The following is a 115343-nucleotide window of genomic DNA, read 5'->3' as shown; positions in this document are numbered from 1 at the left end:
GCCTGCGCCGACCACAGCGGAATCCCGAAGGGTGTCTCGCAGGACCCGGATACTGTCGTAGGGATCCGGGGAGTTGAGCGGGACTTCCAATACGCCGATGCCCGCCGCGACGAGCTCGGCACCCACCTCCTCCGCTTCCGACCCGGTCACTCCCCGGAGAATTGCCATCAAGGGCATTCGCGCCAACGCTGCCGCAAGAAGAGAGGAAGTCACGGCTACCTTCGGCCGATCATGTCATGAATGAATTTGAACCCCTCGACACAAACGTCCTCGGATGGCGTGACAACTGCGTCGTGCCCCAGATGTTGCAGCGCAGCTCGATAGAGCGCGCACAGGCCCGTTTCGCCAATCAGTATCACCGGACCCGCATCGATCAATTCCGAATACACGTTCATCGCGTCTCGAATGTCGTTCCCGATCAAAATTCCCGACGCGAATGAAGCCGCAGCGTTATCGGCGAGCTCCTTGACCACGGAGCGGCTGCGTACACCGAACAGGATGCGCATGAGCCCGCCACCTGAATGGCCGGAGTTCACACCGAGCCGAAATTCCTCCCCGTCGCGTGCGACGCCCTTCAGATGGTTCTTCAGCAAACTGCTTGCCGAAAGCGCCTCATAGAGTTCGCCGACCAGTGACGTCGAAAATGAGCCAACAACACCGTTCCTGATGGCAATCCATTTGGTGTGGGTTCCCGGCATACAGAGGAGCCCGAGGCCGCTCTGAAGCCGCTCCGTCCTCCGGACGACGCCGAGGCACAGCACTTCTTCTCCCCTGATGACATCGGGAAACCCGTCGGTCGAGCGGCAGGTCAGCCCCGGAGACACTTGTACCGCGTTGCCCGCAATCGTCATTGAGGTCATTTGTCGAGCGATTTCGTCGGGATGTATGGGACAGGTCAGGTAGGGAACTTCCGCCCATCCCACCGTCGATCCGATCATGCCGCAACAGAAGAGGGCGTTGGCCTCCGTCGGCCATCGGGACACCACCTCATCGACCGCGCGCGCCATCCCATCGCGGTCCAGGTTCGCCACGCCTTCGGCGGTCGCCAGACGATCAAGAAGCTCTCCCGACGCGCCTACCCTGTAGGCACGGAAATTCGAGGAACCCCAGTCAATCGCCACAAATCCACCGCTCATGACAACCATTCCTCCAAGAATTCGGGGACACCCGGCAGCCCGTTGCCGTCAGCGACACGTACCTCGATGGCGTGCGGCTGCACACACGCGGCGCATCGCATGTCGGCGCGCCTGGCGGGTAGGCCAGATGCGGCCGGACTGCGGGGTCCATCGTAAATCACCGACTTCCTGTGGGTCGGCAACGGAAGTTCATGGGGAACCTCGGAAAGCGCCGTCGTGGCCTTGAGGCGGCGTGAGATCCGGAGTACGCGTCATCCCCGAACTTCGGTCGGAACCGGCCCCGGTTGACCGCAGTCCCTGACACAATGCGAACGACATGAGAAATACTTGCGCCCGCCCCCGCCAACCGACAGATGCAGGCCCAATGCTCCTGAGATCTGGATCGCACGGAGCACCGGAGGTTCCCGTCCGCCCACGGTCCGCCCATCGGGACAACGCATCGCGGCTGGCGGTCTCCCGAAATCGCAGCGGTGTTCGGGTCCCTGAACGCGTATGCGCCGCGACTGTCATCGGCAGCCGCGCAGCAGAAGTTTGGAATGTCGGGAGCGTTCTTACCCAGCACGCCGCAAGGATGGGCCGAACTCTCGCTGCAGGCATCTTCCTTGCGGCGCTTGCCGGCCTGATCACCCGGGCCGAGGCGCAAGATCACGGCATCGCCATGCATGGTGCGCCCAAATACGACCCGGGGTTCGACCACCTCGACTACGTCGATCCGGATGCACCAGAGGGCGGTACGATCCGTCTCGCCGTGCAGGGCACGTTCAGCAGCCTCAACCCGTTCATCATCAAGGGGGTGCCCGCGCGCGGGAGGCATCTCATGTTCGAGAGCCTCATGAAGCGGACCTGGGACGAACCGTTCTCGCTGTACGGTCTGCTCGCCCAATCCATCGAGGTGCCCGAGGACCGCAGTTCCGCCCTGTTCGTCCTGAGGCCGGAAGCGAGATTCCACGATGGAAGCCCGGTCACGGTGGACGATGTGGTGTTTTCCTGGCGCACCCTCCGGGATCTCGGCAGGCCCAACCTCCAGCTCTACTACCGGCAAGTCGAACGGGTCGAGCAGCCGGGCCCGCATTCCGTGCGATTCGTGTTTGACGCAATGTCGCGGGACCGCGAGCTTCCGCTGATCATCGGGCTAATGCCAATTCTGTCGAAGTCCTATTACCTGACAGTCCCGTTCGATGAGACCACCATGGTGCCGCCGCTCGGCAGCGGGCCCTATCGCGTCGAGACGGTCGATCCTGGCCGCAGCGTCAGTTACCGTCGCGATCCCAATTACTGGGGACGCCACTTGCCGGTAAATCGCGGCCAGCACAACTTCGATCAAGTTCGGTACGACTACTACCGCGACGGCAACACGATGATGGAGGCGTTCAGCGCCGGCGAGTACGACGTCCGCTTCGAAACCTCCGAGAAACGCTGGGCAACTGCCTACGAATTTCCGGCCGCCCGCGACGGCCGGGTCAAGCTCGAAAGCCGGCCGCACGGACGCCCCTCGGGAATGTTCGCGTTCGTGTTCAACAGCCGGCGCGCGCCGTTCGAAAGCCCCGATGTGCGCCATGCCCTTGCGCATGCCTTCGACTTCGGTTGGGTCAACGAAACCCTGCTGTACGGAGCGTATGTCCGAACCCAAAGCGTCTTCGCGAATTCCGTGCTGGCCTCGCGAGGGCTTCCGCACGGCGATGAGCTGGCCGTCCTGGAGCCATATCGGGACCTCCTTCCGGGCGAAGTCTTCGAACAGCCCTATCGCCCGGCCGGCGGGACCGGCGACATTCGGGCGGATCTGAAGGTCGCGCTGAGCATTCTTTCAGAGGCCGGGTGGGTGGTCCGTGAGGGCGTGCTGACGCAAGCCGGCACCGGTCGTCCGATGATCTTTGAGATCCTGCTCGTCGATCCGCGGAACGAGAAGATTGCCCTCGCGTTCGCCCGCAACCTGGAACGCCTCGGGGCCGACGTAACGGTCCGGACGGTCGACACGCCGCAGTATCAATATCGCCTGAACACCTACGACTTCGACGTCATCATGTATCGCTGGGGGGTGTCGTTGTCGCCGGGCAATGAACAGGCCTACTACTGGGGCAGTGATGCTGCGACGCAGGAAGGCACACGGAACTACGCTGGCGTGCGGAACGCGGCCGTCGACGCGCTGATCGAGCGGATGACGCGGGAACGCGAACGTGACGCGTTCGTCAACACGGTTCGCGCACTGGATCGAGTGCTGCTGTGGGGGCACCATTTCGTCCCGCTGTTCCACCTGAACGAGGATCGGGTCGCCCGCTGGGACCGGTTTGGCCGGCCTGCAGTCACGCCGCTCTACGGGATCGTGACCGAGACCTGGTGGGACCAGGATCTGACGGCACGTGGCGGTACTACCCGCTCGGACGGGGCGGGCTCGGCCATGCGATAGCACGTCGACCACAGGTGCAGCCAACTGATCCGGCCCGGCAGGACCGGACGATCGACCTGCAGGCGGGCGGACAGAGTATCGCGGCGGGGCCGAGCGCGACATATATGTTTTACTAGGCTATTGGTCACCGTCGCTGGGAGTTGCGGTTAACGCAAAACACTGTATTTACAGCACATCGTTGATACGAGGTGCGCACCACAGCGAATTCTCGCGGGCTTTGAGAGCGCCCAGATCGTCGGATCCCACTACGAGCAAGCAGAAGGGAAATCCCGATATGGCCGGGAATTACGAGACCTTGAACATTCAGACGGACGGCCCGCTGGTCCGCTTGGAGATGACGCGACCCCGACTGCTGAATGCCGTCGCGATGACCGGCGCACAGGAGCTGCTGGACGCCACCCGGTGGATTGCCGAAGACGAGGCCATCCGCATGGTCGCCATCACCGGTGCGGGCCGGGCATTTTGCACCGGTATGGACCTCAAGGATCTCTCCGCAGGTCGGATTGAACACAGCTACTTCGAGATGTGGGATGCGGCCCTGAGGGCGTTCGAAACGATGGACAAGCTGGTTGTCTGTCTCCTTCACGGCTACGCCATCGGCGGGGGCCTGCAGCTGGCACTGGCATGCGACATTCGCGTGTGCACGCCAACCGCGCGGCTTGGGTTGCCGGCGATCAAGGAAAGCCTGATCCCTGGCCTCGGGACCTTCCGCCTTGCCCGCTATGTCGGGCTAGGGCGCGCCAAGTCGCTGATCATCAGGGGCAACATGATCGATGGGAAGGAAGCGGAACGGATAGGGCTCGTTGATCACCTGGTCCAGGAAGACACCGCACGGGAAGAATTTGAGGGCTGGCTGGCCGAGTACGCCAAATTCAATTCTGCGGCGAGCAGGACCTCCAAGCAGATGCTGGTGGACTGTTTCGACATCGGCTGGGACGCCTTCTTTCGGAAATACCTGTCGCTCCAGGAAAAGGCGATTGCCAGTCCCGACTTTGCCGAGGCCATGGCAGCCTACCGGGCGGGCCGTGACCCAATCTGGGAATAGGCGTCGCAGACCTGCGCTGTGAGCTGCGCCGATTGATGGCACCCTCTATCCGCCACGCCGATCTCGCCTGCCGTTCCGGGATCTGCCCCCAGCCGTTCCGGCGTTGTCGACCGGCAGCAATGAAGCTCGAAACCTCGATAGGAGTGCGAGCGCTCGCCTGCTCGCGCCGGACGTGTCGCCGGTTACGCGCTAAAGCCCCAAGTCAAGCAGGTTGTAGTCCTTCACGGCTGCCCTCGCCGCCTCCGTCCATCGGCAGGCTTCCCCGGCCTCTGCCAGCGGTTTGTATATGTACGGTGTTTCGTCAGGGAAACGTTGGCGCCTGGCATCGATCGCGTAGCCGATCATCCGCGACCGCGTACGGATGCGGGCATCATCGTAATGCGCCACGGCATTGTGCAGTCCGCCGGTCGTGACGCCCAGAACCGAGGCACGCCGGTGAAATCCAAAATTCACGGTCACGCGCCAGTCCGTGCTGGTGTTCGCGAACGACCCGTGCACGACCTGTCGATTCGTGATCGCTACGTCACCCGGCCGGCAAAGGATTGGCACGGCGCCTTGGATTCGGTCCGAACCGCTCTCCTCCACCAGCGCGGCGATGTCGACCTTGCCAAGCCTGTGCGACCCGGGAAGCACCCAGACCCCGTTGGCGGCCGTGCAGCCATAGAGCTGCGCCATGAAGTTGAACCCGTGCGAGCCCTCATCCCAGGTTGGCGAATCCCAGTGTGTGACCCCGTCCTGATGCCACGCGACGGACGCTCCCCTCCCCGGCTCCTTGAGAAACAGTGCCTCGGTGAACGGTACGAAATCATCGCCGTTGATGGCTGCCGCAACTGCGAGCAATTCCGGATGGCCGTACACCCGCAAGCAGGCCTCGGAAAACTGCAGAGACCCGAGGATGAGATACACGACATCCTCGGGAGCGTCGGGCGCGGCTTCCGGCTCGATCATCTTGACAGGGTGTCGGCCGGCAGCTTCTTCGGTCCCGCCAAACGGATCGCCGAGCGGCTTGGCCCAGAACAATGTGGGCGCTTCGCAGTCCGCCCCCAGGGCCGGCCGTCCCAGGGCATCGACATCAGCATCCTTGGCCGCGGGCAGGCGCGACAGGATCTCCTGAACATCCGCTTCGATGTCAGCGAGCTCAGCTTCCTCCAGAACGCCCTCGAAGACGTAGAAGCCGTTGCGCCAGTAAGCCTCGGCGATATCAGGGTGCAGGGCGCCGTCGTCGTCCAGCCGGATTGGGCCGCGGTTGCCGAGTCGCAGGGCACGCGCCTCCCCTTCCCTCATGTAGGCCTGCAGGGCGTCTTCGTGCCGCCCATAGTTCGCGCGAGTGGCTGCAAGCGTTGATTGCATGGATGAACCTCGCATTCGCTTGGCGAGAGCATACCGGCAACCATCGGACACCAGAACCTACGGACGTATCATCGACTTTGGTTAAGCTTCGCCTATAACCCCTGCGTAAGGCTGAACGATGGATCTCGCCATCCGGCCGCACACATTGTGTTGCAGATGGAAATGGGCGGACCGGAACGTTGACTCGCGACCGCATCAGCTTCCTGTTTCTCAACCTCGGCCACTTCTTTGATCACCTGATCATTCTGGTCTTCGCGACCACGGCGGCGCTCGTGCTGGTGCACGAATGGAACATCCCCTATCCCGAACTGATCCCTTACGCGACGCCCGGGTTGATCGCATTCGGGGTCGGCGCTCTTCCCGCGGGCTGGCTTGCGGACAAGTGGAGCCGCGAAGCCATGATGACCGTCTTCTTTCTCGGCCTTGGTGCGGCCAGCACGGCCACCGCGCTCGCCGACACCCCGCTCCAGATCGGTGTCGGCCTGCTCCTGATCGGCCTGTTTGCCTCGATCTACCATCCGGTCGGCCTCGCCCTGGTCGTGGAGGGGCGCCGCCGGACTGGCATGCCGCTGGCCATCAACGGCGTGTTCGGAAACATGGGGGTGGCCTGCGCGGCGCTGCTCACCGGCTGGCTCATCGACGTGGCGGGCTGGCGGGCTGCGTTTGCGGTGCCGGGCACGCTCTGCTTCGCGCTCGGCTGTGCCTACGCGATCTTCTTGTACGGCGGACGACGCCGACCCCGGGACCTTTCGCCGCACCAATCCGGCAAGAAGGGGGATTCTGCCTGGCCAATCGAACTCGACCGACGCTTGCTCGTCCGCGTGTTCGGTGTCGTGTTTTTCACGACGGCGATCGGAGGCCTGATCTTTCAGAGCACCACCTTCGCACTGCCGAAGGTATTCGAGGAACGGCTGAGCGACCTGGCCGGAACGAATACGCTGATCGGTTGGTACGCCTTCCTCGCCTTTGCCGTCGCGGCCTTGGCCCAATTGGTGGTCGGGCATCTGGTCGACAACTACTCGATTCGCACCGTCTTTGCGTGCATCGCCGCCCAGCAGGCCGTGTTGTTCACCGTGATGCAGCACTTGACCGGCGCGGCGGCATTGCTGGTCGCCGTCTGTTTCATGCTGGCGGTGTTCGGACAAATTCCCATCAATGACGTGTTGATCGGGCGTGCCACGTCGAGCGCCTGGCGAAGTCGGGCCTACTCCATCCGCTTCGTCATCACGTTCGCGGTTGCAGCAACGGCGGTGCCGATGATCGCCTTCATCCGTGCCCGATGGGATTTTGCCGCGCTGTTCCTGGTGCTTGCCTTGGCGGCCTCGGCGATCTTTGTCGCGGCCTTGCTGCTTCCGAGCGTCGTAACGCCGTCCCGCACGGCAGCCCGATAATCCGGCGTTCAGGGGGCGTCAAGCCCTCTCGCCTTGAACGGGATCATCCGGTCGGAACCCGATCACCTTCAGGCGACGGTCAGCGGCGTGATGCGGGACAAGTCGACGCTGGTACGAGCCCGGGCCAGATCGTGCGCGCGTTGCAGATTGATCCAGAACTCGGCTGTGGTGCCGAAAAACTTCGAGAGGCGCATCGCGGTATCGATGCTCAGCGCCGTCTCGCCCTTCACCAGCCGCTCGATCCGCGTCCGGGGCACGTCCAGGCGTTTCGCCAGCGTGATCGCGCTCATGCCGAGCGGCACAAGATAGAGTTCCACGAGCACCTCGCCCGGGTGAGAGGGATTCGTCAGCAGCGTCATCTATTGCCCCATCGGTGGTAATCCACGATCTCGACGTCGGCCGGCCCCAGATCGGTCCACACGAAGCAGATGCGCCACTGTTCGTTGATGCGGACTGAGTGCTGGCCGGTGCGATTGCCTTTCAGATCCTCAAGGTGGTTTCCCGGCGGAAATCTTAGGTCTCCAAGGACGACCGCGGCGTTCATCGCCGACAGCATGGCACGTGTCCGCTTCACTAGATGGGTCGGGAAGCCCTTGCCGTAGCGATTCCGGACCGCGTCGGCGACGACCGATACCGCGCCGTTGCGACGGACTCTCCCAGCCTACGCGAACCCCGATGTCGACGACGGTCCAGCCTCGCCATGCGGGCGGGGGCGGGTTTGAAACGGATCGCGGGTTGTTGCTGGTGCAGGAGGAAAACGCACTGATCAACGGGATGACTCAATTGCTGACCGGCTCACTGCCGATCGACAGGGGACAGTAGGCAGTCCTGATGTCACCGAGTCTACGCAGGCGTTTCTTCGGCTGTGTGCATGGCTGCCCGCTCACGTAGCTCCGTCTTGCGTACTTTGCCAGTCGAGGTTTTCGGAAGCTCTCCGAACACGAAGTCGTCCGGCACCTTGTAGCCGGCCAGCCGTTCGCGGCAGAACGATCGAAGGTCTTGCTCGCCGGGTGGTTTACTCCCGGGGCTGACCGAGACAAACGCGACGGGGCGCTCCCCCCATTTCGGATGGGCGCGCCCAACGACAGCTGCTTCCATCACGGCCGGGTGGGCATGCAGGACGTCCTCCACCTCGATGCTCGAAATGTTCTCTCCGCCGGAAATGATGATGTCCTTGGCACGGTCACGGACTTCGACGTAACCATCTCCGTGAACCACGGCCAGGTCACCACTGTGAAACCAGCCTCCGCGGAATGCCTCGCGCGTCGCCTCGGGGTTGTCCAGATATCCCTTCATGACAGTATTCCCGCGGACCAGGATCTCGCCAAGGGTCTCGCCATCTGCAGGCACCGGTTCGAGCGATTCAGGGTCCGCGACCAGCAAATCACCCACTGTCGGATACGGCACTCCCTGACGGGCCATGTGCCGCGCGCGCTCCGGCAGTGAGAGCCTGGCCCACTCGTCCTGGATGACACCCACCGTGGCCGGGCCGAACGTTTCCGTCAGACCGTAGAGATGGGTCACCCTGAAGCCCATCTCCTCCATGCCGGCAATGACCGCGGCCGGCGGCGGGGCTCCGCCCGTATAGACGTCGCACTGCTGTTCGAACCGCCGCCTGGAGGCATGCGGCGCATGGATCAGCATGGTCAGCACGGTCGGAGCGCCGCAGAGCATATTGACCCGCTCATCGGCAATCGCCTGAAACACCCGGTCAGCCACGACGTTGCGCAGACATACGTGCCGCCCGCCTACGATCGCCAGTGCCCAAGTGAAGCACCAGCCATTGCAATGGAACATGGGCAACGTCCACAGGTAGGACGTATCAGCATTCATCCCCGTCACGAGCGCCTGTCCAACAGCGTTGAGGTAGGCACCTCGGTGCTGGAAGACCACGCCTTTCGGGTTGCCCACGGTACCGGACGTGTACAGCACCGATACCGTGTCCCACTCGTCGGCGGGCGGGCGCCATTCAAACTCCGGCGACCCGTTCGAAATCAGGTCCTCGTAGCGCGTCGCGGCGTCGAACATCCGATCGTCGTGAGGCTCGGGGCCTTCCGTGTCCTCGACCACGATCACCCTGGGAGGGTTGTCGAGATGCCGGAGCGCGCGGTTCGCAAGCCCCGCAAATTCGGAATCCACAATCAGTGCGGTGGCCCCGCAGTGATCGAGAATGAACGCGATCTCCCGATCCTGAAGGCGGGTGTTCAACGGATTCAGCACCGCGCCGGCCATCGGGATTCCGTAGTGGGCCTCGAGCATTTCGGGAATGTTGGGCAGGAGGGCGGACACCGTGTCTCCACGTTCGATCCCGGAAGCAAGGAGCCCGTCCGCGAGCCTGCGGCACCGGTCCCGAAAGCCCCGCCACGTGATGCGCTTCGCCCCGTGGACAATGGCAACACGCTCGGGCCAGATGCGAGCCGCACGTTCCAGGAAACCGATCGGATTAAGTGGAGAGTGATTGGCGTCGACCCGGCCCAGGCCGGCTGCGGAAGGCGTCGTCATGGAGGGCGCTCGACTGGATGGTAATGAGCGGCCAAGCATAGTGAAGGGTTACTCGTGGGCCGACTCGGACGGCGACCGTCCCGGGCAGCTGCTTGCGCCACGGTATCGGCCCTGGGCAGCCACCGGCCGATGCGGGCAACCTTCGTGTTGCCGAGCTGGCTGCCCGGCGCTACTCCGCACAGAGGTTTGGTCAGCTCGGCAGCGGAACCAGTCGCTCACTGACGTTGCGCCTGGACCCTTCGCTCGGGGGCGGGACAGCCTGGCCATGAGCTGCGCCGCTCAAGCTGCTGCGAAGTTCTCCGCTGCCATCTCTCTGGCACGCTCGCGGGCCTGACGTACGGTGGCCAGTCCCTCCGGAGCCGGATTCACGGTTAGGCGCGGCGGTTCGACGTACTGCCGCTCGAACAGCGGCCAGCGCCGTCCGTTCCTACTGCACCGGATTGACCGGAGCGACCTCCTCTCCGACCGGGGCTTTTGCGACGGACCCCGGAACACTCCAGGCGCGCGCAAACATTTCCCCGTCGCTGTCGGTAACCCGAACCGACAATTCGCCCGGCCCGTCGGGCACGTAGTGGAAGCGGACAGCCGGGTTCTCGCTGAGCGAGAAATTCGATTCAACTGCCAGTACCGGCTGGTCTCCGTAGTGCACTTCAATGCTGTCGACGAAGTACGCGAGTACGTAGTGGCGCGTCACCTGGTCCATCTGCATCCCAGTGTGATTGGGATGGCTCACCAGAAGTTGCGCGCTGTTCGGCTCCCCCCACAGTACCGGGTCGGACCGGCGGAGCTTCATCCTGCCGAGGCTTGCTAGCGCGGCCTCCGGATCCTTCCCGGCTGGCGCGGAGCAGCCCCCGGACGCCTTCACGTAACGCTTGGCCATGTGCAGCTCGCCGTCATTGGTCTCGGCCACCGCGCGCACATGCGTGTAGGCATTGACCCGAATCCGGGTACTGATGGCCGCCCAACCGCTCGCCTCTGTGAAATGGAATTGTCCTGCCATCGGCAACGGGTTCTCGTCCACGATCAGCGTGATCGTCTTGACGAAACGCTCGTTCGTTTGCGGAAAGGCGGCTTCGAAGGTGATGGGGACCAACGCCGCGTCGTGGGCCCGATACGGCGCTTCCAAGGACACGACGCCGCTTTCCTCATGAATTTGACGATCGCCGAACAACGACTCGCGAAGGTCATGCCAGCGACTCTCGTCCTCGGTCGCGCCCCATGCCGGAATGCCGACCGCCATGGCCAGCAGGAAGGTGGTTACGGCAACTCTCATGGCTTCCCTTTCACCGATGCTGGCTCGCAATTCTAGCACGGAGTCGCGCCTACACCTGCCTCCGCGGTCGGCGAATGCAACGCCCTACTCCCATTCGAGTTCCGTGAAGCTTGCCGTGACGTTCCGGGGGTGATCCTCGGCAAACCGTACCCACTTCGATCGCTCCTCCGACGCGACCCAGCCGATGGCGTTTTCGATGGTCCCTCCCGCCGCGATCTCGATCCGCACGTCGCGCAGAAGCGCTTGGAGGTACCGCTCCTGCGCGTGGAGCGCGCTCGGCCAGCGCACCGATGCAGGGCCGTGTCCGGGAACCACCCGCACCGCCGGCACGGCCCGAAGGTCATCCATCACGGCCAGCCACCCCTTCAGGCTGCCGTCCACGATCGGCAGACGTTCGACGAACACGAGGTCACCGGCAAACAGGGTGCGAGTGCGTCGGTCGTAGACGGTGAGATCGTTATCGGTGTGCGCGGTGGCGTGTGCCGTCACTTTCAGGACTCGTCCACCGAGATTGATGTGAATGGAATCCGCCACCTCCAGGGTCGGCCCGATTGCCTTGGTTCCGGCGAATTTCGGGCCGACGTTCCGGGTGCCCGCTTCGAGATAGAACTCCGCCCGCGCGGCCAGGGCAGCGCCGAGGCGGCGATGCCCGACGAACTCGACCGTCGGACCTGCGAAGGCACCATTCCCCAGCAGATGATCGGGATGCACGTGGGTGTTGATCACGTGGCTCACGGGAAGGTCCGTAATCTCCTCCAGCGCGGCGCGCAGCTGCAGCCCGAATTCGAGGCTGCCGCCACTATCGATGAGCGCCACGGACTGTTCACCGACTACGATCGCCACGTTCCCGACCGCACCCAGATTGCTGTCGCTGGCGTCGGTGTGCGGACCCGTGTAGACGTAGATGCCCTGCGCCACGGGCTTCAGCTGGATGGCTTCCGCGGCAACGGTGGGCGAAGGCCCCAGAACCGCACCTACGACCGCCAGCCAGAGCCACGCAGTCCGAGCCTGCACGCGGAGTACCGTCCGCGAACCGGGCGAGCCCATCAATGCCCGTGCCATTCCATGCAACATGTCCCTGATCTCCGGTTCCTCAACCAGATTATGCAACGGAGGCGCTTCATGCCCCGATTCCCGGGCCGGCAAAGCTATCGCGGTTCAGCCGCTGGGCCTGCTGCCGGTTATCGGCACCAGGCGTTGGCGAACGGATGAGGCATCGTCCGCATGGCTGCCTCCGGAACCGGGCCCCGCGCCCCGGCTCGCTGCCCGGTCGTGTGACTCCATGACGTCAGTCCCAGAAAAATCGAGGATAGCGGCGTGGCAGCGGCGGTCTCTGTCGGCTGCCGCAGTTCCGCTCGGCCTCGCCATCGCCCTGTCGGTGCTGCTGACACCGAACCCGGGTTCGGCGGATGGCCACGCATGCCTTGCCGATGAGCCGCCGTCGTATCGCACGTCCGAGTTCCGGGCGGCGGTGCCCTGCTCGCTCGACGGCGCCACAGTGGTCACCACCGAGGCGCTCCAGACCCTGCTGGATCATGGCGACCCGCTGCTGATCGACGTGTTTCCGGCGCCTCGGGCGCCGAAGGTCGTGCGCGACAGCGAAGACCACCTGTGGTTGCCGCCGATCCGGGACAGCCTTCCCGGGACCGTGTGGCTGCCGAACGTGGGTCTCGGCGTGCTACCGGTCGAAGAGGAGAACTACTTTCGCGCGAACCTGGAACGGTTCACCGGCGGCGACCGGACGAGGACGATCGTCTTTTTCTGCCTGAGCGACTGCTGGATGTCTTGGAATGCGGCGCGCCGTGCCCTGGACTGGAGCTACTCGTCGATCGTTTGGTATCCCGAAGGCACCGACGGCTGGGAGGCCGCCGGTCTCGAACTGACCGAAGTCTCGCCAGTGGAGCGGACCGAGGGACAGTAGGCGGACGCGCCGCCGCCCCGTCACCGGCGCGCGGCGAGCCGATCCACGAGAATGTGATCGAGCATGTAGGTCGTGGCATGCCGCCAGGTCCGTTCGGTGTTGCCGCGCAGGTCGACGAACGCATGCCCAACGGAAGTTCCCGTCTCGACGTCGATCGCCACGACATTGAGGTTCAGAATGAGGTTGCTGACAAACTGAACCCACCCCACCAGCACCCAGTCCGCCTCGAGGCTGCGTGCGATGCCCCGCTCGCAACCGTTGCAGGCGTGCAGGCGCTGCAATGGCTTGGCCTCTCGGATCGCCTGCCGCGTGGCAGCGGCGGGCACAACGTCGTAACCCTCCGCACGGAGTCGCGTGCGGATCAGCTCAGCGACCAGGTCGAGGCGGTGCCGTTCTTCTTCCGTGATCGTGTGCGCATCCGGCAGGTAATCGGCCTTCAGGAGTTCGACATCGAGCACCGCGACGCGGATGGGTGTTCCCCCGGCCTGCGCGCAGGCGGGAACCGCCACGGCCGCGGCCACGGCAAGCGCCACAAGCCAACGATGGCAGGCACGCCCAGCCACGGTCGTCAACCGTCCAGCAGCTTTGACCTTGCTCGCCCCCGCGCCGCCATTGATTATCATGCTGAATGCTCCTGTCGGCCGGGTGGCTCGATTTATGAAAAAGGTCTTGCTGGCACTTGCAGTGTTTGTCGGGTTCGGCACGGAATGCGGGTCGGCCAACGACTTTCCCACGCAGGCCCGTGTCGAATTCGTGCTCGCCTGCATGGGGCTGGAGGGCGGTCAGAGTTACGACACGCTCTATCCTTGCGTCTGCATGATCGACCGGATCGCGTCGCAGATCTCCTATGAAGACTACACGACTGCCGAGACCCTGAGCTTCCTGTATTCCACTCCAGGCGAGCGGGGCGGCATCTTCCGCGACGCCGCGCCCGAGGCGAGATCTCGCATCGCCCAATTTCAATCGCTGCGTCAGGAGGCTGAAGTCGCTTGTTTTATATCGCGGAAGAGAAAGAGCTCGGACGAAGATTCCGGCTAAGACAGCGCCCGAAATCTGACTGAACCAGGAGCCCGGTTCGGCGGCCCGCGTCAGTTCGGTGTGGGTCCTGTTGCCGCAATTCTGGTCTCGGCGCCTATCGCGCGCGGCAGCGCCCGCCGGACTCCGTCACGGCTCGCCCTTTCCCAGGCGACGGTCGGATGGTGGTCGAGAGGTGCCGGCTGCGAACCCTGTAGCGGAAAACGCAAGTCATACATGCAATGCGTTTGATTTGGTGCTTTAATCTAGAGGCTGGCCATCCGCACCCGCTCTTGTGCGCCCCGCGGGTCTTTTTTGGTCGGTGTGACGGGCGCACTCCTTCAAAATGGAGCGCTCAGGCAACTGGTCGTTTCAGGGGAGTGTGGCATCACCGAATTCCATGCAACGGATGAGAATCATGATTACCAGAATTCCATCCCTCATCGCCGCGATTGCGATGGGGGTGCTTGTCGCTGTGCCGGTCTCTGTGTCGGCCAACGACGACGTCAAGGCGCTCAGCGCCGACGTCAACAACTGGGCGATGTGGGGCCGTACCTATGACGGTGCCCGGTATAGCCCGCTTTCAGAAATCAACGCCGGAAACGTGGGCAGTCTTCAGGTAGCCTGGACCTTCTCCACTGGGGTTCTGCGTGGGCACGAGGGTGGTCCGATGGTAATCGGTGACACGATGTTCGTGCACACCCCGTTCCCCAACAAGGTGTTCTCGATCAACCTCGCCGATCAGACGATCAACTGGGCGTACGTCCCCGTACAGGACCCATCTGTCATTCCGGTTATGTGCTGTGACACGGTCTACCGTGGCCTGGCCTACGCCGAAGGCAAGATCTTCCTGCAGCAGGCGGACACCACGTTGGTCGCGCTTGACGCGAACTCCGGCGAGGTGATCTGGAGCGTGGTGAACGGGGACCCGTCCGCCGGCTCCACCAACACCAACGCCCCGATCGTGGTCAACGACAAGGTGTACACCGGGATCAGCGGCGGTGAGTTTGGCGTCCGCGGCTTCCTTGCTGCGTACAACATCAACGACGGAAGCCTGGTCTGGAAGGGCTACAGCACGGGTCCCGACGATGAGATGCTCATCGATCCGGAAAACACCACGCATATGCTGGAGCCGGTCGGTCCCAATTCCAGTCTGGATTCCTGGGAAGGAGACCAGTGGAAAATCGGTGGCGGCACCACGTGGGGCTGGTTCACCTACGACCCTGACCTGAACCTCATCTACTACGGCACCGGCAACCCGAGCACCTGGAACCCGGTGGTCCGCCCGGGCGACAACAAGTGGTCGATGACCATCTTCGCGCGTGACGCTGACACTGGTATGGCCCGATGGGTCTACCAGATGACGCCGCACGACGAATGGGACTACGACGGTGTCAACGAGGGCATCCTTGCCGACATCGAAATCGATGGCGTAATGCGCAAGGTGATTGTGCACTTCGACCGTAACGGTTTCGGCTACACGCTTGACCGTGCCACGGGCGAGCTCCTGGTCGCCGAGAAGTACGACCCGGCCACCAACTGGGCCACGCACGTCGACATGGAGACGGGCCGTCCACAGGTGGTAGCGGAGTACAGCACCGACCAGCAGGGCGAAGATGTCAACACCCAGAACATCTGCCCGGCCGCGCTTGGATCGAAAGACCAGCAACCGGCCGCGTTCTCGCCGCGCACCGGCCTCTTCTACGTGCCGACGAACCACGTCTGCATGGACTACGAGCCGTTCCGTGTCGAGTACGTCTCCGGGCAGCCGTACGTCGGGGCAACGCTGAGCATGTTCCCCGCTGGCCGGGTAACCGGCGACGGGACCGACAACCTCGGCAACTTCATCGCGTGGGATGCCGCCAAGGGTGAGATCGTCTGGTCCGTACCGGAACAGTTCTCCGTCTGGAGCGGCGCGCTGGCGACTGCTGGTGACATCGTCTTCTACGGGACTCTCGACGGCCGTCTGAAGGCAGTCGACGCCAACTCCGGTGCGGAGCTTTACAGCTTCAAGACCCCGTCCGGCATCATCGGCAACGTGAACACCTGGACCTTTGAGGGCAAGCAGTACGTCGGCGTGCTCTCCGGTGTGGGCGGCTGGGCCGGCATCGGCATGGCCGCTGGCCTGGAAGGCGACACCGACGGGCTTGGTGCCGTCGGCGCCTACCGAGGCCTGAACCAGCACACCCAGCTCGGCGGCGTGCTGACCGTGTTCGCGCTCCCGTAGGGCCGATACGCGACAGGATGACAGGCGGCGCGACCGCTGGTCACTAGTCCACTTGACCGGCTGCGGCATTCATGCCGCAGCCGGTCTTTCTTTGAAGGCCGGATCCGGCAGGGCATGTGGCGACAGCGATTGCCGACCCTGCGCATCCACTCAGCAAACGGAGCCAGCACATTGCTTCAGAAATTTGGCGTTACCGTTGCCGGCCTAGTGGCGGGAGCCATGATCAGCGCCGGGAACCTAGTCGTCACGACTGCGGCGGAAGAGGCGGAACCGCCCCCTTATGAAGGACACATTCAGTGCGAAACGGAGGGTGACCTCAGCACGTGCCAGATCGATCTCTGGCTAACCCGCGGTTATCGGGCATTCAGCCAGTGCCAGGTCTGCCACGGTCTGACAGGTGATGGCAGCACGATCGGACCCAGCCTTGTTCAAAAGCTCCGCCAGATTGATCTCGACCGTTTCATGGAAGTCGTCGTGAACGGCTACGAAGGGCAGATCGGGGTGATGCCGGGCTGGGGAACCAACCCCAACGTCATGAATTACATTGATCAACTCTACGCCTATCTCCTGGCACGGGCCGACGGGGTGCTCCCGGCTGGCAGGCTGAAGCGATACGATCGATGATGTTTCTCCCCTGGCCGGATGGCTGCCCCCGCTCCCCCGGGGTGGCCAGATGCTTGACGCTTGCGCTTGCGATTGCAGGTGCATGTGCCCTCCCGGTCGCGGCAGGCAGCGCCGAGCGGACTGCCTTCAAGGTCTGCGCTGATGCCAACTACCTGCCCTGGTCAAATGACCGCCAGGAGGGTTTCGAAAATCACATTGCATCGCTGTTGGCCGAGCAACTCAACCTGCCGGTGGAATACACCTGGTTTCCGCAGCGAATGGGATTCATCCGGAACACGCTTCGTGCAAGGGGCGATGACGGTGTCTACCGGTGCGACGTCGTGATGGGCCTGCCGGACGGGTTTGAACTCGCGATCACGACTGATCCCTACTACCGCTCCACTTACGCGCTCGTTTTCGTGGAGGGGCGTGGGCTTGATTCCGTCCGGTCGGTCTCGGATCTGCAGAAGCTGGACGCTTCGCAACGGAATTCCCTCAGGTTTGGTCTGGCGGAACGCAACCCGGGGACGCTGTGGCTGGCCGAGCACGCCATGCTGAGCCGGCTTACAAAAGCCTACGCATCTCAGCATGGCGACCCCGACGTGCGACCCGGACAGCTTGAGCAGGAGGATCTGCTTGCCGGCAACATCGACCTCACGTTCATGTGGGGGCCCATCGCCGGACACTTCGTCCGAAGCAACCCTGACGTACCGATCCGGGTCATTCCCGTGGAATCACAAGCGGGCCTGCAGATGCACTTCGGCATTTCGATAGGGGTACGCTTCGGCGAACAGGACTGGAAGGCGCAGCTTCAGGCGTTGCTGGACGCCAATGCCGATGCCATCGAGGCCATCCTGCGTGAACACGCCGTCCCCCTGGTGGACGCGGAGGGGCGCCTGCTTTAGCCCGATCACCGTACTTCCGGTTCGAGTCCACGCCACACTGAAGCCACCGGCAGTGCGACCTCGGTCAATGTGCCAAGTAGACCAGCCCTGCGCTCCGGCCCCGGAGGGCAGGGTGTTCCATGTCGCACGCGCCTCGCTCGCCGGTGCGACGTATTGGGCGGCCGGAATTATTGCTTGCTGGGCGGCACGTCCGCGCAGCTGCCGCATCACACCGGTGGATGGATGGGGCACAGGACGGCTGACCGCGGGTCTCGGGATCATTACATGCAGGCCTCGAACAGTGCCCGCGTATTCGCCGCCGTCATCGGCACCGGATTGCCCCCGACCGACGGATCTTCGAGTGCCATTGTCGTGAGTTCATCCAGGCACTGGTGAGGAACCCCCATCTCGGTCAGCGTCTTCGGAATGCCAAGCTCTTCGCGAAGTTCCATCACCCGACCGTAGAACGCGGCGTATCCGCCCCGAAGCCCGAGATAGGCGGCAGCAATGGCCAGCCGGTCCTCGACCGCCGAGCGATTGAAGTCGAGGACGTATGGCATCACGCATGCGTTCGTGGTGCCATGGTGGGTGTCGTACACGGCGCCAACCGGGTGGCTGAGCGCGTGGATGGCGCCCAGTCCTTTCTGAAAGGCGACTGCCCCCATGGTGGCGGCCGCCATCATGTTCGCCCGGGCCACGAGATCCGTACCGTCAGCGTACGCGCGCAGCAGATTCTCGTGCACCAGACGCATGCCCTCGAGCGCGATGCCCTGCCCCATGGGGTGGTAGTGCGGTGAGCAGTACGCCTCAAGGCAGTGCGCAAAGGCATCCATTCCGGTACCGGCGGTGATCGGCTTGGGCAGGTCGACGGTTAGTTCCGGATCGATGATCACCACCGTCGGCAGCACCCGGGGATGGAAAATGATCTTCTTCACATGGGTTTCGGTATTGAGAATGACGCTGGTTCGGCCCACTTCGGATCCCGTACCGGCAGTAGTGGGAACAGCCACCACGGGCGCGATGCCGTTGGGGTTCGCCCGCCGCCACCAATCGCCGATATCCTCGAAGTCCCATAAGGGGCGTGACTGACCGGACATGAAGGCAACCGCCTTGCCGAGATCAAGGCCGGAACCGCCGCCGAACGCAACGACGCCATCATGCCCTCCCTCGCGAAAGCGCGCGAGGCCAGCTTGCAGGTTCCGGTCGCTCGGATTGGGATCGACGTCGGAGAAGATTGAGCGCCCCAACCCGGCGGCATCCAAGACGTCGAGGGTGGCCCGCGTCAGCGACAACGCGGCCAGCCCTCGGTCCGTGACGAACAACGGGTGGCGGATGTTGGCTTCGCCACACGCGCTCGGCAGTTCCTCAATTCGTCCCGCGCCGAACCGGATGGTCGTCGGGTACGACCAGTCCGCCGTGAGCGTCATCCGGACGCCTTCTTCAAGTGGAAGGATTTCGGCCGGGTCAGGTTGTGGTAGCCGATTTTCGACAGTCCCCCACCTTTACCGGTGAGCTTGCAGCCGGTCCAGCAAAGCGCCGGATCAAGGTAGTCGGCCCGATTCATGAAGACGGTCCCGGTCGCCGCGGCCAAGTGCGCCAAATCGGGCGGGAATCGCGTTGGACGCGTGCTCGCAAACGACTAGCACCGGAGCTGGGCCGACACCGTCGAGCTTTGCAACCTGCGGTGGGCCGTCCATTGCGCCTGCCGCCGGCTCCCAAATCGCCGACCGGGAGTGTTCCCCGCAGATCGGACGAGCCTGCTCCATCAGCGCGGCAGGAGAGCACCAGCCCACGGCGGCTGGGCCTTACCGACCAAGCGGGAGCACCGTCGATCTCGTGCGCGCCGCTTCGGACAGGCCTCCATCCACCCCTCCCGCTACTGCGGTTACCCGGTCGCGAGTGTAGTTCCCGGTGGACCTCCTTGCATTCCCGCAATGGCAGTACTGGGCGTACCGGGCCGCGCGATCGGGCGCCGACACGGAATGCTCCCGGGGACTTCGGAGAGCGCTCGCTCCGTGGCTGTCAACCTGCGCACCGCCTGGAACGGCACGCGGTCCAACCGATGAGAACGCAGTATCCATGGGATACAAGTCGTCAGAATGTCAGCTCAATGGGGGCGTCGGGGTCAGCATTACCGTGCGAATGATCCGGTCTCGTAACCTCTCCGGTGCACAGACTTGCGACGATCGCCCCTTTCCGCTCGATGCAAAGCTGAGGCACCCGACCGACAGCCGGCAACACTACCGGCCCACCTGCTTGTCTCAGTCCGACATGTCGATATGACGTCGTTTTATCGACACATCGGGGTGATATGTCGACACGATCGACATGTACAGGCCGGTGTCCGGCTGACGGCCGTCGACTAGGTCGACTTCACAGGTATCGCTACCCTCGAAGCCGAAGACCGTCCGCCGGCGTCCCGAAACAGAGGGGCACCTGTATCCCCTGAGATCGCCGTTCGGCCGGCAGGGTCGGTAGCCGGGCCAATCGGGATCCGAGGCGCCTCCAGCAGCATCGATCCCAGCCAAGGTCAGCGCGTGCCGTACCGGTGCCGCCCTGCTTCGGTAGCGGGCCCCAGATCTCCGCCCGCCTCTCATGCATTGCCGGCAAACCGGTCGAGGTGGTGGGCGGCATCACCGAAGAATGTGTCGATCATGGTCAGGCGCTTGAAATAGTGGCCGATCTTGAGTTCGTCGGTCACGCCCATGCCGCCATGCAGTTGCACGGCCTCTTGCCCGACTTTCCGGCCAGCGGTGCCGATGTGGGCCTTTGCCGCCGACACCGCTCGGCGCCGCTCGGTCACTTTCTTGTCAAGGCTGAGGGTCGCCATCAGAGCCAGCGAGCGTGCCTCCTCGCACGCGATCAGCATGTCCACCGCGCGATGCTGCAGGACCTGGAATGCTCCGAGCGGTCGCCCGAACTGCTGGCGGGTCTTGAGATACTCCAGCGTGGTCTCCCGCAACAGATCCATCACCCCCACTGCTTCCGAACAGACGGCGGCAACCGCCCGGTCAGTGACAGCTTCGATCGCCGGGTACGCCCCGCCTTCCTCGCCCAGCAGGGCATCCTCGCCAACCCGGACCCCCTCTAGAACGAGTTCCGCCGCGCGAAGGCCGTCGACCGTCCGAAAGGGGCGCACGGTCAGGCCGGGCGTTTCGCGCGGCACCAGGAACAGCGAAATACCATCCTGTGCCCGCACCTCGCCGCTGCTTCGAGCCGAAACAATGATGAAGTCGGCCGCCTCGGCGTTGTGCACCACCGCCTTCTGCCCCGACAGCGTGAACCCGCCGGCACCGCCTTCCGCGCGGGTCGCCACGTGCGCCAGCGCATACCGCCCGCCCGGTTCGCCGTGCCCGAACGCCAGCTGGACCTTACCCGCGATCAGGTCGCCAAGATAACGAGAGCGCTGCTCGGTGCCTCCCGTTGCCGCGATCAGTCGACCGCCGAGGAGGATGCTCGGCACATACGGCTCCAACACCAGCCCGCGACCAAACCGCTCCATCAGGATCATCACCGACACCGGGTCGGCGCCAAGCCCGCCTTCCTCTTCGCTAAACGGAATCGCCAGCCATCCCAGGTCCGCAAACTGTTGCCATACCCCTGGATCAAACCCGAGGTCACTGGCGGCAATGCGGCTCCGGGTCTCGAAGTCGTAGTCGTTCTGGATAAACCGGGCGATACTCTCGGACAGCAGGGTGTGGTCTTCGCTGTATGACAGGTCCATCGCTACGCCTCACAGTTCCAGTACGAGCTTGGCGACGATGCCTTTTTGGATCTCGTTCGAGCCGCCGTAAATCGAGGCCTTGCGCCAGTTGAAGTACCTCGGCGCCACGCCGGCGGCGTACTCGGGCCCGATCGGCTCTTCGTTCCAGCCGTCCTTGAGGGCCTCGGGCACGTACGGATTGGCATAGGTCCCCACCGCCTCGAGTGCAAGCTCGGTGATTCGCTGCTGAATCTCCGTACCGCGGACCTTGAGGATGTTCGCTTCAGTTCCGGGCTCCTTACCCGAGGTCTGCCGGCTTAGCGCCCGCAATTCGGTGTACTCAAGCGCAAGCAGGTCGATCTCCAAGGAGGCGATCTTCTCGCGGAACCGATCGTCTTCGGACAACGGCCGCCCGTTCGACTGTTCCGCGGCTGCGATGCGCTTGAGACCGGCAAGCTGCTTCTTTGAGCGACCCACGTCGGCAATCCCCGCCCGCTCGAAGCTCAGGAGGAACTTTGCGTACGTCCAGCCGCGGTTCTCGTCGCCGACCAGATTCTCCACTGGCACGCGAACGTCCTCGAAGAAGACGTCATTCACCTCATGGCCACCATCGATCGTGATGATCGGTTTCACTTCGATCCCCGGCGATCGCATGTCGATCAACAGAAACGAGATGCCCTGCTGTGGCTTGGCGGCACCCGGGTCAGTGCGCACCAGGCAGAAGATATGGTCGGCCCACTGGGCGGATGTCGTCCATGTCTTTTGGCCATTCACAACGTAGACGTCCCCGTCGCGCACCGCACGGGTGCGCAGGTTGGCCAAGTCGGAACCCGCGCCGGGTTCGGAGTAACCCTGGCACCACCAGTCCTCTCCCGACAGGATCCGCGGCAGGTAACGTGCCTTCTGCGAACTGTTCCCGAAGGTGAAGATCACCGGCCCCACCATGTTCACCCCGAACGGCATGATCCGAGGTGCGCTGGCGGCCGCGGACTCCTCGTCGTACAGGTAGCGCTGCATAGGCGTCCACCCGGTGCCGCCATGATCGATCGGCCAGCCCGGCGCCACCCAGCCCTTCTCGTAGAGGATCCGGTGCCAGGACGCGTAGTCCTCGCGCCCCAGTTCGAGGCCGTTCTCGACGCGCCGCTTGATGTCGGGCGGCAGGCTCGTGGCAAGGAACGTACGCACCTCGTCGCGAAACGCGCGGTCCGCGCTGGTCAACTCGATGTTCATGGCAATTCTTCCTTCGCACGCCGCGCTGCTGTCGGGCCTCACAGCGCCGCTAATGTAGATGCAATCCGACCGAACCAGTAGCGTTGCCGCGCCGCGGCCAGAGGCCGTCATCCCGCAAAGGTTCCCGGGCCCGATACCATCTGCAGCAGATTCCCTGCGGGTCCGGTACGTACTGTTCGCGGTGAACCCTGCCCCGACCCGCTCGCGAAGACGATGCGACCACGCAAACCGCCGGAGCCGACGCATGGATCATCCCGTCACCGCGCCCGTCCCCCCGACGGGTCCACTTTCAGGCGTGACGATCCTCGATCTCACGCGCGTTCTTGCAGGCCCATTCGCCACCATGGTTCTCGGTGATCTCGGCGCCCGGGTAATCAAGGTCGAACCGCCGGACGGAGACGACGCGCGCACCTTCCCTCCGTGGATCGGCGACACCTCCGCGTACTTCGGATCCCTCAATCGCGGGAAAGAAAGCATTGCGCTCGACCTCAAGGACGACGCCGGCCAGTCCCTGTTCAGACGACTCCTCGGGCAGGCCGACGTGTTGGTCGAAAACTTTCGACCCGGCACGCTTGACCGCCTCGGCTTCGGCTGGGAGGCACTCCACGCCACCCGCCCGCAGCTGATTCTCGCGTCCGTTTCAGGGTTCGGCCAATCCGGGCCGTGGGCCAGGCGACCTGCCTACGACATGATCGTGCAGGGGATGGGCGGATTGATGTCACTCACGGGACATGCAGACGGCCCGCCCACCAGGGTCGGGACATCGATCGGGGACATCGCGGCGGGACTGTTCACGGCGGTGGGAATCGCCGCCGCCCTCCATGAGCGTAACCGCACGGGACTCGGGCAGCGGATTGACGTCGCCATGCTCGACTGCCAGATCGCGATTTTGGAGAACGCGGTAGCCCGTTACTTTGCCACGGGCGTGGCCCCGCCCCCTTCCGGCGCCCGCCACCCGGCGATCGCCCCGTTCGGATGCTATCGGGCGGCCGATGGACATCTTGTTCTGGCCGCCGGCAACGACCGAATGTTCCAAACCCTCATGACGGTCCTCGGGCGGCCGGAACTTGCAAAAGATCCTCGTTTCGCAACCAACCGCGGCCGCATCGAGAACGTCGAGAACCTCGAAGCCGAGCTCAATGCATGCTTCCAGACCGCGCCGCGTGCCGAGTGGCTGGCAAAGCTTGAGGCGGCCGGCATTCCCGCTGGCCCTCTGAACGACGTCGCCGATGCGGTGTCGTCCCCGCAGGTGCACGCCCGGAACATGCTGGTCGAAGTTGCCGGCGGGAGCGTTGACGGCATGAAGGTCGCCGGTAACCCCATCAAGCTGTCTGGGCATCAGGATCCGCCCACGCGGGGGCCGGTGCCCGAGCTCGATGCCGACCGAGCCAGCGTCCTGGAACTGGTGCGTGACAAGTAGCCCTCGTGCGCGCTTCGGGCTAGCGTCGGTTCTCAGCCTCTGCCTGGCTGCCACGCTGACCGCGGTGGCCATCGGGCTTGCCCTGCCGCTGCTGGTGCTGCAGGCCGCCCTTCCCCGACTTGAAGGACAACTTGAGGTTCGGGGCCTCGACGCCGCGCTGCGGATCGCGCGCGACGCGCACGGCGTTCCACACATCGCTGCCGGCAGCGAACGCGACGCCTGGTTCGGCCTCGGGTTCGTGCACGCTCAGGACCGTTTCACCGCGATGGAATTTGCCCGTCGGGCAGGTCGTGGCCGCCTGGCGGAAGTCATGGGAGCTGCCGCAGTCCCGCTGGACCGCAAGTTCCGGACAATTGGTTACGCGCGGTCGGCCGAAGCCGTTGCGGCCTGGCTGGATCCCGAGACTCGGGATCTGCTGCAAGGCTATGCCGACGGCGTGAACGCCGCCCTGGAAAGCAACCATCGCCCGTTTGAATTGCGGGTCCTCGGTTTGTCACCTGAACCATGGCTGCCCGCCGACAGCATCCTCGCCATCAAGATGATGGGGACACTCCTCTCCGGCAACGCGGACACGGAAGCCGAACGGGCACGCCTCCTCCCACGACTCGGCGAAGCCCGGCTCCGAGAGCTCTCGCGCTCGGTCGACGACCCCCTTGCGGGGTCCAACGCCTGGGCAATTGCCGGCCGCCATTCCGCCAGCGGCCGGCCGCTCCTGGCGAGCGACCCGCATCTCCGCCTTGCCGCGCCGTCGGTCTGGTACCTCGCCCATCTCGAGGCACCTGGACTGCGGGTGTGGGGCGCCACGTTGCCGGGGATTGCTGCGGTCCCGATCGGCCGCAATCAGCAGGTGGCCTGGGGCATGACATCGGTTTATGCCGACGTCCAAGATCTCTACGTCGAGACCCTGGATCCGGCCGAAGCCGGATCGTACCTGACCCCGGCGGGCCCGGAACCATTTCACGTCCGCTCTGAAACGATCGCGGTGAGGGGTCGGGATCCGGTCCATCTCACCATCCGGACCACCCGGCACGGGCCCGTGGTATCCGATCTTCCTGAATTCGGGTTCGCCGGTCCCGGGCAGGTCGTGGCTTTCCGCTCGGACGAGCTGGCCGACACGGACCTGTCCCAGCGGGCGGCGTTCCGGAGCGTACGCGCCGCGACGGCCGCCGCTTTCCGCGAGGCCATGCATGAGCTTGAGGCGGTCGTCCAGATCGCCGTGCACGCCGACGTCGACGACAATATCGGCTATGTGATGACCGGCCGAATCCCGGTCCGCGCCACAGGCGACGGCTTCCTTCCCGTGGAGGGGACCGACTCCGGGGCCGCGTGGATCGGTAGCCTGAAGGGCGCCGCACTTCCGAGCGAAACCAATCCACCCGACGGATGGGTCGCCAGCGCGAACGAGTACCTGGCACCAGCCGGCTATCAGTCGTTCATCATGCGGGACCGCCCTTCCTCCTACCGGGCGGAGCGCCTGCGGGAACTCCTCGGCAGCGTCCCCGCGGGAGGTTTCACGCCCGCGCGGTTCGCAGACATGCAGACCGACATTGTGTCGCCGGCCGCGCGTGCGATCGTTCCCCTGCTGCTTGCCGCTGGCCCCTTTCCCCAACCCGATGCCGACGTGGCCGATCTGCTGAACCAATGGGATTTCCGCATGGAAGCCGGGCGGCCGGAACCACTCGTGTATTCGGCCTGGCATCGCGCGCTGACGCAACGCCTGTCGTCCGCAGTGTTCGGCAACGGCACCGTCCCGCTGGTGCCTCGGCCCCAGCTACTCGTCGATCTGCTGACCGGCCAAGTGCCCGGGTGTGGCGACCCGCAACGCCCGTGCGTCGACGTTGTTCGCAGCGCGTTGCGCGATGCCGTGCAATGGCTGCAGCAACAGGACGGCGGCGATTTGCAGGCCCTACGCTGGGATTCTGCGGCAACCGGCATCCACCGGCATCGTCCCCTGGGCGAACTCCCCCTTGTCGGAAACCTGGTCAACATCGTTCGCTCGCATGAGGGCGGACCATTCACGCTCATGCGGATGCATTCGGACTGGAGCAACAATGGACAGCCGTTCGCCGGCATCCATGGAGCAGGCGTGCGAATGGTGCATGATCTGGCCGAGCCGACGCGATCGTGGGCTGTGCTGTCCACAGGACAGGCCGGCCATCCGCTCTCGCCGTGGTACCGCGATCAGGCCGATCAGTGGTTTGCCGGGCACCTCCTGCCGTTCGAATCGGACTGGGCCGAATTCAGAACGGAGCAGCAACTCTTGCTGACCCCCCGACGTGACCCATAACGGGGACAGTTGCGCAGGCCCGGCGGCGTTCGCATAGTCGCGCCCATGCCAACGCCAGCCCGAGCATCACCCAGACCGGAAATCCCGATCCTGGAAGACTACGCGCACCGGGTCGACCGGGATATCCGGTTCTTCGATCTGGACGGTGTGGGACACGTCAACCACGCGGCCGTCGCGCGCTACCTCGAAGAAGGCCGACTCACGTATCTCGACGGCATCAACGATCCGATCAAGGCAGATCCGGTGTTCATGCTGGCCCACATCGCGATCGACTACCTAGCCCAACTGCACTGGCCTGGGACGGTCACGGTCGGCACCAGAATCGCGCGCTTTGGCCGGTCCTCCGTCCATTGGGACCAGGCGGTGTTCCATGGCGGCGTGTGCGCAGCAAGGGCGCGCGCGGTCATGGTGCTCGCGGACCGAACCCGTGAAGCGAGCGTGCCGATCCCCGATCATCTCCGAGTTCAGTTGACCGAGCGGGGAGCTGGGCCCCGCCAGCGATCCTGACGCCCTTCTCGGCGGGGACGGCCGACCCGTCATGACGCTGCCCATCGCGCTGACGCTCTCGATTGCGGTGGTTGCCGTCGCGGCCTTCGTCTCGGGGCGCTTCCGTCTGGAAACCGTAGCCATTGGGCTGCTGCTCGCACTCCTGTTCCTGTTTGTCTCGGTCGAGATGCCGGACGCGCGCGCCCAGCCGGGCATGGTCTTCGCGGGCTTCGCCAACACCGGCCTCATCACGCTGATGGCGCTGCTGATCGTGGCCCGGGGACTGACCGAAACCGGCGCACTCAGCCGCGTTGCAGACGTAATCAACCGAATGGCGCGTCACCGCCGGTGGCTGGTATTCGTCTTCCTCCTTCTCGTCGCGGCGTTGACGTCGAGCCTGATCAACAACACGCCTATTGTCCTGATCTTCATTCCTATTCTGATCCTCGTCGCATCCGATCGCCTGCCCCCATCGCGCACGCTCATTCCGCTGAGTTACGCCAGCATCCTCGGCGGCATGACCACCCTCGTCGGCTCCAGCACCAATCTCATCGCAGCTGGTGTCGCAGTGGACCTCGGACTGCCCCCGTTTGACTTCTTCGCGTTCACGATTCCCGGCCTGGTCGTAGCCGGTGCCGGTCTCGTGTATGTCACCGCCGTCCTTCCCTGGCTGTTGCCGAAACTGAAGAGCGAAGCGGTGACCCCCGTGGAATCGCGGCAGTTCGTGACCGAGCTCGAAGTCCGCTCGGACGCGCCCGCCGTGGGGGAAGCGTCGATCGGAGGGATGTTTCCCAGCCTCCAGGAGATGACGGTCTTTTCGGTGCGACGCGGGCTGGATACCTACCTGTTCCCGTTTGACGACGTGGCGCTGCAGGCTGGGGATGTGCTCGTGGTCGCGCTCGCCCGTACCCGTTTTCCGGCGATTCTCGGCTCTCTCGGCGGTGTCTTCCGGACAGCGCGTATCCGCGCCGAGAACGAGGCCAACTTCTTTGCGGAAGCCGTGGTCACGGTGGATTCGCCGTTCACCCAAACGCCGCCGATGACGCCCGAGACGTTCCGCCGGCGAACCGGGTGCACGATCCTCGGCCTCCGGCGCACCCGCTTGACCAATCGTCGCGTCCGGCCGCTCGAGGTGCCGCTCCAGAGCGGGGACATGTTGCTGGTGGAAGGGACCCAGAGCGCGGTAAGCGACCTTCGCCAGTCAGGCATCGTGGTGCCGACGGAATGGCGGCAGAGCCAACTGCCGCCCGTCAAGTTCCGCTGGCGGGCAGCCGGCATCTTCCTGGGCACCGTGCTTGCCGCATCGAGCGGGCTCGTGCCCGTGGTCGTGGCTGCCGTAGCCGGTGCGTTTTCCATGATTGCCTCGGGCACGCTCTCCGTCAGGCGCGCGCTCGGCGCAATCGACGGTCGCGTCGCCCTGCCAGTGGCAGCGATGCTTGGCCTAAGCGGGGCCATGCAAATGAGCGGGGCGGCCCAGTGGGTGGCCGACGGTGCTGTGCGGGCCATGGAGATGTTCGGGTTCGGGCCAGCGGCCATGATGTCGGCACTCTTCCTGGTCACGGCCATCACTACGGACGTGCTGACCAACAACGCGGCGGCGCTGCTCTACATGCCAATTGCCATTGGCATCGCCCAGATTCTCGGGGTCGACCCGTTTCCGTTTGCCGTAACGGTGATTTTTGGCGCCAACATGTCGTTTTCAACGCCCATCGGCTACCAGACCAACCTTCTGGTGATGGGCCCCGCTGGTTACCGTGGCCGCCATTACCTGCGAAGCGGTCCTCCGCTCACACTGATTTGCTGGGGGACCTTTACGCTCTTCGTGCCCTGGTACTACGGGATCGCGTAGGTCCCCCGCCACCGCCCGGCACCCACACCGGGCGCGCCATCCGCAACCGACCACCGGTGCCCGCCCCCGGACCGTGACTGGCAGCGTGCGCGGTGCGTCGACAGATTGCTAGCATGGATGCCGATCACTCACTTCCCGGCAGGACACGGCCATGACGCTTCCACTTGGCGACACGATCCCGATCTTTGTCGGAACGTCGGCTCTTCCCTGCCCGTATCTGCCGGGCAAGGTTGAGCGAAAGGTGATCACCCAAATCCCGACGCAGCACGCTGACCAGTTTCACGCCGACCTCATTCGTGCCGGCTTTCGACGCAGTCACGGAATGGCCTACCGGCCAGCGTGCCCTTCCTGCACAGAGTGTCGGCCCGTGCGCATCGACGCCAGCTGCTTTCAGCTTGGTCGACGGTTCCGTCGAGCTCGCCGGGCCTGCCGGGTTCTTGAGTGGCGCGAATGCGATCCTGTTGCCACCCGGGAGCAGTACGGCCTCTTCCGGCGCTATCAGACCGATCGCCACATTGGCGGCGACATGGAGGGGATGAGCTACGCGTCGTACCAGGCGATGATCGAGGAAACGCCGGTTGATACCCGGGTGGTGGAAGCCCGCAACCAGGATGGCAGCCTGATCGCGGTATCGCTGACCGACCGGCTTGCTGACGGGCTGTCCGGGATCTACAAGTTCTGGGATCCCGAGCGTCGGCAAGACAGCCTCGGCACCGCGACCATCCTCTGGCACATCCTGCGGGTGCAGTCGCTGGACCTTCGCTACTTCTACCTGGGTTACTGGATTCCGCGATCATCCAAGATGGCCTACAAGCGACGCTTCCAGCCGCTTGAGGAACTGACTGAGCGGGGATGGGTTCGGCTGGGCGGGAGCGCCGCTCGAGCGTCATAACCGGCAGGCAGGCGCACTTTGCGACTATGCTGTTCACGGGGACAGCGAACCCCTACCCCTCCGGCAGGATCTGCCGCTTTTCGTGAGGAGCTTCTGAGTTGGATCGTCGAACCTTTCTATCCGGCGCCGCCGTAGTCAGCGCCTCGGTCGCTCTAGCCGCGTGTGGTGAGGGCGATGACCAAGAGAACCAGCAAACAGCGGAGACCGGTACCCCAGATAACCCGGCCGAGGCCCCCAGCGTAAGTCGCGGTATGCGCGAATGGCGGCTGGTCACCACTTGGCCGAAGAACTTCCCTGGTCTGGGAACCGGCGCGCAACGGCTTGCGGACCACATCACCACGGCGTCGGAAGGTCGACTTACCGTGAAGCTGTATGCCGCGGGTGAGCTCGTGCCTCCGTTCGAGAATTTTGATGCAGTTCGGGAAGGCAAGGCGCAAATGAGCCACGCGGCTGCCTACTACTGGATCAACAAGCATCGTTCGACCCCGTTCTACGCGGCCGTGCCGGGCGGCCTCGTGGCCCAGGAGCACAATGCCTGGGTGTACCACGGCGGCGGTCAGGAGCTTTGGGACGAACTCTGCGCGGAATTCGGCTTGAAGGCGTTCCTGGCCGGCAATTCCGGGACCCAAATGGGAGGCTGGTTCCAGAAGGAGATCAACTCCATCGAGGACTTTCAGGGCCTCAAGATGCGCATTCCCGGACTCGGGGCCGAAGTCATCAATCGGCTGGGCGCCACGGCGGTGAACCTGCCGGGCGGCGAGATCATGCCCGCCCTCCAGTCCGGTGTGATCGATGCGACCGAATGGGTAGGCCCCTGGAACGACCTGGCATTCGGGTTCTACAAGATCACGAAGAACTACTACGGGCCAGGGTTCCACGAACCGGGCACAGCATCCGAGTTGCTCTTGAACAAGGCGGCATGGGACGGTCTGGAGCCGGACCTGCAGGCGATCGTCGAAAACGCGGCCGCCGCCACCAACGTACGCATGCTCGCCGAGTTCACCGCGGCCAACAACGAATCGCAACGCGTACTGGTCGAAGAGCACGGCGTTGAGCTGCGGCCGTTCCCGAAGGACGTGTTCGACGAAATGCTCGTACACAGCGACGACGTGGTTCGGGCCACCGCGCAGGAAGGCGATCTCGCGCGACGGATCTTCGAGAGCTGGGAGCGGTTCCGGACCGAGGCGCGCGCACGCAATCCGTACGCCGAACAGGGGTACCTCCAGCTACGCGGGTGAAACACTCTCCCCGCCGACGACCGGGCCGGGCATTCGAATCATTCTAGGAGAATTCACGAAGGCATTGATACAAAACACTATTTTCGAATGAATGGCCCTCCGGTGTGCGAGGTCCACGCGCTGCCGGTGGGGTGCAGTGACGGCCGGGCAGGAGACGTGCTGTGTCAGCCTGCGTTTGACTTCCGGCGCGGGTCCCGGACGTCCGGGACCCTGTCTGCCCGAGTCCACCCTTCTCCAAACATCCCGCAGTGGTCGGCCGATCCAGGGAGTATCACGCTGCCCGGACCGGGCAGCTCACCGGACGTGCGACCGGCCGCGAGCCGGACGCGTGCGGTCGATCCTGGTGCGACAGTTCCCGAAGAGAATGGCGCCGTCCCCCTGTCCTACTGCGGGTAGACGACCTTCGGCAACCAGGTAGCGAGCTCGGGCATCAAGGCCAGTATTCCCAGCATGAGCAGCTGGATGGCCACAAAGGGTACAGCTCCCCGGTAGATCGCAGCGGTCGGCACCGACTTCGGCGCCACACCCCGCAGGTAGAACAACGAGAAGCCGAAGGGCGGGGTCAGGAACGACGTCTGCAGGTTGATCGCCACCAGGATCGCGAACCAGACCGGGTCGATGCCGAGCATCAGGATGGGCGGCCCGATGATCGGGATCACCACGTAGGTGATCTCGATGAAGTCGAGGAAGAAGCCGAGCAGGAACATCAGGACCATGGTGAGGATCAGGACCGTCACCACGCCACCGTGGAGCCCGCCGAGGAACTCGGCCACCATCTCGTCGCCGCCGAATCCCCGGAAGACCAGCGAGAACAGGGCAGCGCCGACCAGGATCGTGAAGACCATCGACGTCATGCGAGCGGTCGATCGCATGACGTCGCTCAGGATTTTAAGGGTGAACTGCCGTCGATGAATCGCGAGCAGCATCGCGCCGACCGCACCGACGCCGGCCGATTCGGACGGCGTGGCCAAACCGGCCAGGATCGATCCAAGGACCGCCACGATCAGGAGCAGCGGCGGGACCAGGGCACGGAGCACCCGGGCGCGCAGTTCTGCCGCGGAAACCGCCGCCCGTTCGCTCCGCGGGATGGACGGCATCGCGTCCGGCCTGATGGTCCCGTAGAAGAACTGCCACAGGATGTACAGTGCGACGAGGGCAAGTCCTGGCAGCAGCGCTCCGACGAACAGGTCCGTGACGGTCACGGCCTCCGGTGAAAAGTTGCCCTGAGCCAGCTGCGCCTGCTGATAGGCCGCCGAGATCTGGTCACCGAGTAGGATGAGCACGATTGACGGGGGAATGATCTGCCCCAGCGTACCGGCCGCGCAAATGGAGCCACACGCGATCTCCGGCTCGTATCCCCGCTTGAGCATGGTCGGCAGCGACAGAAGTCCCATGGTGACCACGGTCGCACCGACAATCCCGGTCGAGGCAGCCAGCAGCGCGCCGACACACGTCACGGCGATTCCGAGGCCTGCGCGCATACCGCCCAGCAACAGCCCCATCGTGGTCAGCAGCTCTTCGGCGATTCTCGAGCGCTCCAGCATGACGCCCATGAAGACGAACAACGGCACCGCGATAAGGAGGTCGTTCGTCATGATCCCGTAAATGCGATTCGGGAACGCCGCCACGAAACTGAAATCGAACATGCCCACGGCCGCGCCAAGTGCCGCCGCCAGCAGGGCAACGCCCGACAACGTAAAGGCAACCGGGAACCCGGCGAGGAGCGCTGCCATCAGGGCAAGCAGCATGCCGCCGACAAGCAGCTCCGGAGTCACTTCGGGTTGCTTCCAGGAGATCTGAGCGAGCGGATCGTGCGGATGACCGTGGCGAGTCCCTGCAGGATCAGCAGGCCCGCGAACAGCCAGATGCAGGTCTTGAGGAGATACACCGCATGCAATCCGCGCTCCTCAATTGAACCCTCGAAGTCGGCCCACGAGTTCAGCACATAGTCCCAGGAGAAGTAGATGACCGAGAAACAGACGGGGAAGAGGAAGAGCAGCGTCCCAAGGAGGTCGACCCAGGCCCGCCGCTGCAGGCCCATGCGTTCATAGAGCATGTCGACACGGACATGGCCGTCATGCTTGAGCGTGTAGCCGGCCCCCAGCAAGAACACGGCCGCGTACATGAAGCGCACCGATTCCTGCATCCAGATGAAGCCGATGTTGAAGCCGTACCGCAGGACCACGATGACGACTGTCACCAGAACCATGAACAACGTCAGCCATGCGATCCACCGACCGATCAGCTCGTTCAATCGATCGATCGCAGCGACGATGGCCGAGCTCTGGCTCATGACGGTACGGCAACCAATCGTCGTGACATGCGGTGAGTCGTCCCGATACTTTGCTGCGGCAGCACGGCCGTCGGAACGCGTAGGCAACAGTTCCGCCCTGCCATACCTTGGTCCCACACCGAGGGATGACCCGGGCCCGAACCTGACTGCAGGATAGCCTGCCTGGATCGAAAGTCGCGCAGACTCCGATTCTTGCTCAGTCGAAGCGCAGCGAGGCAGGAAATCCCTTGGGCACGTTTCGCCCGGCCTGGCCCCGCTTTCCGATCCAGGGAGCAAGGGTCTCGATCGGAAACGTCCGCATTCTGCTGCCGGTCCGGCACACCAGGCCGTCCTCCTTCGCAAATGCCACCGCATCCGACAGTCTGCCCGTCCGGTACCGCTGCAGGTACGCCCCCTGCCCTCGGCTCCGCTGCGGCAGTTCCGACAAGGGGAGGATCAACAGTTTCCGATTGGTGCCGACCACGGCCACATGATCCCCGCTCGCCGGACGGCAAACGACCAACTTTGCTCCCTCTGCCGCCGTGACCACCTGACGGCCGGAACGGCTGCCGATCAAGTCTCCCGCCTGGGCCAGGAAGCCCTTGCCGTCATCGGTGGCAAGCAAGGCAGGCCGATCGTCGACTGGCCAGCATGCGATCAACTCCTCGTCGTTGCTGATCTGCGCATGCAGCCGGATCGGCTCCCCGAAGCCGCGGCCGCCGGGTAGTCGTGACATGGCGAGCGTGTAGAGGCGCCCCTTGTCCGTAGCCACCAGCACATCGGCGGTACTTTCGGTGCGCACGACGAAGCGGCCCTCGTCGTCGTCGCGATAACGAAGCTCGTCTTCGTTTTCCACGTGGCCGCGGACGACCCGCACCCAGCCCCGGCGCGAACAAATGAGGGTGACCGGTTCCGCTGCTTCGACGTGTTCCAAGCGCGGCTCAACGGGAGCAGCATTCGAATCAATCCTGGTGCGCCTCGCTCCGCCTTCCGAGCCGGCACCGAATCGGGCGCGCACGTCCCGGATTTCCTTGTCGATGCGACCGGACTGGAGTTCTTCGGATTCCAGCAGCTCCATCAGTTCGCTGCGTTCCGCGGCGAGCCGGGCGTGCTCGACGCGAAGTTTCTCTTCCTCCAGGCGTCGTAGCGTCCGCAATCGCATGTTGAGCACAGATTCGGCCTGAGTCTCGGTCAGGCGGAATACGAGCATCAGTTCGGATCGAGGTTCGTCATTCTCGCGGATGATTTGGATGACCGTGTCCAGATCAACGAACACGAGGAGGTAGCCCTCCAGCACATGGATCCGCCGTTCCAACACGTCGAGCCGATGGCGACTTCGTCGCAGCAGGACGTCGCGCCGATGATCCAGCCAGGCCTGCAACACCTCGGGCAAACCCATGACCCGGGGAATGCGGCCGCCGTCAAGCACGTTCAAATTCAGGGAAATGCGCGTTTCCAGGTCCGTCAGCCGGAACAGCACCTCCATCAGTTCGGCTGGCTCACCACTCCGACCCCGAAGTTCCAGCACGATTCTGACATCGTCGGCGGATTCGTCGCGGATTTCGGCCAACCACGGCAACTTCCGTGCCTGCACCAGCTCATCGAGCTGCGTCACGATGCGAGCCTTCGGAATGCTCCAGGGTATTTCGCTGACTGCGATGCGCAGCCGCCCGCGGGACATGGGCTCGGCGGTCCACGCGGCACGCAGCCGGAAGCGGCCTCTTCCCGACCTGTACGCCTCTTCGAGCGTCGCCTCGCTTTCGACCAGCACACCACCGGTGGGAAAGTCAGGGCCCGGCAGGTACCGCAACAAAGTCGCAAGACGGGCGCCCGGATTCTGCAGCAGATGGAGCAGCGCCCGGCAAATCTCATCAACGTTGTGCGGAGGAATGGACGTCGCCATGCCGACGGCGATGCCCTGCGACCCGTTCGCGAGCAGATTCGGGAATGCGGCAGGCAGCACGGCGGGCTCCGTGTCCTCGCCGTCGTAGGTGTCGACAAAGTCAACGGCGTCTTCGTCTAGGCCATCGAGGAGCGCATCCGCAACCGCCGTGAGCCTCGCCTCCGTGTATCGCATGGCGGCCGCCCCGTCGCCGTCGACGTTGCCGAAATTGCCCTGCCCATCGACCAGCGGGTATCGAATCGCGAACTCCTGCGCGAGCCGGACCATGGCGTCGTACACAGCCTGATCCCCGTGCGGGTGGTACTTGCCGATGACATCGCCGACCACACGCGCGCATTTCTTGAATCCGGATGCGGGATCCAGCCGAAGCGCCCGCATGGCGAACAGCAGGCGTCGATGCACCGGCTTCAGGCCATCGCGCACGTCCGGGAGCGACCGCGACATGATGGTGGACAGGGCATAGCTGACGTAGCGCTCCCCGAGCACGTCGACGAACGGCGTGTCGCGGATGTCCCGGGCTTCGTTCATTGGCGATCCGACCCCTCGGGCGGCTTGGATGACCCACTCGCTGCCAGTCTGTCGACCAACCGCATGCGCGCAGGCGGCAGGGCACGGCGGCCATGCGTAACGGCGTTCCGGTGCAGGAAATACCCGGTCATCTGGAGGGCTGCCAGCAGGTCGTCCTGCGCCGGGGCCGCGCCGGTGCGCAGGAATTCCGGCAGCGGCAGCAGCCGCGGCGCCCATGAACCTGCGCTGGTCTTCGAAACCGCCCGGCCGGTCCGCGGCGACACGTAGACGAGGTCGTCGGTGCCGCCAGTAACCGCGCACCTAGTGAGATCCAGGCCCGCCCCGGTTTCTCGCAGCAGTGTCAGCTCCCAGAGAACGTATTCGGTCTGCCAGTCGGCCGTGCCGGCAAGCCGGTCGAGGATGGCCTCACTCGCCGCATGCACATCAGGTACCGGTTCCCGCTCCGCCAGAAACCATTCGGCGAGCGCGCACACCGACGACACCGCGGCCAGTCGCAGCGGATGATGGAGGACACGGGCCGAACGCGCGTCGACCAGCTCGCAGGTAAAATGTCCGAGATGTTCGGGAAGCCGGCCGCTCCAGCGCGCGTTTACGCGGTTGCCCGGCGTATAGATGTGCGCCCGGCCGGCGGCGCTGGCGCCGCGCACCAAGCCCACATGGCGCCCGTGCGCCTGGGTCAGCAGCTGGACGACTCGTGACGTCTCGCCCCAATGTCGAGCCGACAGGACAACGCCCTCGTCCTCCCACCTCATGGCAACCAGCGGGTCACGTGATGAACTCCAGGCCAAGCGCGTCGTAATGCTCTTGCCGATCCTGCCAGGAGGGATCCACCTTGACATGGACAAACAGGTGGACCTGACACGCCGCAGCCTCGGAGAGCGCGTGGCGCGCCGCAGTGCTGATGGATCGAATGCGCCGACCGCCTTGCCCGATCACGATGGGTTTCTGGCTCGGTCGACACACCAGCACGCAGACGTCCACCCGGGCCGAACCGTCCGGTAAGTCCTTCCAGCTCACGGTCTCGGTGGCGAGATCGTACGGAAGTTCCTGATGCAGCTGGATGTAGGCCTGTTCGCGCACGCACTCCGCGGCCAGCATGCGCAAGGGAACATCAGCAGCCTGATCCGGCGGGTAATGCCAGACGCCCTTGGGACAGCGGTCGGCCAATGCCGCCCGCAACTCATCGAGCCCATCCCCGTGCAGGGCGGAGATCAAGAAGAAGTCCGTGAGCAGGGGGTTCGAACGAAGCTCGTCGATAAGGTGGAGAAGCGTATCGCGACGGACCCGGTCGATCTTGTTGATCACGCACAGTGCTTCGGTCTTTCGTTCTCGGAGCCCCGAGAGTACCGCTTCGCTCTCCTCGTTCAGCCCGCGCCCGGCATCGATCAGCACGCATCGCGCGTCTGCCGAGCGACTTTCCCGCCAGGCGGCGCGGGCCATCGCCCGGTCCAGACGCCGGCGGGGCGCGAAAACGCCCGGCGTGTCGATCAGCACCATCTGGGTATTGGCATGGTGAGCAATACCGCGAAGCCGGGCCCGGGTGGTTTGAACCTTGGCTGTGACGATCGCCACTTTCTGACCTACCAGCGCATTCACCAGAGTGGACTTGCCCACGTTCGGAGCCCCCAGCAGGGCAATCATTCCGAAGCGTTGCTCCGTCATTGACGCTGCAACAGGCGTTCCAACAGCCGCGCGGCGGCGTCCTTTTCCGCGGCCCGCTTGGTCCGCCCGCTCGCTTGCGCCGCCACGCTCTCGCCGGTTCCGGGCTCGACCCGGACCTCGATCTCGAAGACCGGGCCATGGTCCTTGCCGATCTGGCGCAGCAGTGTGTATTTCGGAAACTCCAACCCCCGGGCGAGCGTCCATTCCTGCAAGGCCGTCTTGGCGTCCTGCGGCGGATCCGTCAGCGCCACGATGCGAGACGCCATGTGCTTCCGCACGAAGTGGCGCGCGGCATCGGTTCCGCCGTCGCTCCAAAGCGCTCCAAGGGCGGCCTCGACGCAGTCGCCCAACACCCGGCGATGATCGGGAAACGGCTCTGGCTCCATATCCTTCGCAACTGCGTCGGCAAGGCCGGAGTCGCGGGCTATCAGTGCGAGTACATCGCCACTCGCTAGGTATGACAGGCGGATCGACAATGCGCCTTCCGGCGCGTTCGGATACTCGACAAACAGCTGTTCCGTAAGCAGAAGACCGAGAACCCGGTCACCGAGAAATTCCAGTCGTTGGAACGCGGCTGTCTCGGGACACGTCGGCGATGGTGGCAGCAGGGCCTTGCGAAGTGCGCGATCTCGGAAGCGATAGCCAAGGACCAGTTCGACCTCCGACAATTTCGCCCGACTCACAGCAACGTGCCTATCCGTGAGAAGCGGATCGCCTGAGGCCAACGCCAGACCTCCCAGAACCGGGCCGAACCGTCGAACGAAATAAACACTATCTCCGCACGACCAACCAGATTCTCGGCCGGGATGAAACCGACGCGGTCGAGCAGGCGGCTGTCCGAGGACTGGTCCCGGTTGTCTCCTAGCGCGAAGTAGTGGCCCTCCGGCACCCGATAGAGGTCGGTATTGTCGAGCGCACCGATCGGCGTGGCGTCGTACACCAGCCAATCGCGACCGTTCGCAAGGGACTCCCGGAAGACCTGGTAGGTCTGCGTGGCACCGTGCCGGTCCGTCACCCGCTGTTCGCCCAGCGCTGTGCGCGGGACTGCAACATCGTTCAGGTAGAGCACCCCGTCACGAATCTGGATCGTGTCCCCCGGCAGACCGATGATCCGCTTGATGTAGTCGGACTTCGGGTTGGGCGGAAACTTGAAAACCGCGATGTCGCCGCGTTCGGGCTCCCGTTCCAGCACCCTCTCGGAGATCGGCACGAGCTGCCAGGGAAAGGAGTACCGGCTGAATCCGTACGCGTACTTGGACACGAAGAGGTAGTCGCCGACCTGCAGGGACGGCTTCATCGACCCCGAAGGAATGCTGAAAGGCTCGAACGCGACTGAACGGATCACCAGTGCAGCCAGCAAGGCGAGGACGAGCGTGCCGAGATTTGAGGAGGCCAGGCGGCGCAAGTATCGAAACACGTAACAGGACTCTCAGTCGGAACGCGCAGAAATAATGACGATCGCATACGCGAGATCACGATCGTCCGAAAGGGTCAGCTGAATATCCGGCGCCATCCCGGCCGGTATCAAGGCCTGAAGCCGGTCAGCAGCCTGGCCGGTCAGCCGCAACGTCGGCTGGCCGCTCGGCAGGTTCCTGACCTCAAGGTCACGCCAGCGTACCCCTTGGCGGATTCCAGTACCCAGCGCCTTTGCGCAGGCCTCCTTGGCCGCGAACCTCCGTGCATATCCCTCGGCTCGTGCCCGCCGTCGGTCGCAGCGACTGCGTTCCACCTCAGTGAACACCCGCTGCGTGAACCGCGCGCCGTATCGAGCCAGCGTGCCCCGGATCCGGCGCACGTCGCAAACGTCGTGCCCAAGTCCGACAATCATGCGGAGGTGCCGGCCACGTCATCGAGGACACGGCGCATGCCACGCACGACGGCTTCGAGGCCGGTGAACACGGCCTCGCCGATCAGGAAGTGCCCGATGTTCAGCTCGCGGACATGTTCGACTGCTGCAACCAGCCCGGCGGTGTTGTAGTCCAGCCCGTGACCGGCATGCACCTCGAGGCCCAGCGCTGCGGCCGCTGCCGCCGCTTCCCTCAATTCAGCTAGGGCGTCACCCTGCCCCGATGGTGCAGCGTTCGCGAGCCGACCGGTATGCAGCTCCACCGCCTGCGCGCCCAGGTCCGGGGCGCGCGCCACCATCTCCAAGTCCGGGTCGATGAACAGGGTCATTGGGATCGAAGCCGCCGCCAACGCCGCCTGGGTACGCAGCACGCTCTCCTTGGCGGCTGTCAAGTCCAGCCCGCCTTCGGTCGTGAGCTCCGCGCGTCGTTCCGGCACCAGGCAGACACGCGCCGGTCGGGCAATTAGCGCCGCGCCCACCATCTCCTCGGTCGCCGCCATCTCGAGATTGAGGGGCAGTGGAATGGCGCGGCGCAGCAAGTTGACGTCCGCATCCGAAATATGCCGACGATCTTCCCGGAGGTGCACCGTAATGCCGTCAGCGCCGGCCGCCGCCGCGATACGGGCAGCACGCACGGGATCGGGATGACGCCCGCCCCGCGCATTGCGGATCGTGGCGACGTGGTCGATGTTCACGCCCAGCCGGACGCGGGTCCCACTCAAGGATTCACGTCTCCGCCACGCAGGCGGGCCAGCCGACTCTGCCGTACCGACTTGATGCGCAAGCGCCGGATCTTCTGATACTGCGACACCGAGGAACGGATCAGGTAGTACGACGCGACCCACATGGTGATCGTGTACGGGATCGATCCTACTGTCATCGTCGGCAGCAAGCGGAGCTGTGCGAGATCATCAATCACCGAATCGATATCCCAACCCAGGGCCAGGTTGGCTGTAGCGGAGGCGAGGACCAACAGTTCGTTCGTGACCGCCGCGACCGACAAGTCGTCGACGGCAACCCCCGGCACCAATATCGCCCCTGTGTGATAGATGAGAAGCCAGATCAGCGGAAACGTCCACGGATTGCCGATCGCGGTGCCGATCAGGGCCGTCACCCAGCTGCCGCCCAGTGCCCAGGAGAGCACGATCGCGCCAACACCATGGAGACCGATGAACGGTGTCATCGACAGCGCCGAGCCACAGGCGAAGCCGATCGCCAAACGGTGCGGAGTCCCCGGAATGCGCTGCAGGCGACGGATCATGTAGCGGCCTGAGCGCACCATGCCGCCGCGCGGCCAAACCCATCCCCACAGCCGGTTGGGCCAACCCACTGGATGCCGAGAACGAAACATCAGGAGGAAACGAGATCGCGGCTCCCCGGCTTCTCGGCCGGTAGCGCTGCCAGTTTTTTTGGCAAAGCGTCTGGCTGATAGGCAGGAACCTCGTAGCTCAGTAGCGCCACCAATGGCACACCGGGATTGGACTTCCCGGAACTCCGATCCACGAGGCAGGCTTCCGCGACGACTTCTCCGCCGGCCGCCTGGACGCAGGCAATGCATTCCCGCGACGACAGCGCGGTGCTGATGACGTCCTCGACGACAAGCACACGGGTACCGGGCCGGATGGCGAAGCCCCGGCGCAACATGAACGTGCCCTCCACCCGTTCGGCAAAGATGGCCGGAAGCCGCAGATGCCGGGCAGTCTCGTAACCGACGAGAATCCCGCCGACCGCCGGCGCGACGACCAGTTCGAAGCCGGCATCCGGGAGGGTGGCCTGCACCTTCGCTGCCAACGCCGCACACAGGCGTTCACCGCGCGCCGGATCCTGCATCACCAGTGCACACTGAAGATAGGTCGGGCTGTGCAGCCCAGATGTCAGGATGAAATGCCCCGTCCGGATGGCGCCAGCCGTCTCGAACTCCGCCAACACCTCTGCCTCATCAGGTATCCGTGTCATCGCTTGGTCACCCGCTCGGCCTTGTAGATCTCGGCAGACGCTTCCAGCGCCACCAGGATCTCGTTGAGGTGCCGGATATTCTCTACCTCAACGTCAACGTCGAGGTCGAAGAAGTCGACTGAGCGGCGCTGGACACGCAGATTCGCGATATTTGCGCCAGTCCGGGCGATGCCGGCAGCCAGCGCGTTGAGGCTGCCCGGGCGGTTGGTGAGCTTGACCCGAAGCCGGCCAATCTGGCCCGGCAGGTTGTCTCCCTCGGCCCAGCTCAGATCGTACCACCGCTCCGGATCGCCCGAGAAACGCTCGAGAGTCTCACAATCGATCGTGTGGACCCGGGCCCCGAGTCCCTCCGTCATGATCCCGACGATTCGCTCGCCCGGCAGCGGCGAACAGCAGGTCGCGAGGTGCACGGCGATCCCGGGCTTGAGCCCCTTGATCCCCACGGCCGCGCCCTTGACGGGACGGCCTTTGCGGGTCTTGGCGGCGAACTTCCTGTGCGCCTTTGGATGAATGGCGCGAACCACCTTCGCCCCTTCGAGTTGCCCAGCACCTATCGCAGTGAAGAGTTCGCGCTGGGTCTTGTAGCCGAACACCTTCAATACCGGCGACAGTGTCTTGGGCACGAACTTCTCACCCGCCATTTCGAATTCGTGCTCGATAATCGCCTTCCCCAGCTTCAGGTGCTCTCGCTCGCGGCTTCGCCGCAACGACTTTCGGATCTGGCTTCGGGCGCGGCCGGTCCGCACAAACGTCTCCCATACGGCGCTGGGCTGCTGGCTGCGCGACCGAAGGATTTCGACCTGATCGCCGCTCTGAAGCGGGGTGTCGAGCGGCGCCGGCCGGTCGTTGATCTTGCAGCCCACGCACGTCGCGCCGACGCGGGAATGGACGGCGTACGCAAAATCCACGGGCGTGGCGCGCTCGGGCAACGAGATAACGTCACCCTTCGGGGTAAAGCAGAACACGAGATCGTTGTAGATCTCGAGTTTGGTGTCCTCGATTCCCTCCGAATGGTGTGTCGCGCTCTCAAAGATCTCGCGCAGGCCGCGCAGCCATTGAAGCGTGTCAGGGCTGAGTTGCTCCGGGCCACTTCCTTGCGACTTGTACTGCCAGTGTGCCGCGAGCCCATACTCGGCGACCTGGTGCATGTCCTTGGTCCGGATCTGTATTTCAATGGCACGCTTGTGTGGTCCGATCACCGTGGTATGCAGCGAGCGGTAGCCGTTGGGCTTCGGCAGGCTGATGTAATCACGAAAGCTGCCCGGCACGAAGCGCCACTGCCGGTGCACCACGCTCAGTGTGCGGTAGCACTCCTCCTCCGAGGGTGTCACTACCCGAAACGCGAACAGATCGGTGACCTTCTCCGTGGTCACACGCTTGCGCTGCATCTTCTGCCAGATCGAATGCGGTCGCTTCTCGCGACCGGTCACCTCGCTCTCGATGCCCGACGCTTCCAGAACCCGGCGCAGCTCATTGAGGGTTCTCCCAACCTGAGAGGGATACCGCTTCTTGAGAAATTCGAGCCGGCGACAGATGGCGTCGTGCTCGGCAGGCTGCAATTCCGCGAACGCCAGATCCTCAAGTTCCTCGCAGATCGCCATGATGCCGACCCGGCGGGCCAAGGGGGCATAAAGATCAAGCGTCTCGCGTGCGATGCGCTGTCGCCGTTCCGGCCTTTGGATGTGCTGGAGGGTCCGCATGTTGTGAAGGCGGTCGGCAAGCTTGACCAGCAGGACCCGGACATCCTTCGACATCGCCAGCACGAACTTGCCGAGGTCGCCTCGGGTGGCCGCAGCCCGCGGCTCGATCTTGGACAGCTTCGTGACGCCGTCCACGAGCTTGGATACCTCTGTACCGAACTCGCGCCGGATCTCCTCCTCGGTCGCAACCCCATCCTCGATGGTGTCATGCAGCAGGCCGGTGGCAATCGTGGCGGAATCCAGCCGGTACCTTGCCAAGATGCCGGCGACCTCGAGCGGATGCGAAAAGTACGCCTCACCAGATTCGCGCTTTTGCGCGTGATGACGCTCCATGGAGAATGTGAACGCGCGGTTGAGTTTCGCCTCATTGACCGAAGGGTCGTATTCGCGAACCCGTTCAATCAGCTCTTGCTGGCGAATGGTGGATCCTCCGTCACAGTGAGTAGCTTAATCCGTCGCCGGCACCTAATCCTCGCCAGCCTCGTCAAAGCCCGCGTCGCCGGGTTCGGCCTCGAGACCCAGCGCCATGTCCGGCTCCTCCCGATCATCGAGGTCGCCTTCCATGTCGGTGTCCTCGTCGTCTCCGGAGTTCAGCTCCGCAGCCGAATCCGCAACATGCATGCCGGCCTGCTCCGCGTCCGGGACACTGGCGGCCTCAACCTCGCTTGAGGACAGCATGTCTGCATCCGGAACGACAGGAACCTGGTCCAGCCCCAGCGAGCGAGCGTATGCCTCGATGGGATCCTCGTCAGCCTCGTCCCGCTCGAAGTGATTCTGAAGCGATCGCACGATCCCTTCCTGTAGCGCCTCGAGGTCGAGGTTGCCCTCCGCGATTTCCCGGAGCGCGACCACCGAATCCTTGTCGTCGTCCTTCTGCACCGTAATCTCGGATCCTCGGGCGATCGCGCGTGACCGCTCCGCCGCGTAGAGCACCAACTCGAAGCGATTGTTGACGACAGGAATGCAGTCTTCGACCGTTACGCGCGCCACAGCATCTCTCCTCGGTAACAGCGAGACCGCCCGGATGGGGCCGCCCCGCCAAGGTTCGCCCGTTTAGCCTGAAACTAGCGCGTTTTCAACCGTAATGCCCCTTTTCGTCGCCGGCTGGACCGCTTCCAGGGCCACGTATCCCCTGGTCGCGATACTCTTGCCAGCAGTACCGACAGCGGGGACGCGTGCACGGGATGGCGCCAACGCGGGCACACATCAAGTAGCGGCCGCAACACGAACGCTCGGTCGTGCAGCCTCGGGTGAGGAAGGACCGGGGCGCAGGCTTCTCCCGTCACGGTCGTGCCAGCAGCCAACAGGTCGAGGTCTAGTGTACGTGGGTCGTTCCGACGACGTCGCCGACGGCCGAACGCGCGCTCGATCTTGAGCAGGCGTCCGAGAATGACAGGCGGTGCCAGTCGGGACCGAACCAGCGCGACCGCATTGACATACGCCGGGCCCAGTCCGACTGGCCAGGGACGCGCGCAGTACAACCGGGAAAGTCGTTCTGGACGCAAACCGGCGCGCGCCAGACGAAGCGACACGAGCGCCGGTCGGGACGTGAGCGGGCCGAAGCCCGGGGCCCGAAGATTGGCCCCGATGGCGATCAGGACCGCATCGGACAGCGGAACCTGCAGGCCCCGAGGCCGGGTGCGCGCGCCGGGTGGTGAGTGATGCAGGGCATCGGCTGTCGCCGGCAACCGGCGCCTTGCCCGACTCCCTGATCTTCCGAATGGGCCCGGCCGCCGTTTCACGTCAGCAACGACCAGTCAGCGGCCCAGTCCGGTTCGACCAGGCACACGAACGCCGGCAATAGCGGCGCGCCCCGACCACCCCAGTTGAGTGCGCTGACGCAGCAGGGCGTCCGGAACGATCGTGTCGCCCGATCCGCAGCCACGATCTCCCGGGCAACCGCGCGTCGTCCAGTGCCGGCTGACCGCCTAGGCAAATCCCTCAGGCAGCACCTTCGCTGTCTTGGCCATTGCAGGCACATTCAGCCTCGTTCCCGCATCACGCGCGCCCGCTCACGCTGCCATTCCCGCTTGCCAATGTCATACCGGCGATCCCGACTCTTGCGCCCCCGTGCAAGCGCGATCTCGGCCTTGGCGGTACCGGTCTCGTTGAAGTAGATCGACAGCAGGGCGACCGTCATGCCTTGCTCGTTGATGGCCACCGTGATCCGATCGATCTGCCGTCGGTGCAGCAGGAGCTTGCGCGGGCGCTTCGGTTCGTGTTGGTGCCCTTTTGCCGCCGACCGCCAAGGCGCGATGTGGACATTGACCAGCCAGAGTTCCCCGTCCTTGGGCTCCGCGTACGCTTCGCGAAGGCTTGCGCCACCGGCACGAAGCGACTTGACCTCGCTGCCCTGAAGCACGAGACCGGCCTCGTACTTCTCTCCCAGCTCGTAATCGTGGCGGGCGCGGCGATTGACCGCGACCGGGTGCCTCACCGCGTCACCCGGCCCCGTCTGCGAGGAGATCGAGACTGGCCATGGCGGCCCGCACTGCCTGCTGTGTCGATGGTCCCGGCTCCACCAGCGGTAATCGAATCTCCGAACTGCATCTGCCGAGCAGGGAAGTTGCAAACTTCACGGGCCCCGGACTGGTCTCCACGAACAACGCCTCGTGCAGAGGCATCAGGCGTTCGTGCAGTGCCAGCGCCTTCGCGGCATTGCCGGCCTGCCATGCCTGATGCATGGCCGCGCATTCGCGAGGTGCGACGTTCGCGGTGACAGAAATCGTTCCATGGCCTCCGCATGCGAGGAAGGCAAGCTGAGATGCGTCTTCGCCCGACAACTGGTTGAATTCGCGATCCGCCAGCGCGGCACGCAGCTGATGCGGCCGAACGGGATCGTTGCTCGCATCCTTGACCCCGACGATCCGGGGAAGCTCAGCCAGTCGGACCATCGTGTCGATCGACATATCGACCACGCACCGACCCGGGATGTTGTAGATGTACAGAGGCAGATCGGTGGCGTCGTGCACCGCCCGGAAATGGCCGTACATCCCTTCCTGTGTCGGTTTGTTGTAGTACGGCATGACCAGCAGGGCCGCGTCGGCGCCGGCGGCCCGCGCGTGTTGCGTGAGGCGGATGGCCTCCCTGGTCGAGTTCGAGCCCGTCCCGGCCATCACCGGGATTCGGCCGGCAGCGCACTCGATCGTCAGGCTGACAACCCGATCATGCTCTTCGTGTGACAGGACCGGCGATTCGCCGGTTGTGCCGCACGGCACGAGGCCGGTCGTGCCCTCGGCTACGTGCCAGTCCACGATCTCCCGGATCGCGGCCTCATCCACTTCGCCGTCGCGAAACGGGGTGATCAACGCACAGAGGGAACCCTGAAACATGGCACATGTGTATCCGTTCGCGCGAAGGTGTGATCCATGACTATATTATGCTTCCTGAGGTTGCCGCTCCAGCGCACAGCCAGATACTGCGCCGGGACCGGCAGTCTTCGTTAGTGAGGGATCGTACGAGACCGGCGCGTTCGGGCTCGGTCGAAGGAGGCCTTCCAGCATGCTCACGCCTGCCCAAATCGATACCTATCGGGAGAAGGGTTATCTCGTCATCGAGGACGTCATTCCCGCCTCCACGATCGACAGGCTCAAAGCGCTGACCCAGGAATTCGTCGACAATGCGGCGGGCGTGCCGGGGCACGATGACGTGTACGACGTCGCCGACGGTCACACTCCTGAGGCTCCGCTGGTTCGACGGATCAAGCTCCCCCACAAGGCCCACCCCGAATTCCGCCAGTTCGCCGCCGATCCCGTCCTCACCGACATCATGGCGGACCTGCTGGGAAGTGACGTCCGTCTGCATGGCGGCAAGATCAATCTCAAGCCGGGCAAGGCCGAAGATGCCGTGGAATGGCACCAGGACTGGGCCTTCTACCCGCACACCAATGACGATCTCCTCGCAGTCGGCGTGATGCTGGACGACATGAACCTTGAGAACGGCCCGATCTTGATGCTTCCCGAGACTCACCGGGGGCCCGTGTACAACCACCACGCCGGAGGCAAGTTCTCCGGCGCGATTGATCTTGACACCTGTGACCTGGATTTCAGCAAGGTGGAGACCGTAACCGGCCGGGCTGGGTCAATCAGCGTACATCACGTCCGGCTCGTGCACGGTTCCAGCGCCAACCGTTCCGGCAAGCCGCGGCGACTGCTGCTGTGGGAGTACGCTGCTGCGGACGCGTGGCCGCTGATGGGAGCGGGTGATCTCGAGGAGTTCAACGAGCGGGTAGTACGCGGCAGCCCGACACTCACGCCACGCTTGGAGGACGTCCCGGTACGCATCCCCCTGCCGCCCGCCCTGCATCCGGGGTCCATCTTCGAAAACCAGCGAGCTGCAGCCCACCGGTTCTTCGATGAGGCAGATACCCGGCAGGCAGCCTACTCGTAGGATCCGACGAAATCGCGGGCGCGCTGTTCGGCTTCGGCGACCTCGCCCGCGGTCAGCTGCTCCGTCAGCACATCCATGTAGTAATCCGCGTTGGGTTCGCCGGATAGGCGAAACCACTTGTACGCCTCTACGAGATCGACTTCCGTCCCCTGTCCGTTGGCGTAGTACTTGCCCAAGTGAATCTGCGACAGGGCATGTCCGCGCCTGGCCCCTAACAGAAACATCTCGAAGGCGTCGCCAAGCTGAAATACCGACGCGTACCGAAGTCCTTGCATGTAGCGGACATTGGTATCCCTAAGGAGGTAATCAGTGCTCTGGTACGGACGCTTGGGATCGTGGGGGTACTCGATGACGACACCCGCGTCCGCCGCTCGCGCACGCATGTCGTCGGTGATCTCGGCGGCATCGACCAGGACCGCCCACCCGAACACGGCCACCGCCGCCAAACCCGCGCACCATGCGCTGCCAATGGAAATTGTCGTCCGCATAACCGCCTGCCGCAGCTGTTGGGCTGACCCTGTCTGAAATCTCGATGCCGCGTAATTAGCCCACCGACATGGTTCAGGCAACCGTGACCGTCTGGCTGCGACGACACCAGTACTATCGAGAATGCTGGTCACCCGACCGACGTCGACCCTCCGCCACCACGTGTGCCGACAGGGCGCCTCAGCGCCGCGTGCGGCCAGCCCCGCAGGCGGGTTCTTGCGAAATCTCAATCGTCGGCAAGCCGTGGGCTCGGACAACCCCCATCCGGAATCTCGATCCATCCCTCCATGTAGAAGGTGCAGCTGCCTATGAGGCCGACACGATCGCCATCCAGCGTGCAGCGGAGTTCACCGCCTCGGGCTGACACCTGGCGAGCTGTCAGGCTCCGCTTCCCTAGTTGCTTCGCCCAATAGGGAGCGAGGATGCAATGAGCACTGCCGGTTACCGGGTCTTCTGCAATGCCGGAACCGGGGGCAAAGAAGCGGGAAACAAAATCCACTTGCGCGCCTTTGGCCGTCACGATCAGGTGGCCCGCGGTCAACTTCCCAATCCCGTCCAGATCGGGCGCCATGGCGCGAACTTCCGCCTCGGTACCCAAGACTGCCATGCAATAACGTCCCATCAGTACCGCCTCGGGCGTGGCGCCGAGCACCGCTTCCAGACCGTCCGGTACGCGAATGGAGGCTGGCGGGTCTGCCGGGAAATCCATGCGGAGGCCGCTGTCACTGCGTCGGACGGTCAGGCGCCCTGAGCGTGTCGCGAATCCGACCTCTTCCCGATCGGGCGCCAACCGATGAAGGATCAGCCAGCCGGACGCGAGCGTGGCGTGCCCGCAGAGGTCGACCTCCAGCGTCGGCGTGAACCAGCGAAGCTCGTAGTCTCCGTTGTCACCGGCGACCAGGAATGCGGTCTCGGACAAATTGTTCTCGAGCGCTATTGCCTGCAGAGTGGCATCGTCCAGCCATTCGTTCAGCAGGCACACGGCGGCAGGATTGCCGCCGAACGCCCGGTCGGTGAAGGCATCCAACTGATAGATCGGTAGTCGCATCGAAGTGCTTTCGGTGAGCCGCGGTCGGGCATCGTATCAGGTGGTTTCAGCGGACGGACAACGCTTCTCTGCAGCGAAGTTGACGATTGGGATGAAGCCCGAATTCGACGGACCACGGATCCGACGGACGCCATACTTGCCGGCGGGACCGGCCAACTGGTGCGAGTTGATCGGCGACTCAGGCCGGCCGACCCTGGCGCGGGGGCAAAGGTTCCGTGAAACGAAATTTCCTAGTTGGCTGGCTGCTTTCGCCGCACCATCGCGCTCAGTAGGTCCAGCTGTGAAATGCTCCCGAGGGCCTTCCCATCCCGACCCGTGACCGTTCCTCTTTCCGACGTCGCCTCCGATAGCGCGAGCGCAGCGCGTTCGAGCCGTGTCCCAACCGGAATTGCGGGGGTGTCGGCGCATTCGGTCGCCGGTTTCATGATGCTCTCCACCCTGATGACCTTGCCCCGATTGACGTCCTTGACGAAATCCGCGACATAGTCGTCTGCGGGCTTGAGCACGATTTCCTGCGCGGTGCCCTGTTGCACAACCCCTCCGTCGCGCAAAATCGTGATGTTGTCGCCGATGCGCAACGCCTCCTCAAGATCATGCGTGATAAAGACGATTGTTTTCTTGAGCTCTTTCTGCAGGTCGATGAGCATGTTCTGCATGTCGTATCGGATCAGCGGATCGAGAGCGCTAAATGCTTCGTCCATCAGCAGGATATCGGGATCCGTTGCCAACGCCCGGCCCAAGCCAACCCGCTGCTGCATGCCGCCGGAGAGTTCTCCGGGATAGCGATCAGCGAAGTCTTCAAGACCGACACGTTCGATCCAGCGGGACGCGCGCCGTTCGACTTCCGCGCTTTCCAGCCCCTGAATCCTCAGGCCGAAACCAATGTTATCGCGGACGGTGCGGTGAGGCAGGAGTGCGAAACGCTGGAACACCATTGACGCACGGTGTCGCCGAAACTCGCGCAGCGTCGGCTCGTCCATGGTCGACACATCAAGACCATCCACGACGATTTCCCCGGCGGTCGGCGCAATCAGCCGGTTGATGTGCCGAAGCAGGGTCGATTTTCCGGAACCTGAAAGTCCCATGACGACTTGAATGAAATGTCGCGGCACTGACAAATTGATATCGCGCAGGCCCAATACGCAACCGTGACTGTCAAGAAGTTCTTGCTTACCCATGCCGTCAAGCACCATCGGCAGCACCTTCTTTGCGCGAGGTCCGAAGATCTTGTAGAGACCTCGGATGAGAACCATGGGCTCAGGCATGATGGGGTTGCTTGTACTGCAATTGAAGCCTCTTGCCATAGGCTTGCGAAACCCTGTCGAAGATGATTGCCAAGGCTACGATAGCGAGACCGTTGAGCAGCCCCAACGTAAAGTACTGGTTGGTAATCGATCGAAGGACAGGCTGTCCCAGGCCCTGAACACCAATCATCGACGCGATTACGACCATCGCCAGGGCCATCATGATCGTTTGATTTACCCCCGCCATGATGGTCGGGAATGCCAGGGGAATCTGGACTCCGACCAACCGCTGCCAGCCGCTTGCCCCGAACGCGTCGGAGGCCTCCAGTACCTCGCGGTCCACCAAACGAATACCGAGATTGGTAAGACGGATCACCGGGGGAACGGCATAGATCACAACGGCAATCAGACCTGGTACCTTGCCGATACCGAGCAGCATCACGACCGGAATGAGATACACAAACGCTGGCATCGTTTGCATCACATCAAGCAGCGGGGTTACCACGGCCTGAGTACGATCCGACCTGGCCATCAGTATGCCAATCGGAACCCCGAGCACGATCGACAGCAGCGTGCACACGGCGATCATGCTCATGGTGCTCATCGTGTCTTCCCACATGCCGAAATAACCGATCAGCAGAAACGCGACGATTGTTCCGGCGACGATTTTCCATGAACGGCTCGCAAGGAAGGCGAACGCACAAACCGCAAGCAGAACCACCCACCACGGAGCATTGAGCAGAATCCTCTCGAACCAGACAAGGAACTTGAGAAGCGGCTCGAAGAAGGTTTCGATCAATTCGCCATAGGACCGCGAGAATTCTCGATAGGCACCGTCGAGCGTCTTGCGAAGTGCTACCAGGGACTCGCGCTCCATCTGTGGAAACTCGATCCACCATGCTTTGCTAGCCATTGGTGCGGTCTCCCAAGTTCATGGCCGATTCGTGATTGCGCGGGTGCGGCAGCTCCCTCCTACTGACGTATCGAGGCCGTCCAGCACGCCAGGAGAAGTTTGCCGCCCGGAACCTCGCGAACTTCCACAGCAGAAATGAGCTGGAGGACGCAGCACGGCGGCCGGCTTCGCCGCAAATGGTTGTTCTGTCCGGGAACGCGCGGCAGCGCTCGACTGCCGCGTCGGAGCGGCAGCATGGCAGAGGTCCACAAGCCGGCCCTGGTGGCAAAGGACCACCGCGCCGGCACGAGCGACTAGAGCTCGGCGAGCGCGGCCTTTACTCGCGGCAAGGCGTCGTCTGGCACCCAAGGACGCCACATATCTTCGTTGTTGGTCAGGAAATGCACCATGGCGGTCTCACCATCGGCCTGGTTTTCCTCCATCCAGGCAAGCAACGCGTTCAGAAAACTGTTGCTAAACGCCCGCTGAGAAAGATAGGCAATGGCGCTGGGCGATCGTTCGGCAAGGTCGGCCGTAACGAGAGTGTGCACTGGAGACGGCGGATACATGGTCGGCTTCGGGTCCGGGCAGTCCGGCTGGGTGGTGCAGCTGCGGAACTCCTCGACGTCTGCGCCGGAGCCGAAATCAACCTTGACCATCTGATACTTGCCGAGCAGCGCGGTCGGTGCCCAGTAGTAACCGAACCACGGCTCCCCGCGTTCGTAGGCTTTCGCCAATGACCCGGCCAATCCCGCTCCGGAACCAGGATCTCCAAGTTCGAACCCTGCCTCCTCGAGGTTCAGTGCCCGAAACAGATTCTCTGCAGAAATCTGGCAGTTCCAGCCTGACGGACACCCCATTAGGAGCGACATGCTGGGGTCTTCCGGGTTCTTGAACAGGTCCGCGTGTTCAATCACGCCCTGTATGGTCGCAAGTTCTGGACGCTCGGTGACCATGTAGCCCGGAACCCAGAATCCTTCTTCACCACTGTCGGAGAACACCTTTCCAGCCAAGACCAACCGGCCCTCGGCCACTCCGGTGTCGATCGCCGCCCTAAACGAGTTACTCCAAAGCTCAGGCGCGACATCCGGCTCGCCCTTCTCCACCATTGATGTCCCGGTCGGCATCGTGTCGCCCGCGACAAGCTCGGCGCTGCAGCCATAGGCGTGTTCGAGGATGAATCGATCGAGGTTGGCAATGAACGTTGCGGAGTTCCAGTTCATGTCGGCGATCGTGACACTGCCGCACTCGGACGCTTCGGCTTGAGCCGACACCAGCGCCACGCCCGCCGATGTCGAGACCAGGGTGAGTGCGAGTGCCTGAATTAATCTCAACATCATTGGTACTCCTTCTCACACGTTGGATATTCATTATTGGAGCACCTGCCGCAAACTTCAACTTGAGCGATCCTGCCCGACCGCAGTGAGTATTGATCAGGAAACGGCAGACACCCGGCAAGGACCGGCTTTAGACCGTGAACACCCGCTGCTGAATTCCGCCGGGTGCCCTCGATCGAGCGCTCCGCTTCGCTGGCGGCGTGCCTGAGAGTTGGGTCCAATGGCATGTTTACGCCATTAAGCTTGACCCATACGGATGGATCGCTGCCGAGGGGCCGGAAGCCCATACGGGAGCGGCAGGGCAACGTCGCCCAATGTCGAACAGCAGCCGCGGCCCAGCGTCCCGACCGCGACAACTTCACGACGCCGGGCAACTTCCCCGCTGTGCAACCTGCGACCGGCACGATGCGCCGTCGAACCGTGACCCACGGACCCTCTGACCCAGCGCCACGCCCATGCCGTCCAGCCCTGCCCGGACCATCATCGAGTCCTTCTGGTTGCTCGATGCCAGGCACGTGACCGCCGCAAGGCCGGGCCGCGACGGTACGCCGTACCACGCGCACGGCCCCACCGGGGGCTCGCGTCTCCTGCAAGGGACGGAACACCGCATCCACGACCCCTTTGCCATACTGGAATACTGAACATGCGGTTTTCCATATGAAAACGACGCTGAATATCGATGAGGCCGTCATGCGGCAACTGCGAGAAGAGGCGGCACGGCGGGGAACCACCATGTCGTCCCTGGTGGAAGCTGGGCTTAGGCGGATTCTCGCGAACTCCGGACCAGGCGCGGGAATCCCGGACACCCTACCGCCGTTGCCGACCTGGAAGAGCGGGGGGATCAGGGTTGACATCGCCAACCGCGAAGAGCTCTACCGGCTTCTCGACGGGGTGTGAGTGTTGGTCTTTGACACCAATGTCCTGATCTACGCAGTCGATGAGGATTCCCCTTATCACGACCCATGCCGACAGCGGGTCCTGCAGGCCCGCAATGATCCATCGCCAGCGTATCTAACCTGGAGCATCGGTTACGAGTTTCTACGGGTCACCACCCATCCACGTGCGTCCGCCTCTCCGTGGAAGCCGGTACAGTCCTGGAATTTTCTCTCGGCGTTGCTCGAAACTCCTGGATTTGACTTGCTCGTAGCGACGTCTCGCCATGGGGCGGTATTGGCACAGGTCATGAAGGAGTTGCCCGACGTGAGCGGGAACTTGTTCCACCACCTGCGCACCGCGGTCCTGATGCGTGAGAATGGCGTAAGCCGGATCTGCACCCGCGATACCGACTTTCATCGGTTCCCGTTTCTCAGTGTGGTCGATCCCTTGCGATAGTCTCCCGCGCCGGCTCAGCTGCGCCGGCCAAACCTGGGAGGGGGCCTGATCAACGTTCTACCCTCGCCGCCTCCCATCGCGCGAGCCCCAGCAACGGCAATGCGCCTGCGCCGGGACCGGATCCTTATTGAAGCGCCCGCAGTTCGGGGCGAAAAGATGATCGCACGCCTCTGCTCTCCGGAACCTGCGCAGAGCTGACAACGTCCGGAGTGAACTGTTCAGGCTTGCAGTCCGGTTCTTGCTTCGCCGGGACCCGTTTCGCGCGACAGGGTTGCGCCCGCCGATAGCCGTTGGCGGCCACCCCGGTTCCCAGATTCTCAGGCGGCCACCTCGCTGAAAAGCGTGCCATGGCCGGGTCCTTTCCGACGGCGGGGGATGCGTTCCAGCACAACATGACGGCCTACCCCGACCGCTCGAGACGCACCAGCGAACCCTACCGATATGAAGCGACTCGTTAGCACGGTGTCCGGCTCCCCGGTCAAGCTCCTAATGCCAAGCAGTCCTGCCGCGATCCCCGGCCTACGTGATTGGTCAGCCAGAAGCCGCGGAGGTGTCCATCACGACAACTGATCCTGCAGGGCCGTCACGATGTCCGTCGGCGGGCTCGCAAGGCAGCGCGACTACGGATCGCCAGCTTCCGCGCGAGCCCGCATGAGTGCTGCCAGAGCACGGGTGTCCAGGCCCGGCGTAGCTCCCCCATCGAGTGCTGACGTGGCGCCTGCACGTTCCCGGGGCGTGCGATTCTGGTTGAGCTTGAACGTGCCCTCAACCGATACGATCGTCATCGCCACCGGAACAATCTGCTGCGTCAGATCGGCCAGCACTGCCGTGTCAACCTGGTCCGTCGTCCAAGGGGGCTTTGGCGCCAGCCGTTCCTCGAAATTGGCGGAAAGCTGGTCAAGATGCGCGCGAATTTTAGATTGTGCAACCTGCCGCAACGTCCCTCGAAGGTGGACGGCAACGTAGTTCCAGGTAGGTACCCGCCCGTCGGTACCGTACCAGTCCGGCGATATGTACCCGTCCGGACCCGCAACGATCAGCAGCGCTGAAAGTGGGCCACCCTGCAGGGCGCGAACCACCGGGTTGCCTCTGACCAAATGGGCGGCAACTCGCTCCTCCTGCACCACAAAGGGGGCATGAGCGGCAATCACTCCTTCCGAGCCCACGATCGTGAACGCGCCGAAGCCGCGCTCTTTGGCGAATGCCAGCAAGTGTGTGCGCGGCTCCCGTCGAAACATCGGATTTGGGTGCACAGGAAATTGCTCCGCAACGGCAGGGTCCGTTCAAGCCTTCGTTGTACAGTCTCAGGATGCGTTGTTCGCGGCACAGCCAACGACAGGGAAGTCATCCGCTCGGGCAGACCTCTCCGCGACAGTTCTGACTGCGCAGCAACGTCGGGTTGCTCTTTGCGCGGCAGCGACACTCGGGCAGAGGAGTGCGAAAGGGAGTACGCGGAGCACAATGTAGGCTCTTCTTGCTGGCTGGCGGCTGATGCCGACCCGGAATGGCTCGCTGTCGGCCGGAACGGCCTTCCAAGCTGGCAGTCAGCTTCGCTCGGACACGGTTGGGACACCGACCGAACCGTCGCGTACTAGAGTGAGCGTAGGAACTCCAGCAGGCGCTCCTGTTCCTCCTCTGACAACTGCACCACGCGGTCTCGCGACGCGGCGGCCTCTCCTCCGTGCCAAAGGATGGCCTCCATGAGCCCGTCGGCCCGACCATCGTGCAGCAACCTGAACGTGCCGCTCACGGTCTCGGTCAGACCAATGCCCCAGAGGGGCGGCGTTCGCCATTCGCGACGCAGCGGGTCAGCTCCGGTGTCGGCAAGTTCCTCGCCCATGTCATGCAGCAGCAGGTCCGTATAGGGCCAGATCAACTGGAAGCTGTGTTCGGGTCGGTCCGCGGTTCGTTGGGTTACGAACTTCGGCACGTGGCAGTCGGCGCAGCCACTGTCAAAAAAGATCCGCTTTCCGGCCAGGATGTCCGGATTGTCGGGATCCCGTCTGGCCGGCACCGCCAAGTTCCGCGAGTAAAACACGACTTGGTCGAACAACCGTGCCGGTATCTCGATCCCGTCGTCATTGTGGTCTCCACCGGGCGCATTCCGGCATTCGGCTTGCACCTCCGTGCAGGCGCCGGCGGACCCCGGAAACAGCCCGCTGCCGATGCCGATGTCCTCGAAGAAGGCTTTCGCTGCCTGCATGCGGACGGTGGGAACAGCAGCCTTCCAACCAAACCGGCCGAGCACAGGGGCGCCGCCGGCCTCCGCAGCCACCCAGGACGGCCGGCCAGAAATCCCGTCATCATCAGCGTCGTCAGGGTCCGCATGGGCCAGGATATCTGCGTCGGGTATCGCCTCCAGTAGTCCGAGCCCGATCATTGGCGGTGCTACCCGTGGAGACAGTCCAGTCCGTGGATCCAGCGGCCCCCAGCTGAGGTTCAGTGCACCGTACTGGGGGCTGCGGAGTTCGAGATCCGGTTGCCCCGCCACCGGGATCATTCGGTGCGTGATCGAGATCTTGCCTTCGGCCGGGATTCCCGGGACCGCGTGGGTCTGCAACTGTCTGCCGTACACCGGATCTGCGCCGTCCGGATGCGTCAAGGCCAGGAGCAGCGTGCCGCCTCGATCGTCCTCGTTGAGTGGCGGCCGACCGCGACCGTCCTTGCGGTGGCATCGCTGACAGGATCGGGCATTAAACAGCGGACCCAACCCGTCTGACGCCGCCGTGGAAGCTGGGGCCGTTACCCAAAGCTTGCGAAAGATCGCGTCTCCCACCCGGAATCGGGTGCGTTGGGAAGGGGCAAGATTCTGGGCCGGATGCGAGAACGCATTTCGAGTCGGCGCGTGGAAACTTGTCCCCGCTCCCCCTGCGTGACCTTCGTATGCCTCCGGTCTGGAGAAGTCCCCGGGCCATGCGGTCAGCTCCGCAGCCAGCTTTGCATCTGCGGAGGACCGTGGCGCCCCATCGGGACCGTTGGCCGCGGCTGCACCATGGACGATCACCAGACCAAGCAGCAGTACCCTTGCCGCCTTTGCCAGGCGCGCGACGGTGTCCGAGGTAATGCGGGCAATCAAGGGTGTTTTCCCGGGAAGCCGATCCTATCCCTCGATCTCGAACTGGAACTCGCCGACGCCAAGCAGCGGCCCGACTTCCCTGAGCTGCTCGCTGAAAGCGATGAGCGCCTGGATGGCCTCGCCGATCAGCTCGCCTCCCTCGGGATCGTCTGGAGCCAGCAGTTGGTCATAGGCCTTTCCACCGGCGGCAGCATCCCGAATCGCATCGACTCGCCTGATCGCCCGGTCGATTCCATCATGAAGCTTCCGGTCGAGTTCAGGGTCGGCGGCACGGACCAGTTCGGACAGTGACGGACCCTCGATCATCGATCCATCAACCCTGTGGTATCGCCCCATGTAGACGTTTCGCAACCCCACCGCATCCCAGTAGTGGGATTCATGCGTGTTGTCGGAAAAACAATCGTGCTCCTCCTCCGGATCGTGCAACTCCAGACCGACCTGCATGCGGGCCCCCGCGAGCTCGCCGGCCGCAAGATTGCCCAGCCCGGTTACGATCACGCGTACAACACCTGCCGCGTCCAGATTCTCCAGGGAAGTGCGGGCGGCCCCGCCCTCACGCCACGCGCCCGTCATCCACTCGAGGTCGGCTACTAATAGGTCCGTAGCCGTGCGCAAATAGGCGACTCGTCGCTCGCAGTTTCCGCCTGTGCAGCGGGCCGGGTCAAAATCCGTCGCTGGGCGATTTCCAGCCCCCGGCCCGGTCCCGTGCAAGTCCTGTCCCCACAACAAGAACTCAATGGCGTGATAGCCGGTCGCAACGTTCGTCTCGATGCCCTCGGCTTCGTGCAGCACGTCTTGCAGCAAGGCAACGTCGATCGGATCCGCCGTCACGGAGGTGCCGTTGATCAGCAGTGTGCGATTGGCGATGACGTTGACCGCATCCGGGTTACCGACCACGTAGTCGATCAAACCTTCGTCGAGTGGCCAGGCGTTCACCCGTCCCTCCCAGTCATCGACCACCGTGTTTCCGAACCGGAACACCTCGGTTTGCATGTAGGGAATCCGGCTCTGCTTCCAGGCTTCTCTTGCGGCCGCCAGCGTGGCACTGGAAGGCGCTTCAATCAGGTCTGTTACAGCCTGCTGCAGCAGCCCTGCCCGCAAGAGTGAATCTTCGTAGCCGGCAATTGCGATGTCGGCATATACCCGAGCAACCGCTCCAGAAGTTTGGTCCGCGGTCACCATGGACACAGGACCACAGAGCAAGCAGGCTGACAGGAGAAGCGCGGCGGCCGCATGCCGCGACGACAAGGCTCGTGTTCTCATCACGGTACGAGGAGACCTTTCCGGGTGCCCGCTCGGGGAACACCCTCGCTGTTGTCGCCGGCAGCGGCTCCTCCTCGCTGCCAGGCGCCATATGGTCGGCCGCTAACCGTACGACCGAGATGACTCGTTTCATAGTCCGCTAGCGCTGCGGTGTCCAGATACCAGCAGCCCGCTGCCGGCGGTCGCAAATCCTCCACTCGCCAAGTATTGGACCGGCTGGCCGTCTCTAGCGTTCGGCGATCCGGTACACCACTGGCAACAGGATCGACTTGACACCCGCCCCTGCCGGCAGCGGTTCGAACGGTGCCGCGCGCAACACCGCTCTTTGCGCTGCTCGCCGGATGCGAAGCGATGCGTTCGTGCGTTCCTCCTCGATCGTGATGTCGACGACGCTCCCGTCCTCGCGTACCCGGATCAGCATGACGACGGTCCCCTCCTCGCCTAGATCGAGAGAGCGGCGCGGATAGCTTCGGGCCGCGATCGTGCTGATCTGGCCACGCAGGCGGACGTAGTAGGCCTCTGGAACCCCCGCCTCACGCGCCGCCCTGGCCGAGGCCGACTCGGGGCGTGCCGGCGGCGCCGGCGGGGCAGTCACCGCAGGGGGCGCCGACGCCAACAGCGCTTGGGGCGCCGGCGGGGGTTCCGCAGATGGCGGAGCCTCTACGGGCGTGGGTGCAGCAATCGGTACGTTGGCGGCGACCGGCGGCGGTGCCTCGGTCGTGCGTGCCGGCGGTGGTGTGACCGTGGCCGGTGCCGTTCGTGAAGCCGGGGGAGCTGGAGGAGGCGGCGGTGGCGGCGGAGCAAGGTCGGGTTCGACTACGGTTTCAGGTGCAGGCACGGCGGGGGGCGGTGGCGGTGGCGGTTCGAGATCAGGTACCAGCACCTGCTCCAGCGGGGGCGGCTCGACCGGCCGCACTTCTGTTGGGGCAGGTGGAGGTGCGACGTCGGGACGTGGTTGCGGGGTATCCGGAAGTTCCGGCGGCTGGGGCACGGCGGGCGGCTCGGGCTCGCTCAGCGGCTCGGGCTCGGGCTCCGGCAGTACTTCCGGTGGTGGTGGCGGTTCGGGCACGGGCTCAACGAGAACTTCGGTCGGTTCCGGCTCCAGCAATCTTGTCTGGGGCGTCACCGGCGTCGGGGGAGCTTCAATCTCTGGCGGCGGTTGCGGGAGGTCGGGGACGGTCTCGACTACGGGCGGCGGCGTGTCCGTAGGCACAGGTGGGGTCTCGGGCGGTGGCGTCAGGGCGGCGGGAGGCTCATTTGCCGGCGGCAGAACATCCTGGTCCGGCAGGGCTGCCGCCAGTGCGTCGGGCGGCAAGTCTCCGAGAGGTACGTCGTGCCCGAGCTCGAGGGAAATGTAATTCTCCAAATCGAGTTCGGGCTCGCTCAGCGCCCAGATCCCGACGACTGCCGGGACCATGACGTGGAGCGCAACGGCAACAATGGCGGCTCCTGTCACATCCAGAAAATTGATCTCGTTTGCGCCGCGGGCAACGGCCTGGGGGATCACGGTGCCTCGAGCTCGGTCCGGCGCGTGGCAAGCAGCACCTGATCAAAGCCCGCCACCTTGGCCTCATCCATGACGTCGCGGAGCATCGAGATAGTGGCCAACTGCGCCACCTTGATCAGGAGCGTCGTCTTGTCTGCCGCCACCGCCGCGCGAAAGGTTGCCGGAAGGCTACCCCGGGCCACCGGTTCCCCGTCGATCGTGAGTTCGCCGTCGGCCGCCACTGTTAACACAGCCTCAACCGCGACACCGGGCTCGCTGCTGTCAGCCTCCGGGAGCTGATGGTCAATCGGATCGATGGTTCGAAATGTACTGGTCAGGATAAAAAAGATCAGCAGCAAAAAGACGATATTGATCAAAGGCACCATGTTGATCGCGTGCTGCCGATGGCGCGGGGCTCCCTCGAATTTCACAGTTCGTCTCGCACCGCGATCGCGATGGCCTCGACCCCGGCCATACGGATGTCGTCGACGACTGTTATCAGTCGTTGCACCGCCTCCTGGGAAGGCGCCACTACCACCACCTTCAGATCAGCGTCTTCTGCTCGCGCCCGCTCGACACGCTCGACGATCTCATCCGGGTCAACCACAACGTTCCCGAACGTCACCGCTCCGTCGTCGTGCAAGCGGATCACGAGCGCGTCTGATTCGCCGCCGCCTCCCGCCGCGGTTGCGGTACCCGGGCTCGCAAGATCTAGCGCTTCCAGGTTCAGGAACGATCCGGCCAGCATGAAGAACACCAGCAAGAGGAACACGATGTCGATCAACGGCGCGATCGAAAGTTCCGCGCGGCGGCGCTCCTGTTCGCCGAAGTTCATGGTGGAATCCTGATTGCTTGCCGATGCCGGCGACGACTCCCTAGACCGACTGCGACGCGATCACGCGGGCGGCCGCGTCGCGCATCAGCGCTCGCACCCCCTCAATCTTGCGTTCAAAGTAGTGCACGGCACCAAGCGCCGGAATCGCCACAATCAGTCCGAAAGCAGTCGTGAGGAGTGCCTCCCAGATCCCGCCAGCAAGCTGGCTGGGATCCACCCGTGCGCCCGCCTCCTCTAGGCGCCCGAACGCCTTGATCATTCCGATCACGGTCCCGAGGAGCCCAATCAGCGGGCTCAAGTTCGCCACCACCTCCAGTGAGCGAATGTACGTCTCCAGGGTGCGGATTTCGACCGACCCGATGCGTTCGATCTCGGCTTCCTGGAGTTCACGCGGCAGATGACCCGTGTCGAGTGCCGTTTCGACCACGCGCGCAGCCGGATGGCGCGACAGCGCCATTCGGCGCCGGATTTCGTGGGTAGATCCGGTCGCGATGAGTTCCATCATGCCAGAACGCCTCGCACCGATTCTCCAAAACTGCAATAGTTTCAAAAGAATCACTGCCAGCGACGAGACCGACAAGAGGAGCAGGACGTACATGACGGCGCCCCCCTTTTGGAGCAGGTCTGCCGCAGCATTCCAGTGCTCCAGGCTCAGTTCCGGCATATCGTACTCCGTACATCGTGCATTCCGTTGCGGGGCCAACTGTATACATGGCGGTCATTTCGGAACATCCGAAAAAACCCGAACCCAATCGGCCCCGCAATCAGACGGCACTGCAGCTAGAAGTGATAGCGCATCCCGATGTAGAAGGACTGCGGGGCTCCCGGCGACAGGAAGCGATTCGTGTGGTGCACGTCGTCAGGGAGGCCGTGGTTCAGAATGGCGACTTCGCCTTCACACGGCTCGCCTTCCTCCTCAAGCTCGCACTCACCGAGGATACCAAACGTCTCGTAGTCCTCGCCAAGGAGGTTCTCGATCCGCCCAAACAGTGTCAGAGCCCCGAAGGTCCAGTCGACCGTCAGGTTGACGACGTTGTAGTCGTTCGTCTGGGCCAACTGATTGGACTCGTCGCCGCGCAGGTACACGCCGGAACGGGCCACCCAGTTCGCGCCGATGCGCAAACCGTTGTCAAGGGTGTAGCCGAGCCCGACCTTCACCGAATGCTCCGGGATACCGGGGATCGTGTCGCCCGAGCTGACGTCGATCAGCTTGGCTTCGTCTGCACCCTCGATCTCCCTGCCTTCCGGATGGTTAGCGCCGGGAAGTTCCGCGTCCTCTGCAAACGTGGCCCGAACATGGCTGTAGTTGGCATTCCAATCCCAGCGATCAAAGCTGCCTCCGATCTGACCGTCGAAGCCTGCACGTCGGGTCTCACCGTAGTTCTGGAAGTACCCGAGACCCGGCTGCGCGCCGGTTTCCGGAACCGCAACAAAGATGATGTCGTCCCGATTCGTGCTCGCATACGCGGACACCTCCCAGGCCAGGGGACCAACTGCGGTTGCCGTGCGTCCTCGTAGGCCACCCTCGACCGAGCGTGTCACCACTTGGTCCAGCGGCGGGTCAGCGATGAAGGCGTTCGGCAGGCGACACGGTTCCTCGGGATCGGCGCAGCCAAGTTCCGCAGCCGTTGGCGCCCGGTTCGCCTCACGGTAGCCGGCAAACACGGTCATTCGGTCAGTCAGGCGGTGGGTCAATCCAACGGCTGGATTGAAACGCCGGAAGGTGTGGGACTCGGTGTCGTCATCGTCGATCTGGAGATCGATGGCAACGTGGTTGAAGCGCCCGCTGAATGTCACGTCGGTGCGATCGGACAGGGCCATCGTATCGGAAACGTAGAGCCCCCATGCCTGCGAGTCCGAAACCACATCGAGCGGTCCCGCGTCGGACTCCTCGAGTTCCTCCTCACACTCTGCTTCATCGGCTTCGAAGTCATCCGCTTCGCACTCATGAGTCACGATGCGCGGTTGACCGTCGGCGAAGAGCATCGCTGGCACGTTCCGGTCCGCTTCCATCTCGCCAACGAGCGTGTGGCCCGAAAAGGTAGTTTCGGACTGGTCGTACACCGTTCCGAACGCCACCTGGTGCGCCCCGTAGGTCAAGTCTGCCTGCAGCGAAATCCCTTGGGTTTGGGTGTCGGTGAAGGTCAGGTTGCGTGCGCCCGCCGTCGGGAAGTCATCATCGTCGTCACCAAACAGGTAAATCGCCTCCGGCGTGCCGCCGGCCCCCTCGACCGAGCCGAACAGGATGGTCTGTTCCTCCTCCTCGTCATCGTCATCACCATTGCCGTTCATGACGTGGCCGTTTCCGTTGTCGTCGTCGTCGTCATCATCATCTTCACCCTCTCCGGCACGCAGGAAGCCGTCATCACCGAACCCACCGTCGAATTCGTCTCCGTTGATCGTGTCGCGCTGCAATCCCCGGTGGTAGACCAAGCCCGATATCCGCAGATTGTCCGAAACTTCAAATTCCCCACGTGCCGTGAACATGCCCAATTCGTTTTCAGTGATGTCCGGGTACGTAAACACAGATTCCCGTCGAATTCCGAGTAAATCCTCCGGCGTCGCGCCGTTCCCGGTGATTTCGGTCCGGGCAAACAGGGCACTGAAACCGAGGGAGCCACGATCGAAGACGTGCGTCGCATCACCAAACAGCCGCAGAATGCTGCTGTCGCTGTGGTCGCGCCAGCCGTCCTCCTCGCCCCGCTCTGCGGCCACGTACACTGCTGTCGCTTCGAGCTTGCCGCCCACCTGCACCGCAGTGTCGAGACGGCCGTGCGAGCCACCCTTGACTTCCAACTCCGAGCCGCTGAAAGAGAGGCCGCTCTGCGTCTGGAGCGACAAAGCGCCACCCAGCGCGTTCAGACCGTACGCAGGGTTGCCACCCACGAGATCGATCCGCCGAATCGCCGCTTCCGGCACCAGGTCCCACTGCATGGTGTCGCCGAAGCCCTCGTTGACGCGGACACCGTTCAAGTACACGGCGATCCCTTGCGCCTCCCCGAGAAGCGGCGAGAGCGTGAAGCCGCGGTACGAAAGGTTCTGCTGGTACGGGCTGTTTTGCACATCCGTCACACTGACACCGCGCAACGTCTGTTCGACGAGGTCGGTCAAATTGCGCGGTTGCAGCGCGTCGATTTCCTCGTCCGTGATCGTTTGGACTGCAGCAGGAACGCGATCGCGTGCCACTCCAGTACCAGGCATCGGGGTAACGCCGATGACCTCAACCTCAGGCAAGGTTTCTTGGGCGACGACGGGAACTGCGCCGAATCCGGCTGCGACGAGCACAACCGCACCCAACGCCGGCACGCCGAATTGGCGCGCCGAACGCAACAACAATCTCATGGTAGGAACAACCTTAGAACGCGTTACACGGAGCCCGTCGATGTGCAGGGTGTCTTTGTTCTCCAGAGTCGTCAAGTCGCATAGGGAATTTCAATCCATCATAAGGTCCTGTCCCCGGCCCAGAGCGGTAGGACCGTGGTAGCGAACCGCCGTTCTGCGGGGTTAGCATTGCGCTGACTGGAGAGCAGACGGGAGACCACTCAGCAGATCATCTGCGATCAGACCCGTACCGTGCACTGATGCAGCTTCGCCATGCAGCCAAACGCCCGCAGCGGCTGCCGTGAAGGGCTCCATGCCCGTGGCCAGCAGGCCTCCGATGATTCCGGCCAGCACATCACCCGAACCTGCCGTCGCCAAACTTGCCGGCGCATTGGCATTGATGATGACACCCCCGTCCCTGCCGGCCACGACGGTATCCGGCCCCTTGCTGACCACCACGGCGCCTGTTCGTTCGGCTGCCGCCCGTGCCCGAACCACGCGATCCCCCTGAATGTCGGGAAACAGTCTCCGGTACTCCCCATCGTGCGGCGTCAACACGACCGCCTTCGCGGTTGTGCAGAGGGCTCCCAAGCAATCGACTTCATCGACAAAGCTCGTCAGCGCATCGGCGTCCAGCACCAGAGGCAGGCCAGCCTCCGCTGCAACGGCCACCCGCCTCCGGGTCGCAGGTCCCACGCCGTTACCGGGTCCCAAGACGACCGCCCGGACCTTTGTATCCGCGATCAGTCCCTGCAAGGAGTCGGGCTCGGCAGCGGGCGCCACCATCAGAGCCTTCGGATCGCCAATGTATGCGACGAGCGCGTCACTAGGCACCGCAAGCGTTACCAGTCCTGCTCCCGTGCGCAACGCGGCATGTGCGGCAAGACGCGCAGCGCCAGCGCGCTGAGGCGGGCCGCCTACGACCACCACGTGGCCACGCTGATACTTATGGCTGCGCCAGTCTGGCTGCCGCAACTGCTCGCGCCAGAGTTCGGAACCATTGAGGAGAGCCACTCCCGTTGCGGCGTTCGCCGGGATGCCGATATCAGCGAGCACGATCTCGCCAGCCAAGGCGCGACCGGGAAAAAGGACATGCGCCGGCTTCAGCCGGTGAAAGGTGACGGTTGCCTGGGCCGGAAGTACGCCCGTCGACGCGTCGCCGGTATCGCCCTGGACCCCGCTAGGAAGATCTACGGCGACGCAAGGCAGATCCCGAGCCGCATCGAACATGGATTGCACGCTGACCGGTAGCGGCCGCGACAATCCGGCGCCGAATACCGCGTCCACGACCGTCGCCGCCCCCTCGATGAGCGCAGGGTCCCAGGCATGGATTTCGCCCATCCAGCGGGCGGCGGCCAAGGCCGCGTCGCCGGTCAGCGCTTCGCGGGCACCGAAGAGTGCGAGGCGGACGTCCCGCCCGTGTCGCGCGAGATGCCTCGCCGCGACGAATCCGTCGCCGCCGTTGTTGCCCGGCCCGACCAAGACCACGACGGTACCGCTCGGACAGCGAGCTTCCACGGCCTCCGCAACTGCCCGCCCGGCATTTTCCATCAGCACGATGCCGGGTGTGCCGGAACGAATGGCGGCGCGGTCGGCCGCCGCCATTTGTTCCACCGTCAGGACTTCCGGCGGCAACGCCGGTCCAGATGACATCAGCCGCATGTAGTGGCCCTCTGGCTCGTCGACGCCCCGTTAGCCTGCCACCGAGGAGCCAAAGAAGCCAGAAACGGGCGAGATCCGTACGGGCTTCCTGGCCACGCTGCGAAGCGCTGCAACCGGCGTGTCCGCCTTCGATCGTGCCGGAAATGTCATACCCAGTTCCAAATGCGACACGATGAATGGTTCCCCCCGTTTACGACATTGGTTCAACCGCTTGACACGCAGCAATCGAACTCCAACCCGCAATCGTCACGCTGCTGTAAAGGAAACGCAACAAACCACCGGCAGGTTTGCACGCGGGGACCGGCGCACCGCGACCGCCACCCTCGCCGCGTTACGAGGCAATAGCCCACTACCACCCTGAATTACCGGGAGGGTTCTTCCATGAACCGCACGCTGAGTGCACTAGCGGCTGCGGCCGCGCTGATGGCCGGCCTCGCGGCCGCAGGCCCCGCCTTGGCACAGGATGCCGAGGCAGAGCAGAACGCCGAGATCCAAGCTCTGAAGGAGGCCATTCAGAACCTGCAGATCAAGCTGAATGGCCTTGAGGCACAGCAGGCGGCTCAGGCTGAAGCACAGGCCGTAAAGGGCGACGAGCCCAAGATCACGGTTGGCCCCGGGCTCTCAATCTCGAAGGGGGGCAATTCGGTTGGGCTGACGGGACGTCTGCACTGGGACGTGGGTATCTACCCGTCCGACAAGTTCGAGGGCGAGAATTTCGACACAGGCACGAACCTGCGGCGTGGCCGCTTGGGCGTTAAAGGCAAGTCCGGCGGGTTTTCCTACAACCTGACGATCGATGTCGGCGGTTCGGCCGACGACGACAACGAAGCCGAGATCGACGAAGCCGCGATCTATTACTCGCCGTCGAAAATGATCAAGATCGGCTTCGGGAAGATGAAAATCCCGGTCACGTTTGAAGAAAGTACGTCCTCGAACGACATCAGCTTCATTGAACGCTCGCTACCGGTCGACATGTTCACCGACAAGACTCTGGGTCCGAAGGCCGTCAACGCGCAAATCTGGGTGTACGGCGCGCAAAGCCTTATCGAAGCTGCGGTTCATGCCCGGGGAGATACCGAGATAGATGGTATCGGCGGCGGTGCGGAAGACGTGGGCTTCACGGTTCGTGCGGTCTACGCGCCGATCAAGACCAAGACGTCTGCACTGCACCTAGGCGGCTGGATGGACCGCTCGGGTGGCCCGGTTGCTTCAGCGCGCTGGGGTTACCGGACCGAACTAAACGTCGCGGACTACAAGCTACTGTACGGCTCCAGCGAGAACAGCGGTCTCGACGCAATGGTCCACTACGGTCTGGAACTCGCCTATCTGAACGGTCCGTTCTGGGCCCAGACCGAATACATCAACGGTACGTTTGAGAAATCCTCCGGCCCGGACGTGGAAGCCGACGGGTACTACGTGCAGGCCGGTTACGTAATCGGCGGCGCCAAGCGCTACAGCATGAAGAAGGGCGCCTGGTCTGGACCGAAGGTCAAGAACCCGTTCCCGCTAAAGGGCACGGGCGTAATCGAACTTGCTGCTCGATACAGTGTCATGGACTTCGGTATCGACACAGCAACTCCGTCACACTACGGGAAGCAGTCGAACGTCACTCTCGGTCTGAACTGGTACCTCGACGGCAATACACGCATCATGTTCAACACAATTCGCGTGGGCCTAAACGAAGCCACCAGCGGTACCTATGGCGAAGACGAATCCGTGACCGATGAATTCTGGATCCACGGTGTTCGATGGCAATACAAGTGGTAAGAGCCCAAACCTAAACATATCGTGAGCACGGTAACTCCCGCCGCGCTTGGCGCGGCGGGGGATTCTTATTGACAACGGATCCATGGGTGCGTCCGAACCGCAAATGGTCGTGAGCACAGCGTGCGCGTGTCAGATCAGCGTGTGTTCGTAGTCTCGCTCCACCTCCTCACACCAACTCCCCACGTTCCATCGGCCATAGGCCCCCATGCCCGACGCGGCATCCGGTCCGAAATAGACCGGAACGTGCACCAGGCTGAGGCCCGAATGCGCATAGGCCGCGCGCAGCGCAGCCTTCAGAGCTTCGCCGTCATCACCGCCGTACAAAGCCATGACCCCATTTATTGACGACGCCATCTGCACGTAGTCAACGACAACGGAATCGGATGTGCGAAACGCTTCACCGTACTGCGCGACCTGCAGTTCGCTGATCGCCGACATTCGGCGATTGTCGAGAAGAAGGATGGTTCCGTGCACGCCGTGCTCGACGCCGTCAATGAGGACCTGCGGGTTCATCATGAATGAACCGTCACCAGTAAAGGCCATCGCATAGCGGCCCTGATCCGCAATGGCACCAGCCAGCAAAGCCGATACCGCAAACCCCATGTACGACGCGCCCGCCTCTGTGAAGGTCTCGAACGGCTTGTCGTCTTCGACGATCTGGAATCCGTTCGCCTGCACGTCCCCGGCGTCAAACAGCTTGAGCACGTCGCGTTCCTTGCAGAAATCCGAAGCGATCTTGATGGCTTGCGGCTGGGACAGGACGCGCCGTCCCCACACCGGGTCCAGCGGGAGTTCGGCGTTGAATTGTGCGGTCTTGAATTTCCACCACTCCGACTTCTTCTCGGCGCACGCCTTCAACCAGTCAGTCTTCGCCTCAGCGCATCCCGGGTAGTCACGAACGATGCGTGCGTGCAATCGCCTGAGTACCTGGCCGGCATCCCCGCAGAGTGCGGTTGTCCGGTTGTAGTGCTGGACGTCTATCGGATCCGCGTTGATGTTGATGACGTCCCGGACGTTCGGCCAGCCGATTCCCGAGCAATCGCTCTGGCACACGGCGCGACTCCCGATCACCACCAGGATTTCAGCCTCGTCCATGACGTAGTTGCCGCTGATGGATCCCTTGGAACCGCCGACGTGCATGTTCTGCGGATGGGAATCCGGCAGCACGCCCGTCGAACTGGGTCCCAGTACGACGGCGGCACCGGTGCGTTCGGCGAACTCCCGGACAGCTGTTGCGCACGAACGGGCTCCACCCCCGGCCTTGATGGCCACGCGCCTCGATTCAGCAATCAGGCGGGCTGCCTCAGCCAGGCCTTCGTCGGTGCCCGGAACGGCGGGCGCGAGCCGTGGCAGCTCGGGCAGCGCGTCGACCCGGATCCGGGTCTCCCGCGGCTGCGTGTTGAGCGGCAGGTTGATGTAGAACGGACCCGGGCGCCATGGATGGAACACGGTCACGGCACCGCGCCGGAGCGCTGCCCGCAACGCTCCGGGGCTGTGCAAGGTGTAGGACTGACCCATCAGCGACGTAATCTGGCCGAACAGGCCCTGCACGGGCTTGGGGACCTGCTGCATGTTGTAGCCTTCCCCGTGGGTGGTCTCGTCCCCGTACAGGTGATAGACACCGACGCCGTTGGAAGCGCTCACGAGCGAGGCAGCCATCGCCTGCAAGGCGCCTGGCCCGATCGACGTAACCACTGCCGAAGGCTCCCCGTAGATCCAGCGGAGCGCGGTCGCCGCGTGGGCCATCTCAACCTCATTGCGAAACTGCCAGCACCGCACCAGTCCGTGCTTCGAATAGATGCGCAGGATCTCGCCGATGGTCGTGGAGCCGTGCCCGAATATGGCGAGATACTTGGTGACGCCCTGGCGCATCAGACCTAGCACCAGGGTTTCGACCAGCGGCAACGCGACCGGTGCGGAGAACAAGCCACCGCGGATTGCCTTTTCGATCCCGCCGGCCCGTGCCAACCACGCCGCACGTTTCTCGACGCCGGAAGGAATCGTCGTTGGCAGTGATTCCATGGGCGTCGGACTCCTGCCTTAATCGGCCGTGATACGTACGGTCCGGCCGGTCCGAGCCGATTCCTCGGCTGCCAGCGCAAACCGCAGCACCTGTCTGCCCTCCACGGCCGTTAGCACTGGCGAGCCACCATTCCGAAGCACCTCCAGGAAATGGCGCGTTGACAGCACGAAGCTCTCCTCCCAACCTGTCGCCATGTCGTGGTACGTCGTGACGGTTCCGTCGCGATAGAGCGCTACGGGCGCCGGATCGCCCAGGCGACCGTGGCCGACATTGATCCAGAGTACCCCCTTGGTGCCTGTGATCTCCACCTTGTCGTCCTGCGCGTAGTGCTTGGTGATCACCTCCATTTCCGGGGAATCAACGAGCTCCAGGCTTCCGATCCGGTTCCCAGGGAACCGGAATGAGATGATCGACGGTGCGTCCACGTACGACCCATCGGGATAGGTCGTCTTGCCGATGAACGCATGCACTTCCTTCGCAATGCCCATGAAGTGCCAGGCCAGTGCAAACTTGTGGTGTCCGTCATCGAACACCAGCGGGCCGCCGCCCGCGCTGCCTCGTTCCTGACGCCACGCACGAGTCGGCCCGGGCACCTCCCAGGCGGTCCGGTTCGACCCCTTGTTGCTCTTCAAGCGGATCGCCAGCGGCCGCCCTACCGCCCCTTCGTCGATCAACTGCTTTGCCCGAATCACGGGCGGAAAAAAGACGAAGTTCTCGAACACCTTGAACGGTCGCTCGGAAAGCTCTGCCGCCGCGACTAACCGGTCGGCCTCCTCGATGGAAATGCACATCGGTTTCTGGAGGGAGACGATCTTTCCGGCCGCGATGGCCTTCTCGGCAGCAGAGAGATGCAGGTGGTGGGGCAGCAGTATCTCGACGAGGTCCACCTCCGGGTCCGCAAGTAGTTCGTCGATGTCGCCGGTGATACGTACGTCGTCCACTCCCCATTTGGACGCACGTCGGTGGGCAAGTTCGACATCCCGATCACAGAGCGCCACGATCCTTGCGTGCGGGTTCTGCAAGTATTCGATGGCATGTAGATCGGAGATGCGCCCCGTCCCGACCATGCCGACCCCGTATGGTTTCGTGTTCATCGCTCGGCACCCGACTCCAACTTAGGGCCTGCTCAACGTGCTCTTCGGACCGGATTGTAGGCGCCGACTGGCCGCTCACCAGCATCACTGTCCGAATAGAGCCGACGGAACGCGCTCTGTTGGCAACGTTGGACAAAGGAGGACGCTGGATAAGTGACGACGAGCCAGGCGAACAGGTCGACTGAACGCCCGGACCAAGGTGCTTTGGCATCGGAAGGTTGGACGGGCCAACCTAGCCTCCACCGTGGGCCGCAGCCATGGACGCCGGAAACCTCATCGCAATGCTGGCCGTGGCGGGAGCCCCCCGGGGCCGGCGTAGTGCGTGGCACTCGGTTCGTGCGGGCCGGTGCCGAAGGACACCCGTGTGCAGCAGCGGCACCGCCACGTATGGTGGTCGGGCGTTAGCCCCACGACGAAGAGCCCGAGGTCGCCCATGTTTCCTGGATTTACGGGAACCCGTGTCGACGCCGGTGGTTGCCGCATTTTTGTTCGGCATGGCGGTTCGGGCCCACCGGTACTGTTGCTTCATGGTTATCCACAAAGCCATGTCGAATGGCACAAGGTGGCACCGCCCCTGGCAGAACGGTTCACCGTGGTGTGCCCGGATCTCCGCGGCTACGGCGACAGCGACAAACCGCCCTCATCGGGCGTGGATCATTCGGCGTACTGCAAGCGGACTTCCGCCCACGACCAAGTTGCGGTAATGCGGACGCTCGGCTTTGAGCGCTTTCATCTGGTCGGCCACGACCGGGGGGTGCGAGTCGGCCTCCGGATGGCGCTGGACCATCCGGGCAAGGTCCTGAGCTTCACCAATCTCGACGTGGTGCCGTCCGCAGAAGCGTTCGAGCACATGGATGCCACCTTGGCATTTTCCTGGTTTCACTGGCATCTGATGCGTCAGCCCTTCCCTTTCCCGGAAACCTTGATTACCGGCAATGCCAAGCTTTTCCTGGACTTCCTGCTCGACCAATGGACGGCAGTCCCAAATGCATTTGACCACGAAGCTTACGCGGAGTATCTCCGTTGCTTCTCAGATCCCGACACCGTCCGCGCAATGTGTGCCGACTATCGAGCCGTGGCGCTTGATCTTGAACACGACCGGGAAGACCGTGGGACAAAGCTTTCCTGTCCGACTCTCGTCCTGTGGGCCGGCAAGATGCCGAAGCGCCCCGGCTGGCAAACCGGCACGTCGCTGGACATGTTGAACGTCTGGCGAATGCGAGCAAACGACGTTCGCGGCAGGGCACTGGATTGTGGCCATTTCATTCCTGAGGAGGCGCCGGATGAGCTACTCGCCGAATTACTGCCGTTCCTAGCGAGCGTTCAGCCCTGATGATCGCGCTGCCCGCCTCCCGCTAGCCCGCATGGCCCGTCAGTCCAATGCCGAGTGGACATCAGTCTGTTCGCAGATGGCGCGACACATCGGCGGGGGTCCTGAGCAGCCGTCACGGGCGCCCGAATTCTGCTGCCGGCCGATTTCGACGGGTCTGCTCCCGATGCCAGTCGCACACGGCTCCCGCCGCCTGGCCCAGCGCGTGTACCGGCCGCGGTCAGGGGGTACCCGGTATGTCGGTGGAGAAAAGGTTCGGCCCGAAAATGTCTTCAAAAGTCGCCAGATACACTTCCCGTACCTCCTCGCCAAAGCATGCAAACACGATTCTGTCTAGGTCGCTGCCGCGCTCCAGGTGGTTTCTTGTCTGGACTGCAGCGATCTGTGTCGCATCTTGTAAGGGGTAGCCATAGGCCCCCGCGCTGATCGCGGGAAATGCGATCGACGCGAACTGTCTCTCGGCGGCAATCTCGAAGCAACGTCGATAGCAACTGGCCAAGAGTACCGCCTCTCCAGCTTCGCCGCCCTTCCAGACAGGGCCGACGGTGTGGATGACGCAACGAGCGCGGAGGTCATGTCCGCTGGTGACCTTAGCGTCACCAGTGCGGCAACCGCCCAAGGCACCGCAGTCTTCCCGAAGGCGTGGGCCTGCCACCCGGTGAATGGCGCCATCGACACCGCCGCCGCCCAGCAATGTGGAATTGGCGGCATTGACGACAGCGTCCACCGACAACGACGTGATGTCAGCTTCGATCACCTCGATACGAGTACCCATCCGTGTTCTCCATCGGTAGGCAGTGACGTGCGACGCCTGAATTCGGACCACCCGGCACAGTTGGGAACTCGTCAGTCGCGACCCGCAGCGCAGTGCGCCTGTGCCCGCGCGAGAAGTACGTAACGCGAACGGATCCGCGCGGCGAGCGCAGCAGGCCAATCGCCGCTGTCGAGAAGATCGAGGAAGTCGTCGAGAACCATCGGAAAGTGTGCTTCGTGCGGGGTATGGAGCTCAGCTGGGATGACAATTTCGTGCCCGAGCTCGGACTGGCGCTGCGAGAGGCCGGGCCGCTCGGCCCCCCATGCGGCAAGCTTCTCCGAGAGGCGCATCCCGAAGCCGCGTGCCGGTTCGCGCGGCACGACGTGCAGTTCACTCCGGAAGCCGGTCTCGGGTCCGCGGCGCGCGACGACCGTTGCGTGCTCGCCTCGGACGGTCATCCGGTGTGCATCGCCACCGCCGTCGGGTTCGCGCCGACCCCATTCCGCTCGCTGCCGGACGGCCACTCCGCGAAGGCGATACCGGATCTCACTGTTGCAGGCGAGGTGCAACACCCCGGCATCCACGTACCGCGCCAGCACAGCCGGGAATTCCTCGACACCGGTGCTAGCGTGGAAGAGTTCGCGTGGTACCCGGGTGTTCCAGCGACACGCGTTTTCGAGCTCGTAGTCTCGCTCGAATACGAAGCCCGGGCCGTCACCGAGAATCCACTGAGCCTCGTCGACCATGTGGGACTGGATATCAACGATGCCGTCGCCCTGAATGCGGGTGTCGTAGTACCAGGAAGGTCTCCGGAGCAGCGTGCCGTTCACCTCTTTGAGCAGGTGGTGCACGGAATGCATGTCGATCGCAGGCTCGTCCGTGCCTCCGTCGAGGGTGCCGAACAGTTTCGTGTCGGCCACGACCATCTGCGCGAGTCGTGCGACCGCGTCGTGGCGAGCGGTCATGATGTCCATCGCGAGCGGCCAACCCGCGGTTACCTGCACGAGATGCGGGAGAGCCGCACTGTCAGTGAGCCAGGGCTTGTCGGCCAGCACGTGCAGCCCCGCGGCGTGCAGGCGGGCAACGGTGCCAAGCTTGGGCTGGTTCTGCCCAGCAAGGACGACGACGTCCCCGCGCCTCTCCTCAATCAATGCCCGCTCCGGGTCCGAGGTTTCGTGCACCCGGATATTCCAGCCCGTCGGCTTGTCGTCTCGCGCGTTGAACGAGCGGACCAGAGCGATGAAAGAGTCGCGCTCCAAGCCGGGACCGGCGTAGAGATGGATAGTGGGGTCGACCCTGGGGTTGTTCACACGCAGCGTGAGCGCGGCGTGGAAGTGGCCGGGCTCGAGAAAGAGGAGCGTGTACATGACAGGCAGTCGCTGATCGGTGGCCACGACGTTAGACCACCCGAGCCGTGACGGCTACGCGACCGCGCGGGGAATGGCTAAAGCTCCATCATGAGTTCTTGTATCGACTATTCCCATCTCGACGGGCCTACTGGTGGTGCAGATCCGCACCTCGGTCGTTGGGAGTTGCAGTCGAGGCGATGGCGGGCACTGGCGGCCACGCAGGCAATCAGGCCGAAGACATCCAAGGCGAGGTTCAGTTCTGCTCTGACGGAGCGAAATCCCCGACCCCCTTGCGACGGTCAACGGCTGTGCGAATGGCACGAGCCATTCACTCGGTGGCGCGGGCTGATCGTTCACACCATTACCGACCCAGAGCCATGCCACAAGGGACAAGGGCCGACCGCTACGCGCGGCAACCCCAGCGTCCGGGCGGCGCCATTGGTGATGGGGCCATCGATAAACGTCCAGGCAGTGTCGCGAAGATGGTCCGAAGATTCGACGAAAAGCGCAACGACCTTTGCTTTGCCGAAGACCAGTGACACCCTATCCTGACGGCGCTCGGAACATACCCCCAAGCTTCCCGTAAGGAACTCTTCCATGGACGCAGGAACCCGTACAGAGATTGAAGCAGCCGTGTTTCGCCGCCTTGTCGAGCACTTTCGGGAAAACCCCGACGTGCAGAACATCGACCTCATGGAATTGGCCGGTTTCTGCCGGAACTGCCTTTCCAAGTGGTACAGCGCGGCGGCAGAGGAGTGCGGGGAGGACGTGACGTACGAGAACGCTCGGCAGACCGTGTATGGCATGCCCTACGCCGACTGGAAGGCGAAGTTCCAGAAGGAGCAACCCGCGGACCGGGTCGAGGCTTTGAAGGACCAGTTCCACAAGCACGATTGACGTCCGATCCAGCACTGCGGACGTATCGATCAGTTCGGCGGAAATCCGATGCTCATGAGACCCCCGCCGCATTCCCGGGAGGTCGTCGCATCACTCCGTGGGACATACCGGCAGGTCCAGTTTGCGGAGCCCGGGAACCAGGCCCGTTCGCGTCGACAGCCAGGCTCTGCCAAACCGGCTCGGCCGGTTGCCGCGGTTATCCCCGGGCGTCGCGTGAGTTGCTGGGTACGTTGAGGACCAGGCCGTCGAGCTGCTCGGTCAGCTCGACCTGGCACCCCAGGCGCGACGTTTGTGTGACGCCCCATGCCAAATCCAGCATGTCCTCCTCGTCGTCGGTCGGCAGGGGCAGACGGTCGTGCCAGTCGGGGTGGACGATCACATGGCAGGTCGAGCACGCGAGAGACGCTTCGCAGGCCCCTTCGATATCGATGCCGTGCTTGTGGGCGATGTCCAAGATCGACTGCCCCGCGGCCTCATCTACTTCGAGTACCGATCCATCAGGCTGGTGGAAGATCACGCGCGGCATGGACAGCTGACTCCTAGGCGCACTGTGCTCGGAGCGCATCTACACCGTCGGCAATGGCCACGGCTGCCCGGTCGATCTCCGCTTCGGTCGTAAAGCGGCCTGGCGAAATTCGGAAGGTGCCCGCTGCCAGCGCCTCGGACACCCCGAGGGCCCGCAGCACGTAGCTGGTCTCGACGGAGGTATCCGAACACGCGGATCCGGTCGACAGAGCGACGTCACCGAGTTCCCGCACGAGGCGATGGGCTTGAATTCCGGCATAGCCCACGCTGAGGTTTCCGGGCAGCCGCGCATCCATTTCGCCGTGAACGACCACGTCCGGATGCCGAACCCGCAATCGGGAGAGCATGCGATCCCGCAGCATCCGAGTGTGCTCCGCCTCCTCGGCAAGCCGTTGGCGGGCAATGCGCGCGGCGACCCCGAGGCCCACGACCAAGGGCACCGGTACGGTCCCGGAGCGAAGTGTGCGCTCCTGGCCGCCGCCATCGAAGAGCGGCTCGATGCGCACACGCGGCCGGCGGCGAACGTAGAGCGCGCCCACTCCCTTGGGGCCGTACAGCTTGTGTCCAGACAGGCTGACCAAGTCAACACCCAGCGCCTGTACGTCGAAGGGAATCTTTCCCGCAGCCTGTGCGGCGTCGGTGTGCAACACCACGGAGCGTTCCCGGCAAAGACTGCCCACCTCCTGCAGGGGCTGCACCGTGCCAATCTCGTTGTTCGCAGCCATGACGGAGACGAGTGCGACACCGGCCTCCAGCACCGCCTCTACGCACTTCAGATCAACAAGACCCGAGGGCTCGACCGGCAGGACCGTCGACCGAAAACCTTCGCGCTCAAGGCGCGCGAACGATTCGAGCACGCACTTGTGTTCGGTAGCGACCGTGACGACATGATCCAAGCCATGCCGTTCGCGGCGGTACCGCGCGGCTCCCTTGATAGCGAGATTGTTGGATTCAGTCGCACCAGAAGTGAACACGATCTCGCGGGAGTCGGCGTTGATCAATTCCGCAACTTCGGCACGTGCTGATTCGACAGCGGAGGCGGCTGCCCGGCCGAACGCGTGGGCATCGACGTGCGGGTTCCCGAACTGCTCACGGAAATAGGGAAGCATCGCGTCGAGCACTTCAGGGTCGAGCGGCGTGGTGGCCTGGCAATCGAGATAAATCGGATGCTGTGGCGCCATCAGTTGCATGACCTTCCGTGGCCTGTCAGCCGTGGCAGCGGGCGCCGGATCAATGCCGCTCGCAGCGGATCTGTCGCGATGCCAGCGGGCCCGTGGGCCAGTGCTCCGAAGCCCGTCCACATAAACCGACACCTGCCTGCGGCATGACCATTACATCACACCGGCCGGTCCCGCCCGGCCCACGCCCGGCGCCCGAGAATCGCCATCGCGGCGCTTCAGGTGTCCATACAGGCCATCAGTCATCCGGTGGCTCAATGCGCGAAGCAGGCAACAGACCCCGCCACAATGCCAAGCTCCATCATACTAACCGCATGCCGCGCTCACAGACTCGAACACCGTAGCCTGCGCCGTCGGCGGTCCCGCGCATCACCCGGGGGGCCTCGCAGGTCAACACCTCGCGGAACTACGCGGCAGGCGGCGCCTCGACACCAATGAAGACGGCCGAGTGCAACCTCTCGGAGGTTCAGCGTCCCAGCTGAGATTCCGGCGCAGGGACAAGGGCCGACGGTGACCGACAGTCCTGACCGTCTCCGGGTGGCGCCGGCGCCATCACGCTCAGAAGAAGATCTCGACGCGTGCCACGTACTCGTCGACGCTCGCTTCCCGCGTGCCCAGACGCCCCCCGACCGCCGTCGGATACTCCACATCGATGCGGCCGGCATTGAAGATGGCGCGGGTGAATGCGTTGAAATACCAGTTAAGCCCGACCGTAAAGCCGCTGGCCTCACCGCCAGTGACGCCGGTGACGTTGCCATCAACGACAGCCAGCCGATCGTTCAGGTCGATCATTTGCCAGCGCGCCCGTAGTTCAAATGCTCCGAGCCCGCCCTGTCCCAGATCGTTGTCCGGCTTCAGGCGCCAGAACTGACCGAAATATGGGTTGTAGTTCCGGCTCTCTCCGGTCAGGAAGTATCCGACATCGACGTATCCGCCGCTGAACTCGTAGCTACCGCTCGACTTTGTGTTGACCTGTGCAGTGCCCCATTCTCCCTGAAGGGAAACCGGGCCTCGAGAAAGGGCGCCCTCGGCAACGACGTACGTGTAGTCCTCGACGGCGCAGAACTTGCCGGTATTCACCAGGGACGTGCCATCGACTGCAGAAATACCGAACGCCCTGAAGCGGAAGCCGCTGCCCATCGAGCCTTCCGGACACGAGCGCATGTGGTCGGCGCCCACGACTTCCTCCTCAGGCTTGCGCCAGTACCCGCTCACGCCGATGTGGGAACTCAGCCTCCGCTCTCTATGCGGCTGCAGCAGGAAACGGCCATGGAGACCCCACCCCTCGTCAAAGTCGCTGTCCACACCGGAGTTCTTTCCGAAGACACCGAACCGGGAGTACGTGAGCTTCCCGCGGTGAGACGCAATCAGCGCCATCACCGGCGCGCTCGGCGCATAGGCGAACGCGTTCGACATCATCGGGCGTTCCGCCATGCCCAGGAAGCTGTTGAATGTGGACGATTCCAGTCCGACCGAGTTGCCGAACTGCCCCGCCATCAGCCACCAGGGCTTGATGCCCCGGTACACGATGGCGGCCGCGCGAAGCCCGCTGTCAACCTGTTCGCCACCGTCCGCCAGGTTGTACGACATGAACACGATCCAGTCCTGCTCGACGACGTTCGCGATGCCAAAGCTGGCCCTCCGCATCTTGGCGCCACCACTGAAGTCCGTGTCGCCCTTCCCGATGTAGTAGTCGTCCCCGAAGACGCCTTCCCAATCTCCGCTCTCGCTGTACGCCGCCAGATCAGTCTGCAGGTTTCCGTACAGGAACGTTTTGAAACGCCCATCGCTTGACGACAAGGGCGCAATCGGGCCGAAGAAGGCCTTGTCGTAGTTGTACGCCCCCTGCTGGCCGGTGATGTCCGATCGGTTGTTTCCGTTCGGAGCCGGCTCGGCCTGCGCCACGGTGGTTGCATCTTCCGCCGGCGGTGGCGGTTCAGCGGTCTCGATCCCCAACGCCTCGGCTAATGCCTTTTCCAACTGCTGAACGCGGAGCTCAAGCGCCTGAATCCGCGCATCTGTTTCGGCAGAACCACTTTCCTGAGCGAATGCCTGGGTTCCCATTCCGACGACAAAAGCAATGGCGTACGCATACGTGAGCAGGCGAAGAAGCATCGGCAGTTCCAGCGAACGTGAGGGCGGACGGCGAGTGGCAATGCTCGGAGTTGACCGGAAAACCTACGTATCTTCGAGCGATGGCCACCGGCACCGTGTCAGACTATAGCGATGCATATGGTATCGACAACCATGTTTACGATTTCGCTTTCACACGGTTGATATTGAAAGCATTTCAACTTGGGTTGCCCCTTGCTACGTCAACGACGGCGGTTTGCGCATCCACCGGATCCGGTAACCCGTCGGCCACTGTTCCCGTGTTGACCCCGGTCAGTTCGCGCGCCAGAAGGACATCGGGCTCAATGGCCACCGGCCGCCGTATCCCCCCGCCCGGTGCAGCTCATGACATGCATGCCGTTCCACGGTCCGTCAACGCTCGCGCCGGCACCCCGTCCGCCGTCAGATATCGATTGAGAAACCGTCGAGCACCGGCCATCATCCGGGGCTCCACATTGGCGCGGATGTCGGGGAATGAAGTTCATCGTGATGGGGGCAGGCGGCGTCGGCGGATACTTCGGCGCCCGGCTTGCAGCATCCGGGCACGAAGTCGGGTTCGTCGCCCGCGGCCGGCATCTTCGGGCGATGCAGGAGCACGGCCTCAAGGTACGCAGTGTGCTTGGTGACATCGCGCTGAAGCAGGTGCACGCGAGCAACGATCCGGCCGTGTTTGCGTCGCCCGACTACGTCCTGTTCACAGTCAAGAGCTATGACTGTGAACAGGCGGCTGCACTCGTCCGTCCCGCGCTATCAAGCGCCACAGGCGTCGTGCCGCTGCTCAACGGTATCGAACACATCGACATGCTCCGCGGGATGTTGGGGCCTCGACGGATTCTGGGCGGCGTCGCGCAGATCAGCGCACTGATCGAAGCCCCAGGGGTGATCCGACATTTCGACCGCATGCAGACGCTCCGAATCGGCGAAATGGACAATTCGCCGAGCAAGCGTGTTCAGGCCCTGCGCGAAGCCTGCACCGCGGCCGGCATCGACTGCCCGCCTCCCGACGATATCGAATACGAACTCTGGCAGAAGGCGGCGATGATCTGCACGCTCGCTGGGGCCAACTGCCTCACGCGCTTGTCGCTCGGGCCCTGTCGGGCCAATCCTGCGACCCGGGCGATGATGGCACGCCTGACGGCCGAAACGGTTGCCGTGGCACGGGCGCTCGGGGTGTCCATGCCCGACGATCAGGAAGCACGGACGCTGGAACTCCTGGACAGGCTGCCAGCCACGATGAAAGCATCGCTGCTCGTTGCTCTGGAGCGGCGGGAGCGGCTGGAGATTTCGGCACTGAGCGGCGCGGTCGAGCGCTTGGGTCGGCAGCTCGGGATTGACACGCCCACCCACCGCACCGTGTACGCCGCCCTGGCGCCGCACGAGCACGGCCTGCGCGGCGCCTGAAAGTGCAATTGCCTGGATGGTGATTGCGGTCCAACAATTGCGTGACTGCCGTCCACTCTGCCACGCCGGCAAACGCGTGCAAGTCGCCGTCCGAGCAGAACGATGAGGTCAGTATGACCGGTTGCGTCGGCCTGAACCTCGATCAGGGACTCGTTCTTCTCTCCGGCACGCGAATCAACGCGGCCGCGGACGATATTTCCGTCTTTCGGAAGATGCTCACTTGGGCCACGCCAGGAAAGCCGGTCATCACGCTGATTGCCGCGGGCAACCTGACGACGACCCAAGCGGCAACAAGCCTGCTGGACGAATGCACGCAGTCCCCACCCGGCTGCAAGCCGTCGCTCCGTGAGGCACCGTCGATGTTCCAGGTGGCCCGGGCGGCCGGTAACACCCTGCACGGCATGAAGACGACCACTCAAGACCGCTCCCTGACATGACAGACCCGGCGACAAGGTGGTGGCAACCATGGCGCGAAGTCAGTGGTGCTACGGTCCTACATGTCGATCTGACTGCCAACCACGAGCACGAGCGTCATGCCCGCGCTGTACTTGATGAAGACGAACAAGAGCGCTGGCATCGCTTTGTGTCGGACCGCCCGCGACGCGAGTTCGCACTCTGCCGCGCTGCGCTACGTTTCAGCCTGTCGGAGCGCCTCGATTGCTCTGCCAGCCAGCTGTCGTTCCACTACCGGGAACACGGCAAGCCGTACGCCACCGTGGCCGGACAGCCGGTGTCGCTGGGGTTCAACGTGAGTCACAGCGGGCGCCATGGACTGATCGCGCTTGGGCACCGAACGTGCATCGGGGTTGATGTCGAAGAACGCATCGCACGTCGCGACTTCGATGGCATCGGCAGCATGGTCTACAGCCCGAGGGAACGGCAGTCCCTTGCGAGTGTCGACGGACAACAGAAGATCAACCGCTTCTTTCGGCTGTGGAGTTTGAAGGAGGCGCTGATCAAAGCGCTCGGTTCTGGATTCTCGCTTGACCCATGCGGTTTCGAAGTACCGGGCGCGATGCTGCAGGGCGTTCGATCCAGCGTGTTTCGGTTTCCGCACGCCCCCTCGGCCGCATGGCGTCTCCTGGATCTTGGGGAGCCGCGGTTTGCCGCCGCGCTCGCCTACAAACTACCCCCGACGTCGACCCGCGGATAAGAACCGCTCGACTTCTCCCGCGCAATGGCCCCAGTTGAACCGGCTCCGGCAACATTGCCGAGCGTCCGTGTCCCGGCTGGGGGGAGCAACACGATCTGCCCCGCCGAGGCAGACGGATCATGCTTCCATGCACCGGCATGGGGCGCGGTCTCGAAAACTGCAGACCCCAATACTTCTCGCGGCTCTGTGCCGGCTTGTCACCCGCTCGGTGTGGTGCCATCCGATGAGAGCGGACTCGTCACGCTTTGCCTTCCATGACGATTTCGACCAGATGGGGCTTCCCGGAATCGAACGCAGACTTGATTGCGGTACTGATTTCATCGCTTTCGGCGACGCGTGTACCGGCGACGCCCATACCAGCTGCCAATTCGACAAAGCCGAGCACGGGTTCGTTAAGGTCCATCTGCGGGTAGCCCTCATTCGACGGGATATCAAAACGTGTTCGGTAGTGGTCCATGTTGTGCTTCAGCACGCGATACTCGCGGTTCGCCAGAATCGCGAAGACGATCGCCAAATCGTGATGGGCCGCTGTCCAGAGGGCCTGGATGCTGTACATCGCCGAACCGTCACCGGAAATCGCGATCAGTGGTCGGTCGGGGTGGCCCAGTTTCACACCGATTGCCCCGGCCAGGCCCTGACCGATCCCGCCGCCTCGCCCACCGAAATAGTCGTCGGCCGTCTTGAACTGGATCGTCCTACTCAGGTCCGAACTAGCCGTTATGGACTCGTCGACAACAATGGTGTCGGGCGGGAGGCCGCTGCGGATCTCTTCCACCACCCTTGGTAGCGCCGGCGGCTCGCGATGCCATGCCTGCTCGACCCGGAGCTTCTGGAAGCTCGCTTCGTCCGCCTTTTTCTGCCGCAATTCGGTGTTGCGCTCCCTCGCTGCACCGGCGAATTTTGCACTCGCCCGCTGCTGGAGGGCCCGATTCATCGCTGCGAGCGTACTCGGCAGATGGCCAACGAGACCGGCGGTCACCGGGTGATTGAAAGCGAGGCGCTCGGTGCTCTCCTCGATCTGCACTACCTGTGCACCCGCGGGGAACGGGCTGCCGTCCGAGTACCAGACCTCTTCGAAGAACGGCCCACCTACCATCACTACGAGATCGGCACTGCGGAGTGCCGCCGCAATGCGCGCGGCGTCAAACGGCAATCCGCCGCGCGCGTTCGGATGACCGGTCGGAAACGCGACCCGCTGGTGGAGCCCCTCGAACCAGACCGATGCCCCGACAGTCTCGGCCAACCGTACTAGTTCGTCGTTGGCGCCCGAGCGCGCCACGTCATCTCCGGCAACGACCGCGGGCTTGTCGCTGGCGAGAAGGTGGTCGACCACAGCGGAGATACCCGCAGGATCCGCACTGGCGGCCCGAAACAGGTCGCCGGCGTTGGCGGCGCCGACGTCCGTCTCCCGTTCCATCACGTCGATCGGTAGCGCTACGAACACCGGGCCCGCCGGCGGATCATGCGCGATCTTGAACGCTCGGCGCATGATGTCCGCAATCTCGTCGGCGCGCTCCACCTGCGTGCTCCATTTCGTCACTGGCGCCGCCATCGCAACGAGATCATGACTCAACAGCGGCTCACGCAGTCGCATTCGCGTGTCCTGCTGACCGGCGGTGACGATCATGGGTGAGTTCGCCTTCAGAGCGCCGTACAGCATCCCGAGGCCATTGCCGAGCCCGGGGGCCGCATGGAGGTTGATCAGACCGGTGTTGCCGCTCGCCTGCGCGTAATAGCTGGCCGCGCCCACGGCAATGCCTTCGTGCAGCGTCAGGATGTATTGCAGATCAGGGCAGTCCGACAACGCTCCGATCAACGGGTTCTCGGTAGTCCCGGGATTGCCAAAGATGTACCTGACGCCATGGGCGGATAGGCTGTCCATGAAGACGTGGCGTCCACGCATACGCGCCTCGCTGCCAAATGCGGCGAAGAATACTCTGTCTTGGGCCGCTGGCTGAACCTACGAGGTGTGCCGATGCAGTGATTCCGGCTGCGATGTATCGCAACCGGAGCGCACTGCGCCCTGAGTGCCCGATCGGCACGAATGCCGAGGGCCTACCCGGCTTCGGTGGTACCGGCGCTTCCGCCGCTGGCTCCCCTCACGAGTCGCCGAGCGCGCTTCTCTTCCCTCGACGGACCCCGCATCTGTCTTCCGCAGTCTCTCGGATCCCGGGCAGTCATCCATGTTGGGCCGTTGCAAGGCGCCCCGCAGTCCCGTTGCCGATCACTGGTCGGACGCGTACCGCAAGGGATCACATCCCTCGAACACCTCTTTTCGCTTGTAGAGCTCCACCAAGTTGGCCACCTCGACCAGCGACAGCGAGATCAGGTAGAGACGATGTGCGGGTGCCGGCATCGGGTCGTCGCGGAAGTCTTCCAGGTAGCGAATCATCGCTTCTAGCCGCGGCTGGACCGTGTCGTAGAAATCGCGGATCTCGGCCATCGAGGACGCGACCCTCTTTTCAGTTCGCGCGCGTTCGGGCTCAAGCGCCCACTCGAGATAGGGCTGGAGATCCCCGAACTCCTCCGGCAATGACGGCCCGTCCATCGCCGGCATCCCGCCTCCGTCGCTGTCGCTGATCAAGTTGGCAGACCAGCGCCGATCCGATCTTCCATCACCCTATGGAAGTGGCGGATGGCGATCTCGTTGTCCTGCAGGATGATGTGGGGCTTGGCGCGCGAGGCGAGGCCAGAATGGACGGCCTCATGCATGGCCGTGTCTTCCTGCAGCGTATCTCTGGAAATGCACTTGAAGTACTCCTGCCGGATTCGCTCCCGAACGGACAGGGGTTCCCTGAAATAGACGCGGATTTCCCAGATTGTGCGATCGACAGCCAGTGGCCAGAAATGATAAGTGAGGTAACTCGTCGATGTGCCTAGCTGGTACAGCAGGATCACGAAATTCGGGAACACGGTGAAGAAATCCATCTCACCGATCATCTGCGGAATGGTGAACGCCCGAAGAATTCCGTCGAACTTGTAGAGAGTGGAGGCTATCGGCGTGAGTTTGTGGCTCTCGCCGTATTCACATGACCAGACACTGTGATAGTTGTAGAGCCTGAGGTCCTGATAGCGGCTTTGATGCTTGTCGTTGGTCCTGAACGCATCGCCGGCCACATGACGATGCTGAAACGGGAAATGATAGAGTTCGTTTTGGGCGTCGAGTCCGATCTTCCAGTTGGCGCGTTCCTCGACACGGTAGGTTTGGCTGAGCGGCATCTTGTCGAACGGACAGCCTGCTAGCTGATCGGCGACACCTCCAAGATAGCTTTGCAGCGTCTGGGCCGGCTCCGGGTCCAGATGGACAAACACGAAACCTTCCCAAATGTCCATGTTGACTGGAGTCAGGCCATGGTCCCGCTTGTCAAGATCGAAGAAGTTTTCTTCGTCCGGGACCCAGAGCAACTCTCCTGTGTCGCTGTACACCCAGTTATGGAAGTGGCAATTGAGCCTGCCCGGGCACGTTCCCCGTTCGTCCAGCACCAGGGTGTTGCTGCGATGCGAACAGACATTGTGGAAGGCGCGTACGATACCGTCCGAGCCCCGGACGACCAGGATGGAAGCCTGGCAGATGGCAATATCTCGCACGAAGTAGTCGCCGATGCCTGGAATCTCGTCGACGCGTCCCACATTGATCCAGCTGCGGCGAAAGACCAGATCACGCTCAAGGGCGAAACGTTTCTGGGAAAGGTAGGGCTCGGTTGGGAGCGGCTCGGTTCCGACATCAGGGTACTTCTCGACCCATTGCTTTTCGCGCAGCTTGGTCTTCATCGCCATTTCATTCGGGCAGTCGGGCGTCTGCAGCCGGCTCCAATCGTCGTGTCGGCAACCACGATAGCATGGCAACGTCTCGCAAACGTGCTTGCGGGCAGCATGAGCTTGCGCTAGTTTGCGGACGCTTCTCGCTCGCCTGTGTCATCTAGTTTCAAGCTATCTAAACCCCACCTCCAAGGTAGGCGGGGGCGAAGCTAGAGGCCAGCATTCCGCTTGAACGTAATGCAAGAAAGGAACCCAAACACATGTCGTCAACAGAAAGCCGCCTGAGGCAGCTCATCAACGAGAACCTTGATCTGGATCATGAGCCAGATTTCGACAGGGCGTTCAGCGATGCCGGGGTCACTTCCATGCAAGCGGTGGCATTCTTCAAGCTGGTCAACGACGAGTTCGACCTAAAGATGGTGGCCGAGGACTGCATGCAGTTCGATACGCTGCGGGATTTGGTAACCCACATCGACGCACGCGCCGCCTGACCGTTTCTTGGTGACCGGCCGCCCCTGGCCGACCGCCACCTGACGTCAAACGTGCTCAACGACTGCCCCCGATGCGGGGCAGTCAGGGCTCGCATCGCGAGGCCAGCTTCGTTGCTGCCGGCGCGCTGCCGATCGAATTGACCTCAACTCCGCTGCTTCTGGAGCCAGTGAGCTCGACGCTGAAACGGATAGCCCGGTAGCGAGACGCGACGGCGTTCCTCACCGGCGAACAGTCCTTCGAAGGAAACCGGCAGCCCGGCTTCGTATGCCTTGGCAGCCGCATCCAGGAAACCGGTGCCGCACACCGACGCCAAACTCGTCTCGTCGGAACCTGATGGCTGCAGACTCGAAAGCAGCATCGGTGTTGCGGCGCCGTTTACCGACTCCGACCCTTCGCGGCCCCGTTTCGACCCTAGCGCGGCGTGCACGCCGATCTCGACAACCATCTGGACCTCCAGCGTCCCGAGCGCGTCTGCCCAATGCTCGGACGGCGACGACTCCTGCATTTGCGCACGCCAGTACGCCGCATCCAGTGTCTTGCCAGCCTCTACCGGCTGACCCGTCGCGCCGCTCAGAAGTCCGATCGAGGGTGGCGCGAAACTGATCCCGTCCAGAGTGGCATCGAGTTCACCTGGATCGGTCCCGCCAGCCGCGCCGTTGTGCAGCTGTTGGCGTCGCGGCTCCCATATCGACGCGAGCCGAAGCCCGTCCTCCAGATCGAATACGCCAGCGGCCTGGGCGGCTGCGATTTCACCGGCGCCCTGTCCGCCGACTACGCTCGGCCGAATGCCAATGCTTGACCAAAGGGCAGTAAGCGTGCAGGCCAGCGCATACACGGCCGGACCTCTCAAATCCGATTGGTTGAGCGCCTCTGCTGGTTCGCCCCGCTCAAACATTGCATCCAGCAACGAGGCCCCGCGCTCGTCGTGCAGCACCGTCTCGCATCGGTCGAGGACGGCCCGCACCACGGGCTCGCTCTCGTACAGAGCCTTACCGACTTCCGCCCATCGGCCAATTTCGTCAGGGTAAACGAACGCCAGCTTCACGCCCGCTGAATCGCCCGAACTGCTTTTGGCTTTGGCTAGGGCCTGCAGGCGCTCTCGCAGAGAGGCGGTGTCACGGAACACCACGCCGGCTCGTACGGCAAGGTGGCTCCGTCCCACTCCGGCGGTCCACGCCATGTCTGAAAGGAGTGGGCCCGATGCGTCACCATTCGTCGACAGCAGGTCGGTACGTTCATCCAGCCACGCCAGATATTCCCCGGCCAAGGCCTGCAGCGCCCCGCCCGACTTCGCGGACAGAGGCAGGAGTCGCGCATCACGCGCCGTGAACCCGTCATCGCCTTGGGCAGGCCCGGCAAGCGTCTGCGGCAAACTGGCAGGGACCCGCCAGGCGGCGCCCTCGGGCAGACAATCGTCTTCATCCACGCTGCCGTCGGCCCCTTCGTGCCCTTCCAAGACGACATGCGCATTCACCCCGGAGATCCCGAACGCGCTGACCGCAGCCCTCGGTGGCCGACCAGACGCAGCAGGCCACGCAGCCACCGTGCTCGCCACCCGCACCGGCAGCCGGTCCCATTCGATGAGCGGACTGGGCTTGTCGAAGTTCAAATGCTGTGGGATGACCCTCCGGCTCATCGCCAACACCGTTTTCATCAAGCCCGCAATGCCAGCAGCCGATTCCAAGTGACCGATGTTGGTCTTGACAGACCCGATCAGCAGCGGGCTTTCCTCCGGACGTTCCTGACCGTAGACGGCCGCGGCAGCCTGCACCTCGATGGGATCACCGAAGGCGGATCCGGCTCCATGGGCCTCAAGGTAGTCCACGTCGGAAGGCGGGATACCAGCCTGCGACAATGCCTGGCTGATCACCCGTTCCTGCGCTGAGCCGTTGGGGACTGTCGGTCCCGCGCTCGCCCCATTTTGGTTGACGGCCGTTCCGCGAATTACTGCCCAGATGCGGTCGCCATCGGCCTCCGCGTCCACGAGGCGCTTCAGGATGACCATGCCGCAGCCCTCACCTCGGACGAAACCGTCCGCAGAGGCGTCGAAGGTCTTGCACGCGCCTTCGCGGGACAGCAGTCCGAGATCCGCCATTTCTCTTGTAATCGGCGCCGACAGCACGGCACTCACGCCACCGGCAAGGGCAAGATCCGCCTCGCGCAGCCGCAAACCGTCGACCGCCTGATGTACGGCGACTAGCGACGATGCGCAGTTCAGTTCCACTGGCATGGTCGGCCCGGCCAAGCCGAAGTAGTAGGAAAGCCGGCCAACCGCCATGCTTGCGGCGGTACTCAGATAGCCAATGCCATAGTCGCTGTTCTTCATGAGGTCCCGGTATTCGCTGGTGGCGACGCCGACATACACCCCGGTGCGACTGCCACTCAGCCGGTCCGGATTGATGCCCGCATCCTCGAATGCCTGCCAACCAGTCTCCAACAGCATTCGTTGCTGCGGGTCAATCAGTCGGGCCTCGATGGGTGAGATTCCAAAGAACTTCGCATCGAACTGATCGATGCCCTCGACAAACCCACCACGGCAATAAGCGGAGTACTGGTCAGGCAGAAGGTCGAGGAAATCGGACCAAGGCCGCGCCTCACGGCGTGCGTCCTGCAGGGCGTCGGTGCCGGCTGCGAGCAGGTCCCAGAAAGCCCGAAGGTTTCTCGCGCCCGGGAACCGGCATGCCATTCCCACGATTGCAACGGCATCTGCCTCGCCGCCGGGAGCGTGAGGGGTCGTTGGCGGTTGCGACGGCCCAGGCTGCACCACCGGAGTAGACACCCCGACCAACCCGGCGAGCTCCTCGGTCAAGTGGGTAGCGAGGACGGCGATACTTGGGTAGTCGAACACCGCGGTGTTGGACACCGTGTACGCTCCGGCCAATGCGCGGTTCAGCCGGTTGCGTAATTCCACCGCCATCAGGGAGTCCATTCCCAGGTCGAAGAAACCCACTGTGGACTGCGGAGCGGCAGGAAGCCTCAAGACTGCCTGGACCTCTCCCTGCAAGTACGACACCAGCTCTTCTTCGCGCGTCCCCGCGGGCGTATCCCGCAGCCTGGACAGCAGGTCCTCGGACGACGACGACTGGGTCCCATCCTCCGCATCGTCGGCCAGCACCTCCTCCAAGAAGGGTGGACGGACCTCGAGCGACTCGCCGAACGCGACCCAATCCCTCGCCAGCACTACCCCGGTTGCCGCGTCCTCCCGGACCAGCCGATCGAACGACCGAAGGCCTTGCTGCGGCGTGATCCACTCGATCCCGCTGGTTGCGGAACGCTGCGTCATGCGCTCACGCTGCTCCTCAGCTTCGCCGATTTCCGACCAAGCTCCCCAAGCAATTGCCTGCCCAGGGAGCCCCAACGCACGCCGGTGGGCGGCTAGCTGATCAAGGAACGCATTGGCTGCAGCGTGGTTGGACTGGCCCGGATTGCCGAGAACGCCGGCGACACTGGAGAAGAGCACGAACATGTCCAGATCGCGGTCGACCGTCGCTCGATGCAGGTGCCAGGCTCCCAACAGCTTTGGCCAGAGCACTGTCTCGAACGTCTCCCAGCTCTGATTGCCGATTGCAGCGTCGGACAGTACGCCGACGCTGTGGATGACGCCTCCGAGCGGGGGCAGTTCCGCATCCATCCGCTCCAACATGGCATCCATCGCGCCCGCATCCGTCACGTCCGCAAGTTCCACATGAACCGTGGAGCCGCGCCGGCGCAATACCTCGATCGCTTCTGCTACGTCAGATTCGGGCGGTCGGCGACCGTTAAGCACGATCACACCGGCACCGCGCTCGGCCAGCCAGCCTGCCACCGCGCAACCAATGCCCCCAAGGCCTCCAGTCACCAGGTACGACCGGTCCGCGCGCAGCCGACCGCGGGCCAACGGCGAATTGGTGAAGACGATCTTGCCGACGTGTCGGCCCGCACGCATGCATTCCATCGCCGGTCCTGCCTCGGCCAGCGGCCATCTCGCATGCGGTAGCGGGGTCAACGTCCCGGCTTCCAACATTCCCAGTACCCGTCGCAGAATATGTCCGGCCCGTTCCGGGTCCTCTTCTTTCAAGGCATCGATTGCGAGGATGGCGTAGGCAACGTCCGGACGCTTCGCCGCCATCTCTTCCTCGCTGAGAATGTCGACCCGGGCCATTTCCACGAAGCGACCGCCCTGGGCCAAGCAGGAGAGAGACGTCTCGATGAAGCCCTCACCGGTCAGGCTGTTCAGGACCATGTCGACCCCGGCACCTGCCGTGGCCGCCAGCACGTCCTCGCCGAACGAGGTGGTGCGGCTGTCGAACACATGCGCTACACCGAGCGAGCGCAGAAAGTCTCGCTTGCGCTCGCTGGCAGTGGCGAACACTTCCGCACCAGCCGCCTGCGCCAGCTGGATCGCCGCCAGCCCGACACCCCCGGCACCGGCGTGAATCAGCACGCGGTCACCGGCGTTCAGACCTGAGAGTTCAAACGATAGTGCAGCCGACACGAACGCCGTCGGCACCGTCGCAAGTTCGGTGACCGAGAACCCGTCGGGGGCCGGAGCCACCATCGTATCGAGAGTCACCGTCTCGGACCCGAAGGCGCGGAACGTCAATCCGACGACGCGGTCGCCGACGGCGACACTTGAGACGCCGTCCGCCACTTCCAAGACCCGACCGCAGAACTCCCCTCCCATGGAGTCTTCGACGAGGCCAATCGCGATGAACACGTCCCGGAAATTGAGACCGAATGCCTCGATCGAGGCGCGTATCTCACCGGGCTCAAGGGCACGGTCCGGCAGGGGCTCCACCCGCATCCCGTCGAGTGCACCACCGGCATCGGGCGCCAGCGCCCAACCCGGTTCGTCCGGCAGGGCGAGCCGGTCAACGACAGCTGTGGCCGGGACCAGCCGCGCGCACTGGCGCCGGCCGAAACGATAGGCAAGGTGGCTCTCGGAATCGGGATACAACAGCTCGTTCACGAGGTCGGCGCAAGGTACCGACCCGACAGTGTCCAGATCGAGCATCCTGGGCTGCAGCTGCGACGCTTCCCGGGCCATCACCTTGCCAAGGCCCCACAACGTGGCACCAGCGAGAGTTCCGCCGCGCTCGATCTCCAGCACTTGGGCTCCGCGCGTGATGAACCACACCCCCTTGGCCGGCTCCACATCCGCGTCCGCGATACCCTGCGCCATCGCCAATGCGGTCGCGGTCGCCTGGCGTATGTCTCCCGCCATCTCGCTCGTGGTCGCTTCCGTGCCGTGTCCGTCCAGCCCAAGCAGATGTACGACGCCCGCCAGTGGCGCGTCTCCGGGCAGCTCCTGGAACAGCGTCGTCCACGCCGCTCGTCGTTCCGTCTCCACGGACACCTCAAGCAGTCCAGCCGGAACCGACCCCGACCCATCCGCGGCTCTGCCATCCGCGCGTACCAGCACCACCACCTGATTGCGTCCTGCCAGTTCCCGCGCCAGCTCCTCCGCGACACCACTCCGATCGCCAGCCAACACCCATACACCGGGCGCCTCGGTCACTTCCTTCGGTCCCTGCGCCACGATGACACCGCGGTCCGGGTTCGCATGGGGATCCGCCTCGTCGAATCCCAAGATCGCGATGTCCTCGAAACCTGCGTCGCCGAGCGCTTGGCGCCAGACGCCAGGCCTGGCAAGGGCGTGGTGCGGACGATAGCTGTCGGCGAACCGCCACCAGCCGTCCAACTGCCCGAACGTCAGATCCAGCCATCCCTGTGAACGCAGATTCTCCAGCGCCACCAATTGACCCGACGGCGCCAGGAGCGCGCGGCAGTGTGCGAGGGTCTCGTTCAGATACCTCGTGGCATGCAGTACGTTGGACGCGATCAGCAGGTCATAGCCGTGCCGGTCGAATCCCTGCTCGATCGGGTCCTTCTCGACATCCAGCACGCGGTAGTCGATCGAAGCCTCTGGTCCTCCAAACCGGGCTTCGGCTTCCGCAAAGAAACCTGCCGAGATGTCGGTGTAGACGTAGTCGTAGAGCCCTTCCGGGAGTTCGGAGAGCACGGCGGCCGTCGCGGAACCCGTTCCAGCCCCGACCTCGAGGATTCGCAACCGCCGACCGGGCGGCAGGGACCGCAGGAGAGCCGCGATCGCCTCGGCCAGCATGCGGTTCGCCGCGCGCGCCACCGGCGCCTTCAGGTACAGGTCCGCAGCGGTCGGCTCGCCACTGCTGAACAGGAGTGTTAGCGGGTCCGCATTCCCCCGAAGGACTTCGGGCAAAGCGGCGGCGCTGCGACGAAACAGCCCGATCTCGTTTGATCCGTGCGCATATTTCTCTGCCATACGGGCCGCAATGGTGTCGGGATCGTCCGCCAGTCCTGCCGGCAGCGGTTCCCCGGACGCGATCGCAACGCGAAAACCGTCGCCGGCCTCCGCCAGGATCCCGCCGCGCGTCAGCATCTCCAGCAGCCGGCGGAATAGCCGCTCGTGTTCCGAGCCCACCCCGAGGTGCTTCCGCAACGCCGCGGAATCAATCTCCGCCCCTGCGGTGCGTTCCCATCCCAGCCCATCGAGGGTCGCGACGGCGTACACGTGGGCCAACTGCTCAAGATCGGCCAGCAAGTTGGCCCGATCTTCGGCGCCGACACCTTCGTTCGCGAGATATTCGGCGAACAGATCGGTTTCCCCTGCAACCGTCGAGGGTTGAGTGAGGAAATCGGCTGGAGGCATGCCGGGCGGCAGGGCGCTGTCACGCCAGACCACCTCATAAAGGAGGTCGTCGATACCTTCGATCGCCGAAAGCAGTGCGGCCCGGGTAGCCCGCTTCACGGTAAAGCCGGACAGTTGACCGACCGGATGACCGCTTCGGTCGTAGAGTTGCAGATCTGCGGCCTGGACTTCCCGCAGTTCAGCGTCTTCCGATCCCGCCGTTCCTTCAGCGGGGCCCGCCCGCATCCGCACGTGGCAAATCAGCTGATCGGGTAGCCGGTCCGGCAGCCACAGCCGCTCCCACGCGAAGGGAAGGTACGTGATGCCGCCTTCATCCCCTTCCCAATCGCGGGCCGCCCCCATGACCTGGAAACAGCCGTCGAGCAAGAGCGGGTGCACCTCGAACCGGCTCTCCTCGAGACCGGCAGGGAGCGCGATCTCCCCCAGTGCCTCGCCGGGTCCCGACCACAATGCCTCCAGGGTGCGGAACGCGGGGCCGAGGTCGATGCCGACGGCCGCCTTGGCGCGGTAGTAGGCCGGCAGTTCCACAGGGGCGAAGCCTGCCTTCATGCGGTCGAGATCGAGCGGTGGAACCGTTTCTGGCGGGGTGGCGACGGATGTGGAGATCCGTCCTTCCGCGTGCAGCGTCCAGATCTCCTCCCCGTCGCCCCGGCTGAGCAGCCGAACCCTGCGCGATGCGTCGTCTTCGGAGTCACCGAGCAGGACTTGAAGCCGTCGGCCCGGATGGTCGGAGGCCTCGTCGGCGCCTTCGCTCCGAAAAACCAGTGCCGTCTGGATCTGGAAGTCCTCAACTACGGCTGACGCGCTTCCCTCCAAAAGGGACGCAGACGCTGCCATGGCCCCGTAGAGCGCGCCCGGAACCACCAGATGGCCGAATACCTGATGGTCGTTCAGCCAAGCCGGGTCCGAGGGCAAGACCCCGGTATCGAACGCGGTTTCGCCGCTGGCAGAATCATGGCGCTCGCCCAGAAGCGGATGCCCTGAACCGTGCCGACGCCGCCTCGACGTCTCAACCCAGTGACGTTCTCGCTGGAACGGATAGCCGGGCAACGAAATCCGGCGGCGTGCCTCTCCCGCGAAAAGTCCCGTGAAGTCGATCGGGAGACCTGCCTTGTAGCCCTCGGCAACCGCCTCCACGAAGCCGCCGCCGGAACCCGGCGCAGGCGGCGCCTCGTCCTTCGACGGTCGCCGGAGGCTCGCCAAAACCGTCGGCGTGGCGTTTCCCGCCGACTCCGGCCAGGCGAGGGTCGTCATGGGGCCGAGCACGGCGTGTGGGCCAATCTCCACGACTGCATCGACCCCGACGGCAGCCAGGGCCTCAACGCAGCTGCGGAAGGCCACGGGGCTGCGGGCTTGGCGCAGCCAGTAATCGGACTCGAGTGCGTCGGCCACTTCAACCACGTCGCCCGTCAGGTTGCTGACGAAGGTCAGCGACGGTCGCGAGAAAGTGATGGCAGAGAGCACCGCTGCCAAACCGTCCAGCGCCGGTTCCACCATGGCGCTGTGATAGGCGGGACTCTTCCTCAACCGCGCAACCCGGACGCCCTGCGCGTCCAGTCGCTCGAGGAGCTCCTCGATTTCGTCCCGGGGACCGCTAACGACCTGATGTGCGCCGTTGTCAGCAGCGATGCAAAGGCCGACCCCGGACGAGCCGGCATTGTGTTCGTCCAGCGCCGCTGCGACCCCAGAGGGTGGAGCGAAGACGGCCGCCATCGCACCTTCGCCGGGCAGCGCCCCGATGAGGGCACCCCGCGCGGCCGCAAAGCGCAGCCCATCTTCCAGACTGAACACGCCCGCACACCGCGCCGCCGCAATCTCCCCGAGACTGTGGCCGAATACGACGTCGGGCCGAATCCCAACGCTCGACCACAGCTCGGTCAGCGCGCACTCCAGCGCGTAGATCGCCGGCTGTTTCCACTGCGGATCGTCAAGATCGCCTGTGGTCCCCGGGCGGCCGAACATCACGTCCAGTAGCGACCCGCCGTTTCGCTCGTTTCGGAGCAGGGTGTCGCAGCGATCCAGAACTGCGCGCATCACCGGCTCGCTGTCGTAGAGCGCAGCCCCCATGCCGACCCATTGACTGGCCTGGCCGGTGAAGGCGAACGCCACCTTGCTCGCTGGCGGGGAAACGCTGCCTTCGTCCACAACGGAGAGCTCCAGCAAACCCTCACGCAACGATTCGGCGTCACCGAACACCACGCCCGCACGACGGCTGAAATGGCTGCGCCCGATGCTGGCTGTCCAAGCCATGTCGGCCAACACGTCCGCGCATTGGCCTTCCGCTGCGAGCGCATCCGCCCGCTGGTCAAGCCAAGCGAGATGCCGTTCTATCGCCGCACCGAGCGCCGCGTCAGTCTTGCCGGAAAGCGGCAGCAATCGGACAGCGCGCCCCACGAGTGACGCCTCCGCCGAGGTCGCCTGCGCTCCCTCCGTCGCGAACGTGGCAGACACCGCCTTTGCTGGGCCGGCGGCCCAGTGTTCCGGCCCCGCTGCAGCCGCACCATCGGGCCTCCCGTAACCCTCCAAGATGACGTGGGCGTTCGTGCCGGACCAGCCGAAGCCGCTGACGCCTGCCCGCGGCGGACGCCCAGAAACCACTGGCCAGTCTGTCGGCGTCGCGGTGACCTCCAGCGGCAGCCGATCCCAGTCCATGACCGGGTTCGGAGTGCGGAAATGGAGGTGTCTGGGGATGACTCCCCGGTTCATTGCCAGGACGACCTTGATCACTCCGGCCACGCCGGCAGCGGCCTCCAAATGACCTATGTTGGTCTTTACCGATCCGATCAGTAGCGGCTGGTCCGCCTCGCGCCCGTAACCGTATGCCGTTCCCGTCGCCTGCACCTCAACCGGATCGCCGACTTCAGTCCCCGTGCCATGCGCTTCGACATAGTCAACTTCCGTGGCAGCAATCCCTGCCCGCTCTAGCGCCGCCGCAATAACCTTCTCTTGGGCCGGTTCACTTGGAACCGTCAGTCCAGGGCTTGCCCCGTCCTGGTTCAGGGCTGAGCCACGGATCACGCCCCAGATCCGATCACCGTCGGCTTCTGCCTCGGCGAGCCGCTTGAGCACCACGATCCCGCAGCCTTCGCCGCGCACATAGCCGTTCGCCGCCGCATCGAACGTGGCGCAGCGCCCGTCCGGCGACAACATTCCGGCCTTGGCGCGCAATTCGAGCAGGCGTCCGGACAGGATCGTATGCACGCCTCCGGCCATCGCCAGATCCGCTTCGCCGCGCTGCAGTCCGGCTGCAGCCTGGTGGATCGCCACCAATGACGACGAACATGCGGTATCGAGCGCAAGCGCGGGGCCTTCTAGGCCGAGCGCGTAGGCAACCCTTCCAATGGCGGTATTGAAAGACGTTCCCGTGACCGCGTACAAGCTCGCGGCGGCCTCGGCCGTCTCGCTCGATTCCATGATCAGGCCGCGGTACTCGTTGTTGCTGATTCCCGCGTAGACGCCGGTACGGCTGCCCTTGAGGCCATCCGGGTCCATGCCGGCGTCTTCCAGCGCCCGCCAGCAGGTTTCCAGCATCAACCGTTGCTGCGGGTCCAACATTTGCGCCTCAACGGGCGAGATACGGAAGAACGCGGCGTCGAACTGATCTAGGTTCTCGAGATAGGCGCCAAAGCGGCATGCCCTGGGCTCCACATCGGGGTCGGGGAACAGTTCGCCAATGCGTCCGACTCCAGAGCCAGGAATTCCTTCGGTCACGGCATTCACGCCATCGTCCAACAGGCGCCAGAAGGCGGAAAGGTCGTCCGCTCCGGGAAACCGGCATGCCATGCCGACGATTGCGATCAGCTCGCTATTTTCGGGGAACCCGTGTTCTGACGAATGGCGCTCGATCGGAGACGCTGCTGGACGACGTTGACGAGCGTCTCGGGTCATGGCTGGTGTTCCCTGTGCCGATTTCACCACTGCAAGCCCTATCTACGGAGCAGCGCCAACGTTGGTAGCGCAACTAGGTCAAGGCATTGAATATAGTCTTGGACGAGGGCAAACGTTAGCCCTTTCAACTCGTTTGACGGCGTTAACAGCGGCGACATATCGCGTTATTGAATTGCTGTGCGCACGCCCGCGGCAGGCATTTAGCTCGCCCGGCCGGACGTTTCCGACAGAATGAGTGACGGCAGCGTTACCTGCGCCAGGGACTCACACGCCGGGCTGTTGATACGTCGGCGATCGCACTGGCGACAGACCAGAATCTCGGGACCGCCCACGACTTAAAGCGTTCTCCCAAGAGCGATCATCCACGCGCATCCCGCGTCAACGTACCCTCTTGCCATGGTTGGTGTCATGGGTGGTTACAGCTCGTCGAGGTCAACCCCTTTATTTCCGGATCAGAATCGGCGTACCTACAGGGACCAACGCCACCAACTCTCGAATTTCGCGATTCGTGACGGCAATGCAACCGTTGGTCCAATCCTCGCTTCCATGCCCGACTTCCTGAGCCGATACACCGTTGGGGAGGCCATGAATCATGATCTGGCCTCCGGGATCGTACCCGGCCTCCATTGCCCGGCGGCGATCCCATGCGTTCGGGTAGCTGATGTGCAGCGCCCGATGGTATGCGCTCTCTGCCACAAATCCGTCGATCCGGTAGAAGCCTTCTGGAGTTTGGCCATCGCCCTCGCGCGACTTGTGGCCTTCGGGATTGAAGCCAAGCGCAATCCGGTACGTTCGAACAGTGCGACCTCCGCGCAAGAGACGAAGTGTGCGCTGTCGTTTTTCCACGATCACGAGATCAACGGAACCTGCCACGGACGTGCTCGCACCCAGAACCCAGGGCATGGCAAGGAGCGCGGAGAAAAATGTTCTCCTAATCATGGAGTTGCCCCGGCCAACGCGGCGGGTTCCGCCGGCAGACGCTGGAGTTGCCTGACTGGTGCCTGCATGCTTGCCTCGCCATCCACTCCCCATGTGATGCGGTCGAACGAGCCGCACCGGTCACAGACTGCCTGCCAGCGCAGATATTCCTCGGTACAAGCGTTGCACAGCCAGGTCGGTGCCGGTTTAGCGTCCAGTGCTGCCGACAGCCACTTCGACGCCGCCTCGGCATCGTTGTTGCTGACCCGTTCCAAATCGGCAAGTATCCGATACACGCGCTCGTCGTGCTGGCTTCCCCGCACCAGTTCAAGATACTTGCGGGCAACCCCAAATAGTTTGGCACGCAAGGCCACTTCCGCCAGCGCGAGATTTCCCTCCATCGTATCCGGGGTCAGTTCGGTCAACTCTTCCAATGGACCGACCCCAGCGAGTGGACCGTCCGCACCACTTGCTCTCAGCAGCAGGAACGCCAAGTCGGGATGAGGCTGCGACTTCCACGCCGCACGGATGACCTGCGCGGCCCGGGACGAGCGGCCCGCATTCAACCATACCTCCGCGGCAATTGCGGCCGCTGGCGCGAAATCGGGTAGCATCGAAACTGCTTCGGATGCTGCCCTTTGTGCCCCGGCCGCATCCCGGTCCGCTCGGCAGGCCCTCGCCACTTCAACGGCAATCACCCCTCGGGCTCGGCGCGCGGCCGCTTCGTCCATGTGTCCGCTACGCCGCATTGCGAAAACAGCCTGCTTGGCCCGGCCCCATCGACGGAGCCGCAAGCTGAGGTCCAGACACTCCTGCAGGGCCCAACGGGGCGATGGCACCTGCTCGGCCGCACGTTCTGCGAGGTCGAGAGCTTGGGCAAGCCGGCCCTGCTGCCGCACCTCGGCGACCAAGCCCCGGAGCGCCGCGAGCTTGGTGCTGGCCCCGTGTTCCATTCGTTCGAACGCAGCGTGAGCACTGGCTACGTCCTCGACAAGCATGGCCGCCTGCGCTTCGAGCAACAGCCGCAATGGCGCGTCCGCGGGCAGCACCCGCACGCCCCTGAGAGCGTTGCGAACACCACGTTCGTCACCGCCCGCCGCTGCCGTCAAGCCGGTTTCCAGTGAGCGCCATCCCCGCCGGACCCGCTGATCCCGCCACGCGGTCACCGCCCGCCGCGGGAGCCTCCACAAGAGCCTGAACAACGAAAGTGCGCCGAGCACCAGCACAGCCAAGACCACGAGCGCTGCCGCTAACAGACCGGGTGCGGCACGGACTTCCCAGCCCTGCCATTGGAGACGCAATTGACCGGGCACGTCGGCAAGCCAGGCAGCCGACATCCCGACAGCCGACAGCACCGCCAGCAGAACCAGCAGTCGAATCATCGTGACCCCGGCAAAGGTTCCAATTCCGCATTTCGGACCAGATCCGCAAGCTGCCCGTCGGCATATCGTTCCAGTGCCTGCAGGGCGTCGTGCGCGGCCAACACCGCTTCCGCTTCGCGTTGCCACTCGGCAAGCTCGGCCTGAATCGCCTCCGGAAGCGCACCGCTTTCCTGCCAGGCTTTCCTGAGATCGCCGGCTTCGACGAGAAAACTCACCCGGCTCAGCACCGAGTCCGGTGATCCGCCCGTTGGTATTTCGGTCCGTCGGACCTCGACCAGCCCGGCCACGCGGTCGAGCAACCTGTCCAGGCCGACCGCCGTGGGATCTCCAAGCGCCGCACGGGCTGACTGCTCCGAAGCAAAGAACTTTCGAGCCAGCTCCGCCTGCGTTGCGAAGCCGGTCAGTGCGTATGGCGTCAGCACCGTGAGGGCAGCCGCCGGCTGTGGATCACCGTCAACCAATTCGCGAAGCAGCGCCAGCGGCTCCGCATAGGGCCTGCCGTGCTCCACTTCCGTGCCGATCCACTGCAGGATCTGGGCCGTGGCAAGGGCGCGAAGCCCGGCTTGCAGCCAGGCTCTGTCCGCCGCCACCGTGCGGGAAATCTCGGCGAATTGCCTAGTCATCGCAATCGCCTCAGCCTCGGTTCCCGGAAGCAGCACCAGCGCTGCCAGCCTGTCCTCGACTGCGCGGAGCTGCCGGCCCAGAGAATCGCCGAGTGCATCCACCTCGCTGCGAAACGCCAAGGAGTCCTGGTGGGCCGTGAGTCGCTCCACCTGAACGTTCAGCTGCCGCAAGTCTGCGTCGGTCAGCGCTTGCGCCCCAATGTTCGATACCTGCTGCTCGAGTTCCTGGACACGGAGATCCAGGGTCCGAGTCTCCTCAATTGCCGCCGTGAATTGACGCCGGAGTTCCCAGACAGCAACACCAATGGTGGCAAGCACCAAGACGACTCCAACCCATACGACGGCCAGACGTGGCCATCGAGGTCGCCGTTGCCCGATGGACGCGGTGGACGCGCGCCGCGTGCCTTTCGCGCGCGGACCTGCACCAGCTGATGACGGAACTGACGGCTGGCCCGCGCGCTTCCCGCTTTGAGATTTCGCGGCCTCCTGCCCGTCCTGGACAGTCTGCTTCGTCCCTGCACCGACGGCCTCGTCCTTCCTCGAGCTTGCCGGGGCCGTAGCCGAGACAGCGGATGGACCTGACTGCGCGGTGGAAGCCGGGCCGTTGGATTCCGGTGCATCTCGTGAGGCCATCTTCAAAATGCTCGCATCAGGGCGGCCGGTGGCACGGACTCAAGATACCACCGGAACCACTGCTAAATCGGTCGGCTGGACGCCGATGTCGCCGCCGACCGCTCAGGTCCGGCCCCTCCACGATCCTGGTTCCCGACCGCGGTACGTGGTACTCGCGACCTCGGGTGATTTGAATCCGTGCTCACTCCGCATGTGCGGGAACCGGCCTCGGCCCGTCCCGGATTTTCCCGTCACCGCTCCCAAACCACCATTGGCGGCCGGCTCAGATCCGTTCATCGCAGATGACCACCACCTCACCGGGCTTGCTGCTGGCAGTCACGCGCACCTCCACCTGAGTCGCCCGAAAACCTGCCCGGTACCCCTGAAAGACATAGGTCCCTGGACGCAGGGTCACTGTCGTTCGATCGATCCGCCCCAGCGACCGAACTCCGCGAATCATCACCACTGTGGCCTAGTCGGACACCACCGTGACCTCGACCGGGCGATCACCGGGGTCGGGTTCGACTGTTGTGTGCCGCGCGTCAGTTTCTTGCAAGCCACTTTCCGTCCGCGGCCGGGACGGTTGACTACCGATCTCTCTCAACTTCGGAATGCCCGGTCCCTGCTGGTGCGCTCGCGTCTGTCGGCGCCGAATCCTGAGCGTCAATCAGTAACTCCGTCCGGGCTAGCTGAGCTTCAGCAGTGCTTCTCGCAGTGTGCAACTCCTGCAGGGCTTCGTCGAAGGCGCGTCGCCGTACCGCTCGTCTGGCGCGTCGCTCTGCACCCGCTAGGGCGGCCACCATCTCGGGAGTCAGTCGCGCACTGGCCCTAGCGTCCCGGGCTTGCGCGAGCCACGCCTGATAGCCGACAGCGAAGGCGACGTATCGTTCGCATGGCCCTCGCGGACCCAAGACGCAACTCACCCGGGCGAACGGATCGGTCTCAAGTCGGCTGGGCGCTTGCCAGGACTCGCCGTGCCCCGACTGCTCACCCGGCGAGGATACGCCAGGGCTCTCCCATCCTTCCTCCCGGCCGACCACGACGTAAACCAGCACGAGGAATGCGGCAAATGGCACCAATGGTTTGGCAAGTCGGCGCAGCGCCCACAACATCAGGCGACGGAGCATCATGGCCGCCAGACGCATACGTGCGCCTGAGCCTTCTCAGACAACGCTCCGCCTGACCCCTCAACAAGCAGTCCCGCCCCCTGCCGACCGTCATCGTCGTTCAGACCGGCCCTGGCACGGCCCGAGTGCGGCGCGCACCCAGCGGAATCTCGCAACCGCCCTGCACGGGACCGCTGACGGGCTTCCTCAATGAGAATTGCGCGATCCGCCAACACGAAATCCTGGTCCGAAGGCTGTGGAGACCCAGCACGAATGGCCTCGACGGTTGCACGCTCCGGCCCGATGCGAAGAGTCGTTTCGTAGCGCATACTGCGCAGGCGCTCGCCAGGACGCCGTGACCGCAACGCGCAGTTGCCCGAGTCCTGTCGCCACGTAGCTGTCACACCACGCACGTCTGCCAGATCGGAATAGTGTGTCCGACGGATGAACATGTTCCTAGCAATCGCTGTCGGCGGCGCCATCGGCGCCGTACTCCGCCACGCCGTAAGTACTGGAATGTACAGCTGGTTGGGCTTTGGTTTCCCGTGGGGGACCCTGACGGTCAACGTGCTCGGATCCCTTGCCCTCGGCGCCGTTGTCGAAGCCGGTGCATCGACCTTGAAGCTGACGCCCGAGCTGCGTGCCCTGATCGCCACAGGGCTCCTGGGGGCCTTCACCACGTTTTCGACATTTGCGCTGGATGCAGCCAACCTGTTCGATCGCCAAGCGATGATCTCCGGCATCCTCTATGTCGGGCTTTCTGTCTCACTTTGCATTGGCGGCTTCTATCTCGGTGCCGGGGGCGTGCGGTTGGCCCTATCGTGACGAGCAACCCCACTCCGGAAACGGTCCGTCCCGACGACGACGGAATTCGGCTTGATCGCTGGCTGCGCGAGCAGCTGCCCCAACTGCCTTTCGGGCTGATCCAGAGGCTTATCCGCACCGGCCAGGTCCGCGTGGACGGGCATCGCGCGAGAGCCCATCTTCGACTGGCCGCGGGCCAGGTGGTGCGCATTCCCCCTGTCCGGGGTCAGGTCCGCCGGGTACGGGCACACGCCTCGGCTGGACTGCACGTCGCGGCGCTGGCGGACCGCATCCTCTACAAGGACGATCACTTCATCGCCTTTGACAAGCCGGCAGGACTCGCCGTCCAGGGCGGATCAGGGATTTCCCGTCACCTGGACGGCATGCTGGACACCCTGCGATTCGGCGCCGATGAGCGACCGCGGCTGGTCCATCGTCTGGATCGGGATACGACCGGCGTACTCTTGTTGGCACGGTCCCGCAAGGCTGCGCAACATTGCGCCCAGTTGTTCCGGGAAGGTCGCGCCAGCAAGGTCTATTGGGCGCTGGTCGTCGGTGCCCCTAGTCCCCGCACCGGGAAGATTTCCGGCCATTTGCGGAAGGTCACTGCCGGCGGTGAGCGACGCATGATCGGCAGTCTCACAGGGCGGACCGCAACCACCCACTACTGCACAAGAGGGTTCTCGGATGGCACGTCGTGGCTCGAATTACGCCCGGAGACCGGCAGAACCCATCAACTGCGGGTTCATTGCGCCATGATCGGGTGCCCCATTCACGGGGATTCGAAGTACGGCGGGGCTCGTGCTGAAGCGGGCGGCCAGCTTCAGCTACACGCCCGCGAACTCACCGTGCCGGACCTGGACGGGTTCACGCTCCGGATCGAAGCGCCATTGCCCGAGACGATGCGATCCCGCTTCGTACGATCCGGCTTCAGGGATCCGGATGCGGCTGACACCCAGTAACGCACTCCGGGGCGAAGCAATGCCGTACGGTCAGCCCCGCCCCACGCTCGCTGGCTTTGCGAACCGCTCAGGCGTGGCGGGAGAGGCGCCCGCCGATCAACCGAGCCTGCAAGCCCGCGCCAATCCAACGGAAGACTCCGACGATTGCTTCCCGAACGGCCCTGCCCTGCAGGGCACGACCGGCCCGGGCCAACTCAGAGTAATCCGCTTCCAGCGAGCCGACGATGGGCAAACCGGTTGAAGACCGGAATGATTGGGTGTTCATCACCTTGTTCCTTTCAAGCACGCGATACCCGTGCCTGCAGAACCATGTAGGAAATTGGTAACGCCTACCCAAGAGGCGAACTTGCGCATCAATCATGCAGAAGTTGCATGGCTTGATCCCGACTCTGACGTTCCGAAGTTGGCCATTAGCCAACTACAACCAGCATTGGGGTTAGGTCTGAATGGCGTTCCTACCCCTGTCCTGCCCAGGACCGCGGGTGAATGTCACCGCAATATTTGATGTTAGCCATGCTGATTCTGCATTACTTCGTGGCAGGAGGTATGACAGTCGGCCCCCGCGAAGCGCTCAGTCCAGGAAAATGTCCTGCTTGAGCGTGGCGCCGGGTTTGACCGCATAGGACTCGAAGCTGTTGAGCCCCGTTTCACGCAGGACATCCTCGTCGATGAAGGTATTTCCTGTGCAGGATCGCGCGGGACGAGTCACGATGGCGTGCGCCGCGTCCGCCATGATGGCGGGCTTCCGGCTTCGCTCCATGAGCTCGGAACCAACAACAAATTCGACCGCCGCCGTCGCAATGGTCGTGCGCGGCCACAATGCGTTCGACGCAATGCCGGCTTCCGCCAGTTCCCCGGCCATGCCAATGGCCAGCATGGACATCGAGTACTTGGAGGCCGTGTAGGCAGCGTGTGGCGCGAACCAGTCGGGATTGAGATTCAGGGGCGGTGCCAAGGTCAGGATGTGCGGGTTCGAGGCCTGCCGAAGGTGCGGGATTGCGTGGTGCGATACCACGTGCGTACCACGCACATTGATTGCAAACATCAGGTCAAACCGTTTAGCCGGTGTCCCTTCCACCCCGGCCAAGTGGATGGCGCTGGCATTGTTGACCAGCACATCCATACCCCCAAATGTCTCGACCGTCCGCCTGATGCAATCGGCCACCTGCTCCTCGGCTCTGACGTCCAGCGCCACGGCAAGGGCCTTCCCTCCTGCCTGTTCCACTTCCTCGGCGGCCGAATGAATGGTGCCGGGCAATTTCGGGTGTGGGTCCTCGGTCTTCCCGGTCACAACTACGTTGGCGCCGTCGCGTGCACAGCGAAGCGCAATGGCCTTCCCGATTCCCCGGCTTGCGCCGGTGATCAGGACGGTCTTTCCGGATAGTGCCGGCATGTCTTTCTCTAACGGGGTGCTAGGCGGACCGCACCGTCGAGCCGGATGGTCTCACCATTGATCATCGGGTTTTCGTAGATGTGGCGAACCAACGTCGCGTACTCCTCGGAACGTCCGAGACGCGACGGCTGCAACGTGGATGCAATCAACGATTCCTTGGCTGCTTCCGGCAACCCGGCCAGCATCGGCGTCTCGAACAGTCCGGGCGCGATGGTCACGACGCGAATCGCCGACCGTGCAAGTTCACGGGCCGCCGGCAGCGTCAGCGCGGCCACGCCGCCCTTTGACGAGGCGTACGCGCCCTGACCAATCTGGCCGTCGAACGCTGCCACCGACGCCGTGTTGACGATCAAGCCCCGGTCGTCGCCGTCCAGCTCGTTCTCCTGCATGACGGCCGCAGTCGCCTTCATGACGTTGAACGTTCCGACCAGATTGATCTGGATCACCCTGACATAAGCCTCTAGTGGCAGGGGACCGTTGCGACCTACGATCCGCCCCGGCGTTGCCACGCCTGCGCAGTTGACCACAAGGTTGAGCGGGCCGAACGCGCTGACGCTGGCGGCAACTGCATCGGCCACGGCCGCCTCGTCCGCCACATCGAGCGCCGCCGCCCGGCTCCGCGCTCCCAACCGGGCTGCAAGCGCCGCCGCGCGATCGCCATCAATATCCACGATGCTCGCATGGCCGCCCGCCTCGACCACGGCCTCAACCGTCGCAGCACCCAGCCCCGACGCGCCACCTGTCACAAATGCATGGGCGTTACTGAAATTCATCCACTAGCTCCTGAAATCTCAGGCTGTCGCCAAGTCAGCCGTTCAATGGCGCGTAACGTCGTCGCCAACCGGTTTGACTGGCGGGCCCGCGGGAATGGTGAGCTCTCGCATGTCGTCGCTCCATTCGCGGGTCGTAAGTTCCGGGAGTACATACGACAGGATCTCATCGACCTCATTGACGGGCACGATCTCAAGCCCGTCCTTGACTTCATCCGGGACCTCAGCCAGGTCCTTCTCGTTGTCTTTCGGAATCAGCACCGTTCGAATGCTCCCTCGAAGCGCCGCCAGGAGCTTTTCCTTCAACCCGCCGATCGGGAGGATCCGCCCCCGCAGGGTGACTTCTCCGGTCATCGCAACGCGAGCCGACGCAGGAATTCCGGTAAGCGCCGAGAGAATCGACGTGACGATCGCCAGTCCCGCGGAAGGACCGTCCTTCGGCGTCGCGCCCTCGGGCACGTGGAGATGAATGTCCCGGGTATCGAATGCTTCCGGGTCGATGCTCATGAGCGGTGCGCGCGAACGCAAGTACGACACCGCCGCCTTGACCGACTCCTGCATCACATCGCCCAGTTGGCCGGTGATTTGACGGCGCCCCTTGCCAGGCATGGTCACGGCCTCGATGGTGAGAAGGTCGCCACCCACTTCCGTGTATGCGAGTCCGGTTGCCACGCCCACCATCTGCTCGCTTTCGATTTCACCGTAGCGATAGCGCGGCGGTCCTAGGTATTCGGCCAGGTCCTCCGGTGCCACCTCCACCGTCTCGATCTCATCGCCAACGATCTTGCGGACAGCTTTTCGACATAGCTTTGCGATTTCCCGCTCAAGTCCGCGAACCCCGGCTTCACGGGTGTAGCGACGGATAATCGTCTCCAGCGCATCGTCCTGCAGCTTCCACTCGTGCGGACGAACTCCGTTGCGTTTCATCTGCTTGGCGATCAAATGCGATTTCGCGATCTCGATTTTCTCGCGTTCCGTGTAGCCCGGCAGTGGGATAATTTCCATTCGGTCCAACAGTGGTTGCGGCATGCTGCGCGTATTCGCGGTGGTCAGGAAAAACACTCCCGACAGATCGTAATCGACCTCCAGGTAGTGATCGTTGAAGGTGACATTCTGTTCCGGGTCCAGAACTTCAAGCAGGGCGGACGTCGGATCGCCTCTCCAGTCGGCACCCAGTTTGTCGATTTCATCCAGCAGAAAGAGCGGGTTGGACACCTTGGCCTTCTTCATTCCCTGGATGATGCGACCTGGCATCGAACCGACGTAGGTACGACGATGCCCGCGGATTTCCGCCTCGTCACGAATTCCGCCAAGCGCCACGCGTACAAACTTCCGGCCCGTCGCTCGGGCAACGGATTCACCCAAGGAGGTCTTGCCCACACCGGGCGGGCCCACCAGGCACAGAATCTGCCCGTGCCCGCGCTTGGTTCGTTGCTGAACAGCGAGGTGCTCGAGAATCCGCTCCTTGACCTTCTCCAATCCGTAGTGGTCTTCGTTCAGGATTCTCTCCGCCCTCTTGAGATCGCGATTGACCCGGCTGGACTTCTTCCATGGGACGTCCAGCAACCACTCGATGTAACTTCGGACGACCGTGGACTCGGCGGACATCGGGCTCATGGAACGAAGCTTGCGCAGTTCTCCCAGAGCCTTTGCTTTGGCTTCCTTGGAAAACTTGGTCGCCATGATCCTTGAGCGGAAGTTGTCGGCATCGTCCTCGTCGCGGTCGCTGCCTTCACCCAGCTCGCGCTGGATCGCCTTCATCTGCTCGTTGAGGTAGTACTCCCGCTGGGACCGTTCCATCTGCGTCTTGACGCGGGTCCGGATTTTGCGCTCGACTTTCAGTACCTCGATTTCGGCCTCGATCAGCGAATGGATCAGATCAAGCCGCTTCCGGATGTCGCCGGTCTCCAGCAGCGTTTGCCGGTCCGAGATCTTGCTGCCGATTTGGGCGGATACCGCATCCGCGATTCGGCCGGGATCGGTAAAGTCGATCTGCGCGATCGACGACACCATCTCCTGTCCGATCTTCTTGCTCAGCTTGGCGTAGGTCTCAAACCTTGCGTGTACGGCGCGTAGCAGGGCTTCAAGAGTGCTGTCCAACGCTGGCGTTTCATCGGGAAGGTCGGTGATCCTGGCCTGCAAGAACTTGTCGGTGACCGTGAACTCTTCGATGGACGCCCGGATCACACCCTCGACCAGCACCTTCACCGTATTGTCGGGCAGCTTGAGCAGCTGGACGATCTTCCCGACTGTGCCGACCGGATAGACATCGTCCGGCCCTGGATCGTCTTCCGTGGATTCCCGTTGTGCGACGAGCAGGATTTGCTTGTCGTTCGCCATGGCCTCTTCCAGGGCGCGCACCGTCTTTTCGCGTCCAACGAACAGCGGCACGATCATGTTCGGGAACACGACGATGTCGCGCAGCGGCAACACCGGCAAGACCCTGTTCTTGGGTTCCGGCACCGTGGGGACGGCCTTCTCGGTGTCTTCTTGCATGGTGATGTGTCCTTAGTGGCTCCGGAAACGGCTGGCGGTGCCTAGCAGAGTTGTGAACTCCGAAGCCCTATTTCAAGACCCTGCGCGCGCTCCAGAGATGGCGCGGGGTTGTGCGCGTTCGACCGAAGATCCGACCGCGGGATCCGCGAAGATCATCAGGGGCTGTCGACGGCCCTCGGCGACTTCCGAGTCAATGACGACTTCCTGTACTCCATCGTGCGACGGCAGATGGAACATTGTATCCAGCAGAATAGCCTCAAAGATCGAGCGAAGGCCACGGGCGCCGGTTTTCTGTGAAATGGCCCGGCGCGCGATCACACGGACCGCATCATCGGTGACCGTCAGCTTCGCACCTTCCATTTCGAACATGCGCGCGTATTGCTTCACCAGTGCGTTCTTCGGGGTCGTGATGATCTCGACAAGCGCTGGCTCATCGAGTTCCCGCAGGGTGGTCGCGACTGGCAGTCGACCGATGAACTCCGGGATCAGCCCATAGCGAAGCAGATCTTCCGGCTGCACCTTCTTCAGGATGTCGTCCTTGCGCGCCTCTTCCGGTGAACGTACGTCGGCACCGAAGCCGATGCCGGTTCCCGTTTCCCGATCGGCGATGATCCGTTCGAGACCGCTGAACGCACCACCGCAGATGAACAGGATGTTGGTGGTGTCGACCTGCAGAAACTCCTGCTGCGGGTGTTTGCGGCCGCCCTGCGGTGGGACACTTGCGACCGTGCCCTCCATGATCTTGAGCAGCGCCTGCTGCACGCCCTCGCCAGACACATCGCGCGTGATGGAGGGATTGTCCGACTTGCGGCTGATCTTGTCGATTTCGTCGACGTAGACGATGCCGCGTTGGGCACGCTCCACGTTGTACTCGGAATTCTGCAGCAGATGGAGAATGATGTTCTCGACATCCTCGCCCACGTAGCCGGCCTCGGTCAGCGTGGTAGCGTCTGCCATGGTGAACGGAACATCCAGGATACGAGCCAGGGTCTGTGCCAGGAGCGTCTTGCCGCTCCCGGTCGGGCCAATCAGGAGAATGTTCGACTTGGCCAGCTCGACATCCGACGACTTGAGGCCATGGGCAAGCCGCTTGTAGTGATTGTGTACGGCGACGGACAACACCCGCTTGGCGTGATCCTGACCGACGACATAGTCATCGAGTACCGAGCAAATCTCGGCCGGGGTGGGGACGCCCTCGCGGCTCTTTACCAGACTGGAGTGATTGTCCTCACGAATGATGTCCATGCACAGTTCGACGCATTCATCGCAGATGAACACGGTCGGGCCGGCAATCAGTTTTCGGACTTCGTGTTGGCTCTTGCCGCAGAACGAGCAAAACAGACTGTTTTTTCCGTCCTTGCCGGTGGAATCGCTCATTTGCCGCCCGCACGCGTAACTGAACCGTTCGTCACGGCCCCAATAAGGAGAGAAATCTAGCCCTTCGCGGGCCGTTGGCGCAAGCTAAATGCCATGCCTTGAAGGGCCTTCCGCTCCATACATCTCATTTAGGGGGAAACCGGCGGAACGCCGAGGTCCCCCTGGGCGCCGGCCCCCGGAAGAACACCAGCGGCGCTACAAACCGGACGGCCCGACCGGCAAGGGATGCCAGCCGAAGCTTCGGTGCTAATATTGAACTTCGCTACTTCAACGACACGATCGACAAGTCCGGCACCACTCGATTCGGCAACAGACGACATGAACGGGAAACGCCTGCAGCTGGTTCGGAATTGGCTGACAAAACACGGGCTCCGAGGTTTCGTACAACCGCATGAAGACGAGTTCCTTGGCGAGTTCATCCCCGCTGCGGCGGAACGGCTGGCGTGGCTGACCGGCTTCACCGGTTCCGCGGGAACCGCAGTAGTACTCGAGGACCGGGCGGCGTTGTTTGTCGACGGCCGGTACACGATACAGGCACGCTCGCAAGTTGAAACAAGCTGTTACGAAGTTCTCAACAGCGGTGCCTGCCCCCCTGGCCGCTGGCTCTCCGATGCGATGGGAGAGGACGCAGGCATCGGCTTTGATCCACGACTGTTCAGCGTCAGCCGCACCAAACAAATGGCTCAGGCCGTCGAACGGGCAGGCGGGCGACTGGTACCCACGGACTCCAATCCCATCGATGAACACTGGACCGACCGACCGCCGCTGCCGACCGGGAGCATTCTCCCTCACCCGATCCGATATGCGGGCGAATCGAGTGCAGACAAACGCACCCGACTCGCGGCGGTCCTCGAGCAAAATGCGGTCGCGGCAACAGTACTGACGTCCTGCGAATCGGTCGCCTGGCTCCTCAATGTCCGCGGGAGCGACCTGCCGTATTCGCCTGTGGCGCTGGCCATCGCCATCCTGATGTGTGACGGGTCCGCTCAATTGTTCGCAAATCCCGCGAGCGTGACTGACGAAGTGCGGTCGCATCTGGGTGATGCAGTGTCCCTGCATCCTCGGTCGACGCTCCGGGAATCTTTGTCTGAGTTCGGAGCAAACCAGGCCACGGTGCAACTAGACCCAGCCTCAACTCCCGTGTGGATTCAGACACTCTTGACTGAGTCGGGGGCCGATGTTCGACATGCCCCCGACCCCGTCGAACTTCCGAGAGCGGTAAAGAATTCCGCCGAGCTGCGCGGCATGCGGGATGTGCACGAAATCGACGGCTTGGCGATGGCCAAGTTCCTGTGTTGGCTCGACGCAAACGCGCTGGCCGGAAACGTTAGCGAGTGCCGCGCGGCCATGCAGTTGGAGGCATTCCGGCGAGAGTGTCCCGACTTCAAGTCGCCCAGCTTCCCCACGATTTCCGGTACTGGTCCACACGGGGCCATCGTCCACTACCGGGCAACACCGGAAACTGACCGGCAGCTTCGTCCCGGAAATCTCTACCTCGTGGACAGCGGCGGCCAGTACCCTGGTGGCACGACCGATGTCACTCGGACCGTCGCAGTGGGCCATCCGGAACCGCAAATGTGTGACCGGTTTACCCGCGTGCTCAAAGGGCATATCGCGCTGGCGTCGGCGCGCTTTCCCGTCGGCACGCCCGGCGGCCAACTGGACATCCTCGCTCGGGCGCCACTGTGGCAGGCTGGGCTCACATACGACCACGGCACCGGTCATGGCGTAGGGAGCTTTCTCAATGTGCACGAAGGTCCCCAGTCGATCTCCTTTCGGATCAACCGCGCGGGCGGCCCGCCCACTGTCTCAAAGAGTGCCCTGGTGCCGCTCACGGCGGGGATGGTGATCTCGAATGAGCCGGGTTATTACCTTGAAGACGCATACGGAATACGTATCGAGAACCTTGTTGCGGTGCGCGACGAGCCTGAACCTGAAGGCGCCGAGTTGGCCCTGCTTGGCTTCGAAACCTTGACACTGGCGCCAATTGACCGCCGGCTAGTCGTTGCGGACATGCTCAACCCGGACGAGGTGCATTGGCTTGATAGCTATCACCGGCGCGTCGAATCGACCCTTTCCCCAAGGCTTGCCCCGAGCACTCGGGCTTGGCTGGCTGAAGCGTGCGCACCGTTGCGGACATGAGGTCTGTGCTCCTGCGGAGCCCTTCACCACCACTTCCGCAGGGCACCGGCGCAATTCCGCTGGTATGGCGGTTCGAACTGCGAAACGAACCCACCAGGAAAGTTCAGTGAACTGGTGCCACCTGACGGTTCGCATTGGGCAAGTACCCCGCAGGCGCAGCGAGCGCCATGGCCGGGTCGTTGTTGTTGATCATCCGCGACGACTGGCGATGCGGTCGCCACGAACCAGACTTCGATAGACCCGAAGGGCACGCTGCCGGGCTTCGGCGTGATCCACCATCGGGGTCGGATAGGTCTCGCCTAACAGAACTCCGGCCTCGGCTAGGACCGGTGCGGATGCCGTCCAAGGTGCGTGGACAAAGCGGTCGGGCATTCGCCCCAGCTCCGGGACCCAGGTTCGGACATACCCTCCCTCGGGATCGAATCGCTGCGACTGGGCTACCGGATTGAAGACCCGAACGTACGGAGTGGCATCGGTGCCAGTGCCGGCCACCCATTGCCAGGATGTATTGTTGTTGGCCCAGTCAGCGTCGACCAGCGTTTGCCAGAACCAATCCGCGCCCGACCGCCAGTCAATCAATAGATGTTTGGTCAGGAAGGACGCCACGACCATCCGGACACGGTTGTGCATCCAGCCCGTGGCGAGCAGTTCGCGCATTCCGGCATCGACCAGCGGATAGCCTGTCTGCCCCTGCTGCCACCTCCGCAGGTCTGCCGGGCTGTCTCGCCACGGCATCCGGTCGAAGTCGTCTCGCAGGTTGACGGTTCCCAAGTCCGGGTTGTGAAACAGCAGGTATTGGCTGAACTCCCGCCAACCGAGCTGCCGAAGGTACGCGTCTTCCGCCCGAACACGGCCGCTCCGCGCGAGGCTATCTGCAATTTGGCATGGCCCGACCTCACCAAAGTGCAGGTGCGGCGAGAGCCTGCTGGTACCGGACGTTCCTGGCTTGTCTCGATCGGTTGCGTACCTGCTCGCCGCACCCTGCACAAAATCTTCCAGCCGGGACAACGCCCCAGCTTCTCCTGGCTTCCAATGGGCGGCCTGGCGATCGGGCCATTGCGGGTTGCTGCGACCACGCCGCCACGCTTCGAGCGGTTCGCTGGCGGGCCAGGTTGTCGGCAGGGGCAGCGACAACGGGGGCCGCTGCGGTCGCCGGAACTCCCGTGCAAGGCATCGCCGCCAAAACGGGGCAAAGACTTTGTAGGGGGAGCCGTTTCCGGTTCGGATTTCGCGGGGCTCAACCAGCAACGCGGAGTTGAACGTCCGAATCTCCAAGCCCGCGGCACGCAGTTGGGCTTCGACCGCACGGTCCTGACCGCTCAGCACAGGATCGAATCGCCGATTCCAGCAGACCGCCCATGCCTCGGCTTCCTTGGCCAGGGTCTCGAGCGCGGCTCCAGGCGCGCCTCGACGAAGAATCAGTCGACTGCCCAGGACACCCAGTGAGGCCGTCAGTGCCTGAAGGCTGCCGTGCAGCCACCATCGGGAGGCGTTCCCGGCGGCCCGGGCGCCGGGCTCCCCATCCAGTATGAACACGGGAATGACTGGACTGCCGGTCTGGACTGCCCAGCCAAGTGCCAGGTTGTCCGACAGCCGCAGGTCGTCGCGGAACCAAGCCAGGACGGGCTTCATCCCGCCCCATCGCTGGTCATACAAACCGTGAGCCGCAGCGATCGGGACCAGACACAGTCGGAACCGAGGAGTGGCACCCGGTGGGCCTGGCGGGGCCCGCCTCGGACGCTGGCAGCTGCAACGAGGAAGAGTCGCCTCAAGGTGGAATCAGGAAAGCGCTCCGAGCAGTGCATCAGTCACCTTGACCGTACTCTGGGTGCCGTCGATCTGCGTCAACAGGCCCCTGCTTCCGTAGTAGGGCACCAATGGCGCCGTTTCCGCCCGGTATGCCGCCATGCGCTCCGCCACGGTTTCCGCACGGTCGTCCTCTCGACGACGAAACACTGTGCCGCCACACACGTCACAGATATTCTTCCGCTGGGTCGGCTTGGAATGCTCGTTGTAGACGGCGTCACACTTGGTACACACGTACCGTCCTGTGATGCGGCGCACCAGCTCATCTTCCGAAATCGTGAACTCGATCACTTGATCGAGCGCGTGGTCGGCCCGGTCCAGCATCTGTTCAAGGGCATCGGCCTGAGCCACAGTGCGCGGAAAGCCATCGAGGATGTAGCCACGCGCGCAGTCTTCCAGGCCCAACCGAAGTGCAACGATTTTCTGGACCACCTCGTCCGGAACCAGAGCTCCCCGGCTCATGATCGAGGCGGCACGACGTCCGATCTCGGTGTCCGCTTCCACGGCTGACCGCAGCATCGCGCCTGTCGATAGATGTGGAATCCCGAAACGATCACGTAGAACAGCTGCCTGAGTGCCCTTCCCACATCCCGGCGGACCCAGCAGCACCAAGCGCATTACGATCGGCCCCGGAGCTTCGCTTTCTTGATTAGGCCCTCGAATTGGCGCGCGACAAGGTGGGAATGGATCTGCGCGACGGTATCCATCGTTACGTTAACCACGATCAACAGGCTGGTCCCGCCAAAATAGAACGGCACCGCGTACTGCGAGATCAGCATCTCTGGCAAGAGACACACCAAGGCAAGGTACGCCGCCCCGGCGGTGGTAAGACGCGTCAGGATGCGGTCGATGTAGGCCGCTGTATTGGCACCGGGCCTCACACCCGGCACAAAGCCGCCATACTTTTTGAGGTTGTCCGCAGTGTCGGCGGGATTGAAGACCACTGACGTGTAGAAAAATGCGAAGAACACGATCCCGCCGACGTAAAGGGCAAGGTAGGCTGGCTGCCCTCGTCCCAGCGCGGCCGTGACGTCCAGCAGCCACGACGGGCCCTGTCCCGCATTGAAACTGAGCGCCGTGACCGGCAGCAGGAGGATCGAGCTCGCGAAAATCGGCGGAATCACGCCCGACGTATTGAGCTTGAGCGGCAGGTAGCTACTGGTATCGCCACCGAATGTCTTGGTTCCCAGTTGCCGCTTCGGGTATTGGATGAGAATGCGGCGCTGCGCCCGCTCGATGAACACGATGAAAGCGATCACTGCTACCGCCAACGCCATCAACAGGATGATCAGCGCGCCCGACAAGGCACCAGTGCGGCCCAGCTCCAGTGTCGCCACCAGAGCCGCGGGCAGCTCGGCAACGATTCCGGCCATGATGATGAGCGAGATCCCGTTTCCGATTCCGCGCGAGGTAATCTGCTCACCAAGCCACATCAGGAACACGGTGCCGCCCGTGAGCGTGATCACGGTCACGAACCGGAAAAACAGGCCCGGGTCGCGTACGGCCGGCCCCTGCGAACCGGAAAGGCTTTCCAACCCGACGGCAATCCCGAGTGCCTGCATGGCCGCGAGGATCACCGTGCCGTACCGCGTGTACTGGGTGATCCGCTGGCGTCCGGATTCGCCCTCTTTCTTCAGTTGCGCGAGATGTGCCGAGACAGTCGTCATCAACTGAATGATGATGGAGGCAGAGATGTACGGCATGATATTCAGGGCGAATATCGTCATTCTGCCCAGCGCGCCGCCGGCAAACATGTCGAACATCCCGAGGATGCCGCCCGAATTCTGCTGGAAGACGTCTGCCACCGCGCTGGTCTCGATCCCAGGCAGCGGGATGTAGGTCCCAATTCGGTAGACGATCAGCGCGCCTAATGTGAACCAGATGCGCCGCTTGAGCTCGGTTGCTTGGGCTATCGCACCAAAATTGATATTGGCAGCGAGTTGTTCGGCGGCAGATGCCATCAGCCGGCACTCCCCAGCGGATCACCACCCTTGCCCGGGCGGAAATCACAGCGGTTCATCACGTTCATGCCTCCGCGGACTCTTCCGACGTCGCGGCAGGCGATTTGTCTCCGCCTGATTTGCCGGAGGACAACAAACGGACACTGCCGCCCGCTTGTTCCACGGCCGTGATCGCGGAACGAGAGGCTCCGGCAACCTCAAAGGTCATAGGCACAGATAGGGACCCGGAGCCGAGAAGGCGCACGCCGTCGCGCACGCGCCGAACGATCCCGGTTTCCAGCAATACAGAGGCATTCACTACCGTAGCAGCGTCCAGCCGGCCAGCATCAACTGCCGCCTGAATCCGGTTGAGATTCACCTCGGCAAACTTACGTCGAAACAAAGGCCGAAATCCGCGCTTCGGGAGGCGGCGGTACAGCGGCATCTGCCCGCCTTCGAAACCCGAAGTGCTGGCACCGGATCGAGCCTTCAGCCCCTTGTGGCCCCGCCCAGAGGTCTTTCCCCTGCCCGAGCCGATGCCGCGACCGACGCGCTTGCGGTTGCGTTGCGCCCCCTTGGAGGGCCCGAGTTCTCGGAGCATCATTCGCTGGGCTCCCCGGCGGTAATCTTTTCCATTGAGACGAGATGCTGAACCCGCGTAATCATTCCGCGCACGGCTGGTGTGTCCTCGAGTTCGGAAACTCGACCAATTCGATTCAGGCCTAGTCCGACCAGTGTCTTCCTCTGAACGGGCTTGCGACCAATTGGGCTCTTGATCTGGGTGACGCGAATGCGTCCGGAACGGGGAGTCGCCATGACGAATTACGCGGAAGTCGCGCCTTCAGTGAGATTCTTGCCGGGCTCATCGGCGGCGGCCGGCGCCGCATCAGTTGAGTCGGCCGCCGGCGTTTCGGTCTCTTCGCTTGCTCGCCCGCCTGCAGTCTTGCCGGACCCATCCGTACCGTTTGCGCCCTTGCCCGACCGGCGCCGTCGATCAGTCCGATTGAGGATTTCAGAAACCTTGAGGCCACGCCGAGAGGCCACGTCGGCCGGCGATTGCACTTTCTGCAGGGCATCGAACGTCGCGCGTACCATGTTGATGGCGTTGCCGCTGCCCACTGACTTGCCGACCGCATCCTGCACCCCAAGCCGCTCCAGAACCGCGCGAACAGGACCTCCGGCAATGATGCCGGTCCCTGCCGGAGCAGCACGCAGGATCACCTTGGCGGAGCCGAGCCTGCCACTTGTGTCATGGTGCAGGGTACGCCCCTCGCGCAGTGGGACGCGGATGAGTCTTCCCTTGGCGTTTTCCGTCGCCTTGCGTATCGCCTCCGGAACCTCCTTGGCCTTGCCCGAACCGAAGCCAACGCGTCCCTGGCCGTCACCGACAACGACGATTGCAGCAAACCCGAAGCGGCGCCCACCCTTTACTACCTTGGCCACCCGGCGAATCTTGACCAGGTTGTCGGTGAGTTCCTGACGTTCCTCAGGATTACGTTGTCTACGCGCCATACGCTCTCTCGGTCCGGG

At 63.7% G+C, this 115343-nt stretch carries 97 protein-coding genes and 2 pseudogenes (1 of these 99 cut by a window edge); 28 read left to right on the top strand and 71 right to left on the bottom strand.

The features are described 5' to 3' along the window. Nucleotides 1-177 carry the beginning of a 2-dehydro-3-deoxy-6-phosphogalactonate aldolase gene (locus OXH60_02390; GenBank protein ID MDE0710965.1) on the bottom strand. 444 nt of this gene lie to the left of the window's left edge, so the window shows 177 of its 621 coding nt (coding positions 1-177); the start codon lies at nucleotides 175-177; its stop codon lies beyond the left edge, outside the window. A gap of 38 nt (nucleotides 178-215) precedes the next feature. Next, on the bottom strand, nucleotides 216-1136 hold the full coding sequence (locus OXH60_02385; GenBank protein MDE0710964.1) for a 2-dehydro-3-deoxygalactonokinase: 921 nt from the start codon (nucleotides 1134-1136) through the stop codon (nucleotides 216-218). Between the two features lie 571 nt (nucleotides 1137-1707). On the opposite strand from OXH60_02385, the gene OXH60_02380 reads away from it, so the two are divergent. Next, the gene (locus OXH60_02380; protein MDE0710963.1) at nucleotides 1708-3540 is read left to right on the top strand and encodes an extracellular solute-binding protein; all 1833 of its coding nucleotides are present in this window, start codon (nucleotides 1708-1710) and stop codon (nucleotides 3538-3540) included. 274 nt (nucleotides 3541-3814) lie between these two features. Next, nucleotides 3815-4585 carry an enoyl-CoA hydratase/isomerase family protein gene (locus tag OXH60_02375; protein MDE0710962.1) on the top strand — a complete coding sequence of 257 codons (771 nt, stop codon included), beginning with the start codon at nucleotides 3815-3817 and terminating at the stop codon, nucleotides 4583-4585. Between the two features lie 189 nt (nucleotides 4586-4774). On the opposite strand, the gene OXH60_02370 is transcribed toward OXH60_02375, so the two are convergent. After that, entirely contained in the window at nucleotides 4775-5935 is a 1161-nt protein-coding gene (locus tag OXH60_02370; protein MDE0710961.1) for a phytanoyl-CoA dioxygenase family protein, read from the bottom strand. Between the two features lie 179 nt (nucleotides 5936-6114). On the opposite strand from OXH60_02370, the gene OXH60_02365 reads away from it, so the two are divergent. After that, nucleotides 6115-7326, top strand: coding sequence for an MFS transporter (locus OXH60_02365; protein ID MDE0710960.1), 1212 nt, complete (start codon nucleotides 6115-6117; stop codon nucleotides 7324-7326). Between the two features lie 68 nt (nucleotides 7327-7394). Here the strand turns inward: OXH60_02365 and OXH60_02360 are convergent, their stop codons facing one another. After that, the gene (locus tag OXH60_02360; GenBank protein ID MDE0710959.1) at nucleotides 7395-7685 is read right to left on the bottom strand and encodes a HigA family addiction module antitoxin; all 291 of its coding nucleotides are present in this window, start codon (nucleotides 7683-7685) and stop codon (nucleotides 7395-7397) included. Then, a pseudogene (locus tag OXH60_02355) lies at nucleotides 7682-7909 on the bottom strand (type II toxin-antitoxin system RelE/ParE family toxin). Before OXH60_02355 ends, OXH60_02360 begins: the two are co-directional and overlap by 4 nt. 92 nt (nucleotides 7910-8001) lie before the next feature. Here OXH60_02355 and OXH60_02350 point away from each other — a divergent pair. Continuing rightward, nucleotides 8002-8148, top strand: coding sequence for a hypothetical protein (locus OXH60_02350; GenBank protein MDE0710958.1), 147 nt, complete (start codon nucleotides 8002-8004; stop codon nucleotides 8146-8148). A gap of 21 nt (nucleotides 8149-8169) precedes the next feature. Here OXH60_02350 and OXH60_02345 read toward each other — a convergent pair whose 3' ends face one another. The 3 genes from OXH60_02345 to OXH60_02335 all read right to left on the bottom strand — a co-directional run bounded on the left by OXH60_02345 (nucleotide 8170) and on the right by OXH60_02335 (nucleotide 12175). Next, a complete protein-coding gene (locus OXH60_02345; protein ID MDE0710957.1) occupies nucleotides 8170-9828 on the bottom strand; it encodes a long-chain-fatty-acid--CoA ligase in 1659 nt (552 codons plus the stop codon). Between the two features lie 427 nt (nucleotides 9829-10255). After that, complete coding sequence (locus tag OXH60_02340) at nucleotides 10256-11101, bottom strand: quinoprotein dehydrogenase-associated SoxYZ-like carrier (protein ID MDE0710956.1); 846 nt, start codon at nucleotides 11099-11101, stop codon at nucleotides 10256-10258. Nucleotides 11102-11185: 84 nt separating this feature from the next. Further along, on the bottom strand, nucleotides 11186-12175 hold the full coding sequence (locus OXH60_02335) for a quinoprotein relay system zinc metallohydrolase 2 (protein MDE0710955.1): 990 nt from the start codon (nucleotides 12173-12175) through the stop codon (nucleotides 11186-11188). A gap of 208 nt (nucleotides 12176-12383) precedes the next feature. On the opposite strand from OXH60_02335, the gene OXH60_02330 reads away from it, so the two are divergent. After that, nucleotides 12384-13022, top strand: a complete 639-nt coding sequence (locus OXH60_02330; protein ID MDE0710954.1) for a PQQ-dependent catabolism-associated CXXCW motif protein — start codon at nucleotides 12384-12386, stop codon at nucleotides 13020-13022. A gap of 20 nt (nucleotides 13023-13042) precedes the next feature. On the opposite strand, the gene OXH60_02325 is transcribed toward OXH60_02330, so the two are convergent. Beyond that, on the bottom strand, nucleotides 13043-13645 hold the full coding sequence (locus OXH60_02325) for a DUF3280 domain-containing protein (protein MDE0710953.1): 603 nt from the start codon (nucleotides 13643-13645) through the stop codon (nucleotides 13043-13045). 34 nt (nucleotides 13646-13679) lie between these two features. Here OXH60_02325 and OXH60_02320 point away from each other — a divergent pair, with 34 nt between their 5' ends. From OXH60_02320 to OXH60_02305, 4 genes are all read left to right on the top strand, one after another. Further along, nucleotides 13680-14060, top strand: coding sequence for a hypothetical protein (locus tag OXH60_02320; GenBank protein ID MDE0710952.1), 381 nt, complete (start codon nucleotides 13680-13682; stop codon nucleotides 14058-14060). Between the two features lie 433 nt (nucleotides 14061-14493). Beyond that, on the top strand, nucleotides 14494-16263 hold the full coding sequence (locus OXH60_02315; GenBank protein ID MDE0710951.1) for a methanol/ethanol family PQQ-dependent dehydrogenase: 1770 nt from the start codon (nucleotides 14494-14496) through the stop codon (nucleotides 16261-16263). Between the two features lie 171 nt (nucleotides 16264-16434). Then, nucleotides 16435-16887, top strand: coding sequence for a cytochrome c (locus OXH60_02310; GenBank protein MDE0710950.1), 453 nt, complete (start codon nucleotides 16435-16437; stop codon nucleotides 16885-16887). 53 nt (nucleotides 16888-16940) lie between these two features. After that, nucleotides 16941-17771, top strand: a complete 831-nt coding sequence (locus tag OXH60_02305; GenBank protein MDE0710949.1) for a quinoprotein dehydrogenase-associated putative ABC transporter substrate-binding protein — start codon at nucleotides 16941-16943, stop codon at nucleotides 17769-17771. Between the two features lie 260 nt (nucleotides 17772-18031). Here the strand turns inward: OXH60_02305 and OXH60_02300 are convergent, their stop codons facing one another. The 4 genes from OXH60_02300 to OXH60_02285 all read right to left on the bottom strand — a co-directional run bounded on the left by OXH60_02300 (nucleotide 18032) and on the right by OXH60_02285 (nucleotide 22683). Further along, nucleotides 18032-19177, bottom strand: a complete 1146-nt coding sequence (locus tag OXH60_02300) for an iron-containing alcohol dehydrogenase (GenBank protein MDE0710948.1) — start codon at nucleotides 19175-19177, stop codon at nucleotides 18032-18034. Then, nucleotides 19174-19314 (bottom strand): hypothetical protein, encoded by a 141-nt coding sequence (locus OXH60_02295; GenBank protein MDE0710947.1) that lies wholly within the window; start codon nucleotides 19312-19314, stop codon nucleotides 19174-19176. The genes OXH60_02300 and OXH60_02295 overlap by 4 nt, the downstream gene beginning before the upstream one ends. Nucleotides 19315-20343: 1029 nt before the next feature. Next, the gene (locus OXH60_02290; GenBank protein MDE0710946.1) at nucleotides 20344-21474 is read right to left on the bottom strand and encodes an acyl-CoA dehydrogenase family protein; all 1131 of its coding nucleotides are present in this window, start codon (nucleotides 21472-21474) and stop codon (nucleotides 20344-20346) included. Between the two features lie 9 nt (nucleotides 21475-21483). After that, nucleotides 21484-22683 (bottom strand): acyl-CoA dehydrogenase family protein, encoded by a 1200-nt coding sequence (locus OXH60_02285; GenBank protein ID MDE0710945.1) that lies wholly within the window; start codon nucleotides 22681-22683, stop codon nucleotides 21484-21486. A gap of 244 nt (nucleotides 22684-22927) precedes the next feature. Here OXH60_02285 and OXH60_02280 point away from each other — a divergent pair, with 244 nt between their 5' ends. The 6 genes from OXH60_02280 to dctP all read left to right on the top strand — a co-directional run bounded on the left by OXH60_02280 (nucleotide 22928) and on the right by dctP (nucleotide 30855). Beyond that, nucleotides 22928-24103, top strand: a complete 1176-nt coding sequence (locus OXH60_02280; protein MDE0710944.1) for a CoA transferase — start codon at nucleotides 22928-22930, stop codon at nucleotides 24101-24103. After that, a complete protein-coding gene (locus OXH60_02275) occupies nucleotides 24093-26390 on the top strand; it encodes a penicillin acylase family protein (GenBank protein MDE0710943.1) in 2298 nt (765 codons plus the stop codon). The genes OXH60_02280 and OXH60_02275 overlap by 11 nt, the downstream gene beginning before the upstream one ends. A gap of 45 nt (nucleotides 26391-26435) precedes the next feature. Next, nucleotides 26436-26897 (top strand): thioesterase family protein, encoded by a 462-nt coding sequence (locus OXH60_02270; protein ID MDE0710942.1) that lies wholly within the window; start codon nucleotides 26436-26438, stop codon nucleotides 26895-26897. A gap of 31 nt (nucleotides 26898-26928) precedes the next feature. Further along, a complete protein-coding gene (locus tag OXH60_02265; protein MDE0710941.1) occupies nucleotides 26929-28725 on the top strand; it encodes an SLC13 family permease in 1797 nt (598 codons plus the stop codon). Between the two features lie 151 nt (nucleotides 28726-28876). Continuing rightward, a complete protein-coding gene (locus tag OXH60_02260) occupies nucleotides 28877-29617 on the top strand; it encodes an arginyltransferase (protein ID MDE0710940.1) in 741 nt (246 codons plus the stop codon). A 98-nt stretch (nucleotides 29618-29715) separates the two neighbouring features. Continuing rightward, nucleotides 29716-30855, top strand: coding sequence for a TRAP transporter substrate-binding protein DctP (gene dctP, locus OXH60_02255; GenBank protein ID MDE0710939.1), 1140 nt, complete (start codon nucleotides 29716-29718; stop codon nucleotides 30853-30855). 383 nt (nucleotides 30856-31238) lie between these two features. Here the strand turns inward: dctP and OXH60_02250 are convergent, their stop codons facing one another. The 16 genes from OXH60_02250 to dapA form a co-directional block, all read right to left on the bottom strand. After that, nucleotides 31239-32603, bottom strand: a complete 1365-nt coding sequence (locus tag OXH60_02250; GenBank protein ID MDE0710938.1) for a TRAP transporter large permease subunit — start codon at nucleotides 32601-32603, stop codon at nucleotides 31239-31241. 23 nt (nucleotides 32604-32626) lie between these two features. Then, nucleotides 32627-33148, bottom strand: coding sequence for a TRAP transporter small permease subunit (locus OXH60_02245; protein MDE0710937.1), 522 nt, complete (start codon nucleotides 33146-33148; stop codon nucleotides 32627-32629). Between the two features lie 196 nt (nucleotides 33149-33344). Further along, a complete protein-coding gene (gene parC, locus OXH60_02240; protein MDE0710936.1) occupies nucleotides 33345-35558 on the bottom strand; it encodes a DNA topoisomerase IV subunit A in 2214 nt (737 codons plus the stop codon). Then, nucleotides 35555-36310 (bottom strand): DNA repair protein RecO, encoded by a 756-nt coding sequence (recO, locus tag OXH60_02235; GenBank protein MDE0710935.1) that lies wholly within the window; start codon nucleotides 36308-36310, stop codon nucleotides 35555-35557. Before recO ends, parC begins: the two co-directional genes overlap by 4 nt. A 13-nt stretch (nucleotides 36311-36323) precedes the next feature. Continuing rightward, the gene (gene era / locus OXH60_02230; protein ID MDE0710934.1) at nucleotides 36324-37220 is read right to left on the bottom strand and encodes a GTPase Era; all 897 of its coding nucleotides are present in this window, start codon (nucleotides 37218-37220) and stop codon (nucleotides 36324-36326) included. Then, a complete protein-coding gene (locus OXH60_02225; GenBank protein ID MDE0710933.1) occupies nucleotides 37217-37888 on the bottom strand; it encodes a putative dsRNA-binding protein in 672 nt (223 codons plus the stop codon). Before OXH60_02225 ends, era begins: the two co-directional genes overlap by 4 nt. An 11-nt stretch (nucleotides 37889-37899) precedes the next feature. Further along, nucleotides 37900-38637, bottom strand: a complete 738-nt coding sequence (gene lepB / locus OXH60_02220; GenBank protein ID MDE0710932.1) for a signal peptidase I — start codon at nucleotides 38635-38637, stop codon at nucleotides 37900-37902. 12 nt (nucleotides 38638-38649) lie between these two features. Beyond that, nucleotides 38650-39048: a holo-ACP synthase gene (gene acpS / locus OXH60_02215; GenBank protein ID MDE0710931.1), complete on the bottom strand. Its 399-nt coding sequence runs from the start codon at nucleotides 39046-39048 to the stop codon at nucleotides 38650-38652. Next, the gene (locus OXH60_02210) at nucleotides 39045-39788 is read right to left on the bottom strand and encodes a pyridoxine 5'-phosphate synthase (GenBank protein MDE0710930.1); all 744 of its coding nucleotides are present in this window, start codon (nucleotides 39786-39788) and stop codon (nucleotides 39045-39047) included. The genes acpS and OXH60_02210 overlap by 4 nt, the downstream gene beginning before the upstream one ends. Further along, nucleotides 39785-40348, bottom strand: coding sequence for a DUF2062 domain-containing protein (locus OXH60_02205; GenBank protein MDE0710929.1), 564 nt, complete (start codon nucleotides 40346-40348; stop codon nucleotides 39785-39787). Before OXH60_02205 ends, OXH60_02210 begins: the two co-directional genes overlap by 4 nt. A gap of 68 nt (nucleotides 40349-40416) precedes the next feature. Continuing rightward, on the bottom strand, nucleotides 40417-41022 hold the full coding sequence (gene pyrE, locus OXH60_02200) for an orotate phosphoribosyltransferase (protein ID MDE0710928.1): 606 nt from the start codon (nucleotides 41020-41022) through the stop codon (nucleotides 40417-40419). Further along, on the bottom strand, nucleotides 41019-43142 hold the full coding sequence (locus tag OXH60_02195; GenBank protein ID MDE0710927.1) for a bifunctional (p)ppGpp synthetase/guanosine-3',5'-bis(diphosphate) 3'-pyrophosphohydrolase: 2124 nt from the start codon (nucleotides 43140-43142) through the stop codon (nucleotides 41019-41021). The genes pyrE and OXH60_02195 overlap by 4 nt, the downstream gene beginning before the upstream one ends. A gap of 45 nt (nucleotides 43143-43187) precedes the next feature. Next, complete coding sequence (rpoZ, locus tag OXH60_02190; protein MDE0710926.1) at nucleotides 43188-43712, bottom strand: DNA-directed RNA polymerase subunit omega; 525 nt, start codon at nucleotides 43710-43712, stop codon at nucleotides 43188-43190. 74 nt (nucleotides 43713-43786) lie between these two features. Next, nucleotides 43787-44464 carry a 2-amino-4-hydroxy-6-hydroxymethyldihydropteridine diphosphokinase gene (gene folK, locus OXH60_02185; protein ID MDE0710925.1) on the bottom strand — a complete coding sequence of 226 codons (678 nt, stop codon included), beginning with the start codon at nucleotides 44462-44464 and terminating at the stop codon, nucleotides 43787-43789. Between the two features lie 239 nt (nucleotides 44465-44703). Next, the gene (gene smpB, locus OXH60_02180; GenBank protein MDE0710924.1) at nucleotides 44704-45159 is read right to left on the bottom strand and encodes an SsrA-binding protein SmpB; all 456 of its coding nucleotides are present in this window, start codon (nucleotides 45157-45159) and stop codon (nucleotides 44704-44706) included. A gap of 4 nt (nucleotides 45160-45163) precedes the next feature. Continuing rightward, nucleotides 45164-46054, bottom strand: a complete 891-nt coding sequence (gene dapA / locus OXH60_02175; GenBank protein ID MDE0710923.1) for a 4-hydroxy-tetrahydrodipicolinate synthase — start codon at nucleotides 46052-46054, stop codon at nucleotides 45164-45166. Nucleotides 46055-46223: 169 nt separating this feature from the next. Here dapA and OXH60_02170 point away from each other — a divergent pair, with 169 nt between their 5' ends. Beyond that, nucleotides 46224-47111, top strand: coding sequence for a phytanoyl-CoA dioxygenase family protein (locus tag OXH60_02170; protein MDE0710922.1), 888 nt, complete (start codon nucleotides 46224-46226; stop codon nucleotides 47109-47111). On the opposite strand, the gene OXH60_02165 is transcribed toward OXH60_02170, so the two are convergent. The 5 genes from OXH60_02165 to OXH60_02145 form a co-directional block, all read right to left on the bottom strand. Then, entirely contained in the window at nucleotides 47102-47599 is a 498-nt protein-coding gene (locus tag OXH60_02165; GenBank protein MDE0710921.1) for a hypothetical protein, read from the bottom strand. The two genes, OXH60_02170 and OXH60_02165, sit on opposite strands and share 10 nt — an antisense overlap. Before the next feature lie 224 nt (nucleotides 47600-47823). Next, nucleotides 47824-48645 carry a PhzF family phenazine biosynthesis protein gene (locus OXH60_02160; protein ID MDE0710920.1) on the bottom strand — a complete coding sequence of 274 codons (822 nt, stop codon included), beginning with the start codon at nucleotides 48643-48645 and terminating at the stop codon, nucleotides 47824-47826. Nucleotides 48646-48875: 230 nt separating this feature from the next. Beyond that, nucleotides 48876-49910 carry a glycine betaine/L-proline ABC transporter ATP-binding protein gene (locus tag OXH60_02155; GenBank protein MDE0710919.1) on the bottom strand — a complete coding sequence of 345 codons (1035 nt, stop codon included), beginning with the start codon at nucleotides 49908-49910 and terminating at the stop codon, nucleotides 48876-48878. Further along, the gene (locus OXH60_02150) at nucleotides 49903-50802 is read right to left on the bottom strand and encodes a proline/glycine betaine ABC transporter permease (protein ID MDE0710918.1); all 900 of its coding nucleotides are present in this window, start codon (nucleotides 50800-50802) and stop codon (nucleotides 49903-49905) included. The genes OXH60_02155 and OXH60_02150 overlap by 8 nt, the downstream gene beginning before the upstream one ends. Nucleotides 50803-51095: 293 nt before the next feature. Next, nucleotides 51096-52121 carry an ABC transporter substrate-binding protein gene (locus OXH60_02145; protein ID MDE0710917.1) on the bottom strand — a complete coding sequence of 342 codons (1026 nt, stop codon included), beginning with the start codon at nucleotides 52119-52121 and terminating at the stop codon, nucleotides 51096-51098. A gap of 654 nt (nucleotides 52122-52775) precedes the next feature. Here OXH60_02145 and OXH60_02140 point away from each other — a divergent pair. Both OXH60_02140 and OXH60_02135 read left to right on the top strand, forming a co-directional pair. Beyond that, the gene (locus OXH60_02140; protein ID MDE0710916.1) at nucleotides 52776-53015 is read left to right on the top strand and encodes a hypothetical protein; all 240 of its coding nucleotides are present in this window, start codon (nucleotides 52776-52778) and stop codon (nucleotides 53013-53015) included. Further along, nucleotides 53016-53450, top strand: coding sequence for a PIN domain-containing protein (locus OXH60_02135; protein MDE0710915.1), 435 nt, complete (start codon nucleotides 53016-53018; stop codon nucleotides 53448-53450). Between the two features lie 620 nt (nucleotides 53451-54070). On the opposite strand, the gene OXH60_02130 is transcribed toward OXH60_02135, so the two are convergent. The 9 genes from OXH60_02130 to OXH60_02090 all read right to left on the bottom strand — a co-directional run bounded on the left by OXH60_02130 (nucleotide 54071) and on the right by OXH60_02090 (nucleotide 65093). Further along, nucleotides 54071-54688: an FMN-binding negative transcriptional regulator gene (locus OXH60_02130; GenBank protein ID MDE0710914.1), complete on the bottom strand. Its 618-nt coding sequence runs from the start codon at nucleotides 54686-54688 to the stop codon at nucleotides 54071-54073. 353 nt (nucleotides 54689-55041) lie between these two features. Then, nucleotides 55042-56526, bottom strand: a complete 1485-nt coding sequence (locus tag OXH60_02125) for a c-type cytochrome (protein MDE0710913.1) — start codon at nucleotides 56524-56526, stop codon at nucleotides 55042-55044. Nucleotides 56527-56550: 24 nt separating this feature from the next. Then, nucleotides 56551-57708: a peptidase gene (locus tag OXH60_02120; GenBank protein MDE0710912.1), complete on the bottom strand. Its 1158-nt coding sequence runs from the start codon at nucleotides 57706-57708 to the stop codon at nucleotides 56551-56553. Between the two features lie 307 nt (nucleotides 57709-58015). Continuing rightward, a complete protein-coding gene (locus OXH60_02115; protein MDE0710911.1) occupies nucleotides 58016-59296 on the bottom strand; it encodes a TonB family protein in 1281 nt (426 codons plus the stop codon). Then, nucleotides 59293-59706, bottom strand: a complete 414-nt coding sequence (locus tag OXH60_02110) for a biopolymer transporter ExbD (GenBank protein ID MDE0710910.1) — start codon at nucleotides 59704-59706, stop codon at nucleotides 59293-59295. The genes OXH60_02115 and OXH60_02110 overlap by 4 nt, the downstream gene beginning before the upstream one ends. Beyond that, nucleotides 59703-60110, bottom strand: a complete 408-nt coding sequence (locus OXH60_02105) for a biopolymer transporter ExbD (GenBank protein ID MDE0710909.1) — start codon at nucleotides 60108-60110, stop codon at nucleotides 59703-59705. Before OXH60_02105 ends, OXH60_02110 begins: the two co-directional genes overlap by 4 nt. A gap of 40 nt (nucleotides 60111-60150) precedes the next feature. Continuing rightward, entirely contained in the window at nucleotides 60151-60774 is a 624-nt protein-coding gene (locus OXH60_02100; GenBank protein ID MDE0710908.1) for a MotA/TolQ/ExbB proton channel family protein, read from the bottom strand. A 116-nt stretch (nucleotides 60775-60890) separates the two neighbouring features. Next, nucleotides 60891-63452 (bottom strand): TonB-dependent receptor, encoded by a 2562-nt coding sequence (locus OXH60_02095; GenBank protein ID MDE0710907.1) that lies wholly within the window; start codon nucleotides 63450-63452, stop codon nucleotides 60891-60893. A 162-nt stretch (nucleotides 63453-63614) separates the two neighbouring features. Further along, entirely contained in the window at nucleotides 63615-65093 is a 1479-nt protein-coding gene (locus OXH60_02090) for an NAD(P)H-hydrate dehydratase (protein MDE0710906.1), read from the bottom strand. A 381-nt stretch (nucleotides 65094-65474) separates the two neighbouring features. Between OXH60_02090 and OXH60_02085 the strand changes: the two genes are divergently transcribed. Beyond that, nucleotides 65475-66860 carry a porin gene (locus OXH60_02085; protein MDE0710905.1) on the top strand — a complete coding sequence of 462 codons (1386 nt, stop codon included), beginning with the start codon at nucleotides 65475-65477 and terminating at the stop codon, nucleotides 66858-66860. 129 nt (nucleotides 66861-66989) lie between these two features. Here the strand turns inward: OXH60_02085 and OXH60_02080 are convergent, their stop codons facing one another. Together OXH60_02080 and OXH60_02075 are read right to left on the bottom strand one after the other, a co-directional pair. Continuing rightward, on the bottom strand, nucleotides 66990-68882 hold the full coding sequence (locus tag OXH60_02080) for a thiamine pyrophosphate-dependent enzyme (protein ID MDE0710904.1): 1893 nt from the start codon (nucleotides 68880-68882) through the stop codon (nucleotides 66990-66992). Between the two features lie 18 nt (nucleotides 68883-68900). Then, on the bottom strand, nucleotides 68901-69977 hold the full coding sequence (locus tag OXH60_02075; GenBank protein MDE0710903.1) for a Gfo/Idh/MocA family oxidoreductase: 1077 nt from the start codon (nucleotides 69975-69977) through the stop codon (nucleotides 68901-68903). Nucleotides 69978-70410: 433 nt separating this feature from the next. On the opposite strand from OXH60_02075, the gene OXH60_02070 reads away from it, so the two are divergent. Beyond that, nucleotides 70411-71310, top strand: coding sequence for an alpha/beta hydrolase (locus OXH60_02070; protein MDE0710902.1), 900 nt, complete (start codon nucleotides 70411-70413; stop codon nucleotides 71308-71310). A 217-nt stretch (nucleotides 71311-71527) separates the two neighbouring features. Here the strand turns inward: OXH60_02070 and OXH60_02065 are convergent, their stop codons facing one another. After that, entirely contained in the window at nucleotides 71528-72082 is a 555-nt protein-coding gene (locus tag OXH60_02065) for an O-acetyl-ADP-ribose deacetylase (GenBank protein ID MDE0710901.1), read from the bottom strand. A gap of 71 nt (nucleotides 72083-72153) precedes the next feature. Next, complete coding sequence (locus tag OXH60_02060; GenBank protein MDE0710900.1) at nucleotides 72154-73428, bottom strand: hypothetical protein; 1275 nt, start codon at nucleotides 73426-73428, stop codon at nucleotides 72154-72156. 579 nt (nucleotides 73429-74007) lie between these two features. Here OXH60_02060 and OXH60_02055 point away from each other — a divergent pair. After that, nucleotides 74008-74307, top strand: coding sequence for a DUF1244 domain-containing protein (locus OXH60_02055; protein MDE0710899.1), 300 nt, complete (start codon nucleotides 74008-74010; stop codon nucleotides 74305-74307). 196 nt (nucleotides 74308-74503) lie between these two features. On the opposite strand, the gene OXH60_02050 is transcribed toward OXH60_02055, so the two are convergent. The 4 genes from OXH60_02050 to OXH60_02035 all read right to left on the bottom strand — a co-directional run bounded on the left by OXH60_02050 (nucleotide 74504) and on the right by OXH60_02035 (nucleotide 78435). Beyond that, on the bottom strand, nucleotides 74504-74833 hold the full coding sequence (locus OXH60_02050) for a 2Fe-2S iron-sulfur cluster-binding protein (GenBank protein MDE0710898.1): 330 nt from the start codon (nucleotides 74831-74833) through the stop codon (nucleotides 74504-74506). 13 nt (nucleotides 74834-74846) lie between these two features. After that, nucleotides 74847-76022: an aminotransferase class V-fold PLP-dependent enzyme gene (locus tag OXH60_02045; protein MDE0710897.1), complete on the bottom strand. Its 1176-nt coding sequence runs from the start codon at nucleotides 76020-76022 to the stop codon at nucleotides 74847-74849. Between the two features lie 546 nt (nucleotides 76023-76568). Further along, nucleotides 76569-78125 carry a porin gene (locus OXH60_02040; GenBank protein MDE0710896.1) on the bottom strand — a complete coding sequence of 519 codons (1557 nt, stop codon included), beginning with the start codon at nucleotides 78123-78125 and terminating at the stop codon, nucleotides 76569-76571. Nucleotides 78126-78300: 175 nt separating this feature from the next. Further along, complete coding sequence (locus OXH60_02035; GenBank protein MDE0710895.1) at nucleotides 78301-78435, bottom strand: hypothetical protein; 135 nt, start codon at nucleotides 78433-78435, stop codon at nucleotides 78301-78303. A gap of 161 nt (nucleotides 78436-78596) precedes the next feature. On the opposite strand from OXH60_02035, the gene OXH60_02030 reads away from it, so the two are divergent. The 3 genes from OXH60_02030 (at nucleotide 78597) to OXH60_02020 (ending at nucleotide 80676) form a co-directional block, all read left to right on the top strand. Next, entirely contained in the window at nucleotides 78597-79523 is a 927-nt protein-coding gene (locus OXH60_02030) for a 2-dehydropantoate 2-reductase (protein MDE0710894.1), read from the top strand. 113 nt (nucleotides 79524-79636) lie between these two features. Then, the gene (locus tag OXH60_02025; GenBank protein ID MDE0710893.1) at nucleotides 79637-79960 is read left to right on the top strand and encodes a hypothetical protein; all 324 of its coding nucleotides are present in this window, start codon (nucleotides 79637-79639) and stop codon (nucleotides 79958-79960) included. Next, nucleotides 79957-80676 (top strand): 4'-phosphopantetheinyl transferase superfamily protein, encoded by a 720-nt coding sequence (locus OXH60_02020; protein MDE0710892.1) that lies wholly within the window; start codon nucleotides 79957-79959, stop codon nucleotides 80674-80676. The genes OXH60_02025 and OXH60_02020 overlap by 4 nt, the downstream gene beginning before the upstream one ends. 238 nt (nucleotides 80677-80914) lie before the next feature. Here OXH60_02020 and OXH60_02015 read toward each other — a convergent pair whose 3' ends face one another. From OXH60_02015 to OXH60_02005, 3 genes are all read right to left on the bottom strand, one after another. After that, the gene (locus OXH60_02015; GenBank protein ID MDE0710891.1) at nucleotides 80915-82579 is read right to left on the bottom strand and encodes a thiamine pyrophosphate-binding protein; all 1665 of its coding nucleotides are present in this window, start codon (nucleotides 82577-82579) and stop codon (nucleotides 80915-80917) included. Between the two features lie 321 nt (nucleotides 82580-82900). Continuing rightward, nucleotides 82901-83224, bottom strand: coding sequence for a hypothetical protein (locus tag OXH60_02010; GenBank protein ID MDE0710890.1), 324 nt, complete (start codon nucleotides 83222-83224; stop codon nucleotides 82901-82903). 32 nt (nucleotides 83225-83256) lie between these two features. Then, entirely contained in the window at nucleotides 83257-84447 is a 1191-nt protein-coding gene (locus OXH60_02005; protein MDE0710889.1) for an aromatic ring-hydroxylating dioxygenase subunit alpha, read from the bottom strand. A 248-nt stretch (nucleotides 84448-84695) separates the two neighbouring features. Between OXH60_02005 and OXH60_02000 the strand changes: the two genes are divergently transcribed. Next, nucleotides 84696-84926 carry an acyl carrier protein gene (locus tag OXH60_02000; GenBank protein MDE0710888.1) on the top strand — a complete coding sequence of 77 codons (231 nt, stop codon included), beginning with the start codon at nucleotides 84696-84698 and terminating at the stop codon, nucleotides 84924-84926. Nucleotides 84927-85069: 143 nt separating this feature from the next. Here OXH60_02000 and OXH60_01995 read toward each other — a convergent pair whose 3' ends face one another. From OXH60_01995 to OXH60_01970, 6 genes are all read right to left on the bottom strand, one after another. After that, complete coding sequence (locus tag OXH60_01995; GenBank protein MDE0710887.1) at nucleotides 85070-95482, bottom strand: SDR family NAD(P)-dependent oxidoreductase; 10413 nt, start codon at nucleotides 95480-95482, stop codon at nucleotides 85070-85072. Nucleotides 95483-95923: 441 nt separating this feature from the next. Further along, nucleotides 95924-96421 (bottom strand): L,D-transpeptidase family protein, encoded by a 498-nt coding sequence (locus tag OXH60_01990; protein ID MDE0710886.1) that lies wholly within the window; start codon nucleotides 96419-96421, stop codon nucleotides 95924-95926. Then, complete coding sequence (locus OXH60_01985; protein ID MDE0710885.1) at nucleotides 96418-97782, bottom strand: hypothetical protein; 1365 nt, start codon at nucleotides 97780-97782, stop codon at nucleotides 96418-96420. The genes OXH60_01990 and OXH60_01985 overlap by 4 nt, the downstream gene beginning before the upstream one ends. After that, nucleotides 97779-98723 carry a hypothetical protein gene (locus OXH60_01980; protein MDE0710884.1) on the bottom strand — a complete coding sequence of 315 codons (945 nt, stop codon included), beginning with the start codon at nucleotides 98721-98723 and terminating at the stop codon, nucleotides 97779-97781. The genes OXH60_01985 and OXH60_01980 overlap by 4 nt, the downstream gene beginning before the upstream one ends. 577 nt (nucleotides 98724-99300) lie before the next feature. After that, entirely contained in the window at nucleotides 99301-99477 is a 177-nt protein-coding gene (locus tag OXH60_01975; protein MDE0710883.1) for a hypothetical protein, read from the bottom strand. 127 nt (nucleotides 99478-99604) lie between these two features. Further along, nucleotides 99605-100162, bottom strand: coding sequence for a hypothetical protein (locus tag OXH60_01970; GenBank protein MDE0710882.1), 558 nt, complete (start codon nucleotides 100160-100162; stop codon nucleotides 99605-99607). A 405-nt stretch (nucleotides 100163-100567) separates the two neighbouring features. Between OXH60_01970 and crcB the strand changes: the two genes are divergently transcribed. Then, entirely contained in the window at nucleotides 100568-100948 is a 381-nt protein-coding gene (gene crcB, locus OXH60_01965) for a fluoride efflux transporter CrcB (protein MDE0710881.1), read from the top strand. Beyond that, nucleotides 100945-101889, top strand: coding sequence for an RluA family pseudouridine synthase (locus OXH60_01960; GenBank protein ID MDE0710880.1), 945 nt, complete (start codon nucleotides 100945-100947; stop codon nucleotides 101887-101889). Before crcB ends, OXH60_01960 begins: the two co-directional genes overlap by 4 nt. A 67-nt stretch (nucleotides 101890-101956) precedes the next feature. Here the strand turns inward: OXH60_01960 and OXH60_01955 are convergent, their stop codons facing one another. From OXH60_01955 to clpX, 5 genes are all read right to left on the bottom strand, one after another. Beyond that, on the bottom strand, nucleotides 101957-102154 hold the full coding sequence (locus tag OXH60_01955; GenBank protein MDE0710879.1) for a hypothetical protein: 198 nt from the start codon (nucleotides 102152-102154) through the stop codon (nucleotides 101957-101959). Nucleotides 102155-102460: 306 nt separating this feature from the next. Further along, nucleotides 102461-103282 (bottom strand): NAD(P)-dependent oxidoreductase, encoded by an 822-nt coding sequence (locus OXH60_01950; GenBank protein MDE0710878.1) that lies wholly within the window; start codon nucleotides 103280-103282, stop codon nucleotides 102461-102463. Between the two features lie 8 nt (nucleotides 103283-103290). Further along, the gene (locus OXH60_01945; protein MDE0710877.1) at nucleotides 103291-104055 is read right to left on the bottom strand and encodes an SDR family NAD(P)-dependent oxidoreductase; all 765 of its coding nucleotides are present in this window, start codon (nucleotides 104053-104055) and stop codon (nucleotides 103291-103293) included. 42 nt (nucleotides 104056-104097) lie between these two features. After that, a complete protein-coding gene (gene lon, locus OXH60_01940) occupies nucleotides 104098-106548 on the bottom strand; it encodes an endopeptidase La (GenBank protein ID MDE0710876.1) in 2451 nt (816 codons plus the stop codon). A 72-nt stretch (nucleotides 106549-106620) separates the two neighbouring features. Beyond that, entirely contained in the window at nucleotides 106621-107925 is a 1305-nt protein-coding gene (gene clpX, locus OXH60_01935) for an ATP-dependent Clp protease ATP-binding subunit ClpX (GenBank protein MDE0710875.1), read from the bottom strand. A 318-nt stretch (nucleotides 107926-108243) separates the two neighbouring features. On the opposite strand from clpX, the gene OXH60_01930 reads away from it, so the two are divergent. Beyond that, complete coding sequence (locus OXH60_01930; protein MDE0710874.1) at nucleotides 108244-110067, top strand: aminopeptidase P family protein; 1824 nt, start codon at nucleotides 108244-108246, stop codon at nucleotides 110065-110067. A 189-nt stretch (nucleotides 110068-110256) separates the two neighbouring features. Here the strand turns inward: OXH60_01930 and OXH60_01925 are convergent, their stop codons facing one another. The 6 genes and pseudogenes from OXH60_01925 to rpsE form a co-directional block, all read right to left on the bottom strand. Next, nucleotides 110257-111699 (bottom strand): deoxyribodipyrimidine photo-lyase, encoded by a 1443-nt coding sequence (locus OXH60_01925; protein MDE0710873.1) that lies wholly within the window; start codon nucleotides 111697-111699, stop codon nucleotides 110257-110259. A 147-nt stretch (nucleotides 111700-111846) separates the two neighbouring features. Further along, nucleotides 111847-112491, bottom strand: coding sequence for an adenylate kinase (locus tag OXH60_01920; protein ID MDE0710872.1), 645 nt, complete (start codon nucleotides 112489-112491; stop codon nucleotides 111847-111849). Next, nucleotides 112491-113834, bottom strand: a complete 1344-nt coding sequence (gene secY / locus OXH60_01915; protein ID MDE0710871.1) for a preprotein translocase subunit SecY — start codon at nucleotides 113832-113834, stop codon at nucleotides 112491-112493. The genes OXH60_01920 and secY overlap by 1 nt, the downstream gene beginning before the upstream one ends. Nucleotides 113835-113898: 64 nt before the next feature. Then, nucleotides 113899-114417, bottom strand: a complete 519-nt coding sequence (gene rplO / locus OXH60_01910) for a 50S ribosomal protein L15 (protein MDE0710870.1) — start codon at nucleotides 114415-114417, stop codon at nucleotides 113899-113901. Then, complete coding sequence (gene rpmD / locus OXH60_01905) at nucleotides 114414-114629, bottom strand: 50S ribosomal protein L30 (GenBank protein ID MDE0710869.1); 216 nt, start codon at nucleotides 114627-114629, stop codon at nucleotides 114414-114416. The genes rplO and rpmD overlap by 4 nt, the downstream gene beginning before the upstream one ends. A 177-nt stretch (nucleotides 114630-114806) precedes the next feature. After that, a pseudogene (gene rpsE / locus OXH60_01900) lies at nucleotides 114807-115325 on the bottom strand (30S ribosomal protein S5). Nucleotides 115326-115343 lie beyond the last annotated feature (18 nt).

It is taken from the genome of Rhodospirillales bacterium (genome assembly GCA_028824295.1).
In the GTDB taxonomy this organism is placed as follows: domain Bacteria; phylum Pseudomonadota; class Alphaproteobacteria; order TMED109; family TMED109; genus VXPW01.
Note: the sequence above shows the minus strand (reverse complement) of the source record. Positions and strands in the feature narration are given on the sequence as shown.

What these genes read in the sequence shown, in the direction of transcription:
- clpX (MDE0710875.1), bottom strand. Translation starts at nt 107,925, where the DNA reads ATGAGCGATTCCACCGGCAAGGACGGAAAAAACAGTCTGTTTTGCTCG.
- OXH60_02280 (MDE0710944.1), top strand. Translation starts at nt 22,928, where the DNA reads ATGGATCATCCCGTCACCGCGCCCGTCCCCCCGACGGGTCCACTTTCA.
- OXH60_02025 (MDE0710893.1), top strand. Translation starts at nt 79,637, where the DNA reads ATGACCGGTTGCGTCGGCCTGAACCTCGATCAGGGACTCGTTCTTCTC.
- OXH60_01945 (MDE0710877.1), bottom strand. Translation starts at nt 104,055, where the DNA reads ATGAATTTCAGTAACGCCCATGCATTTGTGACAGGTGGCGCGTCGGGG.
- OXH60_02370 (MDE0710961.1), bottom strand. Translation starts at nt 5,935, where the DNA reads ATGCAATCAACGCTTGCAGCCACTCGCGCGAACTATGGGCGGCACGAA.
- OXH60_01950 (MDE0710878.1), bottom strand. Translation starts at nt 103,282, where the DNA reads ATGCCGGCACTATCCGGAAAGACCGTCCTGATCACCGGCGCAAGCCGG.
- rplO (MDE0710870.1), bottom strand. Translation starts at nt 114,417, where the DNA reads ATGATGCTCCGAGAACTCGGGCCCTCCAAGGGGGCGCAACGCAACCGC.
- OXH60_01975 (MDE0710883.1), bottom strand. Translation starts at nt 99,477, where the DNA reads ATGATTCGCGGAGTTCGGTCGCTGGGGCGGATCGATCGAACGACAGTG.
- OXH60_01995 (MDE0710887.1), bottom strand. Translation starts at nt 95,482, where the DNA reads ATGACCCGAGACGCTCGTCAACGTCGTCCAGCAGCGTCTCCGATCGAG.
- OXH60_02245 (MDE0710937.1), bottom strand. Translation starts at nt 33,148, where the DNA reads ATGAGCCAGAGCTCGGCCATCGTCGCTGCGATCGATCGATTGAACGAG.
- OXH60_02060 (MDE0710900.1), bottom strand. Translation starts at nt 73,428, where the DNA reads ATGTACACGCTCCTCTTTCTCGAGCCCGGCCACTTCCACGCCGCGCTC.
- OXH60_02205 (MDE0710929.1), bottom strand. Translation starts at nt 40,348, where the DNA reads ATGGTGCGCTCAGGCCGCTACATGATCCGTCGCCTGCAGCGCATTCCG.
- recO (MDE0710935.1), bottom strand. Translation starts at nt 36,310, where the DNA reads ATGAGGTGGGAGGACGAGGGCGTTGTCCTGTCGGCTCGACATTGGGGC.
- OXH60_02020 (MDE0710892.1), top strand. Translation starts at nt 79,957, where the DNA reads ATGACAGACCCGGCGACAAGGTGGTGGCAACCATGGCGCGAAGTCAGT.
- OXH60_02330 (MDE0710954.1), top strand. Translation starts at nt 12,384, where the DNA reads ATGACGTCAGTCCCAGAAAAATCGAGGATAGCGGCGTGGCAGCGGCGG.
- OXH60_02265 (MDE0710941.1), top strand. Translation starts at nt 26,929, where the DNA reads ATGACGCTGCCCATCGCGCTGACGCTCTCGATTGCGGTGGTTGCCGTC.
- OXH60_02165 (MDE0710921.1), bottom strand. Translation starts at nt 47,599, where the DNA reads ATGCGGACGACAATTTCCATTGGCAGCGCATGGTGCGCGGGTTTGGCG.
- OXH60_02065 (MDE0710901.1), bottom strand. Translation starts at nt 72,082, where the DNA reads ATGGGTACTCGTATCGAGGTGATCGAAGCTGACATCACGTCGTTGTCG.
- pyrE (MDE0710928.1), bottom strand. Translation starts at nt 41,022, where the DNA reads ATGACACGGATACCTGATGAGGCAGAGGTGTTGGCGGAGTTCGAGACG.
- lon (MDE0710876.1), bottom strand. Translation starts at nt 106,548, where the DNA reads ATGCAAGAAGACACCGAGAAGGCCGTCCCCACGGTGCCGGAACCCAAG.
- OXH60_02335 (MDE0710955.1), bottom strand. Translation starts at nt 12,175, where the DNA reads ATGTTGCATGGAATGGCACGGGCATTGATGGGCTCGCCCGGTTCGCGG.
- OXH60_02345 (MDE0710957.1), bottom strand. Translation starts at nt 9,828, where the DNA reads ATGACGACGCCTTCCGCAGCCGGCCTGGGCCGGGTCGACGCCAATCAC.
- OXH60_02105 (MDE0710909.1), bottom strand. Translation starts at nt 60,110, where the DNA reads ATGAACTTCGGCGAACAGGAGCGCCGCCGCGCGGAACTTTCGATCGCG.
- OXH60_02250 (MDE0710938.1), bottom strand. Translation starts at nt 32,603, where the DNA reads ATGCTGCTTGCCCTGATGGCAGCGCTCCTCGCCGGGTTCCCGGTTGCC.
- OXH60_02075 (MDE0710903.1), bottom strand. Translation starts at nt 69,977, where the DNA reads ATGAACACGAAACCATACGGGGTCGGCATGGTCGGGACGGGGCGCATC.
- OXH60_01955 (MDE0710879.1), bottom strand. Translation starts at nt 102,154, where the DNA reads ATGAACACCCAATCATTCCGGTCTTCAACCGGTTTGCCCATCGTCGGC.
- OXH60_02015 (MDE0710891.1), bottom strand. Translation starts at nt 82,579, where the DNA reads ATGCGTGGACGCCACGTCTTCATGGACAGCCTATCCGCCCATGGCGTC.
- OXH60_02050 (MDE0710898.1), bottom strand. Translation starts at nt 74,833, where the DNA reads ATGCCGCGCGTGATCTTCCACCAGCCTGATGGATCGGTACTCGAAGTA.
- secY (MDE0710871.1), bottom strand. Translation starts at nt 113,834, where the DNA reads ATGGCATCTGCCGCCGAACAACTCGCTGCCAATATCAATTTTGGTGCG.
- OXH60_01920 (MDE0710872.1), bottom strand. Translation starts at nt 112,491, where the DNA reads ATGCGCTTGGTGCTGCTGGGTCCGCCGGGATGTGGGAAGGGCACTCAG.
- OXH60_02260 (MDE0710940.1), top strand. Translation starts at nt 28,877, where the DNA reads ATGACGCTTCCACTTGGCGACACGATCCCGATCTTTGTCGGAACGTCG.
- OXH60_02005 (MDE0710889.1), bottom strand. Translation starts at nt 84,447, where the DNA reads ATGAAGACCAAGCTGCGCGAAAAGCAATGGGTCGAGAAGTACCCTGAT.
- OXH60_02285 (MDE0710945.1), bottom strand. Translation starts at nt 22,683, where the DNA reads ATGAACATCGAGTTGACCAGCGCGGACCGCGCGTTTCGCGACGAGGTG.
- acpS (MDE0710931.1), bottom strand. Translation starts at nt 39,048, where the DNA reads ATGATTGTCGGACTTGGGCACGACGTTTGCGACGTGCGCCGGATCCGG.
- OXH60_02010 (MDE0710890.1), bottom strand. Translation starts at nt 83,224, where the DNA reads ATGGACGGGCCGTCATTGCCGGAGGAGTTCGGGGATCTCCAGCCCTAT.
- OXH60_02320 (MDE0710952.1), top strand. Translation starts at nt 13,680, where the DNA reads ATGAAAAAGGTCTTGCTGGCACTTGCAGTGTTTGTCGGGTTCGGCACG.
- OXH60_01925 (MDE0710873.1), bottom strand. Translation starts at nt 111,699, where the DNA reads ATGAAGCCCGTCCTGGCTTGGTTCCGCGACGACCTGCGGCTGTCGGAC.
- dapA (MDE0710923.1), bottom strand. Translation starts at nt 46,054, where the DNA reads ATGTTTCAGGGTTCCCTCTGTGCGTTGATCACCCCGTTTCGCGACGGC.
- OXH60_02040 (MDE0710896.1), bottom strand. Translation starts at nt 78,125, where the DNA reads ATGCTTCTTCGCCTGCTCACGTATGCGTACGCCATTGCTTTTGTCGTC.
- OXH60_02270 (MDE0710942.1), top strand. Translation starts at nt 26,436, where the DNA reads ATGCCAACGCCAGCCCGAGCATCACCCAGACCGGAAATCCCGATCCTG.
- OXH60_02130 (MDE0710914.1), bottom strand. Translation starts at nt 54,688, where the DNA reads ATGTTTCGACGGGAGCCGCGCACACACTTGCTGGCATTCGCCAAAGAG.
- parC (MDE0710936.1), bottom strand. Translation starts at nt 35,558, where the DNA reads ATGAACGAAGCCCGGGACATCCGCGACACGCCGTTCGTCGACGTGCTC.
- OXH60_02000 (MDE0710888.1), top strand. Translation starts at nt 84,696, where the DNA reads ATGTCGTCAACAGAAAGCCGCCTGAGGCAGCTCATCAACGAGAACCTT.
- OXH60_02300 (MDE0710948.1), bottom strand. Translation starts at nt 19,177, where the DNA reads ATGACGCTCACGGCGGACTGGTCGTACCCGACGACCATCCGGTTCGGC.
- OXH60_02170 (MDE0710922.1), top strand. Translation starts at nt 46,224, where the DNA reads ATGCTCACGCCTGCCCAAATCGATACCTATCGGGAGAAGGGTTATCTC.
- OXH60_02160 (MDE0710920.1), bottom strand. Translation starts at nt 48,645, where the DNA reads ATGCGACTACCGATCTATCAGTTGGATGCCTTCACCGACCGGGCGTTC.
- OXH60_02140 (MDE0710916.1), top strand. Translation starts at nt 52,776, where the DNA reads ATGAAAACGACGCTGAATATCGATGAGGCCGTCATGCGGCAACTGCGA.
- OXH60_02100 (MDE0710908.1), bottom strand. Translation starts at nt 60,774, where the DNA reads ATGCCGGAACTGAGCCTGGAGCACTGGAATGCTGCGGCAGACCTGCTC.
- OXH60_02055 (MDE0710899.1), top strand. Translation starts at nt 74,008, where the DNA reads ATGGACGCAGGAACCCGTACAGAGATTGAAGCAGCCGTGTTTCGCCGC.
- OXH60_01990 (MDE0710886.1), bottom strand. Translation starts at nt 96,421, where the DNA reads ATGATTAGGAGAACATTTTTCTCCGCGCTCCTTGCCATGCCCTGGGTT.
- OXH60_02095 (MDE0710907.1), bottom strand. Translation starts at nt 63,452, where the DNA reads ATGAGATTGTTGTTGCGTTCGGCGCGCCAATTCGGCGTGCCGGCGTTG.
- OXH60_01985 (MDE0710885.1), bottom strand. Translation starts at nt 97,782, where the DNA reads ATGATTCGACTGCTGGTTCTGCTGGCGGTGCTGTCGGCTGTCGGGATG.
- OXH60_02385 (MDE0710964.1), bottom strand. Translation starts at nt 1,136, where the DNA reads ATGAGCGGTGGATTTGTGGCGATTGACTGGGGTTCCTCGAATTTCCGT.
- OXH60_02120 (MDE0710912.1), bottom strand. Translation starts at nt 57,708, where the DNA reads ATGGTGACCGCGGACCAAACTTCTGGAGCGGTTGCTCGGGTATATGCC.
- OXH60_02145 (MDE0710917.1), bottom strand. Translation starts at nt 52,121, where the DNA reads ATGATGTTGAGATTAATTCAGGCACTCGCACTCACCCTGGTCTCGACA.
- OXH60_02090 (MDE0710906.1), bottom strand. Translation starts at nt 65,093, where the DNA reads ATGCGGCTGATGTCATCTGGACCGGCGTTGCCGCCGGAAGTCCTGACG.
- era (MDE0710934.1), bottom strand. Translation starts at nt 37,220, where the DNA reads ATGACGGAGCAACGCTTCGGAATGATTGCCCTGCTGGGGGCTCCGAAC.
- OXH60_02325 (MDE0710953.1), bottom strand. Translation starts at nt 13,645, where the DNA reads ATGATAATCAATGGCGGCGCGGGGGCGAGCAAGGTCAAAGCTGCTGGA.
- OXH60_02085 (MDE0710905.1), top strand. Translation starts at nt 65,475, where the DNA reads ATGAACCGCACGCTGAGTGCACTAGCGGCTGCGGCCGCGCTGATGGCC.
- OXH60_02375 (MDE0710962.1), top strand. Translation starts at nt 3,815, where the DNA reads ATGGCCGGGAATTACGAGACCTTGAACATTCAGACGGACGGCCCGCTG.
- OXH60_02030 (MDE0710894.1), top strand. Translation starts at nt 78,597, where the DNA reads ATGAAGTTCATCGTGATGGGGGCAGGCGGCGTCGGCGGATACTTCGGC.
- OXH60_02155 (MDE0710919.1), bottom strand. Translation starts at nt 49,910, where the DNA reads ATGCCTGAGCCCATGGTTCTCATCCGAGGTCTCTACAAGATCTTCGGA.
- OXH60_02295 (MDE0710947.1), bottom strand. Translation starts at nt 19,314, where the DNA reads ATGAATCGGGCCGACTACCTTGATCCGGCGCTTTGCTGGACCGGCTGC.
- rpmD (MDE0710869.1), bottom strand. Translation starts at nt 114,629, where the DNA reads ATGGCGACTCCCCGTTCCGGACGCATTCGCGTCACCCAGATCAAGAGC.
- OXH60_02340 (MDE0710956.1), bottom strand. Translation starts at nt 11,101, where the DNA reads ATGAGAGTTGCCGTAACCACCTTCCTGCTGGCCATGGCGGTCGGCATT.
- OXH60_01930 (MDE0710874.1), top strand. Translation starts at nt 108,244, where the DNA reads ATGAACGGGAAACGCCTGCAGCTGGTTCGGAATTGGCTGACAAAACAC.
- OXH60_02150 (MDE0710918.1), bottom strand. Translation starts at nt 50,802, where the DNA reads ATGGCTAGCAAAGCATGGTGGATCGAGTTTCCACAGATGGAGCGCGAG.
- OXH60_02350 (MDE0710958.1), top strand. Translation starts at nt 8,002, where the DNA reads ATGTCGACGACGGTCCAGCCTCGCCATGCGGGCGGGGGCGGGTTTGAA.
- OXH60_02045 (MDE0710897.1), bottom strand. Translation starts at nt 76,022, where the DNA reads ATGCAACTGATGGCGCCACAGCATCCGATTTATCTCGATTGCCAGGCC.
- OXH60_02070 (MDE0710902.1), top strand. Translation starts at nt 70,411, where the DNA reads ATGTTTCCTGGATTTACGGGAACCCGTGTCGACGCCGGTGGTTGCCGC.
- OXH60_02315 (MDE0710951.1), top strand. Translation starts at nt 14,494, where the DNA reads ATGGGGGTGCTTGTCGCTGTGCCGGTCTCTGTGTCGGCCAACGACGAC.
- OXH60_02080 (MDE0710904.1), bottom strand. Translation starts at nt 68,882, where the DNA reads ATGGAATCACTGCCAACGACGATTCCTTCCGGCGTCGAGAAACGTGCG.
- OXH60_02360 (MDE0710959.1), bottom strand. Translation starts at nt 7,685, where the DNA reads ATGACGCTGCTGACGAATCCCTCTCACCCGGGCGAGGTGCTCGTGGAA.
- OXH60_02380 (MDE0710963.1), top strand. Translation starts at nt 1,708, where the DNA reads ATGGGCCGAACTCTCGCTGCAGGCATCTTCCTTGCGGCGCTTGCCGGC.
- OXH60_02290 (MDE0710946.1), bottom strand. Translation starts at nt 21,474, where the DNA reads ATGGACCTGTCATACAGCGAAGACCACACCCTGCTGTCCGAGAGTATC.
- crcB (MDE0710881.1), top strand. Translation starts at nt 100,568, where the DNA reads ATGAACATGTTCCTAGCAATCGCTGTCGGCGGCGCCATCGGCGCCGTA.
- OXH60_01970 (MDE0710882.1), bottom strand. Translation starts at nt 100,162, where the DNA reads ATGCGTCTGGCGGCCATGATGCTCCGTCGCCTGATGTTGTGGGCGCTG.